We start from the raw sequence: 114,425 nt of genomic DNA, 5'->3' as shown, positions 1-114,425 counted from the left end.
CGATGACCGAGAAGGAGAAGATGCTGGCGGGCGATCTTTACACCGCCGACGATCCCGAGATCGCCGCCGACGCCGCGCGCGCCGCGCGATGGATGGCACGCTACAATGCCGCCGCCGCGGCGAGCCCGGCCGAGCGCCACGCTTTGCTCGTCGAAGGGCTCGGTGCGGTCGGCCGCGGCGTCACCGTGCGCTCGCCCTTCCATTGCGATTATGGCGACAATATCCGGCTCGGCGACGGCGTGTTCCTCAACTTCGGCTGCGTCATTCTCGACGTGGTCGCGGTGGAGATCGGTGCGGGGACGCAGATCGGACCGGGCGTCCAGATCCTCACCGCCGATCATCCGCGCGACCCCGCGGCGCGTGCGGCGATGCTCGAATTCGGCCGGCCGATCCGCATCGGCGCCAACGTCTGGATCGGCGGCGGCGCGCTGATCCTGCCCGGCGTGACGATCGGCGACGATGCGATCGTCGGCGCGGGCAGCGTCGTCACCCGCGACGTGCCCGCCGGCGCCACCGTCGCCGGCAACCCCGCCCGCGTGCTGCGCGCATGACCGCGAACCCGGCGCCCGACCGCACCAGCGTCGGCAAGACGCATTTCGAGGTGCTCGACGGCCTGCGCGGCACCGCCGCGCTGCTGGTGGTCGCCTTCCACATCCAGGGAATCGCGGTCCTGTTCGACGCATCGAAGCTGGCGCTGCCCCACGCCTATCTGGCAGTCGACTTCTTCTTCGCGCTGTCCGGCTTCGTCATCGGTTACGCCTATGACGATCGCTGGCCGCGGATGACGACGCGCGGCTTTCTGGCGCGACGCCTCGTCCGGCTGCATCCGCTCGTCATACTCGGCACGGTGCTGGGGCTGGTCAGCTACCTCTTCGATCCCTTCGCGGGGGACAAGCAGGATGCGTCCGCCGGACTGATCGCGCTCGCCTTCGCCGCCGGCCTGCTCGCGCTGCCGTCGCTGCCGCTCGCCAACCGGCTCGGCGACAGTCACCCGCTCAACGCGCCGGCCTGGACGCTCTTCCAGGAATATATCGCCAATCTCGCTTACGCGCTGCTGCTGCGCCGGCTCGGCCTGCGCGCGCTCGCCGGCGTCGCCCTGCTCGCCGCCATCGTCTCCGCCGCGACCGCGCTGACGCTCGGCTCCTACGACACCGGCTGGGGGCTCGCCAATTTCTGGGGTGCCCCGGTCCGCCTGACCTATCCCTTCGTCACCGGGCTGCTGCTCTACCGGCTCGGCGATCGGTTGCCGCGACTGCGGTTCGGCTTCGTCACGCTCAGCATCGTGCTCGCACTCGCCTTCGCCGCGCCGGTCTTCCCCGCCGTCGGCGCGCTCAAGCTCAACGGCCTCTACGAAGCCGCCTGCGTGCTGATCCTGTTCCCCGCGATCATCGTCGCCGGCCGCCATTCGCGCGGCGGCCCGCGCGTCGTCGCGCTCTGCAAGTTGGCGGGGCGCTTGTCTTACCCGATCTACATCACCCATTATCCGTTCGTGTATCTCTACATGAACTGGATCGCCGGGCGGCAGGGACCGGGCTGGCTGACTGCGACGGTCGCGGCCGCATTGTTCGTCTTCACCATGTTGTTCGCCGCCTTCGCGCATGCGCGCTGGGACGTGCCGATCCGCACCCGCCTCAACCGCCGCCTGCCCGCGGCCTGACGCCGCCGCGGGCCAATCGCATCACGGGTGAGGAACGATCGCGACCCGCATCGCTTGGGTATCGAGGCTGCAACCGCGGCCACCACCAAGGATGACATGATGAGCGACGACAAGGTCCCCAATCCGGTCAGCGGCAACCCGGCCAGCAAGGGCGCGCCGGACGGCGTCTCGGGCGTCCCCGGCGGCGGCGAGCGCGAGATCCACGGCCGCAGCGCCGGCGGCGAGAGCAGCGGCGGCGCCTATCCCAATCCGCACACCGGCAAGACACCCGAGGGCGGCGGCTTCATGGGTCACGGCGGCCAGACGGAGATCGCCTATCACGGCAGCGGTCAGGCCGGCGACGACGGCGCCAGCGTCGCCAACGCCGCGACCGGCTCGCGCGAGGGCGCCGACGCGACCGACAATGGCGGCGACGCAGTGCCGACCGCCGACCGCCGGGATCATGCGGTTACGGGCACCGACGGCCCGGTCACGGCGACCGCCACCGACGGCGTTGCCGAGGCGGAGACGAGCGGCAAGATCGGCACCGACGCCGATTACGAGGCCGAACAGCGCAAACCCGGTGCCGGCTGAACACGACCCGTACCGTCCCGGTTTGCGACGACCTGCGGCATGGGCGCACATTGATCGGGATCAGTTCGGCCGTTCGCCGGTTCTGGTCCGTGATGCGACCATGACAAGGCCCGAGAATTGACGGATTTTTCCAGTCGTGGCGGTGAGATGGCGGCGCTGGTCGCCGCCCACGACTGGGCGGCGACGCCGCTGGGGCCACGCGATCGCTGGCCGCCGCACCTCAAGACGGTCACCGAGATCGTCCTGCAATCGCCGCTGCCGATGGCGCTGCTATGGGGCGACGAGGGCCGGCTGATCTACAACGATCGATACGCCGTCATCGCCGGCCGCTACCATCCCGCCATCCTCGGCCGGCCGATCACGCAGGCCTGGCCCGAGGCGGCGGACTTCAACCGCCGCGTGCTGCGCGCCGGCCTCGCGGGCGAGCCGCTGAGCTTCTCGCGCCAGCGGATCACCGTCCACCGCGACGGTTTCCCGGCCGAGGTGTTCTTCGACCTGACCTACGCACCGGTGTTCGATCCGGCCGGCATCGCAGGCGGCGTCCTCGCCGTCGTCATCGAGGTGACGCAGGCGGTGGCATTGGAGCAGGAGCTGATCGCCGAGACCCACAGTCTCGAAACGCTGAACCGCATCGGCGCCGCGCTCGCCGCCGAACTCGACCTCGAACCGCTCGTGCAGATGGTCACCGATGCCGGCGTGACGCTGACCGGCGCCCAGTTCGGCGCCTATTTCCACAACCAGCGGGACGATGACGGCGAGCGGCTCCATCTGTTCACCTTGTCCGGCGCCAGCCGCGCCGCGTTCGAGGGGTTCGGCAAGCCGCGCGCAACCGCGGTGTTCACGCCGACCTTCCGCAACGAAGGGGTGCTGCGCTCCGACGACATCCAGTCGGACCCGCGCTACGGCCACAACGCCCCGCACCGCGGCCTGCCCGAAGGCCATCTGCCGGTGCGCAGCTATCTGGCCGCGCCGGTCGCGTCGCGCTCGGGCGAGGTGCTCGGCGGGCTGCTGTTCGGCCATCCCGAACCCGGCCGCTTCCACGCGCGGCACGAGCGGCTGCTCGTCGGCATCGCCGCGCAGGCGGCGATCGCGATCGACAATGCGCGGCTGTTCCGCGCGGTGCAGGAGGTCAACGACACGCTCGAACGCCGCGTCGCCGAACGCAGCGAGGCGCTGACCCGCGCGCACGATGCGCTGCGCCAGGCGCAGAAGATGGAGACGCTCGGCCAACTCACCGGCGGCATCGCGCATGATTTCAACAATTTGCTGACCGTGATCCGCGGCTCCACCGAGCTGCTGCGCCGGCCGGGACTGAGCGCGGAACGGCGCGACCGCTATATCGAGGCAATCGCCCAGACCGCCGACCGGGCGAGCACGCTGACCGGCCAGCTGCTCGCCTTCGCCCGGCGCTCGTCGCTGACCCCGCAGGTGTTCGACGTCGGCGATACGATCCGCGGGCTGACCGACATGATGGAGATGCTGGCCGGCGCGCTGATCACCGTCGACCTCGATCTGCCCGACGCAGCCTGTTCCGCGCATGCCGACGTCAGCCAGTTCGAGACCGCGATCGTCAACATGGCGGTCAATGCGCGCGACGCGATGGGCGAGGAGGGCCGGCTGACGATCGCGGTCGACACCTGCGACTGCATCCCGCCGGTACGCGGCCACAGCGCGCGCCGGGGCGACTTCCTCAAAGTGTCGATCACCGACACCGGCACCGGCATCCCGCCCGACCATATCGATCGGATCTTCGAACCGTTCTTCACCTCCAAGGGGGTCGGCCACGGCACCGGTCTCGGCCTGTCGCAGGTGTTCGGCTTCGCCAAGCAATCGGGCGGCGACGTCCTGGCGACCAGCCGCGTCGGCGAGGGCGCGACCTTCACCTTGTTCCTGCCGCGCGAGCGCGCCGCGCCCGCCGTCGCGCCGCCGCCCGCGGCGCCCGCCGCCGCGACCGCCGCGTCGCTGCGCATCCTGGTGGTCGAGGACAATCCCGAGGTCGGCACCTTCGCCACCGCCGCGCTCAGCGATCTCGGCCACGACATCGTGCTCGCGCGCAACGCCAAGGAGGCGCTCGGCCGGCTGGAGGGGGATGGCGACGGCTTCGACGTCGTCTTCTCCGACGTGATGATGCCGGGGATGAACGGCATCGAGCTGGCGCAGCTGATCCGCACCCGCCTGCCGGCACTGCCGATCATCCTGACCAGCGGCTATAGCGAGATCCTGTCCAAGCACGGCGCCGGCGAGTTCGAACTGCTGCACAAACCCTATTCGATCGACGCGCTCAGCGCCGCCTTCCAGCGCCTCGCCCCGCTCCGCAACGGCTGATGCGGCGTCGGCGGTGCCCGACCTCAGATCACCGCGTCGATGACGAAGCGCACGCCTTCGGGCGGATAGTCGATCGAGGCCTGCCCGCGCACGTGCTGCGCGAGCACGCGCGAGATCATCCGCGTACCGAAGCCGGTACGCGTCGGCGGCGCCACCGGCGGGCCGCCGCTCTCCACCCAGGAGAAACGGATGCGGTGCGGGTCGCCGGCATCGACATGCTGCCAGCGCACCGCGACATGCCCGCCCGCCACCGACAGCGCGCCATATTTGGCCGCATTGGTCGCCAGTTCGTGCAGCGCCATCGACATCGCCAGCGTGATCGCCGGCGACAGCCGTACCTCCGGTCCCTCGATCGAGAAGACGCGGCCGGCACGGTCCATGAAGGGCATCAGCACGCCTTCGGCAACCTCGCCGAGCGCCGCGCCCTCCACCTCGTCGCGGATCAGCAGGTCGTGCGCCGCGCCGAGGCTGGCGATCCGCCCGCCGATCGCCTCCTGCGCCTCGGCGATCGAGCCGGCGTTGCGCAGCGTCTGGCTGACCACCGCGCTCACCGTCGCCAGCGTGTTCTTCACCCGGTGCGTCAGCTCCTGCGCCAGCACCGCGCGATGCTCCTCGGCGAATTTGCGTGCACTGATGTCGGTCGAGAAGCCGATCATCGTCGTCGGCGCCGTGCCGTCGCGACGCGTCACCTCGCCGCGTGTCTGCACCCAGCGCAGCTCGCCGGCGGGCGTGACGATGCGGTAATCGTGCGCGCAGTCCGCCACGCCGGCGATCGTCTCGTCGATCGCCGCGGCGACCGTCGCCATGTCCTCGGGATGCACCGCGGCGGCGAAATCGGCATAAGTGAACGGTTCGTCCGGCATGCGGCCGAAGATCGCCTTGCAGCCGGGCGAGGCCTCCAGCACCCGCGAGGCGACGTCGAAGCTCCAATAGCCCAGCCCGCCCGCGCGTAGCGCGAGCTGCAATTGCAACTCGCGCTCGGCCAGCGCCGCCTCCTGCACCGCGACCTCGACCTGCAGCGCGTCGCGATCCGCGATCAGCTCGACCAGCCGGTGCCGTTCCAGCGTCACGTCGGTCTGCGAGGCGACGAAATAGGTCAGCGTGCCATCGTCGCCGAACACCGGCGCGACGGTCAGCCGGTTCCAGAAGGCGGTGCCGTCGCGCCGGTGGTTGAGCAGGTCGATCTCGATCCGCCGCCGCGCCGCGATCGCCTCGCGCAGCCGGGCGACGTCGTCGCGATCGGTCGCCGGGCCTTGCAGGAACCGACAGTTGCGCCCGACGATCTCGTCGGCGGCATAACCCGTCAGCCGCTCGAACGCGGCATTGACGTAGATGATCGGATCGTCGGGCAGCGTCGGGTCGCTGACCGCCATCGGCAGCGTCGCGTCGCGGAACCCGATGACGACCGGGTCCGCAGCGTCCAGCCGCGCGCCGAACGCATCGATCGACCGTCGCACCGCCGGGGCAGCGACCACCGGTACGACCGGATCGGGAGAGAAAGAGAAACGATCCAAGCCTGACCAGCGCTATCTCAAGGTAAGCATTTCAGCAATATCGCGAAAGCTCCGGGATGGGGCTTATCGCGGGTTCAGAGCGGCACCGCCGCGGCCGCATCGGCGAGGACGCCGCAGCCCGCGGCCGCCTTGCCGACCTCGATCGGCACCTTGGGGTCCTTCACCTGCCCCGCGACGCGCACGAAGTCGCCGATGGTCAGCCGCCCGGGGCTGGCGTCGCCCTGCCGCGCCGCGCGCGCCGCGCGCGCGAGCTGCTGCAACTGGCCGATCGACAGGTTCGCCTCCAGCCGATCGCCGACGCATTGCGACTGGGCGGGCTGGAACCCATACCCCTCCATCGCGGTGGCGATCCGCGCCGAGGGATCGACGCAGCCGCCCAGCAACGCGGCAAGTGCGGTCGCGACGCAGACCGGCGGGCGGAAGAAGAGACGGTCGGCCATCAAGATATCCCCTGTCACCGCACCCTTGTGTCGGTGGCCGCTTGTCCGGGATCGCCGCCGCCAAGTCGACCGAAATGTCTCCGAAATCCGGGCCAAGCCCCCGGTATTGCTGCACTGGGCCATGGTGCTTTTGACCTAGTCCGGCGCCGGTCGCGCGCTCACCAGCCGCCGCCGTTGCGGTTGGGGCCGAGCTGCGCGCCGAGGATGTGCCGCGACGGCCAGGCGCCGATCGTATGGACCGCATGGCCGGGCACCACCGGGCGGCCGCGCTTGGGGCGGTTCTCGCGGTCGCGCACCAGAATGTCGATCGTGTCGCTCGCCGCGCCGCTGCGCACCCGCAGCGGGTGGAGGCCGGATCGCCCGATCGTCGCCACCGCCGTCCAGGTCGCGGGCTGGCCGGGCACCGGCTGCATCGGCGTCGCGATGCCATCCGCCTCCACCACCGGCGGCGCGGCCTCCGGTCCCAGCACGCGCGCGGTCACCGCGATCCGGCCCGGCGCCGGCACATGACGCGGATCGTGCGGTCGGGTCAGCAGCCGGACGTCGGCCGGCGACAGGAGCTGGACGTGCGGCCAGCCGGGCGCGGCATCGCCGATCGGCCGGAAGGTCCAGCTCGGCACGCCGTCATGGACGCTGACGATCGCATAGCCCGCGGCGCCCCCGTCCTCCTCGATCTGCGCGGTCGAGCGGGTCGCGCCATAGACGACGCGGCCGTCGTTGAGCAGTTCGTTGTAGTGCGTATGGCCGGTATCGACGAAGGCGACGCCGGCGTCGGCGAAGGCCGTGGCCAGCGCCTCGCCCCCGTCGGCGAGGTCGCCGGGGTAGGCGTGCATGAAGACCAATGGCGTCAGCCCCTCGTCGTCGCTGGCGGCGAGCGCGGCATCGATCCGGCGGCGCTGGCCGGCGCCGATGCGAAAGTCCGGCCCGCCGCTGCCCGCGCTGACGATATCGAGGAACAGGCAGCGATGGCCGCCGATCACCCGTTCGAACGGCCGCATCGCCTCGGGCGTGCCGGCCCGGAAGGCAGCGAGCGTGCCGTCCTCGAAATCGTGATCGCCGGGAATGGTGAACACCGGCAGCGCCAGCGGCGCGAGCGCGGCCCGGATGCGGTCATATTGCTCGGCGGTGGCGTGATTGGCGTTGTCGCCGGGAACGAAGACGAAGTCGATCCCCTCGCGCACCGCGGCGAGATCGGCGACGATTTCCGCCAGCCGGTCGATCCCCAGCCAGCCGTCGGCGGGATCGGCGTGCAGGTCGCCGACATGGACCCAGGTGATCGTCTTCATGCCTTGTTCTCCGCCCGTTTGCCTTCGCATGCCGGCCGCAACAGGCCGGCGAAGCCGATCCACAGCGCCAGACTGACCAGCGCGAAGCTGCCGAGGATCAGGAACGCGGCGTGATAGCCGAACGCCTGCGCGATCCAGCCGCCGATCGCCGGGCTCAGCGACGCGCCGAGCCCCTGGATCGTCATCACCGCGCCCTGCCCGACGTTGACCCGGCCGGTGCCGTCGAGCAGGCAGGCGACGAGGCCGGGCACCGCGACGCTCTGCAAGCCGGCACCGATGCCGTCGAGCGCCTGCACCGGCCACACGCCCCAATGTTCGATGAACGTCCCCGCCAGGAATCCGCGCAGCGGCAGCGCCGCGAACGAGATCAGCAGCACCAGCCAATAGCCCTTGCCGGCCGACATCTTCATCGCGATCAGCGCCGCGGCGATCATCACCGCCTGCGCGACGACGACCGTGGTCGCCGTGAACAGCGCCGCATTGCCCTTGCCCGCGCCGACCACCGCGAGGCTGTAGAGCGGCAGCATCGCGCCGTTGCCGAGGTGGAAACAGGCGAGCGCCGCGGCGAGGATCAGCATCGGCTTGTTGCGCAGCAGCGTCTTGAACCCCTCCGCCTGCCCGCCGCCGGCCGCATCCTCCTCTTTGTCCCCTTCGAGACCGCGCGCGGCGCGATGGTCGATCGCCCGTTCGGGGATCATCAGCACGCTGACGATCGCCAGCACGCCGAATGCCGCGGCGAGGTAGAAGATCGCCGGCATGCCGAACTTCCAGCCGAGGAAGCCCGACAGGCCGGCGCCGATCATGTTGCCGGCATGGTTCCACGCCTGGTTGCGGCCGTTCTGCGCGTTGAAGCCGCGCTGGCGCACCACCCCCAGCGTCATCCCGGTCACCGCCGGCCCGATCGCCGCGCCGGCGATCGCGGTCGCCACCTGGCTCACCGTCACCACCCAGCCCGATTGCGACAACAGGATCAGGAACGACGCCATTACCGTGCAGATGCCGGTGACGATCACCACCAGCCGCTTCTTCTCGGTATGGTCGATGAACGCACCGGCCGGCACGGTCATCACCATGCCGGCGACCCCGCCCGCCGACATCACCGTGCCGATCGGTCCCGCAGTCCAGCCGCGCTGCTGCAGGAACACGCCGAGGAACGGCCCGATTCCCGCCTGCATGTCTGCCATGAAGAAGTTGAGCGCCTGCAACGCCGTCTTGGCGCGCCCCGTCTCGTCGGACGATGCGGATCGCGAAACGGGAATTGCGCTCGATGCCATGGCCCACGTCCTTCGGTTCGTGGCGCTAAACCCGAATCTGCCGAATTAGACCCATCGCCCCGCCACCCCGATCGCGGCCGATCCCGGGAACGGCAGGTATAGCAAAACAAGATCAACAACTTACCCATTAGATGAATTCGGCGTCATCTCGCTTCGGCCATGATGGAAGCCTGCGCGATTGACACCGCTCCCGGCTGCGGCTCAACTCGCCGCCATCCTATCTGCCCAGCCGGAGCCCCGATCCATGCGCCTCGTTCGTGCCGCCCTGTTGCTCGGGGCCGCGCTCCTGCCCCTCGCCGCCACCGCCCAGACCGCGACCCCGCGCGCCAACACCGCGTCGGTCAAGCCGATCGCCTTCACCGAGCGGACGCTGGCCAACGGCCTGCGCGTCTATGCACTGCGCGACACCGGCACGCCCAACGTCGCGGTGCAGGTCTGGTACGACGTCGGCTCGAAGGACGATCCGCGCGGCCGCTCGGGCTTCGCGCACATGTTCGAACATCTGATGTTCAAGGCGACGCGCAACCTCGTCTCCGAACAGATGGACCGGCTGACCGAGGACGTCGGCGGCTACAACAACGCCTCGACCAACGACGATTACACCAATTACTTCGAGGTCATTCCCGCCAACCACCTGCAACGGCTGCTGTTCGCCGAGGCCGACCGGATGGCGAGCCTCGTCGTCGAGCCGAAGAGCTTCGCCTCCGAACGCGACGTGGTGAAGGAGGAGCTGCGCCAGTCGACGCTCGCGCGCCCCTATGGCAAGCTGTTCTCCACCTATCTGTCCGCCGCGGCCTATACGACGCATCCCTATGCGCGCTCGACGATCGGCAGCATCGAGAATCTCGAAGCCGCGTCGATCGACGACGTCCGCGCCTTCCACGCGACCTATTACCGGCCCGACAATGCGATCCTCGTCGTCTCGGGCAATTTCGATCCGGCGCAGCTGAATGCGTGGATCGACCAATATTTCAGCAAGATCGCCAAGCCCGCCGCGACCATTCCGCGCGTCGCGGTGCAGGAGCCGCCGCGCACCAAGGCGGTCGACTACACCGTCTACGAACCCAATACGCCGCTGCCCGCGGTGCTGATGAGCTGGCACGTCCCCGCCGACCGCGAGGCCGACATTCCGGCGCTGACCGTGCTCCAGACGATCCTGTCGACCGGCGAGAGCAGCCGGCTCTACGAAAGCCTCGTCTACCGCGACCAGCTCGCGCAGGACGCCTCGTCCTTCCTCGACAGCAAGCAGGGCACCGGCAATCTGATCGCTTATGCGATCCTCGCCGGCGGCAAGACGGTCGAGCAGGGCGAAAGCGCGCTCAAGCGCGAGATTGCGCGCTTCCGCGATGCGCCGGTCACCGCCGCCGAACTCGCCGAGGCGAAGAACGAGATCCTGACCTCGGCGATCCGCAGCCGCGAGACCGCCGAGGGCAAGGCACGTATCCTCGCCTCGTCGGTGATCATCGACGGCGACCCCCGCGCCGCCGACCGTCAGCTCGCCGAGATCGCCCGGGTCAGCGCCGCCGACGTCCAGCGCGTCGCGCGCAAATATCTCGGCGACGCCCAGTCGGCGACGATCCGCTACCTGCCCGACACCGCCAAGCCCGCCGGCCAGAACGGCGACACGATCGCGACCGCCCCGACGGTGCAGACCGTGCCGCTCACCCCGCCGGCGCAGATCGCGATCGTCACCCCCGCGCCCGAAGCCGAGCGCATCCAGCCGCCCGCCCCCGCCGCGCCGGTCAAGGCGAACCTGCCGCAGCCGGTCGAGACGCGGCTCGCCAACGGCCTGCGCGTCATCACCGTCGCGCGTCACGAACTGCCGATCGCCACCGCCTATCTCGTCGCGACCGGCGGCGAGGTGCTCGATCCGGTCGACCGCTCGGGCGTCAGCAGTCTCGCCGCCAGCCTGATGACCAAGGGCACCACCACCCGCTCGGCGACCGAGATCGCGCGGCAGGTCGAAAGCCTCGGCGGATCGATCGGCGCCGGCTCGGATCAGGAGGGCGGCACCGTCTCGGTGACGGTCAAGTCGGACCAGCTCGCCCCGGCGATGACGATCCTCGCCGATGTCGCGACGCATCCGGTGTTCGCCCCCGACGAACTCGACCGTGCCCGCGCGCAGCAGGTCGATGCGGTCACCGTCGCGGTCAAGGACCCGGCGCAGCTCGCCGCGATGGTCGCCGACCGCGCCACCTTCGGCGCCTCGCCGTTCGGCGCGCCGGGCGGCGGCACGCCGGGATCGCTCAAGGCGATCACCCGCGGCGACGTCACCGCCGCTTATGCGCGCACCTGGCGCCCCGATCAGGCGACGCTGATCCTCGTCGGCGACGTCACCCCGGCACAGGCCAAGGCGCTCGCCGAGGCGCAGCTCGGCCAGTGGCGTGCCCCCGCCGGCGCGCCGGCTGCGCCGGTCGCCCTCGCCGCCTTCCCGGCGCCGCGCACGATCGTCGTCGACATGCCCGGTGCGGGCCAGGCGGGCGTCGTCGTCGAGCGGCCGGCGATCCCGCGCGCCGACCCGCGCTATTATCCGTTGGCGGTCGCCAACACCGTGCTCGGCGGCGGCTTCTCGTCGCGGCTCAACCAGGAGGTGCGGATCAAGCGCGGCCTCGCTTACGGCGCGTCGAGCGGGGTCGGCGGCGGCCGCCTCGCCGGCGAATTCTCCGCGCGCACCCAGACCAAGAACCCGACCGCGGCCGAGGTGGTGACGCTGATCACCGCCGAGATGGCGCGGATGGGTGCGGCGCCGGTGCCCGAGGCGGAACTGGCGACGCGCAAGGCGGTGCTGGTCGGCAATTTCGGCCGCACCGTCGAGACGACCGGCGGCATCGCCGGCATCCTCGGCAGCTACGTCCTCGACGGCGTGCCGCTCACCGAATTGCAGGCCTATACCGGCAAGGTCGAAGCGGTGACCCCCGCCGCGGTGCAATCGGCGGCGACGGCGCTGCTCGATCCCAAGGCGGCGAGCGTCGCGATCGTCGGCGACGCCAAGCAGTTCCTCACGCCGCTGAAAGCCGCCCGCCCCGACACGCAGACGCTGACCGAAGCGCAACTCAACCTCGACAGCCCGACGCTGAGATAAGGGGACTCGACGGAGGCGCCCCCGCAAGCGCCATTCCGCCGTCACCCCGGACGTGATCCGGGGTCCCGCTACGTCCTTTACGGGTACCGATGAGGAAAAAGCGGGACCCCGGGTCGAGCCCGGGGTGACGGGAGGATTTGTCGTCGTCACCGCCCGTGACCACCGATGCGCGTGATGCATCCGCAATCCCCGCGGACGCGAAACCCGATGTAAGCTATTGGCGCGTAATGCGGGTGCCAATGCGGACGATCCGGACGATGACGCGACTGTGGCTGGCGCTGGTCGCGCTATGCCTCACGCTCGCCGTGCTGCTGGCGGCGCAGGCGGCGTGGCGCGCGATCGCCGCCCATGGCGTCGTCGCGCCGCCGCTGCCCGCGCCCGCCGGGTATGAGGCGGAGGATCATTTCCCCGGCGCCGCGCTGCTCTACGCCGCCGCCACCACGCCCGCCGCGGGCGAGAGCGCCGCGCCGGCGGAAGGCGTCACCGGCACCACCGCTCTGCCCGCGCTGCCCGTCTCGGCCGCCGTCCTCGCGGCGGCGCTGCGCAGTGGCAGCGGCGCCGCGCCCTTTTCGACCAGCGTAGCGACCGGTCTCGACCGGTCGCGCGCGCTCGAATGCCTCACCGCGGCGATCTATTACGAGGCGGCGTCCGAATCCGACGCCGGCCAGTCCGCCGTCGCGCAGGTGATTCTCAACCGCGCCCGCCACCCCGCTTTCCCGCCGACGGTGTGCGGCGTCGTCTATCAGGGCTCCGAGCGTGCCGGCTGCCAGTTCAGCTTCGCCTGCGACGGCGCGATGGCGCGGGTGCCGGCGCGCGCCGCCTGGGCGCGCGCGGCGCGGCATGCGGCGATGGCGCTCGCCGGCTATGTCTATGCGCCGGTCGGCCTCGCCACGCATTACCATACCTATGCGGTGACCCCGGCGTGGAACCGGGCGATGGTGATGACCGACGTCGTCGGCGCGCATCTGTTCCACCGCTGGAAGGGGTTCTGGGGCACCCGCGCCGCCTTCGCCCGGAGCTATCGCGGCGGCGAGCCGGTGCCCGGCCCGCACCTGCGCCTCGCCGCGCCGCCGGTCGTGCCGCCGCCATCGCTGATCGCCGCCGCCGCGCCGCTCCCGGTCGCGCCGGGCGCGGCGCAACCTGCCGCCACGCCGCCGCCCGACATGCTGCCGCCCGCCGCGACCGTGCTCGACAAATGGAAGGATTCGGGCAAGCCGCTGTTCTAGGCGCGCCCGCCCGGAGGCGCCGCCCCTATTTCGCCGCCTTCACATATGTATCGAACCACGCGATCGCGCGCGCGCGCACGTCGCTCGCCTGCTCCGGCGCGGTCACGCAATGGCCCGCGTCGGGATAGATCACCAGGCTGACCGGCACGCCGCGATCCTTCAGCGCGTGCCACCATTCGATCGACTGGGTCGGCGGCACCTCGATGTCGCGCTCGCCGACGTAGATGAAGGTCGGCGTCTTCGCCTTCTTCGCCTGATAGACCGCCGACACGTCCTCATAGGCCTTGATGTCGTCGTACATCGTCTTGCCGAAGAACGGCAGCAGCCATTGGTCGATGCCGTTGGTGCCGTAATAGCTCACCCAGTTGGACAGGCCGGCACCGGCGACGATCGCCTTGAACCGGTTGGTCTGGGTGTTGGTCCACATCGCCATGAACCCGCCATAGCTGCACCCACCGAGACCCAGCCGCGCATCGTCGACCGGCGCGACGCGCTCGACCGCATCGATCCCGGCGAGGATGTCGCGCAGGTCGCCGCCGCCGAAGTCGCGCTTGTTGGCGGCGGTGAACGCCTCGCCCTGGCCGAAGCTGCCGCGCGGATTGGGCAGGAAGACGTAATAGCCCGCCTTCAGCAGCGCGCCGTTCATCGATCCCGCCGAGACATAGCCCGGCATCGACGCCGCCGACGGGCCGCCGTGCACCATCGTGATCATCGGCGCCTTGCCGGCGCGCGCGGTGCGCGGCGCGAGCAGCCAGCCCTGCACGTCATAGCCTTCGTTCTGCCAGGCGATGCTGCGCGCGCTCGCCAGCGCCGGGGCGGCGTCGTTGTCGTGGGTGATCTGCCGCACGCCGTTCGCCGGCGCCGCCACCGGCCCGGCATAGATCGCCGGCGCATGCTCGTAATCCTGCACCACCGCCGCGGCGATGCGGCCGTCGGCGGAGAAGACCGCGCGGCCGTCGCCCGCCGCGCTGCTCGCCGGCCTGGCGAAGCCCGGCGCGACCGGCTGGCCCGGCGTCAGCGTGTCGAACTGGATGCGGTCCCCGGCCAGCGTCACGGTGCGCAGCCCGCCCGCGGTCCAGTCGATCGTGGTGACCGTGGACTTGGCGCCGGCGGTGATGTTGCGCGGCGTGCCGCCGGCGAGCGGCACGGTGAAGACGTCGCCGCCGATCGAGCCGAAATCGCTCATCAAGCCGCCGACATAGGCGACCGTCCGCCCGTCCGGCGAGACGCGCGGCTGGTTGAGCTGCGTCACCGGCTTGGCGATCGGGCGCACCGCCCCGGTCCGCGCGTCGATCGCATCCAGCGTCGCCACCCACCAATTGTTGTCGCCATTGCCGAGCGCGGTGGTCGCGACGAAGCCGCGCCCGTCCGGGGTCCAGTCATATTCGTAAACGTAGCGCCCGGCGGGCGACAGCGGCGTCACCGTCGTCGCCGGCTTGCCGATGTCGAACACCGCGAGCCGTTGCTCGTCGTTCTTCTCGCCGATTTCTCCGATCATCCGCACGCCGGCCTGCGTCGCGCCCGATTCCTTGGCGGCGCCCAGCGTCACCAGCAGCGCGATCCGCGTGCCGTCGGGCGAGACGCGCGGCGTCTGCGCGATGCCGGGGATCGTCGCGATCGTCCGCGTCGTCGTCGCATCGGCATAGCTCAACCGCACCGCGGCGGTGTCGCGGACGAGGAAGACGAGATCGCCATTGGGCGCGAACGTCAGCCCCGAATAGCTGCACGTCTTGCACGGATCGATCGTCCGCAGCACGCGGCCGTCGGCGGTGCCGCGCACCGTCACCACGCCATGACCGCCGGCGCTTTCGACCGCCGCGACCCGGTCGCCGGTCGGCGAGATCGCCAGCGCGCCATATTGATGCAGCGCCTGCGCGGCGGCGGGCGAGGTGGAGGCGAGCAGGGCGGCGGCTAGGATCAGGCGCATCGGAACTCCGGCGGGTCAGGCACTATTCCAGACGCTTAGCGCCTCGCCGCGGCGCCGCAAGCGGAACGCGGATCGCCGCGCTCCGCCGCGTTGCGTTATCGGCAGCGTACGTTGTTGCGATCGACCGACCGTCCCACCGCCGCACCCGCCGCGCCGCCCAGCAACGTGCCGAGCAGCCCCGAATTGCCCGGCGCGATGATGTTGCCGAGCACGCCGCCGGCGAGGCCGCCGACGATCAGCCCGGTCGTCCCGTCGTTGCGGCGGCAATAATATTGGCCGTTCTCGCCGCGATAGATCCGGTCGCGCGACGACAGGCGGCGCTCGCGATAGCGCGGACCGTCGGCATAATAACGGTCGGCGTAATAGCCGCCGTACGCCGGGTCGACCCGGTTGTAGTCGTACCGGCTATAGCCCCGATAGCGACCGTCCGTGCCGGACGTCGAGCATCCCGCAAGTGCGGTCGCGGCGATCGTCGCCGCCAACAAGGGTATCCGCATGACATCCTCCCATTTGCTTCAGATGAAAGGAAGAATGTCCCCTGCACCGTTTTGGTTGCAACCTGGATCAACCCGTCGTCGGCGGAACGCAGCGCGCGACCCGGCGGTTGAGGTCGCGAGAGGAAGCGACGATGACCGACGACACCAAGCCGACCACCGAGACGTCCGAGCCCAATTTGTCCACCGAGCATCAACGCGGCGGCGACGCCCGCCGCCCGAGCGACACGCTCGACAAGGACCAGCCGCAGGGCGAGACGATCCCCCGCAAATCCTCGCTGCTCGGCAACGACTGACAGCGCTGCGGACGCCTGCGAGCATATATTCCGGCAAAGACCGGGGCTCAGTCAGGTGAAGGGCAGGTTCGGCCATCGTCTACGCAGCCAGTGCTCCTGCGGAGGCAGGAGCCCAGGGCCAAGCAGAACACCGTCTGATGACGTCCGGAACGCCGGTGCTCTTGCTTCCGCAGGAGCACCGGATGACTCAGGCGGCGCCGGTCGCCTCGCTGAACCCGCTGCCGCGATCGGCCACCAACGTTGGCGCCGGCCCGGTCGCCGGCCGCAATGCCTCCCGCTCTTCCTCGGTCGGCACCGCGGTGGGGTCGGGACGGAATGCCTCGACCGCACGGCTGTCGTTGCCGGGATGCGCGTCGCTCATCAGATCGGTCGGCACGTGTTCGGCCGCCGGATTGCCCGGCTGCTCCTCGAAATGCTTTTCGGTCTCGGCCATGCCGACCGGCGCGGCGACCATCGTCGCCGGCCGCGGCGCGATCGGGCTTGTCGTGCTGTCGCCCGGCACCGCGCCAACGCCCGCGTCGTCCGCCAGCCGGCGCGGGCGCGAGCCGGGCTTGGGGCCGAATGCCGCCGTCGCCGCGGTCCACGCCGCCGCACCTGCCGCGAAGGCGCCCAGGCCGAAGCCGATCTTCTTGTAATCCATCGCAAAGAATCCCGGTTGCTGCTGTTCGCTCATCCAACGGTGCGGGTCCGGGCGGGTTCCGCCTGATCCAGCAGCGCGACCAGCGCCGCGACCACCTGCCAATCGCCGAACGGCTTGCCGAGCAGCGGTGTCGTCCGGAACCGCTCGGGCAAGGTGTACGGCCGATTGGCGGACAGGAAGGTATAAGGGATCGCCAGCGCGCCGAGCCGGTCGGCGACGTCGAACGACATATGATCCAGCAGCACGACGTTGAGCGTCGCCGCATCCGGCCGCGGCGCGTCGCCGGCGAGCGCCGCCAGTGCCTGGTCGGCGGTGGCGAACGGACCCAGTACCGTGCCGCCGGCCTCGGTGACGATCCCGTCGAGATGATCGGCGAGCAGCCATTCGTCCTCGACGATCAGGATGTGCCGACCGGCGAGCGGCGCGGCGGAAGGGGTGTCGGTCATGCCGTCGCAACCGGCCCATGTCGCATCCGTTCCTTGCCGATCAAACGGATACGCCGGCATACGCGGCCGATGACGGCGATTTGCCGCATCGCCGCTTTGCTATAGGCGGGCGGACGATGCTGTCGCGCCTGGTCCTGACCGATTACCGCAACCATGCGGGCCTGGCGCTCGCCCCCGGCCCCGGCTTCGTCGTGCTCACCGGTGAGAATGGCGCGGGCAAGACCAACGTGCTCGAGGCGGTGTCGCTGCTATCGCCCGGCCGCGGGTTGCGCCGTGCGCCGCTCGCCGACATGCAGCGGCAGGGCGGCGCGGGCGGCTTCGGCATCGCCGCGACGCTCGCCGCGCCCGGCGGCGACGTCGAGATCGCAACCGGCGCGCTCGCCGCAGCGCCCGAACGCCGCCAGTTGCGCATTCAGGGCGCCACCGCCACCGCCAACACGCTCGCCGAATGGCTGACCGTGCTGTGGCTGACCCCGGCGATGGACCGGTTGTTCGTCGAGCCCGCGGGCGAGCGCCGCCGCTTCCTCGACCGGCTGACGCTGGCGCTGCTCCCCGCCCATGCGCATCATGCCGCGCGCTACGAAGCGGCGATGCGGGCGCGCAACCGCCTGCTCGCCGCCGACATGCCGGCCGATCCCGATTGGCTGACCGCGCTGGAGACGCAGATGGCCGACCACGGCGGCGCGATCGAGACCGCGCGGCGCACCACCGTCACGCTGCTCGGCGAGCGGCTCGCGGACCAGCCCGACGGCCCGTTCGCGCGTGCTGCGGTGGCGCTGGAGGGCTGGCGCGGCGATGGCGCGCAATTGCTCGACGCGCTGCGCCAGGGCCGTTCGCGCGACGCCGCTGCCGGCCGCGCGCTCGCCGGCCCGCACCGCGCTGATCTTGCCGTGACGCATCTCGGCAAGGCGCAGGCGGCGGCGCTCGCCTCGACCGGCGAGCAGAAGGCGCTGCTGCTCGGCATCGTCCTCGCCCATGCCGAACTCGTCGCGCAGCGCACCGGCCACGCCCCGATCCTCCTCCTCGACGAGATCGCCGCGCATCTCGATCCCGTCCGCCGCGCTGCGCTGTTCGAGCGGCTGTCGGGCCACGGCCAGGTGTGGATGACCGGCACCGAGCCGGCCCTGTTCGCCGCGATCTCGAGCGACGCGACGCGCGTGGAACTGAACTAGAATTCCTCCCCCGCCAGGGGGAGGTGGCGCGCCCGGAGGGCGTGACGGAGGGGGAGGATACGGTGAGCTCGCCTTATGCGGAAACGCCCCCTCCACCACCCCCGCTAAAGCGAGGGAGGAATTGGGCGCCCACCCCCACCCGCCCATTTCGCTTTCGTTCCGCCCCCGCAATCCCTATATCCTCGCCATGGCAGAACCCCAGAATGCGAACGAATACGGCGCCTCGTCGATCAAGGTGCTGAAGGGCCTCGACGCGGTGCGCAAGCGGCCGGGCATGTATATCGGCGATACCGACGACGGATCGGGCCTCCACCATATGGTGTTCGAGGTCAGCGACAATGCGATCGACGAAGCGCTCGCCGGCCATTGCGACCGGATCGACATCCAGCTCAACGCCGACGGCTCGGTCAGCGTCACCGACAACGGCCGCGGCATCCCGACCGGCATCCACCCCGAGGAAGGCGTCTCGGCGGCCGAGGTCATCATGACCCAGCTCCACGCCGGCGGCAAATTCGAGAATACCAGCGACGACAATGCCTATAAGGTGTCGGGCGGCCTGCACGGCGTCGGCGTCTCGGTCGTCAACGCGCTCAGCGAATTCCTCGACCTCACCATCTGGCGCGACGGCGAGGAGCATTACATGCGCTTCGCCTTCGGCGATGCGGTCGCGCCGCTCAAGGTCGTCGGCCCCGCCGCGCCCGGCCAGAAGGGGACGCGCGTCACCTTCCTGCCTTCGCCCGCCACGTTCAAGATCACCGAATTCGACTTCGAGAAGCTCGAGCATCGCTATCGTGAGCTGGCCTTCCTCAATTCGGGCGTCCGCCTGTTCCTCACCGACGCGCGCCACGACGAGCCGAAGACGGTCGAACTCTATTACGAGGGCGGCATCGCCGCGTTCGTGAAGTGGCTCGACCGCGCCAAGACGCCGCTCTTTCCCGAACCGATCGCGATCCACGGCCAGCGCGACGAGGTCGGCATCGACGTCGCGCTCGAATGGAATGATTCCTATTACGAGAACGTCCTCGCCTTCACTAACAACATCCCGCAGCGCGACGGCGGTACCCACCTCGCCGCCTTCCGCGCCGCGCTGACCCGCACGCTCAACAATTATGCGGAAAAGTCGGGGATGCTGAAGAAGGAGAAGGTGACGCTCACCGGCGACGACATGCGCGAGGGGCTGACCGCGATCGTCTCGGTCAAGCTGCCCGATCCCAAGTTCAGCAGCCAGACCAAGGACAAGCTCGTCTCGTCCGAGGTGCGCCAGCCGCTGGAATCGCTGATGGCCGACAAGCTCGCCGAATGGCTGGAGGAAAATCCTGCTCACGGCCGCTCGATCGTCGGCAAGATCATCGACGCCGCCGCCGCGCGCGAGGCCGCCAAGAAGGCGCGCGAACTGACCCGGCGCAAGGGCGTGATGGACATCGCCTCGCTGCCCGGCAAGCTCGCCGACTGCCAGGAGAAGGACCCGGCCAAGTCCGAGCTGTTCCTCGTCGAGGGCGATTCGGCCGGCGGCTCGGCCAAGCAGGGCCGCGATCGCCACTTCCAGGCGATCCTCCCGTTGCGCGGCAAGATCCTCAACACCGAACGCGCACGCTTCGACCGGATGATCGCCAGTCGCGAGATCGGCACGCTGATCCAGGCGATGGGCACCGGCATCGGCCGCGACGACTTCAACGCCGACAAATTGCGCTACCACAAGATCGTCATCATGACCGACGCCGACGTCGACGGCGCGCATATCCGGACGCTACTGCTGACCTTCTTCTACCGCCAGATGCCCGAGCTGATCACCCGCGGTCACCTCTTCATCGCGCAGCCGCCGCTCTACAAGGCGACCAAGGGCCGGTCGGAAGTTTATCTCAAGGACGATGCCGCGCTCGACGAATATCTGGTCGACGCCGGCGTTTCGTCGATGGTGTTCGACGCGCCGAGCGGCACGCGCTCGGGCGCCGACCTCAAGAGCCTGCTCGATCATGCCCGCCGCATGCGCACGCTGATGCGCTACGTGCCGCGGCGCTACGATCCGGTGATCATCGAGGTGCTGGCGCTCGCCGGCGCGCTCGACCCCAGCTTCAGCCGCGACCAGCGCGCGGCGACGGTCGCCGAAGTCGTCCGCCGGCTCGAATCGGGCGACGAGGAGGCACGCTGGACCGCGCGGCTGACCGAGGACGGCGGCATCCACTTCGAGCGGCTGTGGCGCGGCGTCACCGACCATCACATCGTCGAGGCGACCTTCCTCGCCAGCGCCGAGGCGCGCAAGCTGCACGGCCTCGCCGCCGAACAGGCGGAGAGCTTCGTCGCGGCGGGCAAGCTGATCCCGCTCAAGGGCCTCGCCGCCACCGCGGCGGATCCGGAGCCGGCCGCGGACGGCGGCGAGGAAGCCGAGGAGAATGCCGGCCAGATCGGCAGCGTCACCACCACCGTCTCGCGCGGCGAAAGCCTCGTCGCGCGGCCGTCGCAACTGCTCGACGCGATCCTCGCCGCGGGCCGCAAGGGTCTGGCGATCCAGCGCTACAAGGGGCTCGGCGAGATGAACGCCGACCAATTGTGGGAAACCACGCTCGATCCCTCCAACCGCACGATGCTGCGCGTCACCTCGGAAGACGTCTCGGCCGCCGACGTGATCTTCACCCAGCTGATGGGCGAAGTCGTCGAACCCCGCCGCGAATTCATCCAGGACAACGCGCTGAACGTCGCCAATCTGGACGTGTAGACGGAGCCGCTACTAGACTATGTCGGCAGGAGACTGACCACCTCCTGACCGTTCGCCCTGAGCCTGTCGAAGGGCGGTGAGACCCACGGTGCTTCGACAAGCTCAGCACCAACGGGTCGTTTCGCGTCAGCACGTTCCAGACCGTGTGACGACGAGACTTGCCCCGCTCATAGTCTTCTTCAAACGCGGCGCAGCTCCTGCGTCCATTCCAGCTCCCGCACGTTATCGTCCCGACAGCGACCGACTGGAGCAGCGATGACAACCTATCCGTTAAGCGAACCCGCGACGATCTACGCCATCGAAGGCGATACCGAGGCGATGTCGGACGTCGTGGGCCAGGGCACGCTGGCGGACTGCGTCGATGTCGTCGCGGCGATGTCACCGGACAGGCAGCAGGCGGTCTTCATCCAGATGGACGACCTCGGCCTCCGCTTCGGGCCGCCCGAGGTGGCTGAACTTCTGCGCTTCCTGCGCGACGAAAGCGCCGGCCTGTCCGACAACGAGATCGCCGACATCCCCGACGATCGGTGATCCCGCCGGGGCGACCGACGCCACGGGACGGCCTGCCCCGTCGTCAGCCCTTGCAGCTGCCGGCGACCCGGGCCGCCCGCTGATCGAGGACGACATTCATTCTGCCCTTGGCCGTCTGACCGGTCATCTCGGCGCGGCCGACGAAGCCACCCGCGGTATAGGTTCCGGCGCGGCTGACCTGCATCGGCGTACCGTTCTTCTGCGGACAGGTCAGCGCCTGGGTGTAGCGGCCATCGGCGATCTGCTGCCGGTCGACCCGGCATCGCGCCTTCGGATCGGGTGCCAGCAAGGCCGCGACGCTCTGCCCGGGCGCGACGCACTTATGCTCCGCACGCGATTTGCCCTTGGCCATCCGCAGCAGGAAACCGGGTGCACCGGGCACGGTCAGGTCGACCACCGTCGACGTGACGTCCCAGCGCTCCTGCGCGAGCGACTGGGCGCTGCCCATCGCGGGCAGCAGAAGCAGGACGGCGAACGGGGTCAGGCTGCGCATCCACAGGCCATGGCGTCTGCCCGCCACCGGCGCAAGCGGCCGACCCCCGCCCGCCGCATCGAATAAGAGGACAGCTTCCGCCGGATCGTCTACCGATCCTATTCTCGCCTTGCCGAAGGATCAGCGCCGTGCGGTTCACCTGTAAGTTACTGACATTGGCCCTGATCCTCACCACGCCCACGGTCGCTCCGGCGATCGCGGCGGGTCAGGCGACCGCGCAATCCGCGCCCGCCGCGACGGCGGGGACCGGTCCGGCGTGGCGCACCGCCGCGCGCCTGCACCGCGGCGTCAACATCCTCGGCTACGACCCGCTGTGGCGCGACGCGGCCAAGGCGCGGTTCAAAACGCGCCACTTCCGAATCATCCGGCAGGGCGGCTTCGATTTCGTCCGGATCGTCCTCCAGTCGTTCGGCCATATGGACGCGCAGAACCGGCTCGACCCGCAATGGCTCGCGACGCTCGACCGTGTGGTCCGCGAGGCGAGCGCCGCGGGGTTGAGCGTCATCATCGACGAACACGATTTCAACGCCTGTTCCAAGGCGCCGGACGCGTGCGAACCCAAATTGGTCGCCTTCTGGACGCAGATCGGCGAACGCTATCGCGCTGCGCCGCCGTCCGTGCTGTTCGAACTGCTCAACGAACCGCACGCGCCGCTCGACGCCGCGCGCTGGAATGCGATGCTGCGCACCCTCATCCCTCTGGTTCGCCGCTCGAACCCCGACCGCACGCTGGTGATCGGCCCGAGCCGCTGGAACAATCTCGAGGAACTGCCCAAGCTCGAGCTGCCTGCGGCCGACCGCAACATCCTCGTCACCTTCCACTCCTACGAGCCGTTCCGCTTTACCCATCAGGGCGCGCCCTGGGCGCCAGAGCTGACCGCCGTGAAGAACGTGCCTTTCACCGCCGCGGACGAACGGCGGATCAAGGCCGACTATGACACGGTCGGCGCATGGTCGAAGGCAAACGATCGCCCGGTATTGATGGGCGAATTCGGCGCCTATGAGAAAAGCGGCACGCCGATGGCGGCCCGCGCCCGCTACACCGCGACCGTCCGCCGCGAAGCAGAGGCGCACGGCTTCCCCTGGGCCTATTGGCAGTTCGACAGCGACTTCATCCTGTACGACATCGACCGCGACCGCTGGGTGGAGCCGATCCGGCAGGCGCTCGTGCCGGCAGCAACGAATGCCGCGGCGCCTCGTTGAGCGAGGCTGACCTTGCCGGAAGATTGCCCATGCGCCTGATCGCGATCGAAGAGCATATCCTGCCCCCATTCGTCCGCGACGCCTGGGACGCCGCGCCGCCGCCGCACGATCCGGTCTCGGCCTTCGCCGATGGCGGCGAAAACGGCCGCCGCCTCGCGGATCTCGGCGACGGCCGGATCGCGCTGATGGACGAGCAGGGCGTCGACGTACAGGTGCTCTCGCTCACCACGCCCGGGCTGCACAATCTCGCCCCCGCCGCCGCGGTTGAAACCGCGCAGAGGGTCAACGACCTGATCGCCCAAACCTGTATCCGCCATCCCGACCGCTTTCAGGGCCTGGCCGCCGTGCCGACGCCGGACACGGACGCCGCCCCGCGCGAACTCGAACGCGCGGTCCGCGACCTCGGATTGAAGGGCGCGCTGCTCTGCGGCCGCACGCGCGAGCGGCATCTCGATCATCCCGCGCTGCGCCCGCTGCTCGCCAAGGCGGCGGAGCTGCAGGTGCCGCTGTTCATCCATCCGCAGACCCCGCTGGCGGAGGTGCGTCAGGCCAATTATTCGGGGATCGGCGAAACCGCCGACCTCGCTTTGGCGGCGTTCGGCCTCGGCTGGCATTATGAAGCGGGCCTGCAATGGCTGCGTCTGGCCGCAGCCGGCGTGTTCGATGAGCTGCCAGACTTGCAGATCATCCTCGGCCATTGGGGCGAGGTGGTGCTCTTCTATCTGGAGCGGACATCGGCGGTCTTCGCGCGCGCGCTCGATCTGCGACGGCCCTTGTCGGACTATGCCCGCACCAATTTGTACGTCACCGGCAGCGGCATGTGGAGCGAGACCTATCTCCACCGCTGCCTCGAGATCGTCGGTCCCGAGCGCCTGCTGTTCTCCACCGATTTCCCGTATCAATATAAGGAAGGCGGTGCGCCCCGCCATTTCCTCGACACGGTCGGGCTCGACGACGCCGCACGGCAGGCATTCGCCCACGGCAATTGGGACCGTCTGACGCATGCCGCCGGGCAGCAGGCGGACCGGCACGCGCCGTGAACGGCAACCCCGTTCAGGCCGGCCCGCCGCCCGAACCGCCGTTCAACGTCGCCGGACGGCCTTCGGTCGCGGGGCTGCGCGGCGCCGCGCCGTCACCATTGCTTCCGGCCAGCATGCCGTTCAACGAATTGCCGGTCATGCCGAGTTCGGCCATCAAACCGTCGATCAGCGGCCCGCCGACGCGATAGCGCATCGCCGCGGCGACCGCGGCATCGGCGAGATTTCCCTGCCCCCCGCCCGCTGCGCCGTCGCCGGCACCGCTGCCGTCGCCATGCAGCCCACGAGCATCGACGATGCTGATCTTGTCGATGTTCTCGATCGGCTTGCTTGCCGCGGCGATGATCGCCGGCAGCGCGTCGAGCATCGCGCGGCGGATCAGTAGCGCGGTTTGCGCATCGCTCAGCAGATTGGTCGCCTCGTTCAGCGAAGCCTGACCGGCGGCATCGACCTTGAACGCCGCCTCGCGTCCTTCCGCACGCGCCTTTTCCGCATCGGCTTCGGCGGTCGCCTCCGTGCGGAGCGCACTGGCGCGCGCCTCGGCGGCCTCCTTCTCGGCGGTCGCGGCGACGGTGATGCCGACCGCTTCCTCCTGCGCGCGCTGGGTGGCGGCGATCACCGCGACGTTCTTGTTGCGGTTGGCGATCTCCGTCGCCTTGGCGGTGGCGACGCTTTCCTCGGCGCGTACGGCGAGCGCACGCGCCTCGTTCGCGGCAGCGGTCGCAGTCGATTCCTCCTCGGACTTCTGCGCGGTCTGCACTGCGGTGGTGATCCGGGCGATCTCGATCGTCCGGTCGCGCTCGATCGTCGCCGTCTGGATCGCACCGTCTCGGGCGATCGTCGCGGTCTGGATCACCTTGTCCGCTTCGGTCTGCGCGACGGTCTTCGCCTGGCTGGCGGTGATGCGTGCGATCTCGGCCAGCCGGGTCTGCTCGGCTTCGGCGGTGGCGATCGCCGTCGCCTGCTCGGCGCGTCGGGCGGAGAGCGTCTGTTCCTGCGTCAGCCGCGCCTGTTCCGCGGCCTGCGCGATCTCGAGCGACTGGTTGTTCGCATCGAGGTTGCGCTGTTCGATCTCGACGCGATTGGTGGCGACGATGTCGTTACGGATCTTCTTGCGCTCTTCGATGGTCCGCGTGAGCACGGTCAACCCCTCGGCATCGAAGGCGTTGTTCTCGTTGAAATGCTCGAACGCGGTCTGATCGAAATGCGTGATACTGACCGATTCGAGCTGGAAGCCGTTCATATCCAAATCGGTCATCAGCGCTTCCTGCACCTTCTGGATGAAGTCGGCGCGATTGGCGTGCAGGTGCTCCATCGTCATCGTCGCCGCGACCGACCGCAACGCCGACACCAGCTTGCCGTCGAGGAGCGATTTCACCGCATCGGGGTTGTTGACCGAGTCGCCGAGCGTCTGCGCCGCCGCGGCGATCGACTCCGCGTCGGGCTTCACCTTGATGTGGAACAGGCCGACGACATCGACACGCAGTTTGTCGAGCGTGATCAGCGCATCCTTGTTGAGGCGCGACACCTCCAGCTTCACCGTCGTCAGCCGGACCTGCATCAGTTCGTGCAGGACGGGGATCACCATGATGCCGCCGTTGAGCACGACCTTCTCGCCGCCGAAGCCGGTGCGGATCAACGCGACGTCCTTGGTCGCGCGACGGTAAAGCCGGGTCAGAATGACACCGATCACGACGAGCGCGAACAGCACGATGCCGGCGTAGATCAGGACGTTCAGTAGCTGTGCGGGCATGAGCCCCTCCCCGGTTAGGCGTTGGTCAGATCGACTGCAGAAGCACGTTGGTTTCTGGCAGCGCATAGAACATCGTGCCGTCGCGGCGGACGATCAGCGCGGTCTCGCCGGCGGCGATCGCGTCTTTGTCGTCATGCGGCTCGACCATGATGAAATGCGCCTGCCCGTGTTGATCGACGACCTTCGCGCGCGCCGGCGATCCGCGGCGCGCGACGCCTTCCAGGATCGTGCCGCGGCGGCGGAGCAAGTCGTCGGTCGAGATCACGCTGCTTTCGAAACCCGGCATCACGCGGGCGAGACCGTTGGCTGCCAGCGTGTTGAGCATGGCGCCGGCGAACAGAGCGGCGCCAGACGCCACGCCCCAGCCGAGCGGGCTGCCCGTCACCAACGTCGCACCCTGCTGGATGGCGATGCCGGCAAGTGTGAAGCAGCCGAGCAGCGACGTCAGCCAGATCAGGATCGGCAGTTCATGGCCAAGCCCCAGCCAGTCGAGCACGCCGCCGCCGTCCGCCTCGGCGTGCAGGTCGGCATGCACATCGAGATGGCCAAGACCCAGGCCGATCGCCTCGATGAGCCCGATACCGATCATCACCACGAATGCGATCGCGAACGGCGCATAGGCAGGGGTCAGGAAAATGACGAACATGGGCCGCGGCTCTGGTGCTGCATCGGCCAAGGATAGCAGCCGGATGACAAGGTTTCGTTACGAAACGTCGCCTGCTCCGGTTTCGGCGCGCCGTGCGATCGCCGTCCCCGACACGAGGCTGACACCGTGCAGGGACGTTCGCGACACGAACGCCTCCAATGGACCGGCGCCGCCCGTCGGGCGGGCGGTCTCGCACCCGGAGTCGGTTACGCCGCCTGCCGCTGCGTCATGCCCAGCCAGTTGCGCGCCTGGCGTTGCGCCAGCGCGATCTCGCGCGCGGTCATGTTGTCGGCGACCTCGGCGCGCGCATAAGCGGCTTCGCTGAAGCCCGCCACCGCGGCGAGGTTGAACCATTTATGTGCCTCGATCAGGTCGACGCCCGCGCCGGCGGTGCCGGTCTGGTAGCAGACGCCGAGGTCGAACAATGCCTCCGGCCGGCCGCGCATCGCGTCGGCGATGCGGCTGTCTATGAGGATTTGCGCGCTCTTGAAACTGTTGCCCATGGTTTGCCCCCATTGCTCATGAGGGCACCATCCGCGATTCGTCCTGACAATTGGTTAACGGCTCGGCAACTGCGCTTTTTAGCCAATCGGCTCGATCGCGACATTGTCGATCAGCCGCGTCGCGCCCATCCGCGCCGCGGCGAGCAGCCGGCGCGGCCGATCCGCCGCGGGCGACTCGGCCAGCGTCTCGGCATCGGCGAGCGCGACGTAATCGATCGCGAACCCCGCCGCGATCAGCGTCGCCCGCGCCTCGGCGAGCGCGGTCTCGACGTCGTCGCCGCGCCCCACCGCCCGCGCCGCGACGCCGAGCGCGCGCGGCAGCGCCACCGCCTTGGCGCGCTGCTCGTCGTCGAGGTAGATGTTGCGCGACGACAGCGCGAGGCCGTCGTCGTCGCGCTGCGTCGGCACCCCGACGATCTCGATCGCCATGTCGAGGTCGGCGACGACGCGGCGGATCACGGCGAGCTGCTGGAAGTCCTTCTCGCCGAAATAGGCGATGTCGGCACCGGTCTGGTTGAACAATTTGGTGACGACCGTGGCGACGCCGTCGAAATGGCCCGGCCGCGATGCGCCGTCGAAGCCGTCGCTGACCCCGGTCACGCCGACGTTGGTCGCGAAGCCCGCCGGATACATCACCTCGACCGGCGGCAGCCACAGCAGGTCGCAGCCACCCTCGGCGAGCAGTCGCGCGTCGGCCGCCTCGCGCCGCGGATAGCGGGCGAGGTCCTCGTTCGGGCCGAATTGCCTGGGGTTGACGAAGATCGACGCGATCACCTTGGTGCCCGGCCGGCGGGCCGCCTCGACCAGCGCCATATGGCCGGCGTGCAGCGCGCCCATCGTCGGCACCAGCGCGATCGTCGCGCCGTCGGCGCGGAATGCGGCGACCGCCGCGCGCAGCCCGTCCAGGTCTCGAACCGTCAGCACCGTTTAATCCCTCGAACAATGAGCGCGCGGCTTCTATGAAGAGCGTCGTGACCGAGCAACCCGCCAGCATCGATAAGGAACGAACCGTGCCCGCAGGGCCACACGTCATCGTCTTCGCCAATGAAAAAGGCGGCACCGGCAAGTCGACGACGGCGGTGCACGTCGCCATCGCGCTCGCCGCCAAGGGCGCCAAGGTCGCCTGTTTCGACCTCGACCATCGCCAGCGCACCGTCGGCCGCTATCTCGAGAACCGCGCCGCGACGATCAAGCGGACCGGCAGCGACCTTCCCATGCCGATCCACGCGACGCACGACGGCGAGAGCGAGTCGGTGTTCGAGGAGACGTGGCAGCGCCTGTCCGACGGTGCCGACTTCCTGATCATCGACACGCCCGGTCGCGACGATTATTTCGCGCGCACCGCCGCGGCGCTGTCCAACACCCTGGTCACGCCGATGAACGACAGTTTCGTCGACTTCGACCTGATCGGCCAGGTCGATCCGGAGACGTTCAACGTCACCCGCCCCAGTTTCTATTCGGAGCTGATCTGGGACGCGCGCAAGCAGCGCGCCCGCGCCGACGGCACCCAGATCGACTGGGTCGTGCTGCGCAACCGCCTCCAGCATATCGAGGCGCGCAACATGCGCCGCGTGTCGGATGCGCTCGGCCAGCTCGCCAAGCGCGTCGGCTTCCGCATCATCCCCGGCCTCGGCGAACGCGTCATCTATCGCGAATTGTTCCCCGCCGGGCTGACGATGATCGATTCGAAGGAATTCGGCGCGATGGGCCTCGGCCACGTCGCCTCGCGCCAGGAATTGCGCGAGATGATGAGCGCACTGCAATTGCCCGAGCCCGCCGCGCCGCAGTTCGCCGCATGAAGTGGCTGCTCGCGATCGCGTTGATCTGGTTCGCCTGGCATTATCTCCGCCCCGCCCCCAAACGCGCGACGCTCACCGACACGCAGCGCGCGCACCGGGTGCTCGGCCTGCGCGCCGGCGCCGACGAAAGCGAGATCCGCGCCGCGCATCGCCGCCTGCTCGCCGAATCGCATCCCGATCGCGGCGGCTCGGCGGCGGCAAGCACCGAGATCAACGCGGCGCGCGACCTGCTGCTCGGCGCGCTGCGCCGCGGCGGATGAGCCACGTCCTGTCGCCCGCGATCCTGCGGGAATATGACGTGCGCGGCACCGTCGGCCGCAACCTCGGCACCCCCGACGCCACGGCGATCGGCCGCAGCTTCGCCACCCGCGTTCGCGCCGCCGGCGGCCACCGCGTCGCGGTCGGCCGCGACGGCCGCCTCTCCTCGCCCGAGCTCGAGGCGGCGCTGGTCGCCGGCCTAACCGCGGGCGGCGTCGACGTGGTGAGGATCGGCATCGGCCCGACGCCGATGCTCTATTTCGCCGAGGCGACGCTCGGCGTCGACGCCGGCATCCACGTCACCGGCAGCCACAATCCGCGCGACGACAACGGCTTCAAGATGGTGCTCGGCCACCGCTCCTTCTACGGCGCCGACGTGCAGGACCTCGCCCGCCTCGCCGCCGCGGGCGCGTGGAGCGCGGGGGCCGGCACCGTCACCGACGCCGACGTGCTCGACGCCTATGTCGCGCGGCTCCTCGCCGGCCACGGCGGCGGCAGCTACCGCATCGGCTGGGACTGCGGCAACGGCGCCGCCGGCCCCGCGGTCGAGGCGCTGACCGCGCAGCTCCCCGGCGAGCATCATCTGCTCTACACCGAGGTCGACGGCCGCTTCCCCAACCACCACCCCGACCCGACCGAGGAGCATAATCTCGACGATCTCAAGGCGCTGGTCCGCCGCGAGGGACTCGACTTCGGCATCGCCTTCGACGGCGACGGCGACCGCATCGGCGCGGTCGACGGCGCGGGCCGCGTGCTGTGGGGCGACCAGTTGCTCAGCCTGCTGATCGCGCCGGTGCTCGCCGATCTGCCCGGCGCGACCGTCGTCGCCGACGTCAAATCCTCGCAATTCGTCTTCGACCGCATCGCCGAGCTCGGCGGCATGCCGGTGATGGGCGCGACGGGCCACAGCCTGATGAAGGAGGCGATGCTCGCGCACCACGCGCCGATCGCCGGCGAGCTCAGCGGCCATATCTTCTTCGCGCATGATTGGTACGGCTTCGACGATGCGCTCCACGCCGCGGTGCAGTTGATCCGCGCGGTGCATCTGTCCGGCCGCTCGCTCACCCAATTGCGCGACGCGATGCCGCCGCTCGTCAACACCCCCGACCTGCGCTTCCCGGTCGATCCCGCGCGCAAGTTCGCAGTGATCGACGAGGTCCGCACCCGCCTCGAAGCCGCCGGCACGCCGGTGATCGCGATCGACGGCGTCCGCGTGACGATGCCGCAGGGCTGGTGGCTGCTGCGCGCCTCGAACACGCAGGACGTGCTCACCGCCCGCGCCGAAGCCGCCGATCAGGCCGGGCTCGACACGCTGCTCGCCGCGATCGACGCGGCGCTGGCGGCGTCGGGCGTCACACGCGATTGACAGTCGCGGCGTGCCGGATAGGGTCGGCTTATGGTGGGGACCTACAGCACGGAACGGCCGGTCGACAATTTCCGCTCGAGCACCAATCGCTGGCTGTTCGGCAGCTTCACCGGCTGGCTGACCATCCTCGCCTGTGCAATCGGCGTCGGCCTGATCGTCATCGCGGTGCGCTGGTTGCAGAACCTGTCGGCGTCCTATGAGATCACCGACCAGCGGCTGATCGTGAAGCGCGGCCTCGTCATGAAGTCGATCGACGAGATCGAACTGTACCGGATCAAGGACGTGCGCGTCGACTATTCGCTGGTCAACCAGATCACCGATATCGGCACGATCACAATCACCTCGTCGGACCGCACCACCAGCAACGCGCAATTCGTGCTGCGCGACATTCCCGCCGCGCGCGAGCGCCGCGAAGGCCTGCGCAAGCTCGTCGACCGCGCCCGCCGCCTGCGCGGGGTGCGCGAGATGGACATCGACGACGACGAGTATCGGTGAGGTCCGCCCGATCGTCATCCCGACGACGAACGGCAGGGCTGCCCCCTTCGCACTGGCATAATCGCCCGCAAGCGCCCATTTAGGGCATAATGCGACCCACCCCCCAGATCATCCGCGTCATCGACCTCGAAACCACCGGCAGCGCGCCGCCCGCGCATGGCGTGTGCGAGATCGGCTGGCAGGACGTCGCGCTCCAGCAGGATGGCCGCTGGGAATTGGAAGGCGAAGGCGGCGCGATCCTGGTCAACCCCGGCCGCGCCATCCCGCCGATCACCCAAGCGATCCACCATATTCTCGACGAGCATGTCGCCGAGGCGCCGTGGTGGCACGACGTCGCCCGCCGCGTGCTCGATCCCTATCCGCGCCGCCTCGCGCTCGCCGCGCACCGCGCCGATTTCGAGCAGCAATTCTGCACCCCCAACCTGACCCATGGTCAGGAGTGGATCTGCACCTGGAAATGCGCGCTGCGCCTCTGGCCCGATTCGCCGAGCTTCTCCAATCAGGTGCTGCGCTACTGGCGCAAACCCGACGGGCTCGATCATGACCGCGGCCTGCCCGTCCACCGCGCCTTCCCCGACGCCTATGTCACCGCGCATCATCTGCGCGACCAGCTCAACGAGGCGAGCGTCGCGCAATTGCTCGACTGGTCGCGCACGCCCGGCCTGATCCCGCGCGTCCGCTACGGCCCGCATCGCGGCAAGGCGTGGAGCGAGCTCGACCACGAGAGCCTGATGGCGTTTATGGCCGATCGCGACCCCGACATCCGCTTCACCGCCAATGCCGAGATGGACCGCCGCAGCGGCGGCGGCGCCGTCGGCCGCGCCACCACGCAGGAATTGCTGCTGTAGGCTTCGCTACCCCGCATGCCGGCATGCGCCTCCCACCGTTCGCCCTGAGCCTGTCGAAGCCTGTCCTGAGCGACGCCGCAGGCGGCGTCGAAGGGGGCAGGTGAGACTCAGGCCCTTCGACAGGCTCAGGGCGAACGGGATGGGTAGCCGGTATCGCGACGCGCCCACCCCGACAGCATCGCTGGCGTAACGACATCGGCTCGCGTAAAGCCGCGCGCGTGATCAGAAAAGTCCGCAATCCGTTCGTCGTGTCCGAGGGCCGTTTCGGCCGCCTGCTCGTCACGTTCATGGCGCTCGGCTTCCTCGCGCTTGTCGCGGCGGGGATCGGCGCCGGCTGGGCGACGGGGCAGAACGAGAGCCACACCCGCTCCGTCAACCACACCTATGAGGTCGAACTGGCGGTCAGCAACGCGCGCCGCCTGATCGAACAGGGCGAGGCGTCGCGGCGCGGCTATCTGCTCACCGGCAACCCCGAATATCGCGACGCCTATCATCGCTGGTCGGCGGCGACCCCCGCCGCGCTCGGCTATCTGCAAGGCCTCACCCGCGACAATCCGACGCAGATCGCGACGCTCGGGCAGCTCCGCGGCGAGATCCAGGCGCTGCTCACCCAGCGCGCGCGCACGATCGCGCTGATCGACGCCGGCCGCGCCGACACCGCGGTCACGCTGTTCCGTACCGAGGCGAGCGTCCGCCGCCTCACCGCGATCCGCGACGCATTCGAACGGATGGCGGTGACCGAGCGCCGCCTGCTCGCCGAGCGCGACGCCGCGCAGCAGCGCAGCGTACGCATCTTCTACGGCATCCTCGCGCTCGCCGCGGTGCTGCTCGCCCTCGTCGCGCTCGCCTCGCTGCTCACCGTGCTCGGCTATACCCGCGATCTCGCCCGCTCGCGCGATTCGCTGCGCGAGTTCAACGAGCATCTCGAAGAGACCGTCCACGAGCGGACCGCCGATCTCAGCCGCGCCAACGAAGAGATCCAGCGTTTCGCCTATATCGTCAGCCACGACCTGCGCTCGCCGTTGGTCAACGTGATGGGCTTCACCGCCGAACTCGCCGCCGCCACCGCCCCGCTCACCGAACTGGTCGACCGCGCCGAGGCGGAGGCGCCGCATATCGTCAGCGAGGAGGCGCGGCTCGCGGTGCGCGAGGACCTGCCCGAATCGATCGGCTTCATCCGCACCTCGACGCAGAAGATGGACCGGCTGATCAACGCCATCCTCAAACTGTCGCGCGAGGGCCGCCGCGTCATCGCACCCGAGACGATCGACCCCGGCGCAATCGCCGACACCGTCGCCGGTTCGATCCGCCACCTGCTCGACGAGCGCGGCATCAGCTTCAGCGTGCGCCGCCCGATCCCGCCGGTGGTCACCGACCGCGTCGCGCTCGAACAGATCCTGTCGAACCTGATCGAGAACGCCACCAAATATCTCCAGCCCGGCCGTCCCGGCGTCATCACCGTCGCCGGCGAGGCACGGCGCGACCGCGTCATCCTGTCGGTCGCCGACAACGGCCGCGGCATCGACCCGCGCGATCACCAGCGCATCTTCGACCTGTTCCGCCGCTCGGGCCAGCAGGACCAGCCCGGCGAGGGGATCGGGCTGGCGCACGTCCGGGCGCTCGCCTATCGTCTCGGCGGCACGATCGACGTGGAGAGCGAACCGGGCCGCGGCTCCACCTTCCGCCTCAATCTTCCCAAGACCTACGTCAGTCAGGACAGCGCAGCATGAACGCCCATCAATCCGTCGGCATCGTGATGATCGAGGACGACGAAGGCCATGCCCGGCTGATCGAGAAGAACATCCGTCGCGCCGGAATCCTCAACGATATCAAGCACTTCACCGACGGCACCCAGGCGCTCCACCATTTGTTCGAGGCAGACGACGGTCCCGCCAAGGGCGCGCCGGCGCTGATCCTGCTCGATCTCAATTTGCCCGACATGAGCGGCACCGACATCCTCCAGCGGATCAAGGCGGAAGGCAGCCCGCTGAAGCGGACCCCCGTGGTGGTGCTGACCACCACCGACGACAAGATCGAGATCCAGCGCTGCTACGATCTCGGCTGCAACGTCTACATCACCAAGCCGGTCAATTACGAAAGCTTCGCGCAGGCGATCCGCCAGCTCGGCCTGTTCCTGTCGGTGATCCAGGTTCCCGCGGTTGAGGAACACTGATCTGGCCGAAGCCGCCAACCCCAGCGTACTCTATATCGACGACGACGACGGCATCCGCCGCCTCGCCGCGCGCGGGCTGGCGCGGCGCGGCTATCGCGTCACCACCGCGGAGGGCGGCGCCGAGGGGCTGGTGCTGGCGGCGTCGCAGCCGTTCGACCTGATCGCGGTCGATCATTACATGCCGGGGATGGACGGGCTGGAGACGCTCGAACGGCTCGCCGCGCTCCCCGTCATGCCGCCGGTCGTCTACGTCACCGGGTCGGACGAAGGGCGGATCGCGGTCGCCGCGCTCAAGGCGGGGGCCGCCGATTACGTCGTCAAGACGATCGGCGACGACTTTTTCGACCTGCTCGCCGCCAGTTTCGATCAGGTGCTCGACCGCAGCCGGCTGGCGCTCGAGAAGGCGCGCGCCGAGGAGGATCTGCGCGCCAGCAACGCGCGGCTCGAGGCGTTGCTCGGCGAGGTCAATCATCGCGTCGCCAATTCGCTCCAGCTCGTCTCGGCGATGGTGCGGTTGCAGGCGGGCGCGCTCGCCGATCCGACCGCGCGCGCCGCGCTCGACGATACGCAACGGCGGATCGGCGCGATCGCGCAGGTCCACCGCCGCCTCTATTCGGCCAATGACGTCGAGAGCGTCGACATGCGCGACTATCTCGGCTCGCTCGTCGCCGAACTCGCCGAGACGCTGACCAGCGGTGACGCCCCGCACGCGCTACGCGTCGCCGCCGAACCGATCCGCCTGCCCACCGACAAGGCGGTCTCGCTCGGCGTCATCGTCACCGAACTCGTCACCAACGCCTGCAAATATGCCTATCCCGCCGGCGACGGCGGCGAGATCCGCGTGATGCTGGCGGCGGACGGCGACCGGGCCTTCCGTCTCTCGGTCGAGGACGACGGCTGCGGCATGCCCGCCGAAGCGACGCCGAAGGGCACCGGCCTCGGCACCAAGCTGATCCGCGCGATGGCGCAGAGCCTGCAGACGATCGTCGAATACGAACCCCGCCCCCAAGGCGTCCGCGCCACCCTGCGCGCCGCGGTATAGGACGCGGCATAAGGTAGGGCGTTGAACCACAAGGCGAACGGGCTACCCCTGTCCTACACGCCATCCGAATCGTAGATCGTCACCTCACTCCTTCTCCCATGCGGGAGAGGGAAAGACGCCGAAGGCGGCGAACAGTGAGGACGACGCCGAATGACCGACGATTGCGCTCACATCGCGACCAATCACCACCAAATCGGAAACGATCGATCCGGATCGTTTCCGTTAAGGTGTCCATCTTGTCCACGTTGCCGCAATCCTGCCACAATTGGGCTCAGTCGAGCGCCTCGACGATCGCCCGCCGGGTGCCTTCCAGCACCAGCCCGAACACCACATGGCTGACCAGTCCATAGGCATGCGTCTCCGGCGGCGTCTCGGTCGGCCCCGGACCCCAGCCGAACGCCGGCACCGCGACGTCGTCGAGCATCGTCGCGACGCCGACCCCGAACGCCGATCCGAACCCGGCGTTCGACTCGGGCCATTGCCGCACCGCCAGCGCATAGCCCGCGCCGAGGGCGGCGCCGGTCGCGTAATGGACGAGACTGCCCGCCGCCGCGCGATGCTTCTGCGTCACCGCATCGCCGGTGACGGCCTGCTTGACGCTGTCCGCCGCCTTGACCGTCGAGGGATCGTCGTTGCTCCCCGTCTGCCCGAACGCCGGCGCGCTCACCGACTGGAACAGGTTCATCGCCAGGCTGGCGACGAGGCCGCCGGCGATTCCGGCGGCGAGGGTCTTGGTCAACGACGGCACAGGCATTCCCTTCCGAAAAGTCGGCGAGGTAACGCGCAACCCGAACAAAAGGCCCCCAATTCCTCCCCCGCAAGGGGGAGGGGGACCGTTCGGCGCCAGCCGAATGGTGGAGGGGGAGGAAAAGGTGGAAGCTTTGCGATCAGGCTCCCACCCTTTCCGCCCCCTCCACCAGCTTCGCTGGTTCCCCTCCCCCTTGCGGGGGAGGAATATTCGAGTTTACGGCTTCCGGAACTTCAGCACGAACTGGTCGGTCTTGCCGCGCACCGCCGGATCGAACACGTTCTTGCTATGGTCGTCCGCCGGATTGGCCAGCACCTTGCTCGCGCCGGCGAAGCGGAACCCCGCCGCCTCGACCTGCCGCCGCACCGCCGCGGGATCGATCCGATGCTTGGTCTCGGTGCCCGACATCGCGGTGCCCGGCGCATCGGCATGGTCGATCACCACATAGGTGCCGCCCGTCTTGAGCAGCTTGAACACCGCCGCGTCGAACGCACGCAACGCCGGCTCGCCCGCACCCTTGTTGGGGATGTCGTGATAGTTCTGCACCGTCCAGAACAGGTCGACCGGCTGCGGCGTGGTCGGCAGGTTGGTCGGCTGCACCTGTGCGACGACGTTGGCGAGGCCGCGCGCCTGCAACGCCGGCAGGCTCTTCTCGGCATATTTCGCGCCGGCGGCGGGCCACAGCGCATAGACCTTGCCCTTCGGCCCGACCACGCCGGTGAAGATCCGCGTCCAATAGCCTGCGCCCGGCAGGTAATCGACCACCGTGTCGCCCGGCTTCACGCCCGAAAAGGCGAGCACCGCCGCCGCCTGTCGGCGCGCATCGTCGCCCGCCTGATCGGCGCGGGCGGGATCGGCGAGCGCACGGGTGATCGCCGGGCCGGCGGGCGCCGCTTTGTCCTGCGCCACCACCGCGGTGGTCAGTGCCGCCGCTGCGAACATCGAAAGAGCCAGGCGCATCGTTACGTCTCCCGTCACTGGTTTGGCCGCCGGGCCGCACTAGATGAGACAGCATGGCCGATCTTCGCGACACGATCCAGACTCAGGTGCATCGGCTGGTCGGTTTTGGCGACGGCGCGGTCGATCTCACCCGTCCGTCCGGCGACGACGGCCTGTTCGGCCCCGGCTCGGCCGCCTGGGTCGTCCATGGCGACTTCACCGCGATGATGGCGGGCGGTGTCGCCGCGCTGCTGCTCCAGATGCTCCATCCGGGCGCGCTGGCGGGGGTGTGGGACCATTCCAACTTCCGCCGCGACATGCTCGGCCGACTGCGTCGCACCGCGCAATTCATCTCCGGCACCACCTACGGCTCGACGGCGACCGCGGAGGCGCTGATCGCCAAGGTGCGGCGCATCCACGACCGCGTCGCCGGCACGCTGCCCGACGGCACGCCCTACAGCGCCAACGATCCCGACCTGCTCACCTGGGTCCATGTCGCCGAGGTCGCGAGCTTCCTCGCCGCGCACCGCCGCTACCGCGACCCCGCCTTCCCGGCGGCGGAGCAGGACCGCTATCTTGCCGAATATGCCGTCGTCGCCGAGCGGCTCGGCGCGACCGGCGTACCCAGGACGCGCGCCGCGCTCGACGCCTATCTCCTCGCGATCCGCCCGCAGCTACGCGTCGACCACCGCACCCGCGAAGTCTCGCGCGCGCTGCTCCGCCAGCAACCCGCCAGCCGCGCGATGGCGCCTGCGCAGACCGTGCTGATGGAGGGCGGCATCGACCTCCTCCCCGACTGGGCGGCGCGGATGCACGGTCTCGACCGCCCGCCGCTCGGCAAGCCCGCGGTCCGCGCCGGCGTCGCGGGAATCGCCTCGGTGCTGCGCTGGGCGCTGCGCGACGGCTCGGCCAAACGCGCGACGACGCAGGGGTGACTTATTGTCCCCGCGCCTGCGCCTGCTCCACCGGCACCACGGGCAACAGCACCGCGCTCGGCGTCGCACCGCCGCGGCGCAATGTCACCGTCGCCTTCTTGTAGTCCGCCGGCTTGGCGAAGAAGATGTTGGGCACATAGGTCTGCGGGTTGCGGTCGTAGAGCGGGAACAGGCTCGACTGCACCTGCACCATCACGCGATGCCCCGGCTGGAAGACGTGGTTCACCGTCGGCAGACGGAAGCGGTAATGCTGCACCTTGTTGGCCGGAATCGCGCTCGGTTGCGCGAAGCTGTCGCGATAGCGGCCACGGAAGATGTCGAGGCTGATCGGCAGCTGGTATCCGCCCATCTTCGGATCGGTGGCATTCTCCGCCGGATAGACGTCGATCACCTTGACGACGAGATCGCCGTCGGTGCCGGTCGTCGCGGCATAGAGATCGGCGATCGGCGCGCCCGACACGCGCATCGCCGCGGTCAGCACCGGCGTCGTATAGGTCATCACGTCGGGCCGCCCGTCCGATCCGCGCTGGTCGCTGACCAGCCAGTCGCCCCAGCGCCCGTCCTTGAAATTGACCGGGCGCGGCAGGTGCGGCACCGGCTTGGCAGGATCGGAGACGTAGCTGTCGCCGCCCGCCGCCGCCTTGTTGAAGCCGAGCCAGCCGTCCGCCTGGAGATAGATCGGCTTGAGCGGCGCCGCGCAGCCGCTCTCGCAGGCGAGCGGCCAGTTGGCGAGGCGATCCCAGTGATTCTCGCCAGTGTTATAGATCGCCGCCTGCGGCAGGTTCGCGGCCGGACCGTCCTTGAGATATTGGTCGAACAGCGGCAGCACCATCTGCTCGCGGAATTGCGCGGCGGTGTCGCCGTCCCACTGGAACGGCCCGAGGCTGCGGCCATCGCGATTGACCTGGCTGTGCCGCCACGGCCCCATCACGAGGAAATTGTTGCCCGCCTTGCCCTTGGCCTTGAGCGCCTCCCATGCGGTGATCGCGCCGTACATGTCCTCCTGGTCCCACAATCCCTGTTCCCAGAGCGTGGGCACGTTCGACGGATTGGCGGCGAGCATCTTGTCGAGCGCCTGCCCCTGCCAGAAGTCGTCATAGGCGGCATGCTGCGACATCCGCTTCCAATAAGGGAGCTGGTCGTAGCCCGACTTCTTCGCCCAATCGCCCGCGGAGCCGACCTCGCGGAAATTGTCGTAATCGTCCCAGCCTCCCGTCGGCGGCACGGTGCCGTTGCCCTTGTAGCCGGTCTGCCCGCCGAGCCAGGCGATGTTGGCGAGACGGAAGGCGCCGTAATGGAACCAGTCGTCGCCCATCCAGCCGTCGATCATCGGGCTTTCCGGTGCCGCGACCTTGAGCGCGGGATGCGGCGCGAGCAGCGCCATCACCACGGTGAAGCCTTCGTAGGACGAGCCGATCATGCCGACGCGGCCGTTCGACTGCGGCAGGTTCGTCTTGTTCACCAGCCAGTCGATCGTGTCATAGGCGTCGGTGACGTGATCGACCTTGGTCGGGTTGAGCGGTCCGATCACCGGGCGGGTGACGACGTAATCGCCTTCCGACCCGTATTTGCCGCGGACGTCCTGATAGACGCGGATGTAGCCGCCCTTGACAAAAATCTCGTCGGCGAGCGGCAGAGTCGCCAACATCGACGCGCTGTCGCTGCGGTTGGCGCGTGCCTTGGCGTTATAGGGCGTGCGGGTCAGCACGATCGGCGCGTTGGTCGCGTTCCTGGGGATGACGATGACCGTGTAGAGCTTGGTCCCGTCGCGCATCGGGATCATCACTTCGCGCTTGATGTAATCGTTGGCCGTGTCGACCAGCTTGAACTGCGCCGGAATATCGCCCGCCGGCTGTTGCTGCGCCTGCACGCCGACCGAGAGCAGGGCAAGCGAGGACAGCAGGATGGCGCGCATGGAAATCTCCGGCAGAAGGGGTGACCTATGCTAGGCCCGACACGACGCGAACGGCAAGGGTCGATATGGCAGGCGGGCTCGCGTCAGTTCGCCCAGGCGGCGATGTCGTCCTGCAGGCCGATCAGCGCGAGGCCGTGCGCGATCGAGGTGAGTTCGCCGCCGGTCGCGATCCGCTCCGAACCGAACCGCGCGTCGAACAGCCGGCGGATGCGCGGGGTGAGCGAGGTGCCGCCGGTCAGGAAGACGCGGTCGATGTCCGCCGCCTCAACCCCGGCGCTGGCCAGCGCGCTGTCGACCGCGGCGTCGATACGCAGCATGTCGGGCGCGATCCACACCTCGAACTGGTCGCGCGTCACCTCCGCCTCGATCGCGAGGCCGGCGCCCTCGAACACGAAACGCGCCTGCTCCGCCTCCGACAGCGCGCGCTTCAGCCCGCCGACCGCGTCGTAGAGCCGGTAGCCGAGTTCCTGCTCGATCACCGCGATCATCCGCCCGATCGCCTCGGGATCGAGCGCCGAGCGGCGGAGTTTCTCCAGCTCGGCGAGCGTCCGCTTGTTGCGCATCAGCGCGAGCCGCGACCAGTCGGCGAAATCGGCGAAATAGCCGCCGGGGATCTCGAGCACCTTGTCGAACGAACGATAGGATCCGCCCTTGCCGAGCAAGGGCATCACCAGCCGGTCGACGATCCGCTGGTCGAACCGGTCGCCGGCGATGCCGACGCCGGCATGGCCGAGCGGCACGCAGCGTCGCGCCGCGCCCGGCACGTCGACGCGCACGACCGAAAAGTCGCTGGTGCCGCCGCCGAAATCGGCGACGAGGATCGTCGCGCGCTCGGTCAGCCGCGCCGCATAGCTGAACGCGGCGCCGAGCGGTTCGTAGACGTAATGGACCTCGGCGCCGAGCGCGCCAAACACCAGATCGTAGCGGCTGCGTGCCAGCGCCTCGTCGGGGCGGCTGCCGGCATAGGCGACCGGCCGGCCGACGACGACCCGCGCCATCGGCCCGTCGAGCCGGCCGCGCGCGCGGGCCCGCATCTTGTCGACGAACAGCGTCCCGAGGTCCTCGAAACGCAACCGACGTTCGAAGACGTTGGCATGTTCGAAGGTGGCGCTGGCGGCGACCGACTTGAACGACTGGATGAAGCGGCTGCCCTCGGGGAAGTCGAGATATTCGCGGATCGCCCACGGCCCCGCCTCGGAGGCGAGCCCGCCGCGAACGTCGCCGTCCTCCCAGAAACACAGCGCCGAACGGAACACCGCCTGCGCGCCGTCGGGCGCGTCGAGCATGACGAGTTCGGCCGCGTCACCGCGCGCGATCGCGGCGACCGAGTTGGTCGTGCCGAAGTCGAGGCCGAGGGCGGGAAGCGAAGCGGTCATCCGCGCGGCTTTGTCATGGCGTGCGGGCGGGCCGCAAGTACGGAAACGACCCCCGTTACCCCGGGACCTCTCCCCACCCACCCGTCACCCCGGACTTGTTCCGGGGTCCACCCAGCCGCAAGGGCACGCTATCCCCTCAAGCCGGCCTCCTCGCCGCAGAGTGGACCCCGGAACGAGTCCGGGGTGACGAGCAGGAAAGTCGAACGTCACCCCGGAAACCTCCGCAACCCCCGCTTGTGCGCCGCCCCGAAGCGCGGCACCTTCGCCCCCATGAAACGCCTGCTCCCGCTCGCCCTGTTGCTGGTCGCCGCGACAGATCCCCGGCCGCCGATCCTCTCGCCCGAGCGGATCAAGGCTGACGTCCGCACGCTCGGCGCGGACGGTTTCCACGGCCGCGGCCCGACGCAGGCGGGCGAGCCAGTCACGCTCGATTTTCTCGAACAACGCTTCGCCAAGCTCGGCCTCAAGCCGGCCGGGGACACCGGCTATCGCCAGCGCGTCCCCCTGCTCCGCTGGACGCGCGAGCGGGCCGAGATGACGCTCGACCTCGGCGGCACCGCCCTCTCCCTGCGGCCCGGCGTCGAAATCTCCGCCAGTTCGCGCATCGTCGGCGAGACGCGGCTCGACCGCATACCCGTGGTGTTCGTCGGCTATGGCGTGGTCGAGCCCAGGCTCGGCTACGATCCCTATCGCGGCGTCGATGTGCGCGGCAAATTGGTGGTGGCGCTGGCCGGCGATCCCGATGTCGAGGCGGGGCGCGATCTCGGCTTCGGCGGCCGCGCCTCCAGCCCCGCCGCGCGCACCAAGCTCGCCGAGGCGCAGAAGCGCGGCGCCGCCGCCTTCGTGCAGATCCACGACACCTTCCCGTCGAGCTATCCGTGGCTGCAACTGGCGAACGGCGATGCGGTGCCGGGCTATGCGCTCGATACCGGCAATGTGCCGCCCGCCTTCGGCCTGCGCGGCACGCTGCGAAACGACATCGGCGTCCGGCTGCTCGCGCAGGGCGGGCTCGACTATGCCGCGGCCAAGCGCGCCGCGCAGCGCGCCGACTTCACCGGCATCGTCCTGCCGGGTGCGACGTTCAGCGCGACGCTGACGACGCGGCTCGATCGCGCCGAAAGCCACAATATCATCGGCATCCTGCCCGGCAGCGATCCCGCCGCGGGCAGCATCCTCTACGGCGCCCATTGGGACGCCTATGGCGAGAACGATTTCGACCCGCCCGCCGACCGCATCCGCAACGGCGCGATCGACAATGGCACCGGCACCGCGACGCTGCTCGACATCGCCCGCGTCTTCGCCGCCGCACCGCGTCCGCGCCGCTCGGTGGTGTTCGCCTTGTGGACCGCCGAAGAAAAGGGCCTGCTCGGCGCCACCTGGTATGCCGATCACCCGGCGTTGCCGCTCGCGACCACCGCCGCGCAGTTCAACCTCGACCCGCATGTCGTGCTCGGCCGCACCCGCAATCTCGAGCTGATCGGCGTCGGCCGCACGCCGCTGGAGGCCGATCTTGCCCGCGTCGCCGCGGCACAGGGCCTGCGCGTCGACCCCGAGGAGAATACCGAAGCGGGCTGGTATTACCGCTCCGACCATTATGCCTTCGCCGCCAAGGGCGTGCCAGGCGTCTATTTCCGTGCCGGCCGCGACGTCGTCGCCGGCGGCATGGCGACGGGCGAGGCGAAGCGCAGCGCCTATAACGCGCGCTGCTATCACCAGACCTGCGACGAATATGACGCGCGCTGGGACATGACCGGTGCGGCGCAGGAAGGCAGCGTCGCCTATACGCTCGGCCGCGAGATCGCCGAGGGGCGGACGTGGCCGGGCTGGAACGCCACGGAACCCTTTGCCGCGGAGCGCGCTAAGACCGATACGGCACGACGGTGACGCGGCTAGGCGCTAGACGTCGAAACGCCTAACGAGAATCAGCACCGGGACCGTCGTCATCCGGAAACGTCTTACGGAGACCGGATTGGCACAGGCTATACGATCGACCCAGGCATCCACCGGCATTTCGGGGCTCGATTACGTCCTCAACGGCGGCCTGACGCCCGAGCGTCTCTATCTCGTCGAGGGCACGCCCGGAACGGGCAAGACGACGCTGGGGCTCGGCTTCCTGCTCACCGGTGCCGCGATCGGCCAGGCCGGCCTGTACGTCACGCTTGCCGAGACGAAGGTGGAGTTGCTCGCCGTCGCCGAGACGCACGGCTGGTCGCTCGATCCGATCACCGTCTTCGAGATGGTACCCGCCGATGGCTTGGGCGACGATCAGGAACAGACGCTGTTGCATCCCAGCGAAGTCGAGCTGGGCGAGACGGTGCGCGCGATCATGGCCAAGGTCGACGAACTGCGCCCGGCGCGCGTCGTCATCGACAGCCTGTCCGAACTGCGTCTGCTCGCACAGAGCCCGATCCGCTATCGCCGCCAGATCCTGGCGCTGAAGCATTTCTTCTCGACCCGCCAGTGCACGGTGATCGTCCTCGACGACAAGAGCGGGACGGGCAACGACCTGCAATTGCATAGCATCGCGCATGGTGTGATCGCGCTCGAACAGACGCTCTCGGGATTCGGTGCGCAGCGGCGACGGCTGCACGTCGTCAAGATGCGTGGCGTGCGCTTCCGCGGGGGATATCACGATTTCGAGATCGAGCGTGGCGGCCTGACGGTCTATACCCGGCTGACCGCGGCCGATTATCAGGCCGAGCACGACCTCGAAATCGTGTCGACGGGATCGGAGGCGTTCGACGCGCTGCTCGGCGGCGGTCTCGTCCGCGGCACGGCGACGCTGTTCACCGGCCCCGCCGGCGTCGGCAAGACGACGACGACCGTGCAATGCATGATCGCGGCGCTGCGCCGCGGCGAAAATGCCGCCTATTTCCTGTTCGACGAGCGCACACCGACGCTGCTCGCACGGTCGCAGGCATTGGGGATGGACCTGCATCCCTATCTCGCCAACGGCCAGTTGACGCTGCGCGCGATCGATCCCGCCGAACTGTCGCCGGGCGAATTCGCCGCGACGGTCCGCACCGCCGTCGAGGACGATGCGGCGCGCATCATCGTCATCGACAGCCTAAACGCCTATCTGCAATCGATGCCAAGCGAGCAGTTCCTCATGCTCCAGATGCATGAGCTGCTGACCTATCTCGGCCAGCGCGGCGTCGCCTCGCTGCTGATCCTCGGGATGCACGGCATCCTCGGCGACGTGCGGGCGGACATCGATCTCAGCTATCTCGCCGACACCGCGGTCCAGCTCCGCTATTTCGAGGCGTTCGGCGCAGTGCGGCAGGCGATTTCGGTCATCAAGACGCGCACCGCCCGCCACGAGCGTACGATGAGGGAATTCCGCATCGGCGACGGCGGCATCCATCTGGGCGAACCGCTGGCGTCGTTCCAGAACGTGCTGGGCATCGCGCCGAGCTTTTCGGGCGAGAGCAAGGCGCTGCTCGCGCGGGCCGACGGCGGTGGCGGATGACGATGGACGATCGCGTCCTCATCCTCGCGCCGCGGGGGCGCGATGCCTTCGTCGCCGCCGACCTGCTGCGGCGTGGCGCGATCCCGGCGGAGATCGTACCCGATCTGGCGACGCTCGTCGCCGAACTGGCGCGCGGCGTCGCCGCGGTGCTGATCACCGAGGAGGCGCTGGTCGCCGGCGACCGGTCGGCGCTGGCCGCCTGGGTCGCGGCGCAGCCGACCTGGTCCGACCTGCCGTTCGTGATGCTCGCCAACGGCGGCCGCGCGCCGCGCTCGCCGGCGGCGGCGCAGCGGCTCGACGAACTCGGCAACGTCGTGATGCTCGAACGGCCGCTGCATGCCGAGGCGATGCTGGGCGCGGTCCGCTCGGCGATCAAGGCGCGGCAGCGGCAATACGAGCTTCGTACCGCCGCCGCGACGCTGGAGGCGGCGGTGGCGCAGCGTACCGCCGAACTCGAGGCGGCGCGCGACAGCCTCGAATTCGCGCTCGAGGCGGCGGGCATGGGCAGTTGGGACCTCGACGTCGCCAGCGGCGATATCCGCCGCAGCCCGCGCCACGACGAGATCTTCGGCTATGGCGAACCGCAATCCTATTGGTCGGTCGAGCGGCTGATCGGCCATGTCGACCCGGCACAGCGCGACGAGATCGCTGCGGCGCTAACCGATGCGGCGCGGACCGGCTCGCTCGATGTCGAATGCGCGATCCAGGGTGCCGACGGCAGCCGTCGCTGGATCAGCAAGAAGGGGCGGATGCGCTACGATGCCGATGGGGCGCCCGAACGGCTGACCGGCGTCGTCGCCGACATCACCACGCGGAAAGAGGCCGACGCCCAGCTCGCCCAGGCGCAGAAGATGGACGCGATCGGCCAGCTCACCGGCGGCGTCGCGCACGATTTCAACAATCTGCTCACCCCGATCGTCGGCAGCCTCGATCTCGTCCGGCGGCGGCACAAGGATGACGAGCGTACGCAGCGGATGGTAAGCGGTGCGATGCAGGCGGCCGAGCGTGCTGCGACGCTGACCCAGCGGCTGCTCGCCTTCGCACGACGCCAGGCCTTGCAGCCAAAGGCGGTCGACGTCGGCGCGCTGATCGAGGGGCTGGTCGATCTGATCCGCCGCTCGCTCGGGCCGACGATCAAGGTGACGATCGAGGTCGCCGACGATCTGCCGTCGGCGCGGGTCGATCCCAACCAGCTCGAACTCGCCCTGCTCAACCTCGCGATCAATGCGCGCGACGCGATGCCGGGCGGTGGCCAGCTCACCATCTCCGTCGGCGGCGCCGCGGTCGACGAACGCAACGCCATCGGCCTGTCCGCCGGCCGCTACGTGCGCATCCTGGCGAGCGATACCGGCATCGGCATGGACAAGGCGACACTGGCCCGCGCGACCGAGCCATTTTTCTCGACCAAGGGCGTCGGCAAGGGCACCGGGCTCGGCCTGTCGATGATCCACGGCCTCGCCGCGCAATCGGGCGGGACGCTGACACTGTCGAGCGAGCCGGGCCGCGGCACCCGCGTCGAACTATGGCTGCCGGCGACGCAAGAGGAACCCGCGGTGGTCGCCGACCACCGTAACGAGCCGGTCACCGCGCGTCGCGCCGCCAAGATCCTGCTGGTCGATGACGAAGACATCGTCCGCTTCGCCACCGCCGACATGCTGCGCGACATCGGCTATCAGGTCGTCGAGGCAGCGTCGGGCAGCCAGGCGCTGGCGGCGATCCGCGGCGGCGTCGACGTCGACCTGCTCGTCACCGATTATCTGATGCCGGGGATCACCGGCGCAGCGCTGATCAGCGAATTGCGCGCCACCGGCCACCCTCTGCCCGCGCTGCTGATCACCGGCTATGCCGCGACCGGCGCCGACGTGCCCGGCGACGTGCCGCGGCTCGCCAAGCCGTTCCGCCAGGTCGATCTCGCCGCGCGCGTCGATGCGCTGCTCCACCAGCCGCCCAAGACCGCCAAGGGGTTACGCGTCGTCCGCTGACCCCAGGCGCGGCAGACGGACGATCGCGCCGCACGGCGGCACTGCCGCGATCATCCGTTCGAGCGGCAGGCCGGCGAGCCGCGTCCGGATCGCCGCGATCGGTCCGCCATGGCTGATGACCAGCACGTTCTCCGCGCGCGGCAGCGCGTCCCACGCGGCGCCGGCACGGCGGGCGAGGTCGAGCCCGGTCTCGCCGCCACCGGGGCGGAAGTCGCGCGGATGCGTCATCATCCGGTCCATCAGGTCGCCGGTCTCGCGCCAGATCGCATCCCAGCGTCGCCCCTCCCAGGTTCCGAAATCGCGCTCCAGCCACCGGGGATCGTCCTGCACCGGCCGCCCCGTCAGCCGCGCGACCATCCCGGCAAGTCGCCTTGTGCGGATCGCGCCGGAATGGACGATCGTCGCGAACGGTTCGGCGGCGAGTTCGGTCGCCAGCCGTCGCGCCAGCGCGGCGCCGTCGCGGCTCCACCCCATGTCGGACCGACCGTAGCACCGCCCCGCCCACGCCTTCGCCACCGGCGGATGGCGGACGAGCAGCACCTGCGCGATCATCCCGCCGCCACTGCGAGCAGCAGCGTCAGCTGACCGGCGTAGGCGGCGAACCCGAGGCAATCACCGGTGCTGCCGCCGATCCGCCGCCGCAGGAAGCGCGCCAGCCACCCCAGCACCGCCACGCCGATCGCGGCAGCGACCAGCAGCGACAGCGGGCTCAGCCACGCCAGCGGCAGCACGCCCGGCACCGTCAGCGCCAGCGCGGCGAGCGCCCGGCGCGGCGGCACCCCGCCGGCCCGCGCCGCCGTCCCCGTCGCCACCGGCGGCAGGATCGCGACGAGCAGCACCGCCCACAACCGCCCCACCGCCGCCGCCGCGACGATCGCCGCCGCCGCCAGCATCGGCGGCAGCGCGCCGATCGCCGCCAGCCGCAAGCCGACCATCAGCCCCAGGCCGAGCGCCCCATAACTGCCGATCCGGCTGTCGCGCATGATCGCGAGCGCGGCCTCGCCGCGCGCGCTGCCGCCGAAGGCGTCGCAGAAATCGGCGACGGCATCCTCGTGCAAGGCACCGGTCAGCAGCGCCTCGACCGCCAGCGCGAGCAGCGCCGCGATCATCGGCGGCCACAGCGCCTGCGCCGCGACGAAGACTGCGGCGGTCACTCCCCCGATCAAGGCGCCGACGAGAGGCAGCCACGCCATCGCCCGGGCGAACCCGTCCGCCGCCGCCGCCGCGTCCAGCCGCGCCAGTGCCGGCACCGGCAGCCGGGTGAGGAACTGCACCGCCAGCAACGGCGGTGCCCACAGCGGCGCGCGCGCCATCAATCCGCCCGCTCGGCACCGATCGCATCAAGCCGCGCGACGTCGCACAGCACCGCCGCCGCCGCGTCGAGCAGCGGCAGCGCGACGAGCGCACCACTTCCCTCGCCCAGCCGCATGCCCCAATCGAGCAACGGCTCCAGCCCGAGCTGAGCGAGCGCCGCGGCATGACCCGGTTCGGCGGAGCGATGCCCGGCGATCATTGCCCGCACGCTGCCGGGGGCGAGCCGCTCTGCGACAAGTGCCGCCGCCGTGGCGACATAGCCGTCGAGCAGCAGCGTCGCGCCGCGTGCCGCGCCGCGTGCGAAGAAGCCCGCCATCGCGGCGATCTCATAGCCGGCGACCGCGGCGATCGTCCCTAGCGTGTCCCCGGCGAGCCCCGGCGCGACCCGCGCGACCGCGTCGGCGACGATCCGCGTCTTGTTAGCGACGATCGCCGCATCGGCGCCGGCACCCCGCCCGACCGCCGCCGCGGCGGGAAGTCCGGTCAGCAGCACGGTGAGCGCCGCGGCAGGCGTCGTATTGCCGATCCCCATCTCGCCGGCGATCAGCAGCGCCACGCCGTCGTCAATCGCAGCATCCGCCTCCTCCGCGCCGACCTGCCACGCCGCCTCGAACTGCGCCGCCGTCATCGCCGCGCCCTGCGCAAGGCTCGCGGTGCCGTCCGCCACCCGCGCGTCGCAGAAGAAAGCGGGCGCGTGCTCGATCCGCGGCCCCGCGACGCCGACGTCGACCAGCCGCAGCGGGCAATCGTGCGCCGCGGCGAGCGCGTTGCTGGTGGCGCGGACGGTGAGGATCGTCGCGACCATCATCCCCGTCACCGCCGAGGGCCAGGCCGACACGCCATCGGCGACGCAGCCGTGATCGCCGGCGAACAGCACGATCCGCCGCGGCCGGGTGCGCGGATCGAGCCGATCCTGCGTCCGCGCCAGCCGCACCGCGATATCCTCCAGCCGCCCCAGGCTGCCGCGCGGCTTGGCGAGCGCATCGAGATGGGCGCGAACGTCGGCGTCGGTCATGCGGCGGTCCTTGCAAGCGCGATCAGCGCGTCGATGTCGAGCACCCGTTCCAGCGTCGCGGCGATCGCGTCGAGCGCCGCATCGATCGCCTCGCGCCGGTCGAACCCGTCCGAGACGACATTGAGCGGGGCGAGCAGATGCGCGCGTGCGGCGGGGTCGTCGAACAGGCCGTGGACGTAGCAGCCGGCGATGCGGCCGTCCTGAGCCCGCGCGCCGTCGGCGACGCCATCGGCGAAGCGGAGCAGCGGCGGCGTGCCCGCATCGGGCGTCGTGACGCCGGCGTGAATCTCATAACCGGTGAAGCCGATGCCCGCGTCGATCTCGCCGGTGATCGGCCGGGTCCGCTTGTCCGCGGCGATCACCGTGTCGACCGGCAGCAGCCCGAGGCCCGCGACCGTCTCCGCCGGCCCCTCGATCCCCAGCGGATCGGCGACCGTCCGCCCGAGCATCTGATAACCACCGCAGATGCCCAGCACCCGCCCGCCACGCCTAACATGCGCGGCGAGGTCGACGTCCCACCCTTGCGCACGGAAAAACGCGAGGTCGGCGATCGTCGCCTTGCTCCCGGGCAGCACGACCAGCGCCGCATCGCCCGGCAGCGGCCGGCCCGGCGGGATCATCGCCAGCCGCACGCCCGGTTCGTGCGCCAGCGCGTCGAAATCGTCGAAATTGGCGATCCGCGACAGCATCGGCACCGCGATCGTCACCCCCGCGCCGCCGCTCTCCCGCCCGAGCGCCACCGCATCCTCGGCGGGCAGCCGCGCCGCCTCCGCCAGCCACGGCACGACACCGATGCTGCGCCAGCCGGTGCGATCGACGATCGCGGTCGCGCCGTCCTCGAACAATGCGGGGTCGCCGCGGAATTTGTTGACGATGAAACCGCGGATCATCGCCGCATCGTCCGCGTCGATCACCGCCCGCGTCCCGACCAGCGACGCGATCACGCCGCCGCGATCGACATCGCCGACCAGCACCACCGGCACCCCGGCTGCCCGCGCGAAGCCCATGTTGGCAATGTCGTTGCGACGCAGGTTGATCTCGGCCGGCGACCCCGCCCCCTCGACCACGACGATATCCGCCGCCGCCGCCAGCCGCCGATAGGCATCGAGCACCTCGCCGAGCAGATCGGGCTTGCGCCGCCAATAGTCGCCCGCCGCGAGCGTTCCGCGTGACCGGCCGGCGACGACGAGCTGCGAGGTGCGGTCGCTCTGCGGCTTGAGCAGCACCGGGTTCATGTCGACGTGCGGCGCGACGCGCGCGGCGATCGCCTGCAACGCCTGCGCGCGGCCGATCTCGCCGCCGTCGGCCGTCACCGCGGCGTTGTTCGACATATTTTGCGGCTTGAACGGGCGGACGATGAGGCCACGGTTGGCGAACGCGCGGCACAGGCCGGCGACGAGCACCGACTTGCCGACGTCCGACCCGGTCCCCTGCAGCATCACCGCGCCCATGCCATGGCTCCGACGAGGATCCACAGCAACAGGCAGGCGATGCGATAGATGCGCAGCGCCCGCGCCAGATCGGCGGCATCGGGCAGCGGCCCCGCGCCCAGCACCGCGCGCTGCGCCGGCTCGCCGTCATAGCATATTGCGCCGCCCAGCCGCCGCCCCAGCGCCCCCGCCATCGCCGCCTCGGGCCAGCCGCCGTTGGGCGAGGCATGGCGGCGCGCATCGCGCAGCATCGTGGCCCAGCCGCCGCCACCCGCCAGACAGACCAACATGCCCGACAGCCGCGCCGGCAGCCAGTTGACCAGATCGTCCGCACGCGCCGACGCCCAGCCGAACCGGACCAGCCGCGGCGTCCGATGGCCGACCATCGAATCGGCGGTGTTGATCGCCTTGGCGGCGAACAGCCCCGGCAGGCCGGCGACGAGGAACCAGCAGGCGGGCGCGACGACGCCGTCGCAGAAACTCTCGGCAAGGCTCTCGATCGCTGCGACGGCGACGCCGCGCTCGTCGAGCGTCTCGGTATCGCGGCCGACGATCATCGCCACCGCGCGCCGCGCCGCGGGCAGGTCGCCGCGAGCGAGCGGCCCCAGCACCGCCGCGACATGATCGTGGAGGCTGCGCTGCGCCAGTCCGGTGGTGCCGATCGCCACCACCGCGACCAGTCCCCAGCGCTGCCCCGCCAGCCGCTCGATCGCGCCGCCGGCCAGCGCCGCCAGCCCGACCAGCAGCGCCAGCAGCGCCACCCCGCCGAGCCGCTGCCGCACCGCGTCGCCGCGGTTCCAGCGCCGCTCGACCCCATCGATCAGCGCCCCCACCGCCACCACCGGATGCCGCCAGCGCCGCGGATAGCCGAACGCCGCCTCCGCGATCAGCACGAGGAGCAGCGGCAGCGCATGGCTCACCGCGTGATCGGCAGGATGAAGCGCTGCCCGGCGGGGGTGACGCCGATCTCGACCTCCACCCCATAGGCTTGCGCGATCAGCGGCGCGGTCAGCACCGTCTCCGCCGGCCCAGCCGCGACGACGCGCCCGCCACGCAGCAGCACCGCGTCGTCGGCGATCCGCGCCGCGAGATGCAGGTCGTGCAGCACCAGCACCACGCCGCTGCCGCCCGCGGCGACACCGCGCAGCCGCGCGAGCACGTCGAGCTGGTGCGCCGGATCGAGGCTGGCGAGCGGCTCGTCGGCGAGCAGCCAGTCGGGCTCGCCCGCCAGCACCCGCGCGAGCAAGGCCCGGCCGCGCTCGCCGCCGGACAGCCGCTCGACGCCGCGCGTCGCGAAGCCGGTCATGTCGGTCGCCGCCAGCGCGCGCGCCACCGCGGCGCGGTCGTCGTCGGTCTCGCCCCAGCGGCCGCGATGCGGCAGCCGCCCGAGCCCGACGAGCGTCGCGACGTCGATATCCCAATGCACGTCCGCCGCCTGCGGCAGCAGACCGATCGCGCGCGCCCGCGCCCGCCGGTCGAGCGCCTGCACGTCGACCCCGTCGAGCGTCGCCGCGCCCTGGTCCGGCCGGCGCAGCGCGGCGAGACAGCCAAGCAACGTGCTCTTGCCCGCACCGTTCGCGCCGAGCAGCGCGGTCACCCGCCCGCGCCGGAAGGCGAAGCTGACGTCGTCGAGCACCCGGTTGCCACCGAGCGTCAGGCCGATCCCCTCGGCCGCGAGTCCGGTCATGCGAGCCTCCGGCGCATCGCGATCAGCAGATAGAGGAAGAACGGCCCGCCCAGCATCGACATCGCGATGCCGAGCCGCAACTCGCTGACCGTCGGCACGATCCGCACCAGCGCGTCGGCCAGCGTCAGCAGCAACGCGCCGCCCAGCGCCGAGGGCAGCAGGATCGCCGACGGCCGGTGTCCGGCGAACGGCCGCACCATATGCGGCACGATCAGCCCGACGAAGCCGATCTGTCCCGCCGTCGCCACCGAGGCGCCGACGGTCAGCGCCACTCCGGCGATCACCAGCCGTTGCAGCCGCGCCGGATCGACCCCCATCGACCGTGCCGCCTGTTCGCCCAATGTGAGCGCATCGAGCGAGCGGCCGGTGGCGAACAGCAATGCCGCGCCGACCGCGACCAGCGGCGCAGCGACCTTGACGTCGTCCCAGCTCCGGTCGGTCAGCGCGCCGAGCAGCCACGTCACGATCTGCGACGAGACGAACGGCGTCGGCGCGAGGCTGATCGCCAGACTGGTCAGCGAGCCGAAGATGCTGGTGAGGATCATCCCCGCCAGCGTGAACAGGATCAGGCTCCCGGAGCGGCCGGCGATCAGCGCGAGCAACGCCATCGTCACCCCCGCGCCGACCAGCGCGAAGCCCGGCAACAGCCACATCTGCGCGGCATAGCCGAAATAGAGCGCCAGCACCGCGCCGAACGCCGCGCCGGTCGACACGCCGAACAGCCCCGGATCGGCGAGCGGATTGCGCAGATAGCCCTGCATCACCGCCCCCGACAGGCCGAGCGCCGCGCCGACGACCAGCGCCAGCACGGTGCGCGGCAGGCGCAGCTCGACGATGATGATCGAGCGCGGATCGGCGGCGGTCCACGCGTCCCACGGCACCCACACCTTGCCCGCCGCGACCGACAGCGCCGCGACGGCAAACAGCGCGACCAGCAGTCCGATATTGAGCCGCGTCATGCCCCGAATCCCCCGCGCACCTGCCGCAGCCGCGCCATCGCCGCGATGATCGTCGGCCCGCCGCAATTCATCAGCCGCGTCGGATAGGGCGCGACGGTGATCCGCCCCGCCAGCCGCCGCACCGCCGGATGCGACGTCATCCGGTCCTCGCCGACGTCGGCCGCGGCGGTCGACAGCAGCACGCGCGGCGGCCGCGCAACGAGATATTCGAGCGGCAGCACGTCCCATTTCTTGAGGCCGTAGGTCGCGCTCATGTCGCGAAACCCGGCGCGGCGCAGCAAGTCGGCGGACAATGTGCCGCTGCCCGGCACCAGCCCGCCCGACTGCCAGATCAGCGCCGGCACCGGCGTCACCGCCGCCGGCCGCGCCGCCGCCGCGATCCGCGCCGCCAACGCCGTGCCGCGCTGCGGATGGCCGACGACCCGCGCGATATCGCGCACCTGCTCCTCGCTTTCCGTGACCGTGTCCGGCACTGGATATTGGACGATGCGGATCTTCATCCGGGTCAGCGCCGCGATCGTCGCGGGCGCGACGTGCGGGCCGGTTAGCACCATGTCGGGCGCCAGCGCCACCACCTCCTCCGCCGTCCCCGAGGTTGCGGCGAAGCGCCTCGCCTGCGCCAGCGGGATCGAGGTCGCTCGCGGGTCCTGCGAATAATGGCTGATCCCGGCGATCTGCGCGGGGTCGGCGACGTGCATCAGCACCGCGTCAATACACGGATTGATCGATACGATCCGCGGCGGCCGCGGCGGCGGGGCCGCCGACACCAGCGGCAGTGCGGCGAGCGCGACGGCGAGCGGCCGGATCAATATTCGACGCCCTTCTGCGCCTTGAACCCGGCGTTGTACGGATGCTTCACCTCACCGAATTCGGTGACCAGATCGGCGATCGCCAGCAATTCGGGCTTGGCGTGGCGGCCGGTGATGCAGATATGCTTGGTCAGTGGCCGCTCCTTGAGGAACGCCACGATATCGTCGATCGGCAGCGTCCCGTCGCGCAGCACGATGTTGAGCTCGTCGAGGATGACGAAATCGATCTCGGGATCGAGGATCATCGCCTTCGACCGCTCCCACGCCGCCTGTGCCGCGGCGATGTCGCGCGCGCGATCCTGCGTGTCCCAGGTGAAGCCCTCGCCCATCACCTCGAAGGTGGCGAGATCGGGATGCGCCTCGAAGAAATTGCGCTCGCCCGTCTCCCATTTGCCTTTGACGTACTGGAGGATCGCGACCTTGAGGCCCCAGCCGATGCTGCGGATCGCCATCCCGAACGCGGAGGAGGATTTGCCCTTGCCGTTGCCGGTGTGGACGATCAGCAGCCCGCGTTCGAGCGTGCGGCGCGCCTGCATCTTCTCGCGCGCCGCGGCGACCTTCGCCATGCGGGCGTTGTGGCGGGCATAGTCGTCGGTCATGAGCGATACTCCTCGAGGGCCGCGGCGAGGCGGGTGAGCGCGGCCGCACCGCGCGGCAGGCCGATGCGCAGCCGGTCGGCCCGGTCGGCGAAGGGACGGGTCAGGATAGCATGATGCGCGAGCGTCCCGAACAGCCGCGCGGCATCGTCGCAGGCGACCAGCCGGAACAAGGGCGCGCTGCCGGCCAGCGCCAGTCCGGCCTCGTCCAGCACCGTGTCGAGCAGCGCGCCCGTCTCGACGATGCGGCTCGCCTGCGCACGCCGCCATGCGATATCGCGATAGGCGGCGGTGCCGATCGCGACCGCCGGCGACGACACCGGCCAGTCGCCGAGCATCGCACGCAGCCCGCCGGCGATCCCCGCCCCCGCCACCACGAAGCCGAGCCGCAAGCCGGGCAGGCCGTAGAATTTGCCGAACGAGCGCAGCACGATCAGCCGGTCCGACGCGTGCGGGCACAGACCGGCGGCGGGATCGGTATAGGCCTCGTCGAGCACCAGCGTCATCGGCGCGGCCAGCAGATCCACCGGGTCGGCGACGCGCCCGTCTGGATTGGCCGGGCTCGCCAGCACGAACAGGTCGTGGTCGCCCGGCCCCTCCGCCACCAGTTCCGCCTCCGGCCATGCCGCGCGATGCCCGGCATAGCCGGGATGGCGCACCGCCGGCGCGCGCGCGCCGATCAGGGGCGCGAGCAGCCGCATCGCCAGATCGGTCCCCGGCACCGCGACGACCTGCGCGGGGTCGGCGACGCCGAACGCCCGCGCCGCCGCCGCCTCCAGCGCCGCAATCTCCGCCGGCTCGGGCAGGCGATCGAGTCCCGCCAGCGTTTCGAACGGCCAAGACCACGGCGCAATGCCGGTCGACAGGTCGATCCAGTCCGCGCCGCCGAACGCCGCGCGCGCCGCCGCCACCCGCCCGCCATGGGCGCAGAAGGTGGCCCAAGGATGGGGGACAGGGGCGCGCGGGTCGATCATCAATAGGTCAGGCGGACGCCGCCGAAGGCGCCGCGCCCCGGCTGGCCATATTGCAGGATCGTCTGATAGCGCTGGTCGAACGCATTCTCGATCCGGCCATAGACCTCGACATGATCGACGATCGGGAAGGATGCGCGCAGGTCGGTGACGACATAGCCGTCGAGCCGCTGCGAGTTGGATGCGTTGTTGAAACTGTCCCCCACTGCGGTGACGGTCGCGCCGGTGGTCAGCCCGAACGGCCAGCGATAGTCGGCGTTGACCGACACGCTGTTATCCGGCCGTCGTGCTAGGTCGCGGCCGGCATTGGCGGTGCCGGTCGAGCGGTTCTTGGCGTCGAGATAGGTATAGGCGGCACTGACCGTCAGCGCCTCGACCGGGCGCAGCGTCAGCGCGAATTCCACACCCTGCGCCCGCGCCCGCGCGACATTGTCATAGGTGCCGAACGGCCGGTCGGCACAAATCCCCACGGACGTGTCGCAGGACACGAAATTGATGAGGTCGAACGAGGTGCGGCGGAAATAGGTCGCGCTCGCCTCGACCGCGCCGTCGAGCGCCTTCTGTGCCACGCCCGCATCCCAGCCGCGCGAGCGTTCGGGTCTGAGCCGCGCATTCCCATATTCGCTCTGCAACTGATACAGGGTCGGCGCCTTGAACCCCTCGGAATAGCTCGCGCGGAACGCGGTCGCGCCATCGTTGGGTGAATAGACGCCGCTGGCCGAGACGGTCGTCGCTCCGCCGAAGATATTGTGGTCGTCGTGGCGCACGCCGCCGGTCGCGGTCAGCCCGGCGACCGGCGTCACCGCGAGCTGGCCGTAGACGCTGAAGATCCGCGCCCGCCCCCGGGTCGCCGGTCCGCCGTAGCTTGCCGTGGTGAAGCGCGACACCTCGCGCTCCGCGCCGAAGGTGGCGAACACCGCGGAACCAAGATCGGCGACGCCCTGATATTCGATCCGGTCGTTGCGCCCCTTGCCGGCGAACGTCTCCGTCGGCGTGCCGTCGGGATCGTAATTGTGCCGGTCGGTATCGGTATGCGCATAGCCGAAGCGGTTGCGGAACCGGCCGTCGAACAGCGCCGCATTGAGTCCGGCATAGCCCGTCCATTGCTCGCTCGTGCCATATTCGCGCGTATCGCCAAAGGCGAAGGTGGGCGGCGGGAAGCCGTCGATATCAGTGCGGCCGTTGGAATAGAAACCGCGCACATCGAGCGAGACGGTCGGCGCCAGCGCGATGCCGAGGCTGCCGTTGGCGGCATAATTGCGATAGCCGTCGCGCTCCGTGCCGGGCGCATAGGCCGAGATGCCCTCGGTGGTGTAATAACCGCCGCCCAGGCTCGCCGACACCGGCCCCATCTTGCCCGAGACGTTGGCGAAGCCCTGCCCGGTTTCGTGCCAGCCGCCCTCGACGCGCGCGTTGACCGCGACCTGCTCGGTCGACTGGCGGGTGATGAGGTTGACGACGCCGCCGATCGCCTGACTGCCCCACAGCACCGATTGCGCGCCGCGCAGCACCTCGATCCGCGCGATATTGCCGATCAGCAGCCCGCCGAAGTCGAAGCCGCCGCCCGGCGACGAGGGATCGTTGAGCTTGATCCCGTCGATCAGCGCGACGGTCTGGTCGCTCTCCGCGCCGCGGATGTTGACCGAGGTCGCGGTGCCGACGCCGCCGTTGCGCGTCACGCTGACGCCCGGCGTCTGGCGCAGCAGATCGGCGACGACCACCGCCTGCCGCTGGGTGATCGTCGCGGTGTCGAGGACGGTCACCGCCTGGCCGACGGTAGATGCGGGTCGCGCCTCGCGATTGGCGGTGACGAGGATGTCGCTGCCGGCGTCGGCGACCTGCTCAAGGCCGCTGGTCGATTGCGCGGTCTGGGCGAAGGCAGGTGTCGCGGCCGCGATGCACGGCAGCAGGATGAGACAGGCGTAGTTCTTCACGATGGTTTCCCCCTTCGTTGCAACAACGGGAGCACGCACCGCGGATGTGCCGGAACCGGTCTGTCCGCCGCGCAACGCCCCCAACATCGTCGTCTCGCGAGGAAATCCTCGATCGTGCCGGCACACCCCGTCCGGACGAAGGACAACCGCGACGGGCAGGTCTCCTGGCTCGCGGGTCGTCGCCCTGCCCGGCCTTCCCGGATCGGGATGATCCAGTGGCGCGCGGGGAGCAGGGCTCGCCGGTCACAGTTGCGGGGGCAGCCCCGGCTGACGAGCTGCAAGGCTCGCTTCCGGGTTCCCTTTTCATCCCATCTCTGGGAACCTGTCGCATCGGCGCCCCTAGAACCCCGCGGAGACGAAGGCAAGATGATCGCAGCCAAGACGCTGTTCCTGGGTGGTGCCCGCTCGGGCAAGAGCCGGCTGGCGCAGGCCGCCGCCGAGCGCTGCGCCGGCCCGCTCCACTATCTCGCCACGGCCGAGGCGTGGGACGGCGAGATGACCGACCGGATCGCCCGCCACCGCGCCGACCGCGACACGCGCTGGACGACCGTCGAATGCCCGCTCGCGCTGCCCGAGGCGGTCGCCGCAATCGAGGATGGCGCGATCCTGATCGACTGCCTGACGCTCTGGCTGACCAACGTGATGCTCGGCGAGCACGACGTCGCGGCGCGGTCGGACGCCCTGCTCGCCGCGCTCGCCGCGACCCCGCTGCCGCTGTTCGTCGTCAGCAACGAGGTCGGCCTCGGCATCGTCCCCGACCATCCGCTCGGCCGCGCCTTCCGCGACGCCGCAGGCCGGCTCAACCAGCAGGTCGCCGCCGCGATGCGCGAGGTCTATTTCGTCGCCGCCAGCATGGTGCTGCCGTTGCAGCCGTTTCCGGGGAGGGACTGAGCCGCCCCTGACCCGTTCGTGCTGAGCCTGTCGAAGCACGGTGAGACTCACCTGCCCTTCGAGGAGCGCAGGGCGAACGGTCGCCCCCCTCTTTCACCCCATCAGCAACCGATATCCCACGCCCAGTTCGTTGGCGATCACGCTCCCGGTCGCGTTCGGCTCCTCCAGCTTCAGGCGCAGGTTGCGCACGACGATGCGCAGATATTCCACCCGCGGATCGTCGTCGCCGCCCCACGCCGCCGCGAGGATTCGCTGGTGCGTCACCACCCGGCCGGGGTGGCGGGCAAGCACCGCGAGCACGTCATGCTCCTTGCGCGTCAGGTGGAACGCCTCGCCGCCGCGGCGGACGAGGCGCTGGTCGAGGTCGATCTCCAGCCCGTCGCGGCGGATCACGCTCGCCGCCGCCGCATCGATGCCGCGGTGGCGCAGCGCCGCGCGCAGCCGGGCGAGCAATTCCTCGCCGTCGAACGGCTTGGTGACGTAATCCTCGGCGCCGAGATCGAGCGCCGCGACCTTCTGATCGGTCGCGTCGCGCGCCGAGACGACGAGGATCACCGCGTCGCCCGCCCGGCGGATCAGCGGCACCAGTTCGAGCCCGTCGCGATCGGGCAGGCCGAGGTCGAGCAGCACCGCGTCGGGCGTCTCGGCGGCGACCGCGGCCAGCGCCTCGCGGCCGTTGATCGCCTCGACCACCGCATAGCCGGCGCGTTCGAGCGTGTTGCGCAGCAGCCGGCGGATCGGCTGTTCGTCGTCCACCACCAGGATCTTGGCCGCCATCAGTCGCTTTCCTCCACCATGTCGCGCACGATCAATGCCGCCGGAAAGGACAGGCCGAAGCGCGCGCCCGGCCGGTCCTGCCGGTTCGCGGCCTCGACGCCGATACCCATCGCCGCTGCGAACGCCTTGACGATCGCCAGCCCCAGCCCGGTGCCGCCGATCGCGCGATCCGAACCGGCGAAGCGGCGGAAGGTGTCGAACACCTCCGCCTCGCGCCCCGGCGGCAGGCCCGGCCCCTCGTCCTCGACCGACAGCAGGATGACGCCGTAGCGATGGCGCGCCTCGACGCGGATCGGCGTGCCGGGATCGGCATAGCGGCCGGCATTGTCGAGCAGGTTGAGCAGGCAATGGTGGAGCAATTGCTGGTCGGCGCGGACCAGCGGCAGGTCGGGCGGCACGTCGAGCTGCACCGCATGTCCGTCCAGCGCACGGCGGGCGTCATGCGCCGCGCCGGCGACCGCATCGGCGAGATCGACCGCCTCCATGCGCAGCGTCAGCGCCCCCGCCTCGACCCGCGCCATGTCGAGCAGGTTGGCGACGAAACGATGCAGCCGCGCCGCCTCGCCCTCGATCGTCGCGATCAGATCCGGGGTGGCGCCATGGTGCAGCTGCGCCGCCGCGGCGATCACCGCGGTCAGCGGCGTGCGCAGATCGTGGCTGACCGACGACAGCAGCGCGGTGCGCAACCGCTCGCGCTCGCGCATCGCGCCGAGGTCGCGCGTCTCGATCTCCAGCCGCAGCCGTTCGAGCGCCAGCGTCGCCTGTTCGATCAGGTTCAGGAACAGCGGGATCTGGTCGGGGCGCAGCGGATCGCCGCCCGCCTCGTTGGCGAGGCCGAGCACGCCGAGCGTCCGCTCGCCGGTCACCAGCGGCTGGAAGAACCATTGCGAGGCGGCGAGCGTCGCCGAACCGCGCCCGGCGGGCGTGCCGCCGTCATAGGCCCATTGCGCCGCCGCCATCTCCATCGTCTCGAGCCGATAGTCGCTGCCGTTCGCCGCCTGCACCGCCAGCCCAGCCCCCTCGGCGACGAGCATCACCGTGCGCAACCCGAACAATTGGCCGACCTCGTCGCAGATCGCCTGCGCCACCGCGACGGGATCGTTCAGCCGGGTGAGCTGGCGCAGGAAGCCGGCGAGCGCCGCATTGGTCCGCGCGCTCGCCGCGGCGATATCCGCCTGCGCGCGCACCCGCGCCGTCAGATGGCTGGTCGCGATCGCGATGCCGAGCAGCACCAGCACCGACACGACGTTTTCGGGATTGCTGATCGTCAGCGTGCCGGTCGGCGGCAGGAAGAAGAAATTATAGGCGATGCTCGACGCGAGCCCGGCGAACAGCCCGGTCCACAGGCCGAACAGGCTCGCCGCCATCATCACCGGCAGCAGATAGAGCAAGGCAACGTTGCCGAGGTCGAGGATGTGGAACAGCGCGCTGGCGACGCCGGTCACCGCCGCGACCATCGCGCCGGTCCAGGCGTAGCCGCTCCGGCTGCCCCAGCGATCGACCGGCGCCGCCCGGCGGCCGCGCGCCGCGGCGGGCATCGGCAGCACGTGGATCGCGATGTCGGGCGTCTCGCGCACCAGCCGGTCGACGATCGAGCCGTGGCGCAGCTCGAACCAGCGCGAGCGCGTCGACTTGCCGACGATGAGCTGCGTCGCGCGCGCCTCGCCGACATAGGCCTTGAGCCCGGCGAGCACGGTCTGCGCCGGCACCGCCGCCGCCGCGCCGCCGAGCTGCGTCGCGAGCGTCATCCCCTTGGCGACCTGGCGGTGCTCCGCCGCGGCGAACGCTTGCGTGCGCGGCGTCTCGACGAACACCGCGGTCCATGGCGCGTGCAGCGCGTCGGCGAGCCGCTTGGCGGCGCGGACCAGCGATTCGACTCCCGCCGCCTCGCTGACCGCGACGACGACGCGCTCGCCGCCCGCCCAGGTGCCGCCGACACCGAGCGCGCGGACATGGTCGAGCATCTGCGCATCGACCGCCTGCGCGGCGCGGCGCAGCGCCAGCTCGCGCAACGCCGACAGATTGGTCTTGGAGAAGAAATGCGCGAGCGCCCGCGTCGCCTCCTGCGGCAGATAGACCTTGCCCGCCTTCAGCCGCTCGATCAGCTCGTCGGGCGGAATATCGACGACCTCGATCTCGGCCAGTTCGAGGATGCGGTCGGGCACCGTCTCGCGCACCCGCACGCGGGTGAAGCCGGCAACGACGTCGTTGAGGCTCTCGACGTGCTGGATGTTGACCGTCGAATAGACGTCGATCCCCGCCGCGAGCAGCTCCTCGACGTCCTGATAGCGTTTGGCGTGGCGGCTGCCCGGCGCATTGCTGTGCGCGAGTTCGTCGACCAGCACCAACCGCGGCATCCGCGCCAGGATAGCGTCGATATCCATCTCGGCGAGGCCATGGCCCTCGTGCGTCACGATCCGCCGTGGCACGATCGTATAGCCGCGGGTCAGCGCCTCGGTCTCGCTGCGGCCGTGCGTCTCGACCACGCCGATGACGACGTCGACGCCCTCGCGCGCCCGCGCCGCCCCCTCAGACAGCATCTCGTAGGTCTTGCCGACGCCGGGTGCGGCGCCGAGGAAGATCTTCAGCCGCCCGCGCCCCTCCTGCGCGGCGTGGCGCAGCAGGGCGTCGGGATCGGGGCGGGCGGCGGCGTCGCTCAACGGCCTGCGTCGAGCGCCCGGTTGAGCGCGAGAACGTTGACGTGCGGATCGCCGAACGGCGAATCCTCCACCTGTCGCTCGACCAGTGCACGCACCGTCGCGACCGGCAGGCCACGGACCCGGGCGACGCGAGGGGCCTGCGCCAGCGCCGCGGCGGGCGACAGATCGGGGTCGAGACCCGAGCCGCTGGCAGTAACCAGATCGGCGGGCAGCGGCCCGGTCACGCCTTCGCCGCGGCGCTTCGCCACGTCGGGGGTGACGCGATCGACCAGCGCCTTGCTGGCGGGGCCGAGGTTCGAGCCCGACGAGGCGAGCCCGTCATAGCCCTTGCCGGCGGCCGACGGCCGCGTCTGGAAATAGCGGTCGCTGACGAACGCCTGCCCGACCACGGTCGAGCCGATCACCCTGCCGCCGGCGGTGACGAGGCTGCCATTGGCCTGAGCGGGAAAAAGCGTCTGTCCGATACCGGTCATCGCAAGGGGATAGCCGATCCCGAGCAAGGCTGCGAACAGGATCGTCAGCACGAGCGCGGGACGGAGCGCGGAAGTGAAATCGGAAGTCATCGTCGGTCCTTTCGCCCCTCCCGCCCGCGGGAGGGGCAGATGTTGCGTGTTAAGCCAGTCCCAGGCCGCCCACGGCGAGGTCGATCAGCTTGATCCCCGCGAAGGGGGCGAGCAGCCCGCCGAGCCCGTAGACCGCGAGGTTGCGCGCGAGCAGCGGCCCCGCCGCCATCGGCTTGTACGCCACGCCCTTCAACGCCAGCGGGACGAGCAGCGGGATGATCAGCGCGTTGAAGATGATCGCGCTGAGGATCGCCGATTGCGGCGTCGCCAGCCCCATCACGTTGAGCACGCCGAGCCCGGGGTAGAGCGCGACGAACATCGCCGGGATGATCGCGAAATATTTGGCGACGTCGTTGGCGACCGAGAAGGTGGTCAGCGCGCCGCGCGTCATCAGCAACTGCTTGCCGAGCCCCACCACCTCGATCAGCTTGGTCGGGTCGCTGTCGAGATCGACCATATTGCCCGCCTCGCGCGCCGCCTGCGTGCCGGTGTTCATCGCGACGCCGACATCGGCCTGCGCCAATGCGGGCGCGTCGTTGGTGCCGTCGCCGCACATCGCGACCAGCTTGCCGCCCTGCTGCTCCTTGCGGATCAACGCCAGCTTGTCCTCCGGCGTCGCCTGCGCGAGGAAGTCGTCCACCCCCGCCTCGGCGGCGATCGCCGCGGCGGTGAGCGGATTGTCGCCGGTGATCATCACCGTGCGGATGCCCATCGTGCGCAGCTCGCCGAAGCGTTCGCGGATGCCCGCCTTGACCACGTCCTTGAGGAAGATCGCGCCGAGCAGCCGCCCGTCCATCGCCACCGCGAGCGGGGTGCCGCCGGCGCGGGCGATCTCGTCGGTGGCGCGGCGCAGCTCGGTCGCCGCCGCGGTCTCGCCCGCGCCCGCATTGGCGCGCAGGATCGAATCGACCGCGCCCTTCTGGATCAGCGTCGCGCCGATCTGCACGCCCGAGATGCGCGTCTGCGCGGTGAACGGGATCACCTCGGCATCGTCGGGCAGCCGCGCGGTGGCGACCCCGAAGCGCTCGCGCGCCAGCGTGACGATCGAGCGGCCCTCCGGCGTCTCGTCGGCGAGGCTGGCGAGCAGCGCCGCCTCGGCGAGCTCGCTCGGGCTCACCCCGGCGACCGCGCGGAACTCGCTCGCCTGACGGTCGCCGATCGTGATCGTGCCGGTCTTGTCGAGCAGCAGCACGTCGACGTCGCCCGCCGCCTCCACCGCGCGGCCCGACTTGGCGAGCACGTTGAAGCGCACCAGCCGGTCCATGCCGGCGATGCCGATCGCCGACAGCAGCGCCGCGATCGTCGTCGGGATCAACGTGATCAGCAACGCGGCGAGGATCGACACCGGGATCGACCCGCCGGCATAGGCGGCGAAGCCCGGCACCGTGCCGACGGCGATCAGGAAGATGATCGTCAGCCCGACGAGCAGGATGGTCAGCGCGATCTCGTTCGGCGTCTTCTGCCGCTCGGCGCCCTCGACGAGCGCGATCATCCGGTCGAGGAAACCCTGTCCCGGATTGACCGTCACCCGGACCCGGATGCTGTCGGAGATGACGCGCGTGCCCGCGGTCACCGCCGAACGGTCGCCACCCGCCTCGCGGATCACGGGCGCGCTCTCGCCGGTGATCGCCGCCTCGTTGACCGAGGCGACGCCGGCGATCACCTCGCCGTCGCTAGGGATCAGGTCGCCGGTCTCGACCAGCACCACGTCGCCGATCGACAGCCGGCTGGCGGGCACCAGCTCCCAGGCGTCGGCGACGCCGATCAGCAGCTTGGCGCGCAATTCGGCCTTGGCGTCGCGCAGGCTGGCCGCCTGCGCCTTGCCGCGGCCTTCCGCCAGCGCCTCGGCGAAGGTGCCGAACAGCACCGTCAGCCACAGCCAGACGACAAGTTGCAGCTTGAAGCCGATGGTCAGCCCGTCGCTGCCGACCGCGAGCAATGCGGTGAGCAGCAGCGCGACGACGGCGGTGACGAACATCACCGGGTTGCGGACGAGCTGACGCGGGTCGAGCTTGCGGAACGCATCGCCGATCGCCGGCAGGATCAGGTCGGCGGTGAACAGGGATTTGCTGTGTGCGCGTGCCATGTGCGGCGCCTTCTAGGAGAGTTGACCGTGGATCATGGCGAGATGATCCGCGATGGGACCGAGCGCGAGGCCCGGCAGGAAGGTGAGCCCGCCGAGGATCAGCACGATGCCGACGAGCAGGCCGACCCACAGGCCGCCGGTAGTCGGGAACGAGCCGGCGCTTTCCGGCGTGTGCTTCTTGGCGGCGAGGCTGCCGGCGATGGCGAGCATCGGCACGATGATGAAGAACCGCCCTACCCACATCGCCAGCCCGAGCAGCCCGTTGTAATAGGGCGTGTTCGCGGTCAGCCCGGCGAAGGCGGAGCCATTGTTGCCGACCGCGCTGGTGAAGGCGTAGAGGATCTCGCTGAAGCCGTGCGGCCCCTTGTTGAGCGGCCCGGCCAGCCCCTGCGCCAGCACCGACGACAAGGCGGTGAGGCCGAGGATCATCAGCGGCAGCACCGCGATCGCCAGCACCGCGAGCTTGACCTCGCGGCTCTCGATCTTCTTGCCGACATATTCGGGGGTGCGCCCGACCATCAGCCCGGCGACGAACACCGCGAGGATCGCGAACAGCAGGAAGCCGTAGATGCCGGCGCCGACGCCGCCGATCACGACCTCGCCCAATTGCATGTTGAACAGCGGCACCAGCCCGCCGAGTGCGGTGAAGCTGTCGTGCATCGCGTCGACCGCGCCGCAGGAGGCGGCGGTGGTGACCACCGCGAACAGCGACGAGGCGGCGATGCCGAAGCGCACCTCCTTGCCCTCCATATTGCCGCCGCCGACGCCGAGGTGATGGAGCACGGGGTTGCCCGCGGCTTCCTGCCAATAGGTGACGGTGACGCCGGCGAGGAACAGGATCACCATCGCCGACAGGATCGCCCAGCCTTGCCGCGTGTTGCCGACCGCCTTGCCGAACGTCCAGGTAAGGCCGAAGCCGATCAGGAAGATCGACAGCATCTGCACCATGTTGGTCAGCGCGGTCGGATTCTCGAAGGGATGCGCGCTGTTGGCGTTGTAGAAGCCGCCGCCGTTGGTGCCGAGCATCTTGATCGCCTCCTGGCTGGCGACCGGGCCGAGCAGCAGCGACTGTTTCGCGCCCTCCAGCGTGGTGACGTCGACGACGCCGGCGAGCGCCTGCGGCACGCCGCTGGCGATCAGGAACACGGTGTAGACGACGCAGAGCGGCAGCAGCAGATAGAGCGTGACGCGCGTGCAATCGGCCCAGAAATTGCCGATCGCCTTCGCCTCGCGCCGCGCGAAGCCGCGGAACAGCGCGAAGGCGAGCGCGATGCCGGTCGCTGCCGACAGGAAATTGTGGATCGTCAGACCGAGCATCTGGCTGAGGTTCGACATCGTCGACTCCCCGCCATAGCTCTGCCAGTTGGTGTTGGTGGTGAAGCTGACCGCGGTGTTGAACGCGAGGTCGGGCGACAGGCCGGCGAGCCCCTGCGGATTGCCGGGCAGCACGCCCTGCAGCCGCAGCACCGCATAGGTGAAGACCATCAGCGCGACGTTGAAGATCAGCATATGGACGGCGTAGCGGCGCCAGCCCTGTTCGGCGGTCGGGTCGATGCCGGCGAGCCTGTAGAAACCGGTCTCGACCGGGCCGAGCAGCGCGTGGAGCGGCGTGCGCCGCCCCTCGTATAGCGCGAACAGCCACATACCGACGGGCTTGGTCAGCGCCAGCAGGATGCCGACGAATGCGAGGATCAGGATCCATCCCTGCAAGGTCATGGGAATGCGCTCCTTTCTAGAAGCGTTCGGGACGGATGAGCACCGCCACGAGATAGAGGAGCAGGCCGAGCGCGGTCAGCGCCGCCAGCCACAGGTCGAGCGTCATGGCGTGCGTCTCCGGTCAGGCGTTGTCACAGAGCCGGGCGTAGGCGAGCGTCGCCGCCACCAGCCCGATCAGGATCGCGATCCACAGCAAATCGTGCATGGCAGTGCCCTCAGAAGGCGGCGGTCAGGCCGGCGACGACCGCGCCGTCGGCGATACTGCCGCGGCCGTCCTGGCCGCGGCTGAAGCTCGGCTGCAGATAGGCGGCGTCGCGGTTGCCGATATCGGTGTCGACGTAGCTCACGCCGAGCGTCAGGCTGCGCCAATGCGCGTCGGCGCCGAGCGACCAGTCCCAATAATCGCCGGTCGGGGTGACGCTGGTCGCGTTGGGGCCGAGCCCGTCATTGCCCCAGCTATGGCCGACATGCGCGCGCGCGGTCAGCGGCGTGCCGGCGATCGCCAGCGCGCCGTCGCCGGCGAGGTAGAGATTGTCCTTCTTGTCGCCGCGATCGGTATAGACGCCCGCCGCCGCCTCGGCGCCGGTGCGATACCAGCGGCCCAGCGCCTGCTGCCTGGGCGCGTAGGCGACGCTGGCGGTGAGCGTCGCCGGGCCGGCGGTGCCGGTCAGCTTCGCATAGGGTTCGGCGAAGTCGGTCTTGTCGGCGCCGCCGGGGTACATGTACCAGGTCAGCCCGACGTCGAGCGTCGCATTGGGCGCGAGCGCGCGCTTGTAGCCGCCGATCAGGTCCAGCTCCATATTGGCGCCGCCGAACGTGCCCCAGCCCGCGAGATTGGACGCCCAGGTGCCGACATACAGCCCGCTCTCATGCGCGACGGTCAGCCCGCCCTGCACCGCCATGTCCTTGTCGGACTGCGACACGCCGCGGAATCGATAGTCGGACACAAGCCCGACCGAACCCGAGACGGTGACCGCCGGCGGCGGTGCGGTCTCGCTTCCGGCGGATTGGGCGAGGGCGGAAGCCGGCAGGCCGCACAGCAGTGCGGCGCCCCATAAACGATAGACGATCATCACGTTACCCTTTTGGTCGCGGCCGGGCCGTCATGATCGACGGCGGGGCGCGTCCCAGGCAGTGCGATTAGGCAGGCCGCGCGTAGCAAAGCGAGATCGCTTTCGGACAATCACATAGCATTCGCATATATTTGCCGTTTTCATCCGCCCCCGGCGGCGGGTCGCGGCACACCGAACGCAGCGACGCCGCCATCAAGATGAACTCAGGATGACATCGCCGCACCGATCGGCGTCACCGAACAGTCACGGAGAATACTTCCGTCGGCGCTAGTGGCGCGGCTCATCACATAATCACTTTCAGGGGGACGTTCTTTGTCCGGTTCTTCTCATGCCCGCGCGTATCTGCTGACTGGCGCGGCGCTGCTGGCGCTGGCCGGTGCCACCCCGGCCTTCGCACAGGCCCAGGCCGACACCGCCGCCGCACCGGCGGTCGTCGCCGATCCCGATCCCGACACCGGCGGCAGCCAGTTGCAGGACATCGTCGTGACCGCGACGCGGCGCGAGACCAACCTGCAGAAGACGCCGATCTCGATCAGCGTGCTCACCACGCAAGGCTTGCAGGACCGTCACGTCCTTAGCCTGTTCAACCTCGCCGACGGCACGATCCCGTCGCTGCGCGTCGCGACGTTCGAAGCACGCCAGTCGGCGTTGACCATCGGCATCCGCGGCATCGTCCCTTACGACCAGAACCAGACTGCGCGTGACGGCGGCGTTGGCGTCTACATCGATGGCGTCGCGCTGGGTAAGACGCAGGGTCTCAATGCGGCGCTGTTCGACATCGAGCGGATCGAGGTGCTAAAGGGGCCGCAGGGCACGCTGTTCGGCCGCAACACCGAAGGCGGCGCGCTGTCGCTCGTGTCCAAGGCGCCGACGGGCGTGTTCGGTGGCCGCGTCACCGGCAGCGTCGGCAATTACGGCAGTTACAATACCGACGCGCACCTCGACCTGCCGTCCTTCTACAATGTCTCGCTCAAGCTGGACGGCGCCATCCAGCATCAGGACCCGACCGTGAAGGACCCGCTGACGGGCTCGACCGGCTGGAACTATTACGATCGCAAGGGTGGTCGCATCGCGGCGCGCTGGAAGCCGGTCGATGGCTTCACCGCCGACTTCGCCTATGATTATGCGAAGGACGAGAATACGCCGCAGTACAGCCAGCTGATCAACTACAACCCCAATGGCTATACCGTCGGCGCGTTCAGCGGCACGACGCTGGTCCTGCCGGGTACGACTACCGCGTGCGGCGGCACCATCACCGCGGCGCAGGCCGCGGCCGGCCGGCGAGCCTGCATCGCGCCCAAGGCGCCGCTGGTCGGCGTCCATCCCGATCGCCAGAAGGTCGCCGATGTCGGCGTGCCGCAGCAGCCCAGCGTCGACGTCACGCACGGCGTCTCGTCCAACCTGCGGTATCAGATCGATCCGGCCGTCGAGCTGCGCTCGATCACCGCGTGGCGCGGCGTCAGCACCGACCAGTGGGACAATTCGGGCGGTCCGGAGCGCAGCAGCTTCGCGCCGAGTTCGAACTTCAGCCGCTACAGCCTGTCGTACCTGCACCAGCACCAGTTCAGCCAGGAATTCCAGGCGGTCGGCAGCGTGCCGCAGTTGGACTATGTCGTCGGCGCCTATTATTATACCGAGCACGCGACCGAATATGCCGCGACGCCGCTCAGCAACCTGTGGAACGCGAACGGCACCGCTTACACGATCCGCAGCCCGATTCCCGGCAACGCCAATGCGATCAGCGGCGCCAACTCGGGCTATCAGCAGTACGACCCGTCGTGCAACAACACGCTCGCGACGACCGTGCCGCAGTTCGCCAACAGCTGCCAATTCATCACCCGCGCCAGCCAGGCGAGCGACCACAATTACTCGCTGTTCGGCAATTTGACCTTCACGCCGGCGGCGCTGGGCGACGTGCTGCACATCACCGCGGGTGGTCGCTGGACGAGGGACAAGCGTCACGGCACGCTGTACGTCGTCAACAACCGTGCGGACTTGCAGGTCGCCGGCACCGTGTCGCCGTTCGCCTTCGAGAACAGCATCAGCCGCTTCGATCCGATGGTCAACGTCGCGTTCGACGCGACGCGGGACGTCCACCTCTACGCCAAATATGCGACCGGCTTCCGCGCCGGCGGCGCAAACGACCGCTCGCTCGCCTTCAACGCCTTCGGTCCGGAAGCGGTCAAGTCGTATGAAATCGGCTCGAAGATGGACTTCTGGAACCACAAGGCGCGCCTGAACCTCGCCGGCTACATCATGAACCGGTCGAACACGCAGTTCGATTTCGACTATTACGACACCAACGGGTTGAGCCCGACCAACGGCAGCCACATCGAGCAGACGATCAACGCCGGCAAGAGCAAGATCCGCGGCATCGAGGCCGATCTGACCGTGGCGCCGGTACAGGGCCTGACGCTGACCGGTTCCTACGCCTACACCTATTGGAAGGCGCCGTCGGCGGTGAACCCGCTGACCCCGGGTGCGCCGGCGCAGCAGCTCTACATCGTCTACACGCCGCGCAACGCCGCGTCGGGGGCGATCGACTATGCGGTGCCCGTCGGCAACGGCGATGCCAGCGTCCGCTTCCACCTCGACGGCAACTACGCGAGCAGCCAGTACAGTTTCCAGCTCGAGCCGACCAAGACCGACGCCAGCTTCATCATGAACGGCCGTCTCGCGCTCGCCGACATCGCGGTGTCGGATCACAACAAGGTCACGTTCGCCTTCTGGGTGCGCAACCTGCTCGACACGACCTACATCTACCGTCGCTCGGCGGCCAATTCGTCGCCCGTGTACAATTACGGTGCCAACGGCCAGCTCGTCTCGACCAGCTACGGCGGCATCCTGGGCGATTACGCCAACTTCAACCCGCCGCGCACTTGGGGCTTCGAAGCGACCGCACGCTTCTGATCGTCCGCATCGTGGGGAAAGGCGAGCCCGAGCACCAGCCCGGGCTCGCCATCCTCCAGCAGCAGGTCGCCGCTGTGCAGTCGCATGATCGCGGCGATCAGCGGCAATCCCAAACCATGGCCGGGCCGATTGCGGCTCGCCTCCAGCCGCCCGAAGCGGCGCAACGCCAGCGCACGCTGGTCCGCCGCTATGCCTGGCCCATCATCGCCGATCGTGACCGTGGCATGGTCGCCGGAAACCGCCGTACCGAGCGTGATCCGCGTTCCCGCCGGCGTATGCCGCAGCGCATTCTCGACACCGTTGAGCAGCGCCTGTTCGATCAGCCGCGGGTCTCCGGTGATCGGCACCGGCCCGCCCGCGATGACCACCAGATCACGGCCACCGTCCTCCGCGACCGGTGCCATCGCCTCGCCGATGTCCGCGACCAATGCGGCCAGATCGACGCGGGTGAAGCCCGCCGTGCGTCGCCCGCTCTCGATTTCGGCGATCCGCAGCATCGCCCCGACCATCGCAAGGATCGCATCGCATTCGCCGATCGCCTGTTCGACCTCGTCGCGCGTCCGGCCGTCCGCCCGCGCCGCGGTCGTCGCCAGCCGGCTACGCAACCGGGCGAGCGGCGTGCGCAGGTCGTGCGCGACGTCGTTGGAGACGTTGCGCAGCCCCTCCATCAGCTCGGCGATCCGGTCGAGCATGCGGTTGAAGGCATGCGCCTGGCGGTCGAACTCGTCGGCGGATCCGGTCACCGCGATGCGCTGCTGCATGTCGCCGGCGATGATCGCCTCCACCGTCCGCCGCGTCTCCGCAAAGCGCCGCGCGATCGTCCGTCCGAACGCGACGAGCCCACCGAGCACGATGACCACGATCAGCGCATAGCCGAGCAGGTAGATGTAACGCCGAGCGCCGCGATAGCCGTCGAACGGCTCGGTCTCGGCGATCGTGGTCAGCGTCAGCCCGTCGCCGACCGGACGGGTGAACGCCCGCCCCGCCGATAGCCCCTGGATACGGTCGCGCCGCCGCACGTCGGCATAGCCCGGCGCGAACCGCCGCGTCAGCGTGACGTTGCCACCAAGCCGCCGGCCGGCGGCGTCGGTGAGCTGGAAACCGATGTCGCCGGTGTCGCGCCGCCGGGCGAGGGCGGCGATCCGCGCCAGCAGCCGCGGTGCGGTGGCGCGGCGGCCGTCGGCGGCGACCAGAGCGCTGACGTTCTCGATCCGCCGGTCGACCAGCCGGTCGATCGTCCCCAGGGTCAGGCGATAGGTCGCCAGTCCGGTGCCCGCCGTCGCGAGGAGGAACGCCGCCAGGAAGCCGATGGTCAGCGCACGCAGGCTGGGCTTCATCCGCGCAACATATAGCCGATGCCGCGCAGCGTCTGGATCGGATCGTCGCCGCCGCCCTCGGTCAGCTTGCGGCGCAGCCGGCGGATGTGGACGTCGACGATATTGGTGTCGGGGATGAAGTCATAGCCCCACACCCGCTCGATCAGCATCGCCCGGGTCAGCACCGCATCGGCGTTGCGGACCAGTTCGACGAGCAGCTTGAGCTCCAGTTTGGCAAGGTCGATCGGCCTGCCGCCCCGCCAGGCGCGGAAGCTGGTCGGGCTGACGACGATATCGCCGGCCTGCAACGTGTCGGCGCTCGACGTCGTCCAGCCACGCCCGCGCAGGATCGCGGTCAATCGCGCGTGCAATTCCATCGCCGCGACCGGCTTGACGACATAATCGTCGGCACCCGCCTCCAGCCCCTCGACCTTGTCCTGCGAGCCGGACAGCGCGGTCAGCATGATGACCGGCAACGTCATCCCCCCCGCCCGCAAGGTCTGGAGCACCGACATGCCGTCGAGCCGCGGCATCATCCGGTCGAGGATCACCGCATCGAACGCTGCCTCGTTCATCACCGTCAGCGCCTGCCGGCCGTCGCTGGCGATCGCGGTGGCGTGGCCGATCGCGCGCAATTCCTCGGCCAGTGCCTCGGCGTAGGCGGCATCGTCCTCGACCAGGAGAAGATTGAGAGTCATCGCGGCGGATAAACGCGGTTTCGACGGCGCGTCGTCAAGCCTTTTCCTCACCGGATCGGTCTCGACCGCACCGCCGCGCAGCCCCCGAACGATCTGGATTCGGGCGTCGCGCGGCGATAAGGCGATGATCGGGGCCGGAACAGGGAGGCGGACGATCGACGACCTGCCGTTTCCCGCCAGCGAGCTTCCCGGCGAATGGGCGATGCTCGACGCCGCGCGCCATGCGGTCGTGATCACCGGCCCGGCGATCGACCCGCCCGGCCCGATCATCCGCTACGTCAATCCGGCGATGCAGGCGATGACCGGCTATACGCGCGACGAGCTGGTCGGCGCGACGCCGCGCATGCTGCAGGGCCCCGGCACCGATCGGGACCTGCTCACGCGGATGCGCACGGCGCTGGCCGCGGGCGAGGGGTTTCACGGCGAGGGCATCAACTACCGCAAGGACGGCAGCGCCTATCTGGTCGACTGGACGATCGACCCGGTGCGCGACGACGCCGGCGCGATCACCGCCTGGCTGTCTTTGCAGCGCGATATCACCGCCCGGCGCGAGGATGCGATGCGCGCCGCGGAACGCGAGGCGCGGCTGGGGGCGATCTTCGCCGATGCCGCGGTGGGCCTGTCGGTCATCGATGCCGAGGGGCGATTCCTGCGCGTCAACCAGGAGCTGTGCCGGATCCTCGCGCGCAGCGAGGATGTCCTGCTGCGCAGCACCGTCGCCGACGTCACGTTCGCCGACGACTTTCCGGCGTCGGTCCGTGCGCTCGCCAAGGCGGTGACCGATCGCCAGCCGGCGGTGCTCGACAAGCGGTACCGCCGGCCCGACGGCACGCTGATCTGGGCGAACAGCACGGTCACGCCGATGGCGGACGTGCGCGGCCAGCCGGGCCATCTGCTCGTGGTCACCGTCGACCTGACCGCGCGGATGGAGATCGAGCGGGCGTTGCAGGAGAGCGAGACGCGCTTCCGCCAGTTCGGGGATGCGTCGTCGAATGCCTTGTGGGTACGGGAAGCTGGGGGTCTGCGGCTGGAATATGCCAATCCGGCGTTCGAGGGCCTCTATGGGCTGGACGCGGACGCGGTGGATGTGGCGCAATGGGCGGAGCTGGTCGTCGCCGAGGATCGCGCGCCCGCGGTCGCGGCGATCCGCAGCGCCTGCGCGGGGGAGCATCGGACCAGCACGTTCCGCATCCGCCGCCCGGGGGACGGCGAGACGCGCTGGGTGCACGACACCGTCTTCGCGCTGCGCAACGGCGGCGCGGTCGAACGGATCGGCGGGATCAGCGTCGATGTGACCGAGGTCGTCGCCAATTCCGAGCGGCTGGAGGTGCTGGTCGCCGAGTTGCAGCACCGCACCCGCAACCTCATCAACCTGGTCCGCTCGATCGCCGACCGGACGGTGCGGTCGAGCAGCGACCTGGCCGGCTTCCGCGACCGCTTCGTCGATCGGCTCGCGGCGCTCGCCCGCGTGCAGGGGCTGCTGTCGCGCCTGCAGGACGTCGATCGGGTCAGTTTCGACGAGCTCGTGCACAGCGAGATGTCGGCGATGGCCGGGGTGTCGGAGCGGATCGTGCTCGACGGGCCGGCGGGTATCCGGCTGCGCTCGTCGGCGGTGCAGATGCTGGCGATGGCGCTGCACGAACTGGCGACCAACGCGCTTAAATATGGCGCGCTCGGCCAGCCGCAGGCGCGGCTGACGGTGCGCTGGTCGCTGATCCCCGCCGCCGACGGGGCGTCGCCGCGGTTGCGCATCGCGTGGCGCGAATCGCAGGTGGTGATGCCGCAGGGCGACGCACCGCGCGGCACCGGCCAGGGGCGCGAGCTGATCGAGCGCGCGCTGCCCTATCAGCTCGATGCCGAGACGCACTTCTCGCTCGGACCCGATGGCCTGCATTGCACGATCGAGCTGCCGGTGTCGGAGACCAACGGCTGCGCGTAATCATCACAAACTTCTCGCTAACGCTGCCATCAGGAGCCAAGCGGAACAACGACTTGCGGTATTTCGCTGGCAATCCTCATCGCCCCGGCATAGGATGAGAATGCTTCGCAATAGCTGCATCAAGGTAGGCAAAATGCGCTCGGGGACGTCATCCATGTCGAACGGACCGGCTTCCAGTCCGCCACGCCACCCCTATTACCGTTCCGGAGACTTCGCCATGACGCTCGCCCCCACCGCCGCCTCCCCCGCCCAGCCGGCGCCGCCGCCGAGCCGGGCGAAGCGGCTGAAGGCGCTGACCCACGATACGCACGAGCGGCTCGACACCACGGTGGCGGGCGCGTCCTCCTTCGCCTCGCGCGACGGCTATGTGCGGTTCGCCCGCATGCAGTTCCTGTTCCACCGCGACATCGACGCGCTCTACGCCGACGCCGATCTGCAGACGCTGTTTCCCGGCCTCGGCGAGCGGCGGCAATTGCCGCTGTTGCAGCAGGACCTCGCCGATCTCACCGCCGCGGTGCCGCAGCCCGACACCGCCCCGGCGTTCGTGCCCGGCGCGGCGATCGACCTGCCGACCGCGCTCGGCTGGCTCTACGTCGCTGAAGGGTCGCGGATGGGGGCGACATTGCTGCGCAAGGATGCCGCCAAGCTAGGCCTGTCCGACGATTTCGGTGCGCGCCACCTCGCGCCGGCGCCCGAGGGGCCGGCGGCCTATTGGCGCATCTTCACCGCCGCACTCGACGGCATCGCGCTCGACGCCGCGGCGGAGGACCGGGTGATCGCCGGCGCCGAGGCCGCCTTTGCCCGGGTGCAGGCCTATGCCGACGATACCCTCCGCTGACGGCACGCCGCTGGCGCCCGGCGCGATCGCGCGCGGCCGCGTCAGCCGGGCCTTGTGGATGACGCTCGGCTGGATGCTGGTCGGCATCGGCTTCGTCGGGCTGTTCGTGCCGTTGCTGCCCACCACCGACTTCCTGATCCTCGCCCTGCCCTGTTTCGCGCGCTCGTCGGTGCGGCTGGAACAATGGCTGCTCGATCATCCCCGCGTCGGCCCGCCGCTGCGCGCGTGGCGGACGCAACGCGCGATCCCGCGCCACGCCAAGATCGCCGCCTGCGTCGGGATCACGATCGGCTTCGTCTCCTTCTACGCGCTCGTCCGCCCCGGCGCGCTGCCCGCGATAGCGGTCGCCGCGGTGCTGCTCGCCTGCGCGGCGTGGATCGCCAGCCGGCCGGCGCCCGGGGCAGATGGCCCGCATCACACGATAGATTAAGCCAAATTCTCGATTAACCATCTTCGATTCGTGGTAGGTCTTCCGCTAGGGAGACAGATATGACGCACCGGGTGGGGACCATCGGCACTGCCATCGTCGCGATCGTCACGGCCGTGCCGGCCGCGGCGCAGGATCAGCGCGCGCGCGGCGACGACGCCACGCGGCAGGCGATCCGCTACGACATCAGCGGCCCGGTGTCGCCGTCCAGCGGCACCGCGACGGTCTCGGCGAGCAGCGTGCCGCAGGCGATGGAGCGGCTGACCGACGAGGACGCGCGTGCCGATGTCTCGCTCGGCTCGATCTATGCCGAGGGCAAGTTCGGCACCGCGTCCAAGACGACGATCTGGAGTTCGGCGCTCGGCGCGCGGGTACGCATGGGCGACTGGACGCTCTCCGCCTCGCTGCCGTGGATGCGGATCCGCAGCCGCTCGACGATCTTCACCGGCATCGATTCGACGCCGATCCTGGTCGCGACCGACACCGCCGCGACCAAGCGGACCTTCGACGGCTTCGGCGACCTGACGCTGGGCGCCGCCTATACGATCGTCTCCGCCAATACGCCGCTGGAGGTGCAATTGTCCGGCCGCGCCAAGATCAACACCGCGACGGACAGCAGCGGCCTGTCGAGCGGCAAGAACGATTATGCCGGCGGCGTCGACGTCTCCTATCCGATCGGCAAGCTCACCCCGTTCGGCTCGGTCAGCTATCGTTTCCTCGGCGACACCGCGCGCTACGACCTGCGCGACGGGCCGGCGGCCTCGGCCGGGGCGTCCTATGCGCTCGGCACCGACAGCTTCCTGCTCGCCTCCTACCATTATTCGCGCGCGGCGACGCGGCTGGTCGCGGATGCGCACGAATTGTTCGCCGGCGCCTCGACCCGGCTCGGCGGCACCCCGCTGCGGCTCACCGGCTTCGCCACCGCCGGCCTGTCGCGCGGCGCCGCCGCGGCCTCGGCCGGGCTGTCGCTGTCGCTCGGCCTCCAGAAGCGCAATGCCCGCTGAGCTGAACGATGCCGAGCTGGGCGATGCGGTGACGCGGGTCTATGCGATCGGCGACGTGCACGGCCGCTACGACCTGTTCCGGCGGCTGATGAACATCATCGAGCGCGACCAGGCGAGCCGGCTGGCGGCGCCGACGCGGCTGATCCTGCTCGGCGACATCGTCGATCGCGGCCCCGATTCCGTCAAGATGGTGAAGGGCTGCATGAACCTCACCGCCTCGACCGACCGCTTCATGGTGCTGAAGGGCAATCACGAGGAGATGATGGTCGATGCGCTGCGCGGCAGCCTCTACGCCTATCGCCAGTGGCTGAAGTTCGGCGGCCGCGAGACGTTGCTGAGCTGGGGCGTCGACGAGGCGCTGCTCGACGGGCCGGCGACGATGGACAAGCTGCGCCACGCCGCCGCGATCGTCGGCGAGGAGGCGATCCAATGGCTGGCGCGCTTGCCCCTCTATCATCGCCACGGCGACTATCTGTTCGTCCATGCCGGCATCCGCCCCGGCGTCGCGCTGCGCCGCCAGCGCGCCGAGGACCTGTTGTGGATCACCGACGATTTCCTCGAATCCGAGGCGTCGCACGGCATGATCGTCGTCCACGGCCACACCATTTCCGAACATCGCCCGGTGGTGCGCAACAACCGGATCGGGATCGATACCGGCGCCTATCGCACCAACCAGCTCACCGCGATCGGCATCGAGGGCGGCGAGCGCTGGATGCTGCACACCACCTTGCTGCCCGAACTGATGCTGACCGAGGACGACGCGACGTCCGACGACGATTCCATGGTCCAGAACGGCTGATGTCCCCGCCCGGCTTCAACGACAAACGGCTCGACGCCAATCTCGCCTCGATCCTCGGCCTGCCCGACGCGCCGGCCGCCGCGCCGCCGCCGCCGCCCGAGGAGCCGGCCGGCGCGGTACCGACGCTGCACCGGGTCAAGACGTCGCGGCGCGCCTCGGCAACGGTCGCCGCGTCGCTCGGCATCGCGCTGGTCGCCGGGGTCGGGCTGTTCGTCGGACGGTCGGTGACGATTGCGCCCGCGACGCCGCCGCACCGGGTGATCGAGGTGCCCGGCGCGCCGGCGCCGGCCGCGTCGGCGACCGTCACCGCTGCGGCTGCCGCGACCCAGCCCCGGTCCCAGCCGGTCCGCCGCCGTCGCCAAGCGTTCGCGGCGGTTCCGTCGCCGGAGCTGCCGACCTCCCCGCCGGGCACGACGCCGAGCACGCCGCTGCTCGCCGAGGCGCTGGCGGCGACCGTGCGCGACAGCGTGGCACCGACGCCGGCGGCCGAGCCGCCGCCGCCAGCGGCGGTCGCGCCGCCACGCATCGCCGCCGCCGAGCCGCCCGCGCCGCGCCCCGGCGCCGCCGCGACGGCGGCGTCCCCGCCGGCAGCGACGCCCGATCCCGCCCGCGCCCGCCGCGACAGCATCGACGCGATCCGTGCGCTGCGCCGGCAATGGTGACCGAGGCGATCGCATAGGGCCGCTGACGTCAGCCGCTGGCTTTACCCTCCGAACCCGTGCGAAGCCCATGCGAAACGTCGCCACTGCTCCTGCGAACGGAGGGGTCCAAACCGGATCGACACGCAGAGCTTCGGCCGGATTCCTCCCCCGCCAGGGGGAGGTGGCGCGGCGAAGCCGTGACGGAGGGGGAGGTAAGCGACCACGTCTGTTCCGTGTCCTCCCCCTCCGTCATGCCTTCGGCATGCCACCTCCCCCTAGCGGGGGAGGACTTTGATCGAATGTCGGTCCGGCTCAGCAGCCGCGAACGCCATGAATCGGTGTTCTGCTTGGTCCTGAGTTCCTGCTATCGCAGATCATTGTGGGATTTCTTGGCCGGGCGGGCTTTGGCGGGCGTCTCGACTTGATCCTGGGTCCACTCCGTGGCGGGGGGCGGGCTTGAGGCGACACCCGGCTCTGGCGACACGATGGCGCCCAAGACAGATCGAACCCCTGTGAAAGTCGCCCAGTGCTCCTGCGAAAGCAGGAGCCTAGGGCCAAGCAAAGCAACGCCTTATGGCGCTTGATACCCTGGGCTCCTGCTTTCGCAGGAGCACTGCGCTGATCTGCTGGTGATGGGAGCTTCGCAGGGCGGCGAACACGTCCGGGGTGACGGACCTTGTGGGGCCGCACCGACCCGCCTTGCCCGCCGCGACGGGCAAAGCCTCCTTTAGCGGCCCCAAGTCTTCTGCCGATGGCATTGCGCCGTCCGATCCGGCACAGGCTCGGCCTTTGCGTAGCGAAGGCGGCGAACCAGCGATCATGATCAAGCTTACCGACGTCCGAAAGCAATTCCCCGGCGGCGCCGCGCCGGCGCTCGACGGCGTGTCGCTCGAGATCGCGAAGGGCGAGGTGTTCGGGATCATCGGCCGTTCGGGCGCGGGCAAGTCGACGCTGATCCGGCTGCTCAACGGGCTCGAACGGCCCTCCTCGGGTCATGTCGCCATCGACGGGCAGGTGATCGACACGCTGCCCGCCGCCGACCTGCGCCGGCTGCGCCAGCGCACGGGCATGATCTTCCAGAATTTCGGCCTGCTGTCGTCGCGCACGGTGGCGGGCAACGTCGGCTTTCCGCTCGAACTCGCCGGCGCGCCGCGGCGCGACCGCGAGGCGAAGGTCGCCGCCCTGCTCGACCGCGTCGGCCTCGCCGCGTTCGCGAACCGCTATCCCGCGCAGCTCTCGGGCGGCCAGCGCCAGCGCGTCGGCATCGCCCGCGCGCTGGCGACCGACCCCGCCGTGCTCCTGTGCGACGAGGCGACCAGCGCGCTCGATCCCGAGACGACGCGCGACGTGCTCGCGCTGCTGCGCGACCTCAATCGCGAACTCGGCCTCACCATCGTGCTGATCACGCACGAGATGGCGGTGGTGCGCAGCATCTGCGACCGCGTCGCGGTGATCGAGGCGGGGCGGATCGTCGAGACCGGCGCGGTCGACGCCGTCTTCGCCGCGGCGCGCCACCCGGCGACGCAGCGCATGCTTTCGGCGGTGGCGGCATGACCGGCCTGTTCGCCAATATCGACTGGTCCGAGATCGGCCGCGCCTGCGTCGATACGCTGGCGATGCTGTCGGGATCGCTGCTGCTGTCGATCCTGTTCGGGCTGCCGCTCGGCGTGCTGCTCTATCTCACCGGCGAACGCGGGCTGCTCGCCAACCGGTTCGGCAATGCAATGCTCGGCGGCCTCGTCAACGTGCTGCGCTCGGTGCCGTTCATCATCCTGCTGATCGTGATGATCCCGCTGACGATGGCGCTGGTCGGCACCTCGCTCGGCGTCGCCGGCGCGATCCCGCCGCTCGTCGTCGGCGCGGCGCCTTTCTATGCGCGGCTGGTCGAAAGCGCGCTGCGCGAGGTCGACCGCACCACGATCGAGGCGACGCAGGCGATGGGCGCGACGACGCGGCAGATCGTCACCGGCGCGCTGATCCCCGAGGCTCTGCCCGGGCTGATCGCCGGCGCGACGGTGACCGCGGTCGCGCTCGTCTCGTTCACCGCAATGGCCGGCGTGGTCGGCGCGGGCGGGCTCGGCGATCTCGCCATCCGCTTCGGCTACCAGCGTTTCCAGACGGACGTGATGGTCGTCACCGTCGTGCTGCTCGTCGCGCTCGTCCAGTCTATCCAATATGGCGGCGATCGTCTCGCCCGCCGCGTCACCCGCCGATGAAGGTCCTGCCGATGAACCGTCGTACCCTGCTCGCTGCCCTGCCCGCCGTCGTGTCGCTCGGCCTGCTCGCCGCCTGTTCGGGCGGCGCCAAGCCCGATGGCGCGACGCTCACCGTCGCCGCCACCGCGGTACCGCATGCCGAGATCCTCGAACAGGTGAAGCCGCTGCTCGCCAGACAGGGGCTGACGCTCGATATCCGCGTGTTCAACGATTACGTGCAGCCCAATCTGCAGGTCGACCAGCGCCAGATCGACGTCAATTACTTCCAGACCAAGCCGTATCTCGACCAGTTCAACGCCGCGCGCGGCACCCATCTGGTGCCGTTCGCGGGCATCCACGTCGAGCCGCTCGGCGGCTATTCGCGCCGCTACAAGACGCTGGCGCAGCTGCCCGACGGCGCGGTGGTGGCCTTGCCCAACGAGCCGAGCAACGGCGGCCGCGCGCTGCTGCTGCTCCAGCGCGCCGGGCTGATCCGGCTGAAGGCGCCGACCAACGCTTTGTCGACGCTGCGCGACATCGCCGCCAATCCCAAACGTCTGCAGTTCAAGGAGCTGGAGGCGGCGACGCTGCCGCGCGTGCTCGGCGAGGTCGATCTGGCGATGATCAACACCAATTACGCGCTCGACGCCAAGCTCAACCCGACCCGCGACGCGCTGGTGATCGAGGACGCCAAATCGCCCTACGTCAATTTCGTCGTCGGCCGCGCCGGCGAACAGAACGACCCGCGCGTCGTCAAACTGATCGCCGCGCTGCGCAGCCCGCAGACCAAGGCGTTCATCGACAGCCACTATAAGGGCGCGGTGCTGCCGGCGTTTTGAGGCGACGGGGGCGGCTTTTCCACCCCGCCAGCCTCAATCTGAACACAAGCGCGGGGCAGAAGCGCGGCGTCGTTGAACCGGGATTGCTGCCTGCCTCATGCCGCGTGTGTTCCGCCATCTCAGCGTCTTCGCCCTGCTCGCCGCCGCCGCGTGGCGGGTCGAGGCGGCGCCGTCGCAATTCGATCTGGTCGGGCCGCGGCTCGACGTCGCGGTCACCCATGATGGCGCGACCTTGCCGCTCGCCTGGGTGCCCAATCTCGCCGAGGGCGACCGGGTGTCGATCAAGCTCGACCTGCCGCCCGCCGGCAGCGAGCGTTTCCGGCTGGTCGCGGTGTTCCTGCGCGGCGCGGTCGAGCGGCCGCCGCGCGACTGGTTCCACGATACGCTGGGCGGCAAGGGCAAAGGCGGCGACCTGTCGCTGATCGTGCCCAAGGGCGCGCAGCAGCTCGCGCTGTTCATCCTGCCCGAAAAGGGCGGCAGCGCCGATGCGGTGGCCAGCGCGGTGCGCAAACAGCCCGGCGCCTTCGTGCGCGCTGTGCAGGACCTCAACCAAGCGACGCTCGACCGCGCGCGGCTCGACACCTTCCTCGACGTATTGCTCCAGGCCGAGCGTGAGGATCCGGCGAGCGTCGGCGCGACCTCGCAGGTGCTCACCCGCAGCCTGTCGATCAAGCTGAAGGCGGAATGCCTGCAACAGCCCGCCGAGCTGCAGGCCGCCTGCCTCACCGGCGACCGCGAGACCTTGCTGTTCGCCGACACGCACAGCTCGGCGCTCGCCGACACGCTGACCGGCGCGCCGACCGACCTCGCCTTCCAGCTCAGCGCGACGCCGCAGGCGGGCTATGGCTTCTACAGTTCGTATATCGGCGTGGTGCGCGACATCTTCCGGCTGTTCGGCGCCTTCCAGTCGACGCAGCTCCAGTTCGTGCCGGCGCTGGCGCGGATGGGCGACAGCCGGATCACCCTGCTGCTCAACACGCCGCTGTCCTTTGCCAAGCCGGCATCGGTGATGGTCGTCGGCCTGCCCGCGATCGAGGCCGCCAAGCCGCCGCCGCTGCGCCGCGGCGAGGGCGCCGGCCTGCTGTGCGCGGCGAGCGGCGCGGTGCTGCCGGTCGAGGGCGCGCCGCTCGTCTATGCGACGCGCTATGCCCGCGACGTCATGGTCCGCGTCGCCGGCGCCGGCGGCGCGTCAGTCGACCTGCCCGCGCATGCCGATGCCCGCCGCGGCGGATATGTCCTCGACAAGGGGCTGCCCGACGCCGGCTTCACCGGGCCGGTCGGCGCGCAGTTGCACGGCAATTGGGGGTTCACGGCCTTCGACGGGCCGCGCTTCACGCTGTCGCGGCCGCAGGCGAACCTGTGGGCGGCACCCGCCAACACGACGTTGGTGGTCGGCCGCACCAACACGCTCGTGCTCGCCGGCGAAGGCGCGGGCTGCGTCACCAGGGTCGAGATGCGCCGCGGCGACGGCGCCAGCGAGACGCTGGACTGGAAGCAGGACGGCCAGCGCGGGATCGTCGTCGACGTGCCGCTCGACAAGGCGACGCCCGGCCCGGTGACGCTCACCGTCACCGGCGCGGCCGGCGCGGCGCCGGCGACGATCACCTTGCCCGCCCTGCAGGAGATCGGCCGGCTCGACGCGCTGACGATTGCGGCCGGCGACGATGCGGCGATGCTGACCGGATCGCGGCTGGATCAGGTCCGCGAGGTCAGGCTTGGCGGCGTCACGCTGACGCCGGGGGCGCTGACCCGGTCGGACCGGGCGGATCAGCTGACGCTCGCCGCCGTCGATCCCGCGGCGTTGCGCGCGCTCGCCGCAGGCAGCCGGATCGTCGCCGACGTCACCTTCGCCGGCAACCGCCACAAGACGATCGCGGTGACCGTCGGCGCCGCACGGCGCACGCCGCTGGTGCTCCAGCGCAGCGCGCAGCCGGTGCCGCACGCGGGTGTGCTGCCGATGACAGTGCAGCCCGACGGCGTGTTCGCGCAGGACGCGCGGCTCACCTTCGCCTTCCGCCTCGATCCCGCGACGCCGCTCACCGGCAAGGAGGTGGTCGAGATCGCCACCGCCGATGGCCAGACGACGAGCCGGCTGACCGCCGGCAAGGGCTATGACCTGCAGGATGCGACGACCGGCATCGGCACGATCGTACCTGCCGAGGCGCTCGGCCCGCTGGTGCACGGCGCGCTGCGCCTCCGCGTCGTGCAGGATGGCGTGGCGACGCGCTGGGTTCCGCTCGGCAGCGTCGTCCGCCTGCCCGAGCTGCGGTCGATCGCCTGCACGGCGGCGGGCCGCTGCACGGTGACCGGCGACCGGCTGTTCCTGGCGCAGGCGATCGCCACCGACGCGCGCGTCGATGCGGCGCAGGCGATCCCCGACGGCTTCACCGGCAATGCGGTCGAGGTCGCACCGTCGGTCGCCGGGCAGAAGCCCGCCAGCCTCTCCCTGCGGCTGCGCGACGCGGGCGAGGCGATCGCGACGGTGGCGGTGCCGTAAGGAGGGCGGGACCGATCGACGTTCCTCGCTGCCGCAAGCGTGTTACCCTCTCGCCTTCACCCCGAGGGCTATCGCATATGAGGATTTGGGTGAGCCTGCCGTCTTCAAAACCCGCTCCGTCACCCCGGACTTGTTCCGGGGTCCACTCCGCGGCGAGGAGAAAGGCTTGAGTCGCCACCATTCTCTCGCGGCCGGGTGGACCCCGGAACAAGTCCGGGGTGACGAATTCTGTGAGGACCGATCGAACCTCATCGCCTCAGCCAAATGCGATAGCCCTCCCCCGTCACCCCGGACTTGATCCGGGGTCCCGCCACATTCTTCACCGTGCCGATCGGGAAGAAGCGGGACCCCGGGTCGAGCCCGGGGTGACGGGCGGGGGCCGCTGGGATCGGGACTGTCGATCCGGCCTAGCTGGGCCGGGCGTGGCGGAGGCGGACGAGGCCGCAATGCGAACAGCGGTGGACCGTCGTTCCCGGCCGGTGGGTCGCCGGCTTGATCGTCCATTTATGCAGGCCGATGCGGCAGCGTAGAGCAGGCATGATACGCTCCTCAAAAGCCCATGGTATTGCGCCCACTGCTATGGAATGATGCTGAACCAAGTGTTTATCCAGGGTTCAGCGCGGTCGGACGCGGCGGCCGGTCAGTCCCGCGACCGCCCGGCACCGGCGCGGGCACCGGCCATCGTCCGCGACAGGCGACGGCGGGCATCGCTGCGCAGCGCACACCGCTGGCGATGCCGGCCATAGCCATAGGTCGCGACGGCAGCGACCGTGGCCGCCGCCGCGACGATGAAATAGGTCATGCGTGCCCCCGCAATCCAGCCTGTGGCTCAGGCCCTAGAGCGGCGGGTGCGACGCCGATACCAGCGCGGCCATTGCCCGTGTGCCACTGACTGTTGCCATCGTGTCAGCGCGCCGGTCCAGCCGCCGTCAAGACGGGATATTAACCTATTTTCCGTAGCAGGAGCCATGGCTTCCGTAGATCCCACCCCCTATCCGTCCTGGCTCGCGCAAGAAGAGCGCCAGGCGGAGCGCCTCGCCGTCGTCTGGCCGGCGACGATCTCGTCGATGAAGTTCGATGCGGAGGCATGTTCGATTAGCGACATCACCCATCTGGGATGCCGGATCATGCTGGCGCATCGCGTCACGGTCGGCACCTATGTGACGATCGACATGCCGCAGCTGACCAAGCTGGAAGGCTGGATCGCATGGAACCGCGAGCATGAGGTCGGCGTGGAGTTCAGCCATCCGCTGCCGGTCGACGTGCTCAGCGACATCGAGGTGCGGATGCAGGCCGGGCCGCCGCATTGATCTTACCGTAGCTTATTGATTTTCCATATCAATGGAAGTTAAACAGATGACCTTGGGGGGAGAAGGTCATGCCGCGCACCTTGACACCGTCGGATGGTTCGGTGCGGATCGTGAGCACGACGACGACGACCAAGCTCGCCGAGCGGATGCTCGCCGCGGCGCAGGTGGTGGCGGAGGCGCTGCCGCAAGGCTTCAACGCGCCGTTGCCGACCAATATCCTGCTCGCGCTGTTCGTCGCCGAGGAAGCGGCGCATTATCCGTCGGAAGCCGAACTCGGCGGGCCGCCCGCGACGACGGAACGGTGGGTGATCGCGCTCGCCCAGGCCGGGCTGATCGAGCGGCGCGACGGACTGCTGGCGCTGTCGAAACTGGGGTACGAGATGGTCCAGACGATGCTGGAACGCTTGTTCGAGGCGCAACGCCGGCTCGATTGACCGCGGCAAGTCTCTGCTGCCATTGCCCCGCCATCTTTGCTAGGACCCCGTCATGCTAAGAACACGGATGAAGCGGCTTGCCGATCGCGGCGAGCTGGCGGTGCAGCGTCTCGCCGACATCGAAACCTCGATCCTCCAGCTCGGCGACGAGGATCTGCTCGACCTCGCCGATATCTTCAACGCCTCGGCCGACACGCCGCTCGGCGCGATCGCGGTCGCGGAGATGACGCGGCGCGGCATCCGCCTGTAGCGCCGCCGCCGCGCCGGCCGCGGCTCACTCGACCAGCGCCACCTCATAGGCCGGCAGCGTCAGCGTTCCCGCCACCGCGCGGCCGCCGATCATGTCCCGACCCGGTTTGGCAAGCGGCACCGCGACCGGCGCGGTGGTGGTGTTGACGTACATCGTCCGCCCCTCGACCGTCCGCGCGACGACTCCGGCGGGCGTCTTCGGCCCCGGCACGATGCCGGTCCCGGCATAGAGCGAGCGGAGCAGCGGGCCGAGCAGCGCCGCCTGCGGCGCGGTCGCCAGATAGATGGCGCGCCCCTTGCCGAAGCGGTTGACGGTGATCGCCGGCGTCGGCTGCGCGAGCCCGTCGAACATCGCGAGCGGCCTGGCGGTCGAGGGTTCGAGGATCTCGTAATAGCCGTCCGTCGCGGTCGTCGTCGCGCCGTTCAGCGTCACCTTGAGCGGCGTGGCGGCGCGGTAGAAGGCGTTGGTGCGCAGCCCGAACACATCGGTAAGTCGCCCGGGCAGCGGCGTCGCGAACCATTTGCCGGTCTCGTCCGCCTTGGCGGAATAGCCGGTCATCACCACGGTGCCGCCGCCCGCAACATAGCGCCGCACCGCCGCGGCGGTCGGCGCGTCCATGATATAGGCGCTCGGCAGCACGACGAGTTTGTAGGCGTCGATCGGGTCGTGCGCGATGTCGATCACCGCGGTGTCGACATTGTCCTCGAACAAAGGCTGGAACGCCGCCTTGGCCTGATCGACGTAGCTGCCGGCGAAATATTGCTTGATCGTATTGGGGCCGGGCGGTGGGCTGACCAGCCAGTTGGTCTCGAACGAATAAGCGATCGCCACCTGCGGCTGTACGTCGCGCGGGAAGCCGAGCGTCTTCATCCTGCCGAACTCTTTGGCGATCCGCGCGAATTCGGCGACCTTCCACGACGGCCGGTCGTCATGGTCGAGCAGCCCGAACAACGATTGCTCCTCGCCGCCGAGATGCGAGTTGAACGTCCAGGCGAGGAAGGTCTGCGCATAATTGAGCAGGCCGAAATAGGCCCACATCCGCGACCGGTCCGGCGTGCCGTAATCGCCGCCGCCGCCGGCGGTGAATTCGTTGAACCACACCGGCGTCCGGTGTCCCGCCTTCATCATCATCACCTGAAACGCGGCGCCGAGCGCATCGCCCGGATAGAAGCCGAGCGCGCCATAGGTCGCATAGCGGTTCCACGACCGCAGATAGTCGAAGCCCTTGTTGCCCGCCTCCGGCCACAGGTTCGATGCGGTCGGCAGGTGCGGGGCATATTGCCGGCGGACGCCGTCGAGATCGTCGAGCGCGGCGATCGTCTGGTCGGACCAGAAACGATGGAGGTCGAGGTTGCGCTCGTTCGGCCCCGGCCCGTTGCCATAGGGAATGTCGACGCCGTCCCAATCGGCGATGCGCCGCGACCAGCGCTGCGTCGCCCAGGCGGTGTTGAGCGCCTCGATCGTGCCGTATCTTTGCTTGAGCCAGCCGACGAACCGCTGCCGTACCCCGTCCGAATAGGACATCGGCGAGCTGCCGACCTCATTGTCATAGCCGATCGCGATCACCGCGGGGTGGTGCGCGTAGCGCTTGAGCATCTGCTCGGCGAGCGCATGGACGTGCCGGCGGTAGTCGGGATCGCTGATGTCGTCCCAATAGCGGCTGGCGGCGTGCAGCCGCGCGCCGTCCTGGTTGATCAGGTCGACGCCGGGATATCTTTTGTGCAGCCAGCCGGGCGCGGGGAGCCCGGGGATATCGAGCACCACCCGGATGCCGGCGCGGTGCATCTGGTCCATGACGCTGTCGAACCAGGCGAAGGTGTAGCGCCCCTCCTCCGGCTCGAACGAATCCCACGACAGGTCGCCCATGCGGACCATCGTGAAGCCCGCGCCCTTCATCACCGCAATGTCCTGCGCGATCTGCGCCGGCGACCGGTCGACCGGCTGGTAGCAGGTGCCGACGAACAGATCGCCCTTGCCGGGCCAGTCGGGGCGCGCTGCGGTATCCTGCGCGTGGACCGCGGGGGCCGGCGACGCCGCCAGCAGGAACGCACCCGCCGCGAGCGCGAAGGATTTGATCGGGATCATGATTGTACTTCCGATTGTCTTTAGGATCGCCGTTCAGGCGAAGCTGATCTCGAACACGCTGGCGTGGCGGGTCGGCAGCCGGTCCGGTCGTTCGATCACCAGCGCCTGGCCGGTCTGTTCGAAGCGGATCGTGCCGCCATGGCCGAGCAGGCGCACCCGCCGAATCCGGCGCGGATCGTGCGGATTGCCCTGCGCCAGCGCCTTGATCGCGGTCGCTCCGGCGGGCTCGCCGAGCGTGATCGCGTACAGCCGGCCGCGTTTGGTGGTGAAACGGATGTCCTGTGCGACGTAGCTGCCGTCTTCCTTGAAGCTGCCCGCCACCGCCTCGGTCGGCCCCTCGCCATGGATCGTCCACGGCCGCGTGCCGTGGATCGCCTCGGCATTGACCGCCATCCATGCGGCGAGTTCGGCGAGCAGCGTCTCCGACTGCGGCGGCAGGCTGCCGTCGGCGTGCAGCGCGACGTTGAGCAGCATGTTGCCGTTCTTGCTGACAATATCGGCGAGCATCGCGATCACCTGCGGCGGCGTCTTGAACTTGTCGTCGACATTGTCGAACCAGTCGCCGTTCGACGTGTCGGTCTGCCAGGCCAGCGGGTTGATGCCGGCGAGCACGCCGCGCTCGACGTCCTGGACGCAGGCGCCCTTGTAGAAATCGCCCGAGCCCTGATCCTTACAGGTATAGACCGCGTCGAGCTTGCCGTGGCGGGCGATGCTGCTGTTGTAGAGATGCGCGACCAAAGATCGCCCGGTGGCGCCGAACGGCAGGCCGCCGTCGGAATAGAGCAGGTCGGGCTGGTAGCTGTCGACGAGGTCGCGGATGCGCGCGAACCACAGCGCATGATAGGCCGGATCGTTGGTGTACCAGCTGCCCGGCTTGTTGGTGTAGGGCTCGTCGTGCGGCTTGTGGTAGAGATCGGCGAAGCGCGGATCGGCGCCGTCGTAATCGACGCCGAGCTTCGGCCAGAACTGGTCGTAGAGATGGCTCGGATACCACCAATTGTGGCTGGCGCCGAGATGTTCGGAGACGCCGAAGCGCAGCTTGCGACGCGTCGCGGCCTTTTGCCAGTCGCCGACGATATCGCGCTTGGGTCCCATCGCGACCGCGTTCCAGCGATGATGCCGCGACTTCCACAGGTCGAAATTGTCGTGATGGACGCCCATCGACACGAAATATTTGGCGCCCGCCGCGGCGTAGCGGTCCATCAGCGCTTCGGGATCGAATTTGTCCGCGGTCCACAGCGGAATGATGTCCTTATAGCCGAATTCGGACGGATGGCCGTAGGTGGCGAGGTGATGCGCGTAATGCGGATGACCCGGCACGTACATGAAGCGCGCGTACCAATCGCCCTGCCGCGGCACCGCCTGCGGCCCCCAATGCGCCCAGATGCCGAACTTGGCGTCGCGGAACCAGTCGGGCGTCTGGTAGGTGCTGAGCGAGTCCACCGTCGGCTGGAAGCGGCCGGGGGCGATCGCCGGCAGCGGTGCGGCGGCGACGGCGCGCGCGAACGGCCCGGCGGCGAGACCCGCGCCGAGCGACGCCCCCAACAATTCGCGCTTGCTGATGCCCGCCATGTCTCTCTCCCGCGCCGCTCGCCGCCAAGTCGGGCGCTCGGTCAAGTTATCATACTTGCAAATGTATTTTCATTAGGCAAGCGATCTTGCGGGTAACCTATGCCAGGGCCAGTCCGTAGAACCGCCGGGCGCTGTCGGCGAACAGGCTGCGCTCGCCGGCGGGGTCGAGTTCGGCGAGCGTGCGGGCGGCCTGGAACCAGCTGCCGTAATCGTCGCCGCCGAGGTGCAGCACCGGCCAATCGCTGCCCCACATCAGCCGCTCACCGAAACAGGCGACGAGATGCGCGACATAGGGCGCCAGCGCCGCGGCGGGCTCGCCCGGCGGCTGTTCGGTGCGCAGGCCGGACAATTTGCACCAGACATTGTCGCACGCCGCCAGCGCGGCGATCTCGTCGCGCCACGGATCGAGCCCGCCCGCCGCCGCGCTCGGCTTGGCGGCGTGATCGATCACGATCGGCAGGTCGGGCCAGCGGTGCGCTAAGCGATGCAGCGCGCTGAGATGGCGTGGCTGGACCAGCGCGTCGAAGCGCAGGCCGTGCGCGACCATCGCCGCGATCGCATCGTCCAGCGCCGGTTGCAGGATCCAGTCGGTGTCGGCGATCGACTGGAGCATCGGCCGCAGCCCGCGCAGCTTGGGGGCCGCGGCCAGTTGCGCGATCCGGCGCGGCGCATCGGCGGCGGCGAGATCGACCCAGCCGACCAGCGCGCCGACCAGCGGCTCGGCGGCGGCGATCGCGCAGAGCCGGTCGGTATCGGCATCGGTCGGCTGCGACTGGACGAGCACCGTCGCGGCGAGATCCACGCCGCGACTGTCGGCGCGCAGATCGGCGAGCGCGAAGTCACGGTGGATCGCCGGCAGGGTCGCATCGGGCCATTGATGCCCGGGCCAGTCGAGCCGCCAGACATGGTGATGCGCGTCGATTACCCCGGCGATCGCGGTGCTGCCTGCCGTTCCGATTGCCACGTTCCACCTCGCCTTGTCGTGAAAGATCGTCGCCTTTCATAGTCTTACCGCGGCGACAAGGCCGCCGGGCGGCACGTCAGGGCTGTTCGTCGAGCGAATAGACGCGCTCTGCCGCGACCCATTTCTCGCCGTCGGGGGCGAACGGCAGCCGCCGCTGGAAGCGTTCCATCAGCGCTTCCCAGGCCTGGACGTCGGGGTCCGCCGCATCCGCCGCCGCCTTCGCCGCGGCGGAGAAATCCGGGCCGGTCTCCATGATCATCGCAAGCCGGTCGCCGACGTGCCAGATCTCGAGCGATTCGATGCCGCTGGCGCGAATCGAGCGGTTGATCGCAGCGGGAGGCCCGCCGGCGCGGTGCCAGTCGCGATAGGCCGCGACCGAGGCCGACGACGGATCGATGTCGAGGAACAGAAGGTGGCGCGTCATCGTCGGCATTCTCGCTGCAAGTGCTTGGGGATACGGCAACATCGCCCGTGCGCCGGGATGCGGCAAGGCGCGCGTGCCGCCGCCTCGCGCAGCTCGGCGCGCATCCGGCAGCGGCGAGCGATTTGACAGCCGCCTGCGGTCCCCGCATGGCGACCACGAACGGAGGAGGGCCAGATGGCATCGGGTTCGAAGACGACCTACGCGGCGCCGGCCGTGGAAAAGGCGTTCGAGATCTTCGAACTGCTCGAAACGCAACCGAGCGGTATCCTGATCAGCGAAATGGCGGTGCGGCTCAACCGCTCGGTCGGCGAGCTGTTCCGCATCGTCGTGGTGATGGAGAAGCTCGGCTATCTCCAGAAATCGAGCAAGGACGATCGCTATTCGGTGGCCTACAAGCTGCTCGACCTCGCCTATCGCGCGACGCCCGCGCAGGATCTCGTCACCGCCGCGCGCGCCGCGATGCGGCGCCTCGCGATCGATACCGGCCAGTCCTGCCACCTCGTCGTCGTCAACGACGGCAGCGGCCTCGTCATCACCCGCGAACAGAATCCGGGCACGCGCGGCTTTTCGCTGCGGCTCGGCGCCGGGATCGACATGCTGGCGAGCTGTTCGGGCAACGTGCTGCTCGCTTTCTCCTCCGACGAGGCACGCGACCAGGTGCTCGCGCAGGCGATCCCCGCGGCCCGCACGCCGGTCGATCGCGCGGCGCTCGACCGGCAATTGGCGCAGGTCCGCGCCCGCGGTTACGATCAGCGCAAGAGCCCGATCACCCGCGGCGTCACCGACCTCAGCTTCCCGATCTTCGGCTTCGACGGGCAGGTCGCGGCGGCGCTGACCATCCCCTTCCTCGAACTGATCGACGGATCGCAGACCGTCGACATGCAGGCGGCACGCGAGCATCTGCGCAACGCCGCCGCCGACATCTCGATCGCGATGGGCTACCACCCCTCCTGACCGGTTCGCCGCGGGTCGGCGATCGATGCTTGCCAGATCCCATGTTCTTTCATATTTGCAAGCCGACTTGCAAATAGAGGCTGGCTTTGTGTTGACGATCGTGTGCCAGCAACCCTTCGACCTGCAGGCGGTCGAGCGCGACCCGCCGCAGGCGGGGCCGGGCGAACTGCTGGTCCGCATTCGCCGCGTCGGCCTGTGCGGCACCGATTACCATATTTACGCGGGCAACCAGCCGTTCCTCGCCTATCCGCGGGTGATGGGCCACGAACTCGCCGGCGAGGTGATCGAGGCGCCCGCGGGCAGCGCCTTCCGCGCTGGCCAGCGGATCACGATCAACCCCTATCTCGCCTGCGGCGTCTGTGTCGCCTGTCGCGGCGGCAAGCCCAATTGCTGCGTCACCGTCGCGGTGCTCGGCGTCCATGTCGACGGCGGCATGGCGGAGGTGATCGTGATCCCCGAACGCGCCGCGATCGATGCGACCGGGCTCAGCCTCGACCAGGCGGCGATGGTCGAATTCCTCGCGATCGGCGCGCATGCGGTCGCACGCGCGCGACTGGCCGCGGGCGAACGCGTGCTGGTCCGCGGCGCGGGACCGATCGGCATCGCCACCGCCTTGTTCGCGCGACTGGATGGCGCGCACGTCGTGCTCTGCGACACGCGCGCGGCCCGGCTTGACCATGCCCGCGACCGGCTCGGCTTCGGCGATTGCATCCTTGCCGACGAGGGTGCCGCGGCGCGCCTCGCGGTGCTGACCGAGGGCAGCGGCTTTGCGACGGTGTTCGACGCCACCGGCAGCATCGCGGCGATGAACGCCGGCCTCGCCGAGGTCGCGCATGGCGGCAGCTACGTGCTGGTCGGCGTCGCCAAGGGCGACCTCGTCTTCGCCGACCCAGACTTCCACAAGCGCGAGACGACGCTGCTCGCCAGCCGCAACGCGCTCGCCGCCGACTTCGCCCGCGTGATCGACGCGATCCGGCGGGGTGCGATCGACACCGATGCTTTGCACACGCACAGCGTCGCCGCGATCGACCTGCCGGCGGAACTGCCGCGGCTGGTGGCGCAGGCCGATCGGGTGCTCAAGGCGATCGCGGCGTTCTGAACGCGCCGCGCTGTGGGCGTTTCCGATGGGGCGTGGCGGCTTGTCGATGCGCGGGTTTCCACGTTCGACGTATCGCGTGCGGCTCCGCCCTTCGACAGGCTCAGGGCTAACGGAGAGGGGTCGGGTATGCGTTCCACCACCGCTCCGCCGCCTCTCCACCACTTCTCCACAAACCCTCTATCCCCGTTCATGCTGAGCTTGTCGAAACATGGGGCTCGACAAGAGGCGCGTGCGTTTGCGGACCCGCCCTTCGACAGGCTCAGGGCTAACGGAAGTGAGGGGTTCGGGATCCGTTGAGCCACCGCTCCACCACCTCTCCACAAACCCTCCACCACCCGTTCGTGCTGAGCTTGTCGAAGCACGGGGTTCCACAAGCGGCGTGTGTGCTTGCGGCGCCGCCCTTCGACAGGCTCAGGGCTAACGGGAATTAGGTGCGGACCACCCTAAACTCACCATTCGATGCCGATCTTGCCGAAATGGCTGCCGTCCATCTCATACTGGAACGCCTCGGCGAGCCGGTCGAGCGGGAAGCGGCGGTCGATCACCGGGCGGATGCCGGTCGCCTCCAGCGCGCGGACGAACTCTTGCTGCTCGCGACGGCTGCCGACGATCAGGCCCTGGAGCCGCGCCTGCTTGCCCATCAGCGCCGCGGTCGGCACCTCGCCCGATACGCCGGTGAGCACGCCGATCAGCGAGATATGCCCGCCGACGCGCACCGCCTCGATCGACTGGGCGAGCGTGCCCGGGCCGCCGACCTCGACGACGTGATCGACGCCGCGCCCGCCGGTCCAGTCGCGCACCGTCCGGCCCCACTTCTCGTCGCTGCGATAGTTGAGCGTGAAGTCGGCGCCGAGCGCCTCGGCGCGCGCCAGTTTCTCGTCGGACGACGAGCTGATCGCGACACGCGCGCCCATCGCCTTGGCGATCTGCAACGCCCAGATCGACACGCCGCCGGTGCCGAGCAGCAGCAGGGTGTCGCCCGCCTTGATCTGCGCATCGACGACCAGCGCGCGCCACGCGGTCAATCCCGCGGTGGTGATCGTCGCCGCCTCGACCGCGTCATAGCCCTTGGGCGCATGGGTGAAGGCGGTGGCGGGCAGGACGACATGCTCCTGCGCGAAGCCGTCGATGCCGTCGCCCGGCGTGCGGCTGAAGTCGCCGACCGTCGGCGTGCCGTCCTGCCAGTCGGGGAAGAAGCAGGAGACGACCATGTCGCCCACGGCGAACTCGCTCACGCCCTCGCCGACCGCCTCGACGATCCCGGCGCCGTCGGCGAGCGGGATGCGGCCATCGGCGCTCGGCATCCGGCCGGTAGCGATGCCGAGATCGTGATAGTTGAGCGAGCTGCCGTGCAGCGCGACGCGGATCTGCTGCGGGCCGGGCGCGCCGGGGTCGGCGCGCTCCGCGAAGGCCAGCCGGTCGAGGCCGCCGGGGGCGGGCAATGTCATCGCTTTCATCGGGAATTCCTTATGCTCGATGACCCGAACGCGTCAGATCGCATCGCTTTCCCAAAAAGCCGACGGCTGCGTTGCCGGCCCGCAGCGCCTCGGCTAAGTTGGCCAAAATATTGGGAGAAATCGCGATGCCCATCACCGTCAACGGATCTTCGGTGCCGCTGCCCGACGACCCCCGCGTCTCCCTGCTCGACCTGCTGCGCGAGCGCCTCCACCTCTCCGGCACCAAGCTCGGCTGCAACCAGGGCGCATGCGGCGCCTGCACCGTGCTGGTCGACGGCGAGCGGATCGTCTCGTGCCTCGCGCTCGCGGTGCAATATGACGGCCGGTCGGTGACGACGATCGAGGGGCTTGCCGATGGCGAGACGCTGCATCCGCTGCAAGCCGCCTTCATCGCGCACGACGGCTTCCAATGCGGTTATTGCACGCCCGGACAGATCTGTTCGGCGATCGGCATGGCCGCCGAGCTGGAACGCGGCATGCCGAGCCACGTCACCGCCGATCTCGGCGCCGCGATCACGCTCGACCGCGACGAATTGCGCGAGCGGATGAGCGGCAATCTGTGCCGCTGCGGCGCGCATAACGGCATCGTCGATGCGATCCTCGACGTCTACGCCCCCGCGGCGGACGACCGGGCGGTGGCGGCATGACCCCCTTCACCTTCGCCCGCGCGACCGGCACCGACGAGGCGCTCCGCCTCGCCGCGGCGCCCGACGCCCGCTATCTCGGCGGCGGCACCAATCTGGTCGACCTGATGCGCGAGACGATCGAGCGTCCCGCCGCGCTGGTCGACGTCACCGCGCTGTCGACCACGATCGAGGAGACCGAGCAGGGCGGGCTGCGCATCGGCGCGGGCGTGCGCAACGGCACGCTCGCCGCGCATCCCGTCGTCCGCAGCCGCTATCCGATGCTCAGCCGGGCGATCCTGGCGGGCGCCAGCGCGCAGATCCGCAACATGGCGACGATCGGCGGCAATCTGCTCCAGCGCACCCGCTGCACCTATTTTTACGACGTCGAGGGCTCGCGCTGCAACAAGCGCCAGCCCGGCCAGGGCTGCGACGCGATCCACGGCTTCAACCGCATCCACGCGATCCTCGGCGCGTCGTCCGCCTGCGTCGCGACGCATCCGTCCGACATGGCGGTGGCGCTCGCCGCGCTCGACGCGACCGTCCATCTCGCCGCGCCGGGCGGCACCCGCACGCTGCCGCTGACCGAGCTGCATCGCCTGCCCGGCGATCATCCCGAGATCGAGACTTTGCTCGAACCCGGCGAGCTGATCACCGCGATCGAGCTGCCCGCGCTGCCGCTCGCCGCACACTCGACCTATCGCAAGGTCCGCGACCGCGCGAGCTATGCCTTCGCGCTGATCTCGGTCGCCGCGGCGATCGAGGTGCGGGACGGGCGGGTCGCGGACGTCCGCCTCGCGCTCGGCGGCGTCGCGCACAAGCCGTGGCGCGCGACGCAGGCGGAGGCCGCGCTGCGGGACGGCCCGGCGACGCGAGCCGCCTTCGAAGCGGCGGCGGCGGCGGAACTCGCGGCGGCGCAGCCGCTGCGCGACAATGGCTTCAAGATCGAACTGGCGCGGCGGACGATCGTCGCCGTGCTCGCCGACCTCGCGGGAGTGGATTCATGAGCATCGTCGAAGACGCCAAACAGGCGGTAAAGGGCGCCGCGCAGGCCGCGATGCAGACCGCGGTACAGATGGCGCCGGACAGCTGGATGCCCGGCGGCCGCCCCGATCCGCTGATCCGCCAGCAGCACGGCTTCGTCGGCAAGCCGATCTCGCGGCTCGACGGTGCCATCAAGGTGCGCGGCATCGCGCCTTATGCCGCCGAATTCCCCCTCGACCGCATGGCCTATGCCGCGTTGGTGTTCAGCACCGTCGCCAAGGGTCGCATCGCCACGCTCGACACCGCGGCGGCGGAGGCCGCGCCCGGCGTCGCGCTGGTGATGACCTATCGCAACGCGCCGCGGATGGCGCCGATGCCGCTGTTCATGACCTCGGAGAAGGCGTGCGGCGGCAACGACCTGCCGATCATGCAGGACGACCGCGTCTATTGGAACGGCGAGCCGGTTGCGCTGGTGCTCGCCGAGACGCAGGATCAGGCCGATCATGCCGCCTCGCTGATCCACGTCGATTACGTCGCCGAAGCCTCGGTCACCGCGCTCGACGAGGCCAAGGCCAACGGCACCGAACCCGGCCAGTTCATGGGCCAGCCGCTCAAATACGAGAGCGGCGACGCCGACGCGGCGCTCGCCGCCGCACCGCATCGCGTCGATGCGACCTATACGACGCCGCGCCACAGCCACAATGCGATCGAGCTGCATGCGGTCACCGTCGTCTGGGAGGGCGAGACGCTGCGCGTCCACGACGCGTCGCAGATGGTCGCGCATATGGCCTGGTCGCTCGGCCATGTCTTCGGGCTCGACGAGGATCAGGTCCATGTCACCTCGCCGTTCGTCGGCGGCGGCTTCGGCGGCAAGGGGCTGTGGCAGCATCAGGTGCTCGCCGCCGCCGCCGCCAAACTGTCCGGCCGGCCGGTGCGGCTGATGCTGTCGCGCGAGGGCGTATATCGCATCGTCGGCGGCCGCACGATCACCGAGCAGCGCGTCGCGATCGGCGCGCAGGCGGATGGCGGCTTCGACGCGCTGGTCCACACCGGCACCGTGGCGATGAGCCACCACAACGTGCTGCCCGAACCGTTCATCCTGCCGACGCGCAGCGCCTATGCGAGCAAGACGATGAAGCTCGACGTCGAGGTCGCCTATCTCGACATGGTCGCCAACACCTTCATGCGCGCGCCCGGCGAGGCGGTCGGCACCTTCGCGCTGGAGAGCGCGATCGACGAACTCGCCGTGGCGATGGATATCGACCCGATCGAGCTGCGGATGCGCAACGAGCCCGAGAAGGACCCGACCACCGGCGCGCCCTTCTCGTCGCGCGAGGTCGAGAAGGCCTATCGCGACGGCGCCGCCCGCTTCGGCTGGGCGCAGCGCGGCAAGCCCGGAGCGCGGCGCGAGGGCGAATGGCTGATCGGCATGGGTGTCGCCACCGCTACGTATCCTTATTACCGGATGCCCGGCGGCGCGGCGCGGATCACGCTGACCCGCCACGGCCATGCCACGGTCGACATCGCCGCGCACGACATGGGAATGGGCACCGCCACCGCGCAGACGCAGGTCGCCGCCGACCGGCTCGGGCTGGAGATGGATCAGGTGACCTTCCGCTACGGCGACAGCAGCTTGCCCGGCGTCGTCATGGCCGGCGGGTCGCAGCAGACCGCGGCGATCGGCGCCTCAGTCATTGCGGCGCATCGCGCGCTGGTCGGCGAGTTGCTCAAGCTCGCCGGCAACGATTCGCCGCTCGCCGGGCTCGATGCCGACGAGGTCGGCGGCATCGACGGCGGCCTCGCCAAGCTCGACGAGCCGACGCGGCACGAAAGCTACGCCTCGATCCTCGCGCGCGCGCAGCGCGACACCGTCGTGGTCGAGGCGACGCCGCCGATGCCGCTCGAGACGATGCATTGGTCGATGCACTCGCACGGCGCGATGTTCTGCGAGGTGCGGGTCAATACGGTAACCGGCGAGGTGCGGGTCAGCCGCTTCCTCGGCTCGTTCGACTGCGGCCGCATCCTCAATCCCAAGACCGCGGCGAGCCAGTTCCGCGGCGGCATCATCATGGGGCTCGGCCTCGCGCTGATGGAGGAGACGCAATATGACGAGCGCAACGGCCGGATCATGAACCCCAGCCTCGCCGAATATCACGTGCCGGTGCACATGGACGTGCCCGAGATCGAGGTGATGTGGACCGACATCCCCGATCCCCACACGCCGATGGGCGCGCGCGGGGTGGGCGAGATCGGCATCACCGGCGTCGGCGCGGCGGTGGCGAATGCGGTCTTCAACGCCACCGGCAAGCGCATCCGCGACCTGCCGATCACCCTCGACAAATTGCTGTAGGATTAGGGCATCCGGCCCGACGCGAGACTCCCTGATGTACCCCGGCGGAGGCCGGGGCCCAGCTAGGAAGGCCCTTGTAAGCTATTACAAACCTTCCCCAACTGGGCCCCGGCCTCCGCCGGGGTACAGCGTATCGAGGATCGCAAGGTCTGGCCGACGCCGGGATCACCTGAACGTACGATCGCAGATACCGCTAGCTCGCCATCCGCGGCCGGAACAGCTCGCCCTTCTCCACCACCCAGATCAGCGCGAGCACCGCAACGCCGATCAGCAGATAGCCGATCGCCAGCGGCAGCGTCGTGCCGGCATAGGACTGGCCGATCGCCGAGCCGACCAGCACCGCGCCGATGCTGGTGATGAAGCCCTGCACCGACGAGGCGGTACCGGCGATATGGCCGACCGGCTCCATCGCCATCGCGCCGAAGTTCGATCCGCACAGGCCGATGCAGGTCATGCTGAGCGCCTGCAGGATCATATAGCTGGTCAGCGTCTCCTGCCCCGCCTGGATGACGATCAGGTGGACGACCGACAGCGCGATCAGCGCCAGCACCGCCGCCTGCGAGATTAGCCGCGTCCCCAGCCGCTCGACCAGCCGGCTGTTGGCGAAGGAGGCGACGCCCATCGAAAAGGCGCAGATCGCGAACAACAAGGTGAACCGCCGGCCTGCGCCGAATTCGTCGACGAAGATTTGCTGCGCCGAGGAAACGAAGGCGATGATGCCGCCGAAGGTCAGCGCCGCAGCGATCGCATAGCCGATCGAATAGCGGTTGGTCAGCGTCAGGCGATAGCTCTGCCGCAGATTGGCGAGCGACAGCGGCCGCCGCCGCGCCACCGGCAGCGTCTCGGGCAGGCGGACCAGCGACCAGGCGAGCACCAACGCCGCGAAGCCGCCCAGCGCGTAGAAGATGAACCGCCACGGCCCGAAGGCGAGCAGTCCCTGGCCGAGCGTCGGCGCGAGGATCGGCACGATGAAGAAGATCATCTGCGCGATCGACATGGTGCGCGCCATCTGCCGCCCCGAGGCGCCGTCGCGGACGATCGCCACCGCGAGCACGCGCGTCGAGGCCGACATCAGCCCCTGCAACAGCCGCGCGCCGAGTAGCGCGGCGAAGGTCACCGAACTCGCCGCGAAGACGCTCGCCGCGATGAAGCCGAGCAGCGTCGCGATCAGCACCGGCCGCCGCCCCAGCCGGTCGGCGAGCGGCCCGTAGACGAGCTGGCCGGCGCCGAAGCCGACCATATAGACGGTCACCACCCATTGCCGGTGGTTGGCCGCGCTCACCAGCAGATCGCGGCCGATGTCGGCGAGCGCCGGCAGCATCAGGTCGACGCCCAATGCGTTGACCGCCATCACGGCGGCGATGAACGCGACGAACTCGCGCGGGTGCATGCCGGGTGGCGCGGGATGATCGGTCATGGCCGCGCCTATCGGCGGCATCGTGCCGCATCACAAGGCAGGGACCGGGCAAACTGCTGTAAATCTATGCATTATGCGCTCCGGCCTGTTACCGCGCAGCAACATCGTTACCGAAATATTGCCATTATGGTTCTTGCCCGGCGCTGCGATATGGCCGCGCGGCAACAATCCTGCATATTCCTCCTGCGACGCCGCAAAGGGCGCAAGACAAGGGGAATGAGCAATGCGTGCAACGACGTGGATGATGCGATCGTCGAGCCTGGCGATGATGGCCGGGCTGGCACTGTCGGCGCAGGTCGCCGCCGCGCAGCTGGCGACCGATCCGCAGACGCCGACCGCCCCCGCCGCGACCGAGGCCCCCGCCGAGGACATCGTCGTGACCGGATCACGCATCCGCCGCGACCCGCTCGACCAGCCCTCCCCCGTCGTCACCATCGACGATAGCGCGATCGCGCGCACCGGCCTGTCCTCGATCGCCGACGTGCTGCAGCGGCTGCCGGCCTCGTCGGGCGGGCTCAACTCCAAGTTCAACAGCTCGGGCAATTTCGGCAACCCGCCCGACGGCGGCGGCGTCGGTGCCGGCTCGGCGGTGCTCGACCTGCGCTATCTCGGTGCCAAGCGCACCCTGGTGCTGGTCGACGGGCTGCGCTTCGTCAACGGCGCCTCGGCGAGCGGCATCCCCGCCACCGTCGATCTCAACTCGATCCCCTCGTCGATGATCGAACGCGTCGAAGTGCTGCAATCGGGTGCCTCGCCGCAATATGGTTCGGACGCGATCGCCGGCGTCGTCAACATCATCACCAAACAGAGCCAGAAGGGCTTCAAGGGCTCGGCGCAATACGGCCAGTTCCTCGGCGACAATGACGGCAAGACGCAGGATTACCAGCTCAGCTACGGCGTCGGCGGCGACGACGTCCATGTCGTCGCGGGCGGCTATTACACCAAGCAGGAATCGGTCAGCGCCGCGAACCGCAGCATCTCGCAATTCCCCAACCCCGGCCAGACGAGCTGTGCGGACCCGATCGGCGGCTGTTCCAGCTTCACCCCGCTCGGCCGCTTCCTGGTCAACGGCCAGAACATCACGTTGCGCGGCCCCGTCGCCAGCGGCCGCCCGGTCTACGACCCGACGCTGGCGACCGGCGACTTCAAGGCGTTCACCGCCGCCGACCGCTACAATTTCGCGCCGTTCAACTACTTCCTGACCCCGGTCGAGCGCTTCGGCGGCTTCGTCAACGCCCGCGCGCGCTTCTCCGACGCGATCAACCTCAGCGTCAAGGCGGTCTACAACCGGCGCAATTCGCAGAATCAGGCGGCCTTCCTGCCGCTCGGCATCGGCCCCGACGTCGGCAACGGCAACATGCTCGACGGATTGTCCGTGGATGCCACCAATCCGTACAATCCGTTCGGCGTCACGCTGACCCCCGGCCAGAATTATACCGCGATCTTCCGCCGCCTCGTCGAGGCGGGGCAGCGCACCTACAGCCAGCAGGTCGACACCATGTCGCTGACCGGCACGCTCGACGGCAAGTTCCGGATGTTCGACCGCAACTGGTATTGGGACGTCAATGCGGTGCTCGGCTATAACGACGCCAAGCAGCTGTTCACCGGCAATATCAACGCCGCCCGCCTCGCCCGCGCGATCGGCCCGGTCAGCCAGTGCACCGACGAATGCGTGCCGTTCAACTTCTTCGGCGGTGTCGGCTCGATCACCCCGGCGATGCTCGGCTATATCGGCTTCGACGAGCGCGATCGCAGCCGCCAGACGCTCAACGACTATACCGCCAACCTGTCGGGCGAATTGTTCGATCTGCCCGGTGGCCCGGTCGGCATCGCGGTGGGCTACGAACATCGCTACCAGTTCGGCAGCTTCACCCCCGATCCGATCATCCAGGCGGGCCTGGGCGCCGACATCCCCGCGCAGGCGGCGAGCGGCCGCTTCAACGTCGACGAGGTCTATGGCGAAATCCGCCTGCCGCTGCTGCGTGACCTGCCCGCCATCGCCTCGTTCGAGCTGAACGGCGCGGTCCGCCATTCGAATTATTCGACCTTCGGCAGCAACACGACCTTCAGCGGCGGCGCGTTGTGGAAGCCGTTCAACGACTTGCTGCTGCGCGGCCAATATGCCGAATCGCTGCGCGCACCGTCGATCGGCGAACTCTATGGCGCGCAGTCGCGCTTCGACGCGACGATCGACGATCCCTGCACCAGCGCGGCGGGCGGCCTGTTCCCGTCGAACGCCACGGTGCGCGCCAATTGCGTCGCCAATGGCGTTCCCGCCAGCGGCAGCTATGCCGAACCGTCGGGCCAGTTGCCGGTGCTGACCGGCGGCAACCCCGACCTGCGCCCCGAAACCGCACGTACGTTGCTGTTCGGCGGCGTCTACAGCCCGCGCTGGGCGCGCAACGGCACGCTCTCGGCGCTCAGCCTCGAGGTCAATTATTACGACATCAAGGTCGATGGCGCGATCGCGTCGATCCCGGCGCAGGTGCTGCTCAGCCGCTGCGCCGAGACCGGTGACGCGTTGAGCTGCACCGCGATCCGCCGCGCGCCGAGCGGCATCGTCACCGCGATCAACGGCCTGCTGCTCAACACCGGCGGCGTCCGCACCAAGGGCATCGACGCGACGCTGACCGTCCGGTCGGGCGAGACCGGCGCCGGCCGCTTCGGCCTCTACGTCTCGGGCAATTACCTACTCAAATATGCCGAGCGCACGCCGGCGACGGACGGCTTCACCACCACCGACTATGTCGGCACCGAGCGTGGTTCGCCCGATCAGGCCTATCCGCACTTCAAGGGGCTGGGCACGATCGACTGGACGCTCGGCCCGGTCACCGCGAGCATCACCGCACGCTATATCGACAACGTCCAGGAGATCGCGGCGGAGAACGAGCTGAAGAGCCGGCTGTACGGCGACGCGCAGCTGCAATTCCGCCCGAGCTGGCTCGATGCGAAATTCGCCTTCACCTTCGGCGTCAACAACGTCTTCGACAAGGATCCGCCGGCCTGCTTCAGCTGCAGCCTCAACAATTTCGACCCGACCACCTACGATATCCCCGGTCGCTTCGGCTATCTACGCCTGTCTTACGGTCTGTAACCGTACCGGGCTGCCGATCGGGGGGTCGGCAGCCCGAAAGGTTCGGAACGGAACCGTTCGGTCGACGCTTCTGGTCGTGATCTTTCCGGGAGTAACGATCATGACCGATACCACACGCCGCACCTTCGTGGCGGGGGCAGCGCTGGCTGCCGGCACCGCCGCCACCGCCACTGCTGCCGCCGCCGCCCAGGCCGGCGGCAGCACCGGCGCCACGACGCCCGCCGCCGCCTACCCCAAGCCGCCCTATCCGGTGCAGCGCCAGCCCTGGCCCGGCCTGGCCAGCAAGATGACGCCGCGCCCCGATCATGGCGAGACGAGCTACAAGGGATCGGGCAAGCTCGCCGGCAAGAAGGCGCTGATCACCGGCGGCGACAGCGGCATCGGCCGCGCCGCGGCGATCGCCTACGCCCGCGAAGGCGCCGACGTCGCGATCAACTATCTGCCCGCGGAGGAGCCCGATGCGCGCGAGGTCGTCGCGCTGATCCGGGCGGAGGGCCGCAAGGCGGTCGCCATCCCCGGCGATCTGCGCGACGAACGCTTCTGCCGCAAGCTAGTGCAGCAGGCGGCCGAGCAGCTCGGCGGGCTCGACATCCTCGTCAACAATGCCGCGCGGCAGCAGACCCGCCCCGGCATCGCCGATATCTCCAGCCAGGATTTCGACGATACGATGAAGACCAACGTCTATGCGCCCTTCTGGCTGACCAAGGCGGCGGTCGAGCGGATGGGCGCGGGTGCGGTGATCGTCAACACCTCGTCCGAGCAAGCGGGCAACCCCTCGCCCGACATCGTCGATTATGCGCTGACCCGCGCTGCGGTGCTCAACTTCACCAAAAGCATGGCCAAGCAACTCGCCAGCCGCGGCATCCGCGTCAACGCAGTGGCGCCGGGGCCGTTCTGGACGCCGTTGCAGGTGAGCGGCGGCGCGACGCCCGACAAGCTCAAGAGCTTCGGCGGCGATTCGCCGCTGGCGCGTGCGGGGCAGCCGGCCGAGATCGCCGGCCTCTACGTCGCCGCCGCCGATCCTGCGCTGAGCTATTCGACCGGCCAGATCTTCGGCTCGACCGGCGGCAACGGCCAGCCGGCGTAACCGCCGGGTGGGACGGCAGGCCGGGTCAGGGCATGCCGTCTCCCCCCTTCCGGCACCGTCAGCGATCTGTAACCTGCTTGCGGCAGGATCGTGGCAATCGCAGGTGAAAGGCGGCCCCGGCATGAGCGACGGAAGCAAGCGTCCGGAAAAGGTGCGGCCCGGGCCGGTCGCTTATACCGCGATCGCGATGCTGGTCGTCGCCTGCCTGATTGCGATCGGCGGCATGTATCGGGGCTGGTTCCGCTTCCTGTTCGACCGGTAGCAGGAGCGGGTCGAGGCTCTCCTGTTGCCGCGACGACCGACGCCGGTCAGGGACGGGTCTGGCGGCGGATCGCGCGCAGGTCGATGCCGAGCCGGTTGACGCGATAATAGAAGGTCTTGCGCGGCAGTTTAAGCGCCTGGATTGCGGCGGCGATCTCGCCGTCCGCGGCGGCGATGGCGTCGATAATCGTCGCCCGCTCGAATGCGTCGAGCCGTTCGGGCAGCGACGCGGGTTCGCCGCTGCTCGGCGCGCCGTCGTCGAGGCCGAGGCAGATCCGCTCCGCCGCTTTCTCCAATTCGAGCACGTTGCCCGGCCATGGCCGCGCCGCCAGCCGCATCGCATGATCGGCCAGCGCCGGCACCGCGCAGCGATGGCGCTCGGCGGCGCGCGCGGCGAAATGCGCGAACAGCATCGGAATATCCTCCTTGCGCTCGGACAGCGGCGGCAGGCGCAGCGGCACGCCGGCAAGCAGGTGGAACAAGCCGGGCAGGATGCGGTCGCGCCGCCCCTCCTCCAGCGCGGCGACGATCCGCACGTCGACCGCATGCGGATCGCGCCCGTCGAGCGGCAGCGCGCGCTTCTCGGCGAAATGCGCCAGCCGGTTCTGCAATTCGGGTCCGGCGGCTTCGAGATGGTCGAGGAACAACGTGCCGCGATGCGCACGGTCGATCGGGCCGTTGCGCGCGAACACTTCGCGCTCGACCAGAGCCACCGGCACCGTCGCGCAATCGATGACGAGGAAGCGGTGGCGCGCACGCCGCCCGGCGCGATGCACCAGCCGCGCGAAATGTTCGCGCCCCGTCCCAACCTCGCCCTCGATCACCAGATCGAGCGGCGCATCGGCGAGCAGCGGGATCATGCCGCGCAGCCGCCGGATCGCGAGGCTGTCGCCGATCAGCGCCTCGCCCTGCTGTTCGTCGGCGAGCGCGCGCAGCCGCCGGTTCTCCAGCGTCAGTCCGCGTGCGGTCGCGGCGCGCACCGCCGCCGCGACCAGCGCCTCGGGATCGAACGGCTTGGACAGGAAGTCCCAGGCGCCGTTCCTGATCGCCTCCACCGCCATGCCGATGTCGCCATGGCCGGTGAGCAGCAGCACCGGCAGGTCGGCGTCGCGGCCACGCACCGCGTCCATCAATTCCAGCCCCGACATGCCCGGCATGCGGACGTCGGTGATGAGGATACCGGGAAAGTCGGCGGTGAGTTCGGGCAGCGCGCTGCGCGCGTCGGCGAACGGTCGCACCTCGAAACCGTGCAGCTTGAGCAATTGCGACGCCGCCGCGCGGAGATCCGGCTCGTCGTCGACCAGCGCGACGACCGGTGTCCTGTCGATCGTCGTCATGCCCGCCGCATCCCGATCTCGAACACCGCCCCGCCCGGCGCGGGGAGATGATGCAGCCAGCCGCCGAGGTCGGTCATGATATCCTGCGCGATGACGAGGCCGAGACCGAGACCCGCCGCGCGGCTGGTGTTGAACGGCGTGAACAGCCCGGCGGCGATCGCCGGATCGATGCCCGGCCCGGTATCCGCGACGCGCAGCCGGACGCGGAACTCCTCCTCGACCAGGGTCAGCGTGATGCGCCGCTCGGCGCGGCCGGCGAGTGCGTCGAGCGCGTTCTGGACGAGATTGACCAGCACCTGTTCGAGGCGAACCTTGCCGCCGACCACCATCAGCGCCGGATCGATCGCGGGCCGGTCGAGCACCGCATCCTCGAGCTGTTCGCGCACGATCAGCAGCGCGCCGTCGATCACCTCGGCGAGCGAAACCGGGCGGAGTTCGTCGGTCTGGCGGCGCGAAAAGGCGCGAAGCTGCGCGGTCACCACGCCGACCCGGTCGGCGAGCTGCGCGATCGTGCGGAGATTGGCGCGCACCTCGTCGGGCTCGTCGCGGTCGAGCAGCATGCGGCTGGTTTCGGCATAGGTGCGGATCGCCGCGACCGGCTGCGCAGTCTCGTGCGCGACGCTGGCGGTGATCTGGCCGAGCGACGCGAGCCGGTTGGCCTGGCGCAGCGCCTCGCGCAATTCGGCGCCACGGGCATCGGACAGCGCGCGCTCGGCGGCCTCGCGACGCAGGTCGGCGGTGCGGTCGGCAACCGCCGCTTCCAGCTCGGCGGTGCGGCGACGCGTCGCCAGCACGCGCTGGCGCATGGCCCAGGCGATGACGCCGAGCGCGAGGACGCTCGCCCCCGCCGCCGCCGCGGCGAACAGCCGCGCCGCCGCGACCGCGCGATCGACGGGTCGCATCTGCACCAATTGCCAGCCCGGCTGGCTGACCGGCACCATCTGCGCGACGTAGGACACTCGCGCACCTCCGATCCGCACGCGGCCGTCGCCGAGCGGCACCAGCGCCACCGTGCCGCGCGCCGGCGCCGTTCCCCGCGTCACGGTGGCGAAGCGCCAGCCGGGGCGGCTGGTGACGAGGATGCGCTGCCGGGCGTCCTGCACGAAGCTGATCCCGCCGCTGCGCGCCCAGGCCCGTTCGATCCGGTCGAACTCCAGCTTGATGACGGTGACGCCGCCGGTCGCGGTCCGCGCGGCGAGATACAGGCCGGGGCGCTGGCTGACGCTGCCGATCGCGAAATGGCTGCCCTCGCCGCGGGCTTCCGCCTGCCGGACATAGGGACGGCTATGATAATCGATGCCGACGAAGGCCCGCGGGCTGCGCCAGTTGCTCGCGGCGATCGACCAGCCGTCCGGGCCGACCACGTAGATCGCCGGCGCGCCGGTGACGCGGGCCAGCGCCTCCAGCTTGCGGTTGAGCGCCGGTCGCGCCGCGCCGGTGCCGGCGATCGCCGCCGAAATGTCGCGATCGTTGGCAAGCGTGAGCGGCAGCAGCCGGAAACGGGCGATCTCGCTGTCGAGCAGCGCCGCGCGCAGCCGCGCATCCTGTGTCACCTCGATCTGCTGCTGCGCGATCGTGCGCCGTTGTGCGAGCGCGCCGGCGAGGATCGCGGCGGCGATCGCGAGCAACAGCACGCCCGCCAGCCAGGGCCAGCCGCGGATCAGGGGGCGGAGACTCACGGCCGAATGCCTACCCGCCCGCCTGCCGTGTGGCAAGAAGTTGCACTTTCACCGCAAGGGATGTGTCACTTCTTGCCCTCTACGAACCATTCCCGCACGACAGATCGTCGCTAAATCATTGTTTATGCTCGATTATACCGAAGTGTCATTTTCTGCGCGGGCCGCATCCGCGGGTCGGGCACAAGCGGGTCGATACGGTCGCATGGCTCCGCCGGAGCGATGCGGCATCGGCCGCCCGGATTCGCCGGTCGCGGCCGTGGACACGCCCCGCTGCGATCCGCGTCCTGCCGCGACGTCGTACCGCAAGCGGCTGCAGAAGGATCATGCGATGCACTCCGACCCCCGCGAGCTGGCCCCGGCCGCCGACACGTCGACTTTCCCGGCTGCCGCCGTCACCCGCCGCGGGCTGATCGGCGCGGTCGCCGCCGCGGGGGGCGCCTCGCTGCTGCCGGCGGCGGCGCGTGCGCAGGCGCGCAGCGAGCAGAGCGTCGACGTGCTGCTGATCGGCGGCGGCATCATGAGCGCGACGCTCGGCGTGCTGCTGCGCCAGCTCGAACCGACGTGGACGATCGAGATGGTCGAGCGGCTCGACCGCGCCGCCGGCGAGAGTTCCGACGGCTGGAACAACGCCGGCACCGGCCATTCGGCGCTGTGCGAGCTCAACTATACGCCGGTCAACGCCGCCGATGGCCGCGTCGAGATCGCCAAGGCGATCGAGATCAACGAGCAATGGCAGATCACCCGCCAGTTCCTCAGCCACCAGCTCCGCGCCGGCGTGCTCAGCGACCCCCGCGCCTTCATCAACTCGACGCCGCACATGAATCTGGTGTGGGGCCGCGAGAACGTCGAATTCCTGCGCAAGCGGCATGCGGCGCTCGGCGCCAGCCCGTTGTTCTCGGGGATGGAGTTCACCACCGATCCGCATCAGATCGGCCAATGGGTGCCGCTGATGATGGAGGGGCGCAGCGGTGGCCTGCCGCTGGCGGCGACGCGCTCGCCGCTCGGCACCGATTGCGACTGGGGCGAGGTGACGCGGCAATATATCACGTCGCTCAGCCGCCAGCCGGGCGTGACGCTGACCAGCGGCCACGAGGTGCGCAAGCTCGAACGCAATGCGGACAAGAGCTGGCGCGTCACCGCCGAGGCGACCAACGGCGGCGGCAAAAGGATCATCAACGCGCGCTTCGTCTTCGCCGGCGCCGGTGGCGGTGCGCTGCCGATCCTGCAGGCCTCGGGGATTCCCGAAGCCGACAATTACGCCGGTTTCCCGGTCGGCGGCTCGTTCCTCGTCTCCGAAAAGCCCGAGATCGCCGACCGCCATCTCGCCAAGGTCTATGGCAAGGCCGCGGTCGGCTCGCCGCCGATGTCGGTGCCGCATCTCGACACGCGCTATTTCGACAAGCGCCGCGCCTTGCTGTTCGGGCCGTTCGCCACCTTCTCGACCAAGTTCCTCAAGCACGGCTCGTATTTCGACCTGCCGGCGTCGGTGACGCTCGACAATTTCCGCCCGATGATGGCGGTCGGCTGGGACAATTTCGACCTCGTCGAATATCTCGCCGGCCAGTTGATGATGTCCGACGAGGACCGGCTGAAGGCGCTGCGCGAATATCTGCCCGGTGCGCGCGCGGAAGACTGGAAGCTGTGGCAGGCCGGCCAGCGCGTGCAGATCATCAAGCGCGATCCCGAGAAGGGCGGCGTGCTCAAGCTGGGGACGGAGATCGTCGCTTCGAAGGACGGCTCGATCGCGGCGCTGCTCGGCGCGTCGCCGGGGGCGTCGACCGCGCCGGCGATCATGCTGAACCTGCTCAAGACGGTCTTCCCCAAGCGGCTCGCGACCCCGGCGTGGCAGGACGGCCTGCGCAAGATCGTGCCGTCCTACGGGATCGCGCTCAACGATCATCCCGACCTGCTCGCGCAGGAATGGGCGCAGACCAGCGACGCGCTGCAACTGACGACGCCGCCGCCCGCGGTCCATGTCGCCACCCGGCCGCGCCCCGCCGCTACCCGCGTCAAGGCCGACCGCCACCCCGATCTGGCGCTGTAACCGCCCGCCGCTCGAGCCCCCTATCGCTACCCCGCGGGATCGCCTAAGCCGGGCCATCCCCGGGGGGCCGCTGACGCGCGGCTGAGAAATGGGCAGCAGCCCATGACCCGCTGAACCTGATCCGGGTGATACCGGCGTAGGGAGGGTCTGCGGTGCGCCGTCGTTCCTCCGATGAAGTGGATGCGAACGATTCCGGCTCTTGTTTCCCGTTTCGACATGCGACCCGCGCGATCCTGGCTCGCGCTGGGGGTGCCGGTGCTGCTGCTCGCGGCACCCGCCGCGGCGCAGACCGCCGAACCCGCCGAGATCCGCGTCGTCGGCCATCCCGATCCCGCCGGGCTGCTGCCCGACCAACAGGCGCCGAAGAGCCAGAGCGCGATCTCGGCCGACTTCATCGTCAAACAGGCGCCGACGCTCAACGCCTTCCAGCTCGTCACCTTGCTGCCCGGCGCCAATGTCGCGTCGAGCGATCCCTATGGCCTGTCGACGAGTTCCAGCCTGACGCTGCGCGGGCTGGGGCAGGACGAGATCGGCGTGCTGATGGAAGGCGCGCCGCAAAACGACATCGGCTATTACTACGCCTATCCGTCACAGTTCGCCGACCCCGGCAACCTCCGGCGGATATCGATCGCACAGGGGTCGGTCGACATCGACTCGCCGACGCTGGGCGGTGCCGGCGGATTGCTGTCGCTGGCGCTCGACGATCCCAGGGCGCGGGCGGGCGGCCTCGTCGATCTGTCGCTCGGCAGCTATGCGGCGCGGCGCGGCTTCGTGCGGATCGACAGCGGGACGATCGGCGGCACCGGGCTCAAGGCCTTCCTGTCCTATTCCAACACGCGTGCGGACAATTGGCGCGGCGCCGGCTTCGACACGCGCCAGCATATCGACGCGAAGCTGCTCAACGAATGGGGCGCGGGCAATCGCGCCAGCCTCGCGCTGTCGTTCAACGACGCCAATTCGTCGAGCTACCCCAGCCCGACGCTCGCCGAATGGCAGGCGCAGGGCCGCGGCTTCAACTACGCCAGTCGCTACACGCCGGGCGCCACCGATTACTGGCGGCTCTATCGCGCGCCGTTCCGCAATCTCTACGCCTCGGCGCCGGTGCATCTCGAGCTCGGCGAGCGCCTGACGTTCGACAGCACCAGTTATGCGCAATTCGGCTACGGCAATTCGCCTTATGGCACGCAGCTCACCACCACCGGCAATTTCCTCGGCACCGAGGAGCTGGCGCAGCCGATCGCGCTGCCCGGCGCAGTCGACGGCGTCGCGACGGTGCTCGGCAATTATACCGGCGACCAGTTCCGCGGCGGCAGCGTCGCCAAGCTGACGCTGCAGGCCGGCAGCCACCGGATCACCGCCGGGCTGTGGTTCGATTACGGCACCGATCGCGTCACCCAATCCTATACCAGCATCGATGCCGATGGTCGGCCGACCGACCGCTGGGGCTATCGCGCCAAAGCGATCCGCACCGCCGACGGCCGCCTGCTCGCTTACGAGAACCAGCGCACCGTCACCGTCACCAAGAGCTTTTTCCTCGCTGACAGCATCGCCGTCGCGCCGCGGCTGACGGTCGACGTCGGGTTCAAGGGCGTCGACGTGCTGCGCAACGGCCGCAACTATCTGCCCGGACCGCAGGACAAGGTGCGGATCGACAGTTTCGCCGCGCTGCCGCGCGCCGCGATCCATTACCGGCTCGACGACCGGCAACAGCTCTTCGCCAACGTCACCACCAACTTCCGCACGCCCAACGAATTCACGCTGTACAACAGCTATGCCGGCGGGGCGCTGGTCGTGCAGGGCAGCAACGCGCTCAAGAACGAATATTCGGTGTCGGAAGAGCTCGGCTATCGCTTCATCGGCGAAGCGGTCTCGGCCTCGGTGACGGGCTTCCACTATAAATTCCGCAACCGCCAGCTCGCGACGGTGGTCGATCAGGGCGGCGCGCAGGTCAATGCGACGCTCAACGCCGGCGGACAGACCTCTTATGGCGTCGATGCCGAGATCGACTATCGCCCGGTCGCCGCGGTCAGCCTCTATGTGTCGGGCGAATATCTGCACGCGCGGCTCGACGACGATCTGCCGGTCGGCGGCGACCTGCTGCCGACGCGCGGCCGGCATGCGGTGTCGAGCCCGACGGTGCAATTCGGCGCGGGCGGCACCTATGACGACGGTCGCGTCTTCGGCAGCATCGCGTCGAAATATCTCGGCCGGCAATATGCCACCTTCACGAACGACGAGCGCATCAAGGGCTATGCGACGCTCGACCTGTCGATCGGCGTGCATCTGGCCGAGTGGCTCGACGGCAAGCGCACCGACCTGCGCGTCAACGCGATCAACGTCACCGATCCGCACGTGCTCGCCGGCGTCCAGGCGGTGACGAGCAACGCGCAGGACACCATCGGCCGCAACGGCACCGTCATCGCCGGTCAGGCACCCGCTTATTATATCGGCAGCGGCGCCGCGGTGATGGCGACCCTCTCGCGCGCGTTCTGAGGCGATGACGCCCGCCGGTCATCTGGTGCACGGCATGGGGCAGGCGCTGGAGGCGCCGACCTGGCCGGCGATCACCATCGGCGAGGCCACCGCGGTACTGGCGCGCTTTCCGGCGGCTGGACCGCCGACCAGGCTGCACTGGCATTCGCCACGCCCCTTCTCGGCGGCGGCCTTGGTCCGGACCGGGACGGGCACCGTCCTGCTCAAGCGGCATCACCACCGGCTGCGGTCGATCGCGGGGCTGGCCGAGGAACATGCGTTCATCGCGCATCTTGCCGCGGCCGGCCTATCGGTGCCGGAGATCCTCGCGACGGCCGACGGTGCGACCGCAATCGCGATCGACGCGTGGCGCTACGAAGCGCACCGGCAGGCGCCGGGCGCCGATCTCTACCGCGACCGCCTGTCGTGGACGCCGTTCTTCTCGCACGCGCAGGCGCATGCCGCCGGCGTCGCGCTGGCGCGGCTGCACCTCGCCGCGGCCGGCTTCGCTGCCCCTGCCCGCCGGGCGCAGCCGCTGGTCGCCAGCCTGACCATCCTGCCGGCCCGCGATCCGCTCGCGGCGGCCGAGGCCTATGTCGCCGCCCGGCCGGCGCTGGCCGCCTTCCTGACGACGCGGCCGTGGCGGGCGCAGCTCGGCGCGCTGTTCGCGACGCTCGGCGACGGCCTGCCCGCGGTGCTGGCGGATCAGCAGCCGCTGTGGACGCACAACGACTGGCATCCGTCGAACCTGCTCTGGACGGACGACGGCGGCGTGCGGACGGTGATCGACTTCGGCCTCGCCGATCGCACCTGCGCGGTGCACGATATCGCCACCGCGATCGAACGCAGCGCGATCCGCTGGCTCGACCTGCCGCAGGGCGACGACATCGCCGATCCCGCGGCGGCGCTGGCGCTGCTCGCCGGCTATGCATCGCGCGTCCCGCTCGCCGCCGCCGATATTGCCGCGATCGTCCGGCTGTTGCCGCTCGTCCACCTCGAATTCGCCTTGTCGGAGATCGACTATTTCACCGCGGTGGTCGCCGATCCCGCCGCCGCGGCGCTGACCTGGGACGGCTATGCCATCGGCCATGCCGTGTGGTTCCGCTCCGCCGCGGGGCAGGCTTTGCTGCGCCGGATCGGCGAGGCCAAGCCATGACGACGCTGGAGATCGTCGCGGTGGTCGTCAGCTTCGCCGGGATCTGTCTGACCGCGCGGCGCCGCATGCTGTGCTGGCCGGTCAATCTGCTCGCCTGCGCGCTATACGCGAAGTTGTTCCTCGACGTGCGGCTGTACGCCGACATGGTGCTGCAACTGCTGTTCGCGATCGCGATCGTCTACGGTTGGGTCGCCTGGGCGCGGGGGACCGATAGCGAGGGCGAGGTGGTGGTGGCGCCGCTGCGGCCGGCGCAGGCGCTGGCGGGGCTGGCGGCGGGCGCGGTGGGGGCGGTGAGCATCGGCTGGCTGACCAGCCACCATAGCGACGCGGCGCTGCCCTGGATGGACGCGACGCTGAGCAGCTTCAGCCTCGTCGCGCAATATTGGACCGGGCGCCGCCATGCGGCGAGCTGGCTGCTGTGGATCGTGGTCGACGTCTGTTACGTCGGCATGTTCGTCTGGAAGGATTTGCTGCCGACCGCCGGCCTCTATGCGGCGATGGTCGGGCTCGCCGTCCTCGGCTATCGGCAATGGCGCCGGGCGGGCGGCCACCGGCAGGGCTGACCCCGCCGGCGAACGCGCATCCGCCTACTTCTTCCTAGCGTCGGCCTGCTGCTTCGTGCCGCGCGCTTCCTGTTCGGCGCCCTCTTCGTGCAGCGACGGATCGTCGGCGTTCTGCTTGGCCTTGCCGACGGCGGTGTTGATCGCGCCTACGATGCCGGAGATCGATTTTACCATGGGACGTCCTTCGGTTCGGGAGCGCGGAAGCGCCCCGTTGTCCACGGCTCAACCCCTCAGCCGCCAACAATGGCCCCGGCAGCGTCGTCGAGCAGGCCCGGCGTCCGCGCCGACACGATCCGGATCGCCCGGCCGGCCCGCCGCGCCGCCGCGGCCTTGTCCATCTCGGCGCTCGCGCGCGGCGCGCGCGCATCGGGCAGATGATCGGCGACGACCACCATCGTCGTCGTCAGCCCGACCGCCGACATGATCGTGCCGCCCTGCGCGGCGAGCGCCTGCGCGATTGCCCCGTCGCGCGCCTCGCCGACGACGACGATCCGCTCGCCCTTCAGCGGCCCCGCCGGCGCGGCGCGGGGCGGCGGCTGCGGCTTGCGCGGCGGGGCCAGCCAGTCGGCGAGCGACAGGCCGGTATGGTCGATCGCCTTGACGATCACCCAGCCGGCGGCGCGCGCGTCGCTCAGCGCGTCATGGTGGCGGTGGGCGATGCCGAGATAGCGCGCGAGGCCGCCGAGCTTGTGGTTGGGCAGATCGGGCCAGGCGCGTTTGGCGACCCGCACGCTGTCCAGCCAGACCGTCTCGATCATCGCCCGGTCATGGACGCGGCACGCCGCGGCGAGCGCGCCCTTGTCGAAATAGGAATGGGCGACGGTGACGCGGCCGGTCAGATGGCGGTCGATGTCGGCGTGGACGTGCGCGAAGGTCGGCTGGCCGATCACGTGATGCGCGGCGATGCCGTGGATGCGCGTGTTCATCGCGTGGAAATCGTCGCACGGATCGAGCAAGGTCTCATAGGCGAAGACCTCGCGGCCGTCGCGGAAGCCGACGATGCCGATCTGGCAGATGCTGCTCACCCGCGAACAGGCGGTCTCGACGTCGATCACGACGAAATCGGGGGTCGTCACGCGCCATCCCCGGCGGCGAGCATCCGGCGTCCGCGCTCGGACAGGCTGCGCAGCGTGATCGACCAGCGCGTCTCGGTCATCGCGGCGATGCTATGCTCCCAGGCGTGGCGCGCCTCGCCGTGGAGGTGGTAGATGCCGCGCGGCGGCAGCGGTGCGGCGACCCGCGCGAACCGCTCGCCCGTCCGGCGGCGGAAGCGCATCGCCGCCGCCGCGCCCAGCGAGATGCCGACGACGTGATCGAAATGCGGACGGTCGCGATGCCAGCCGATCCCCGCGCCGGGATCGTAGCGGATCAGCAGCGCCTGCACGAAGCTCCCCGAGGCGACCCCGGCGAACGCCTCGGCCCGCGCACGGATCGCCGCCAGCCATGCCGGCATCGGCGCCGCCGGTGCGAGCGACCCGCGCTCGAAATCGTAATGCAGCCCGAAACTGTGGGTCAGCCGCTTGCCGGTCCAGCCCTGGAACTGGAACGGCGTCAGCGCGAGCGCATCGATCGCCGCGATCAGCGCGCGTTCGTCGTCGGCGGTAACGAACCCCTCCTCGCTGCGCAGCCCGGGCAGCAGCGGCCGGTCGA

General features: G+C 69.7%; 100 protein-coding genes and 2 riboswitches (1 of these 102 cut by a window edge). Of the genes, 51 read left to right on the top strand and 49 right to left on the bottom strand.

Annotated elements, in window-relative coordinates; genetic code table 11:
- The first annotated feature begins 2 nt into the window (after nt 1–2).
- The 4 genes from AC07UH_RS13995 (at nt 3) to AC07UH_RS13980 (ending at nt 4,555) form a co-directional block, all read left to right on the top strand.
- Nucleotides 3–551 carry a sugar O-acetyltransferase gene (locus AC07UH_RS13995; RefSeq protein ID WP_038665855.1) on the top strand — a complete coding sequence of 183 codons (549 nt, stop codon included), beginning with the start codon at nt 3–5 and terminating at the stop codon, nt 549–551.
- Nucleotides 548–1,657 (top strand): acyltransferase family protein, encoded by a 1,110-nt coding sequence (locus AC07UH_RS13990; RefSeq protein ID WP_495181611.1) that lies wholly within the window; start codon nt 548–550, stop codon nt 1,655–1,657. Before AC07UH_RS13995 ends, AC07UH_RS13990 begins: the two co-directional genes overlap by 4 nt.
- 99 nt (nt 1,658–1,756) lie before the next feature.
- On the top strand, nt 1,757–2,230 hold the full coding sequence (locus tag AC07UH_RS13985) for a hypothetical protein (protein ID WP_495181612.1): 474 nt from the start codon (nt 1,757–1,759) through the stop codon (nt 2,228–2,230).
- 117 nt (nt 2,231–2,347) lie between these two features.
- The gene (locus tag AC07UH_RS13980; RefSeq protein ID WP_495181613.1) at nt 2,348–4,555 is read left to right on the top strand and encodes a hybrid sensor histidine kinase/response regulator; all 2,208 of its coding nucleotides are present in this window, start codon (nt 2,348–2,350) and stop codon (nt 4,553–4,555) included.
- Between the two features lie 23 nt (nt 4,556–4,578).
- Here the strand turns inward: AC07UH_RS13980 and AC07UH_RS13975 are convergent, their stop codons facing one another.
- From AC07UH_RS13975 to AC07UH_RS13960, 4 genes are all read right to left on the bottom strand, one after another.
- Nucleotides 4,579–6,069, bottom strand: coding sequence for a PAS domain-containing protein (locus AC07UH_RS13975; protein ID WP_495181614.1), 1,491 nt, complete (start codon nt 6,067–6,069; stop codon nt 4,579–4,581).
- Nucleotides 6,070–6,143: 74 nt separating this feature from the next.
- On the bottom strand, nt 6,144–6,509 hold the full coding sequence (locus tag AC07UH_RS13970) for a hypothetical protein (RefSeq protein WP_495181615.1): 366 nt from the start codon (nt 6,507–6,509) through the stop codon (nt 6,144–6,146).
- A gap of 158 nt (nt 6,510–6,667) precedes the next feature.
- Nucleotides 6,668–7,795 carry a metallophosphoesterase family protein gene (locus AC07UH_RS13965; protein ID WP_495181616.1) on the bottom strand — a complete coding sequence of 376 codons (1,128 nt, stop codon included), beginning with the start codon at nt 7,793–7,795 and terminating at the stop codon, nt 6,668–6,670.
- Nucleotides 7,792–9,069, bottom strand: a complete 1,278-nt coding sequence (locus AC07UH_RS13960; RefSeq protein ID WP_495181617.1) for an MFS transporter — start codon at nt 9,067–9,069, stop codon at nt 7,792–7,794. The genes AC07UH_RS13965 and AC07UH_RS13960 overlap by 4 nt, the downstream gene beginning before the upstream one ends.
- 244 nt (nt 9,070–9,313) lie before the next feature.
- Here AC07UH_RS13960 and AC07UH_RS13955 point away from each other — a divergent pair, with 244 nt between their 5' ends.
- Nucleotides 9,314–12,151: a M16 family metallopeptidase gene (locus AC07UH_RS13955; protein WP_495181618.1), complete on the top strand. Its 2,838-nt coding sequence runs from the start codon at nt 9,314–9,316 to the stop codon at nt 12,149–12,151.
- Between the two features lie 239 nt (nt 12,152–12,390).
- Nucleotides 12,391–13,377 carry a cell wall hydrolase gene (locus AC07UH_RS13950; protein WP_495181619.1) on the top strand — a complete coding sequence of 329 codons (987 nt, stop codon included), beginning with the start codon at nt 12,391–12,393 and terminating at the stop codon, nt 13,375–13,377.
- A 25-nt stretch (nt 13,378–13,402) separates the two neighbouring features.
- Here AC07UH_RS13950 and AC07UH_RS13945 read toward each other — a convergent pair whose 3' ends face one another.
- On the bottom strand, nt 13,403–15,304 hold the full coding sequence (locus AC07UH_RS13945) for an LpqB family beta-propeller domain-containing protein (protein ID WP_495181620.1): 1,902 nt from the start codon (nt 15,302–15,304) through the stop codon (nt 13,403–13,405).
- Nucleotides 15,305–15,399: 95 nt separating this feature from the next.
- Nucleotides 15,400–15,801, bottom strand: coding sequence for a glycine zipper 2TM domain-containing protein (locus tag AC07UH_RS13940; protein WP_038665833.1), 402 nt, complete (start codon nt 15,799–15,801; stop codon nt 15,400–15,402).
- Nucleotides 15,802–15,932: 131 nt separating this feature from the next.
- Between AC07UH_RS13940 and AC07UH_RS13935 the strand changes: the two genes are divergently transcribed.
- A complete protein-coding gene (locus tag AC07UH_RS13935; RefSeq protein WP_171009532.1) occupies nt 15,933–16,094 on the top strand; it encodes a hypothetical protein in 162 nt (53 codons plus the stop codon).
- A 187-nt stretch (nt 16,095–16,281) separates the two neighbouring features.
- On the opposite strand, the gene AC07UH_RS13930 is transcribed toward AC07UH_RS13935, so the two are convergent.
- Both AC07UH_RS13930 and AC07UH_RS13925 read right to left on the bottom strand, forming a co-directional pair.
- On the bottom strand, nt 16,282–16,734 hold the full coding sequence (locus tag AC07UH_RS13930) for a hypothetical protein (RefSeq protein WP_495181621.1): 453 nt from the start codon (nt 16,732–16,734) through the stop codon (nt 16,282–16,284).
- Between the two features lie 29 nt (nt 16,735–16,763).
- Nucleotides 16,764–17,180 (bottom strand): response regulator, encoded by a 417-nt coding sequence (locus AC07UH_RS13925; RefSeq protein ID WP_495181622.1) that lies wholly within the window; start codon nt 17,178–17,180, stop codon nt 16,764–16,766.
- A gap of 116 nt (nt 17,181–17,296) precedes the next feature.
- Here AC07UH_RS13925 and recF point away from each other — a divergent pair, with 116 nt between their 5' ends.
- From recF to AC07UH_RS13910, 3 genes are all read left to right on the top strand, one after another.
- Nucleotides 17,297–18,352: a DNA replication/repair protein RecF gene (gene recF / locus AC07UH_RS13920; protein WP_495181623.1), complete on the top strand. Its 1,056-nt coding sequence runs from the start codon at nt 17,297–17,299 to the stop codon at nt 18,350–18,352.
- Between the two features lie 187 nt (nt 18,353–18,539).
- The gene (gene gyrB, locus AC07UH_RS13915) at nt 18,540–21,065 is read left to right on the top strand and encodes a DNA topoisomerase (ATP-hydrolyzing) subunit B (RefSeq protein WP_495181624.1); all 2,526 of its coding nucleotides are present in this window, start codon (nt 18,540–18,542) and stop codon (nt 21,063–21,065) included.
- A 255-nt stretch (nt 21,066–21,320) separates the two neighbouring features.
- Nucleotides 21,321–21,596 (top strand): hypothetical protein, encoded by a 276-nt coding sequence (locus tag AC07UH_RS13910; RefSeq protein WP_495181625.1) that lies wholly within the window; start codon nt 21,321–21,323, stop codon nt 21,594–21,596.
- A gap of 43 nt (nt 21,597–21,639) precedes the next feature.
- Here the strand turns inward: AC07UH_RS13910 and AC07UH_RS13905 are convergent, their stop codons facing one another.
- Nucleotides 21,640–22,089 carry a DUF3617 domain-containing protein gene (locus AC07UH_RS13905; protein ID WP_495181626.1) on the bottom strand — a complete coding sequence of 150 codons (450 nt, stop codon included), beginning with the start codon at nt 22,087–22,089 and terminating at the stop codon, nt 21,640–21,642.
- Between the two features lie 155 nt (nt 22,090–22,244).
- Here AC07UH_RS13905 and AC07UH_RS13900 point away from each other — a divergent pair, with 155 nt between their 5' ends.
- Both AC07UH_RS13900 and AC07UH_RS13895 read left to right on the top strand, forming a co-directional pair.
- A complete protein-coding gene (locus AC07UH_RS13900) occupies nt 22,245–23,291 on the top strand; it encodes a glycoside hydrolase family 5 protein (protein ID WP_495181627.1) in 1,047 nt (348 codons plus the stop codon).
- A 29-nt stretch (nt 23,292–23,320) separates the two neighbouring features.
- Nucleotides 23,321–24,331 (top strand): amidohydrolase family protein, encoded by a 1,011-nt coding sequence (locus AC07UH_RS13895; RefSeq protein ID WP_495181628.1) that lies wholly within the window; start codon nt 23,321–23,323, stop codon nt 24,329–24,331.
- A 13-nt stretch (nt 24,332–24,344) separates the two neighbouring features.
- Here AC07UH_RS13895 and AC07UH_RS13890 read toward each other — a convergent pair whose 3' ends face one another.
- The 4 genes from AC07UH_RS13890 to panC all read right to left on the bottom strand — a co-directional run bounded on the left by AC07UH_RS13890 (nt 24,345) and on the right by panC (nt 28,154).
- On the bottom strand, nt 24,345–26,081 hold the full coding sequence (locus tag AC07UH_RS13890; protein WP_495181629.1) for a flotillin family protein: 1,737 nt from the start codon (nt 26,079–26,081) through the stop codon (nt 24,345–24,347).
- 25 nt (nt 26,082–26,106) lie between these two features.
- Nucleotides 26,107–26,727 carry an OB-fold-containig protein gene (locus tag AC07UH_RS13885; protein ID WP_495181630.1) on the bottom strand — a complete coding sequence of 207 codons (621 nt, stop codon included), beginning with the start codon at nt 26,725–26,727 and terminating at the stop codon, nt 26,107–26,109.
- A 206-nt stretch (nt 26,728–26,933) separates the two neighbouring features.
- Nucleotides 26,934–27,230, bottom strand: coding sequence for an SEL1-like repeat protein (locus AC07UH_RS13880; protein WP_038665808.1), 297 nt, complete (start codon nt 27,228–27,230; stop codon nt 26,934–26,936).
- Nucleotides 27,231–27,308: 78 nt separating this feature from the next.
- Nucleotides 27,309–28,154 carry a pantoate--beta-alanine ligase gene (gene panC / locus AC07UH_RS13875; RefSeq protein WP_495181631.1) on the bottom strand — a complete coding sequence of 282 codons (846 nt, stop codon included), beginning with the start codon at nt 28,152–28,154 and terminating at the stop codon, nt 27,309–27,311.
- 86 nt (nt 28,155–28,240) lie between these two features.
- Between panC and AC07UH_RS13870 the strand changes: the two genes are divergently transcribed.
- The 8 genes from AC07UH_RS13870 (at nt 28,241) to AC07UH_RS13835 (ending at nt 35,211) form a co-directional block, all read left to right on the top strand.
- Complete coding sequence (locus tag AC07UH_RS13870) at nt 28,241–29,029, top strand: division plane positioning ATPase MipZ (protein ID WP_137899416.1); 789 nt, start codon at nt 28,241–28,243, stop codon at nt 29,027–29,029.
- Nucleotides 29,026–29,289, top strand: coding sequence for a J domain-containing protein (locus AC07UH_RS13865; RefSeq protein WP_137899417.1), 264 nt, complete (start codon nt 29,026–29,028; stop codon nt 29,287–29,289). Before AC07UH_RS13870 ends, AC07UH_RS13865 begins: the two co-directional genes overlap by 4 nt.
- Nucleotides 29,286–30,653, top strand: coding sequence for a phosphoglucomutase/phosphomannomutase PgmG (gene pgmG, locus AC07UH_RS13860; RefSeq protein WP_495181632.1), 1,368 nt, complete (start codon nt 29,286–29,288; stop codon nt 30,651–30,653). Before AC07UH_RS13865 ends, pgmG begins: the two co-directional genes overlap by 4 nt.
- Nucleotides 30,654–30,683: 30 nt before the next feature.
- A complete protein-coding gene (locus AC07UH_RS13855) occupies nt 30,684–31,148 on the top strand; it encodes a PH domain-containing protein (RefSeq protein ID WP_495181633.1) in 465 nt (154 codons plus the stop codon).
- A gap of 89 nt (nt 31,149–31,237) precedes the next feature.
- A complete protein-coding gene (locus tag AC07UH_RS13850; RefSeq protein ID WP_038665792.1) occupies nt 31,238–31,996 on the top strand; it encodes an exonuclease domain-containing protein in 759 nt (252 codons plus the stop codon).
- Between the two features lie 218 nt (nt 31,997–32,214).
- Nucleotides 32,215–33,726 (top strand): sensor histidine kinase, encoded by a 1,512-nt coding sequence (locus tag AC07UH_RS13845; protein WP_495181634.1) that lies wholly within the window; start codon nt 32,215–32,217, stop codon nt 33,724–33,726.
- Complete coding sequence (locus tag AC07UH_RS13840) at nt 33,723–34,169, top strand: response regulator (RefSeq protein ID WP_137899422.1); 447 nt, start codon at nt 33,723–33,725, stop codon at nt 34,167–34,169. The genes AC07UH_RS13845 and AC07UH_RS13840 overlap by 4 nt, the downstream gene beginning before the upstream one ends.
- Nucleotides 34,156–35,211: a sensor histidine kinase gene (locus AC07UH_RS13835; RefSeq protein ID WP_495181635.1), complete on the top strand. Its 1,056-nt coding sequence runs from the start codon at nt 34,156–34,158 to the stop codon at nt 35,209–35,211. Before AC07UH_RS13840 ends, AC07UH_RS13835 begins: the two co-directional genes overlap by 14 nt.
- A 271-nt stretch (nt 35,212–35,482) precedes the next feature.
- On the opposite strand, the gene AC07UH_RS13830 is transcribed toward AC07UH_RS13835, so the two are convergent.
- Nucleotides 35,483–35,959, bottom strand: a complete 477-nt coding sequence (locus AC07UH_RS13830; RefSeq protein WP_495181636.1) for a DUF1440 domain-containing protein — start codon at nt 35,957–35,959, stop codon at nt 35,483–35,485.
- Nucleotides 35,960–36,175: 216 nt separating this feature from the next.
- Nucleotides 36,176–36,919, bottom strand: a complete 744-nt coding sequence (locus tag AC07UH_RS13825; protein ID WP_495181637.1) for a class I SAM-dependent methyltransferase — start codon at nt 36,917–36,919, stop codon at nt 36,176–36,178.
- A gap of 53 nt (nt 36,920–36,972) precedes the next feature.
- Here AC07UH_RS13825 and AC07UH_RS13820 point away from each other — a divergent pair, with 53 nt between their 5' ends.
- Nucleotides 36,973–37,833: an oxygenase MpaB family protein gene (locus tag AC07UH_RS13820; protein WP_495181638.1), complete on the top strand. Its 861-nt coding sequence runs from the start codon at nt 36,973–36,975 to the stop codon at nt 37,831–37,833.
- Nucleotide 37,834: 1 nt separating this feature from the next.
- On the opposite strand, the gene AC07UH_RS13815 is transcribed toward AC07UH_RS13820, so the two are convergent.
- Both AC07UH_RS13815 and AC07UH_RS13810 read right to left on the bottom strand, forming a co-directional pair.
- Complete coding sequence (locus AC07UH_RS13815) at nt 37,835–39,748, bottom strand: CocE/NonD family hydrolase (RefSeq protein WP_495181639.1); 1,914 nt, start codon at nt 39,746–39,748, stop codon at nt 37,835–37,837.
- A gap of 83 nt (nt 39,749–39,831) precedes the next feature.
- Nucleotides 39,832–41,124: an Hsp70 family protein gene (locus AC07UH_RS13810; protein WP_495181640.1), complete on the bottom strand. Its 1,293-nt coding sequence runs from the start codon at nt 41,122–41,124 to the stop codon at nt 39,832–39,834.
- Between the two features lie 270 nt (nt 41,125–41,394).
- Between AC07UH_RS13810 and AC07UH_RS13805 the strand changes: the two genes are divergently transcribed.
- From AC07UH_RS13805 to AC07UH_RS13795, 3 genes are all read left to right on the top strand, one after another.
- Nucleotides 41,395–43,008 carry a M28 family peptidase gene (locus AC07UH_RS13805; RefSeq protein ID WP_495181641.1) on the top strand — a complete coding sequence of 538 codons (1,614 nt, stop codon included), beginning with the start codon at nt 41,395–41,397 and terminating at the stop codon, nt 43,006–43,008.
- 85 nt (nt 43,009–43,093) lie between these two features.
- Complete coding sequence (locus AC07UH_RS13800) at nt 43,094–44,593, top strand: ATPase domain-containing protein (protein ID WP_038665762.1); 1,500 nt, start codon at nt 43,094–43,096, stop codon at nt 44,591–44,593.
- Nucleotides 44,594–44,595: 2 nt separating this feature from the next.
- Nucleotides 44,596–46,575: an ATP-binding protein gene (locus AC07UH_RS13795; RefSeq protein WP_495189901.1), complete on the top strand. Its 1,980-nt coding sequence runs from the start codon at nt 44,596–44,598 to the stop codon at nt 46,573–46,575.
- Here AC07UH_RS13795 and AC07UH_RS13790 read toward each other — a convergent pair.
- Genes AC07UH_RS13790 through AC07UH_RS13740 form a run of 11 tightly spaced genes read right to left on the bottom strand, consistent with a single transcriptional unit; the run spans nt 46,558 to nt 57,290 of the window.
- On the bottom strand, nt 46,558–47,127 hold the full coding sequence (locus tag AC07UH_RS13790) for a histidine phosphatase family protein (RefSeq protein ID WP_495181643.1): 570 nt from the start codon (nt 47,125–47,127) through the stop codon (nt 46,558–46,560). The genes AC07UH_RS13795 and AC07UH_RS13790 overlap by 18 nt on opposite strands.
- A complete protein-coding gene (locus AC07UH_RS13785) occupies nt 47,124–47,888 on the bottom strand; it encodes an adenosylcobinamide-GDP ribazoletransferase (RefSeq protein WP_495181644.1) in 765 nt (254 codons plus the stop codon). Before AC07UH_RS13785 ends, AC07UH_RS13790 begins: the two co-directional genes overlap by 4 nt.
- Nucleotides 47,888–48,904 (bottom strand): nicotinate-nucleotide--dimethylbenzimidazole phosphoribosyltransferase, encoded by a 1,017-nt coding sequence (cobT, locus tag AC07UH_RS13780; RefSeq protein WP_495181645.1) that lies wholly within the window; start codon nt 48,902–48,904, stop codon nt 47,888–47,890. The genes AC07UH_RS13785 and cobT overlap by 1 nt, the downstream gene beginning before the upstream one ends.
- Complete coding sequence (locus AC07UH_RS13775) at nt 48,901–50,355, bottom strand: cobyric acid synthase (RefSeq protein WP_495181646.1); 1,455 nt, start codon at nt 50,353–50,355, stop codon at nt 48,901–48,903. The genes cobT and AC07UH_RS13775 overlap by 4 nt, the downstream gene beginning before the upstream one ends.
- Nucleotides 50,343–51,254 (bottom strand): adenosylcobinamide-phosphate synthase CbiB, encoded by a 912-nt coding sequence (gene cbiB, locus AC07UH_RS13770; RefSeq protein ID WP_495181647.1) that lies wholly within the window; start codon nt 51,252–51,254, stop codon nt 50,343–50,345. Before cbiB ends, AC07UH_RS13775 begins: the two co-directional genes overlap by 13 nt.
- Nucleotides 51,251–52,021, bottom strand: a complete 771-nt coding sequence (locus AC07UH_RS13765; protein ID WP_495181648.1) for an ABC transporter ATP-binding protein — start codon at nt 52,019–52,021, stop codon at nt 51,251–51,253. Before AC07UH_RS13765 ends, cbiB begins: the two co-directional genes overlap by 4 nt.
- Nucleotides 52,018–52,980: a FecCD family ABC transporter permease gene (locus AC07UH_RS13760; RefSeq protein WP_495181649.1), complete on the bottom strand. Its 963-nt coding sequence runs from the start codon at nt 52,978–52,980 to the stop codon at nt 52,018–52,020. The genes AC07UH_RS13765 and AC07UH_RS13760 overlap by 4 nt, the downstream gene beginning before the upstream one ends.
- Nucleotides 52,977–53,789, bottom strand: a complete 813-nt coding sequence (locus AC07UH_RS13755) for an ABC transporter substrate-binding protein (RefSeq protein ID WP_495181650.1) — start codon at nt 53,787–53,789, stop codon at nt 52,977–52,979. The genes AC07UH_RS13760 and AC07UH_RS13755 overlap by 4 nt, the downstream gene beginning before the upstream one ends.
- Complete coding sequence (gene cobO, locus AC07UH_RS13750; protein ID WP_495181651.1) at nt 53,786–54,388, bottom strand: cob(I)yrinic acid a,c-diamide adenosyltransferase; 603 nt, start codon at nt 54,386–54,388, stop codon at nt 53,786–53,788. Before cobO ends, AC07UH_RS13755 begins: the two co-directional genes overlap by 4 nt.
- Nucleotides 54,385–55,359, bottom strand: coding sequence for an aminotransferase class I/II-fold pyridoxal phosphate-dependent enzyme (locus AC07UH_RS13745; protein WP_495181652.1), 975 nt, complete (start codon nt 55,357–55,359; stop codon nt 54,385–54,387). The genes cobO and AC07UH_RS13745 overlap by 4 nt, the downstream gene beginning before the upstream one ends.
- Entirely contained in the window at nt 55,359–57,290 is a 1,932-nt protein-coding gene (locus tag AC07UH_RS13740) for a TonB-dependent receptor plug domain-containing protein (RefSeq protein WP_495181653.1), read from the bottom strand. The genes AC07UH_RS13745 and AC07UH_RS13740 overlap by 1 nt, the downstream gene beginning before the upstream one ends.
- Nucleotides 57,291–57,427: 137 nt before the next feature.
- Nucleotides 57,428–57,631: riboswitch (cobalamin riboswitch) on the bottom strand.
- Between the two features lie 28 nt (nt 57,632–57,659).
- Here AC07UH_RS13740 and cobU point away from each other — a divergent pair.
- Nucleotides 57,660–58,181 carry a bifunctional adenosylcobinamide kinase/adenosylcobinamide-phosphate guanylyltransferase gene (gene cobU / locus AC07UH_RS13735; RefSeq protein WP_495181667.1) on the top strand — a complete coding sequence of 174 codons (522 nt, stop codon included), beginning with the start codon at nt 57,660–57,662 and terminating at the stop codon, nt 58,179–58,181.
- Nucleotides 58,182–58,274: 93 nt separating this feature from the next.
- Here the strand turns inward: cobU and AC07UH_RS13730 are convergent, their stop codons facing one another.
- The 7 genes from AC07UH_RS13730 to AC07UH_RS13700 form a co-directional block, all read right to left on the bottom strand.
- Nucleotides 58,275–58,958: a response regulator transcription factor gene (locus AC07UH_RS13730; protein WP_495181654.1), complete on the bottom strand. Its 684-nt coding sequence runs from the start codon at nt 58,956–58,958 to the stop codon at nt 58,275–58,277.
- Nucleotides 58,958–61,618 (bottom strand): DUF4118 domain-containing protein, encoded by a 2,661-nt coding sequence (locus AC07UH_RS13725; RefSeq protein WP_495181655.1) that lies wholly within the window; start codon nt 61,616–61,618, stop codon nt 58,958–58,960. The genes AC07UH_RS13730 and AC07UH_RS13725 overlap by 1 nt, the downstream gene beginning before the upstream one ends.
- The gene (kdpC, locus tag AC07UH_RS13720) at nt 61,615–62,181 is read right to left on the bottom strand and encodes a potassium-transporting ATPase subunit KdpC (RefSeq protein WP_495181656.1); all 567 of its coding nucleotides are present in this window, start codon (nt 62,179–62,181) and stop codon (nt 61,615–61,617) included. Before kdpC ends, AC07UH_RS13725 begins: the two co-directional genes overlap by 4 nt.
- A gap of 49 nt (nt 62,182–62,230) precedes the next feature.
- Complete coding sequence (gene kdpB / locus AC07UH_RS13715) at nt 62,231–64,267, bottom strand: potassium-transporting ATPase subunit KdpB (protein ID WP_495181657.1); 2,037 nt, start codon at nt 64,265–64,267, stop codon at nt 62,231–62,233.
- A gap of 12 nt (nt 64,268–64,279) precedes the next feature.
- Entirely contained in the window at nt 64,280–65,983 is a 1,704-nt protein-coding gene (gene kdpA / locus AC07UH_RS13710; RefSeq protein ID WP_495181658.1) for a potassium-transporting ATPase subunit KdpA, read from the bottom strand.
- Between the two features lie 16 nt (nt 65,984–65,999).
- Nucleotides 66,000–66,089, bottom strand: coding sequence for a K(+)-transporting ATPase subunit F (gene kdpF / locus AC07UH_RS13705; protein ID WP_038665721.1), 90 nt, complete (start codon nt 66,087–66,089; stop codon nt 66,000–66,002).
- A gap of 109 nt (nt 66,090–66,198) precedes the next feature.
- Nucleotides 66,199–67,056, bottom strand: a complete 858-nt coding sequence (locus AC07UH_RS13700; RefSeq protein ID WP_495181659.1) for a TorF family putative porin — start codon at nt 67,054–67,056, stop codon at nt 66,199–66,201.
- Nucleotides 67,057–67,368: 312 nt separating this feature from the next.
- On the opposite strand from AC07UH_RS13700, the gene AC07UH_RS13695 reads away from it, so the two are divergent.
- Nucleotides 67,369–69,966, top strand: a complete 2,598-nt coding sequence (locus tag AC07UH_RS13695) for a TonB-dependent receptor (protein ID WP_495181660.1) — start codon at nt 67,369–67,371, stop codon at nt 69,964–69,966.
- Here the strand turns inward: AC07UH_RS13695 and AC07UH_RS13690 are convergent.
- The gene (locus AC07UH_RS13690; RefSeq protein WP_495181661.1) at nt 69,909–71,303 is read right to left on the bottom strand and encodes a sensor histidine kinase; all 1,395 of its coding nucleotides are present in this window, start codon (nt 71,301–71,303) and stop codon (nt 69,909–69,911) included. The genes AC07UH_RS13695 and AC07UH_RS13690 overlap by 58 nt on opposite strands.
- Complete coding sequence (locus tag AC07UH_RS13685) at nt 71,300–71,980, bottom strand: response regulator transcription factor (protein ID WP_495181662.1); 681 nt, start codon at nt 71,978–71,980, stop codon at nt 71,300–71,302. Before AC07UH_RS13685 ends, AC07UH_RS13690 begins: the two co-directional genes overlap by 4 nt.
- A gap of 124 nt (nt 71,981–72,104) precedes the next feature.
- Here AC07UH_RS13685 and AC07UH_RS13680 point away from each other — a divergent pair, with 124 nt between their 5' ends.
- From AC07UH_RS13680 to AC07UH_RS13635, 10 genes are all read left to right on the top strand, one after another.
- Nucleotides 72,105–73,919 (top strand): PAS domain-containing sensor histidine kinase, encoded by a 1,815-nt coding sequence (locus AC07UH_RS13680; RefSeq protein ID WP_495181663.1) that lies wholly within the window; start codon nt 72,105–72,107, stop codon nt 73,917–73,919.
- A 217-nt stretch (nt 73,920–74,136) separates the two neighbouring features.
- A complete protein-coding gene (locus AC07UH_RS13675) occupies nt 74,137–74,757 on the top strand; it encodes a biliverdin-producing heme oxygenase (RefSeq protein ID WP_495181664.1) in 621 nt (206 codons plus the stop codon).
- Complete coding sequence (locus tag AC07UH_RS13670) at nt 74,735–75,187, top strand: YbaN family protein (RefSeq protein ID WP_081974496.1); 453 nt, start codon at nt 74,735–74,737, stop codon at nt 75,185–75,187. Before AC07UH_RS13675 ends, AC07UH_RS13670 begins: the two co-directional genes overlap by 23 nt.
- Before the next feature lie 59 nt (nt 75,188–75,246).
- Nucleotides 75,247–76,188, top strand: coding sequence for a hypothetical protein (locus AC07UH_RS13665; protein ID WP_137899459.1), 942 nt, complete (start codon nt 75,247–75,249; stop codon nt 76,186–76,188).
- Nucleotides 76,178–76,987 (top strand): metallophosphoesterase family protein, encoded by an 810-nt coding sequence (locus tag AC07UH_RS13660; RefSeq protein WP_495181665.1) that lies wholly within the window; start codon nt 76,178–76,180, stop codon nt 76,985–76,987. Before AC07UH_RS13665 ends, AC07UH_RS13660 begins: the two co-directional genes overlap by 11 nt.
- Nucleotides 76,987–77,649 carry a hypothetical protein gene (locus AC07UH_RS13655; protein WP_495193951.1) on the top strand — a complete coding sequence of 221 codons (663 nt, stop codon included), beginning with the start codon at nt 76,987–76,989 and terminating at the stop codon, nt 77,647–77,649. Before AC07UH_RS13660 ends, AC07UH_RS13655 begins: the two co-directional genes overlap by 1 nt.
- Before the next feature lie 798 nt (nt 77,650–78,447).
- Nucleotides 78,448–79,182, top strand: a complete 735-nt coding sequence (locus tag AC07UH_RS13650; RefSeq protein ID WP_137899393.1) for a methionine ABC transporter ATP-binding protein — start codon at nt 78,448–78,450, stop codon at nt 79,180–79,182.
- Entirely contained in the window at nt 79,179–79,844 is a 666-nt protein-coding gene (locus AC07UH_RS13645; protein ID WP_137899394.1) for a methionine ABC transporter permease, read from the top strand. Before AC07UH_RS13650 ends, AC07UH_RS13645 begins: the two co-directional genes overlap by 4 nt.
- An 11-nt stretch (nt 79,845–79,855) precedes the next feature.
- Nucleotides 79,856–80,662 (top strand): MetQ/NlpA family ABC transporter substrate-binding protein, encoded by an 807-nt coding sequence (locus tag AC07UH_RS13640; protein ID WP_156143870.1) that lies wholly within the window; start codon nt 79,856–79,858, stop codon nt 80,660–80,662.
- A 97-nt stretch (nt 80,663–80,759) separates the two neighbouring features.
- Nucleotides 80,760–83,159 carry a hypothetical protein gene (locus AC07UH_RS13635; RefSeq protein ID WP_495181564.1) on the top strand — a complete coding sequence of 800 codons (2,400 nt, stop codon included), beginning with the start codon at nt 80,760–80,762 and terminating at the stop codon, nt 83,157–83,159.
- Between the two features lie 640 nt (nt 83,160–83,799).
- Here the strand turns inward: AC07UH_RS13635 and AC07UH_RS13630 are convergent.
- Nucleotides 83,800–83,961 (bottom strand): hypothetical protein, encoded by a 162-nt coding sequence (locus tag AC07UH_RS13630; RefSeq protein ID WP_495181563.1) that lies wholly within the window; start codon nt 83,959–83,961, stop codon nt 83,800–83,802.
- Between the two features lie 166 nt (nt 83,962–84,127).
- Between AC07UH_RS13630 and AC07UH_RS13625 the strand changes: the two genes are divergently transcribed.
- The 3 genes from AC07UH_RS13625 (at nt 84,128) to AC07UH_RS13615 (ending at nt 85,153) form a co-directional block, all read left to right on the top strand.
- Nucleotides 84,128–84,469, top strand: a complete 342-nt coding sequence (locus AC07UH_RS13625) for a PilZ domain-containing protein (RefSeq protein WP_038665697.1) — start codon at nt 84,128–84,130, stop codon at nt 84,467–84,469.
- A 68-nt stretch (nt 84,470–84,537) separates the two neighbouring features.
- Nucleotides 84,538–84,903 (top strand): hypothetical protein, encoded by a 366-nt coding sequence (locus AC07UH_RS13620; RefSeq protein WP_052075736.1) that lies wholly within the window; start codon nt 84,538–84,540, stop codon nt 84,901–84,903.
- 67 nt (nt 84,904–84,970) lie between these two features.
- On the top strand, nt 84,971–85,153 hold the full coding sequence (locus AC07UH_RS13615; RefSeq protein WP_245640765.1) for a hypothetical protein: 183 nt from the start codon (nt 84,971–84,973) through the stop codon (nt 85,151–85,153).
- 24 nt (nt 85,154–85,177) lie between these two features.
- On the opposite strand, the gene AC07UH_RS13610 is transcribed toward AC07UH_RS13615, so the two are convergent.
- The 4 genes from AC07UH_RS13610 to AC07UH_RS13595 form a co-directional block, all read right to left on the bottom strand.
- Entirely contained in the window at nt 85,178–87,238 is a 2,061-nt protein-coding gene (locus tag AC07UH_RS13610; RefSeq protein ID WP_495181562.1) for a beta-galactosidase, read from the bottom strand.
- A 33-nt stretch (nt 87,239–87,271) separates the two neighbouring features.
- Entirely contained in the window at nt 87,272–88,810 is a 1,539-nt protein-coding gene (locus AC07UH_RS13605) for an alpha-L-fucosidase (RefSeq protein WP_495181561.1), read from the bottom strand.
- Between the two features lie 97 nt (nt 88,811–88,907).
- Nucleotides 88,908–89,774 (bottom strand): amidohydrolase family protein, encoded by an 867-nt coding sequence (locus AC07UH_RS13600; RefSeq protein WP_495181560.1) that lies wholly within the window; start codon nt 89,772–89,774, stop codon nt 88,908–88,910.
- Between the two features lie 76 nt (nt 89,775–89,850).
- Nucleotides 89,851–90,207, bottom strand: a complete 357-nt coding sequence (locus AC07UH_RS13595) for an L-rhamnose mutarotase (RefSeq protein WP_038665681.1) — start codon at nt 90,205–90,207, stop codon at nt 89,851–89,853.
- 165 nt (nt 90,208–90,372) lie between these two features.
- Between AC07UH_RS13595 and AC07UH_RS13590 the strand changes: the two genes are divergently transcribed.
- Nucleotides 90,373–91,152 (top strand): IclR family transcriptional regulator, encoded by a 780-nt coding sequence (locus AC07UH_RS13590; protein ID WP_038665678.1) that lies wholly within the window; start codon nt 90,373–90,375, stop codon nt 91,150–91,152.
- A gap of 88 nt (nt 91,153–91,240) precedes the next feature.
- The gene (locus AC07UH_RS13585) at nt 91,241–92,251 is read left to right on the top strand and encodes a zinc-binding alcohol dehydrogenase family protein (RefSeq protein ID WP_495181559.1); all 1,011 of its coding nucleotides are present in this window, start codon (nt 91,241–91,243) and stop codon (nt 92,249–92,251) included.
- A 449-nt stretch (nt 92,252–92,700) separates the two neighbouring features.
- On the opposite strand, the gene AC07UH_RS13580 is transcribed toward AC07UH_RS13585, so the two are convergent.
- Complete coding sequence (locus tag AC07UH_RS13580; protein ID WP_495181558.1) at nt 92,701–93,708, bottom strand: zinc-dependent alcohol dehydrogenase family protein; 1,008 nt, start codon at nt 93,706–93,708, stop codon at nt 92,701–92,703.
- Between the two features lie 125 nt (nt 93,709–93,833).
- Between AC07UH_RS13580 and AC07UH_RS13575 the strand changes: the two genes are divergently transcribed.
- From AC07UH_RS13575 to AC07UH_RS13565, 3 genes are read left to right on the top strand one after another with little or no spacing between them, the layout of a single operon-like run.
- Nucleotides 93,834–94,355, top strand: a complete 522-nt coding sequence (locus AC07UH_RS13575) for a 2Fe-2S iron-sulfur cluster-binding protein (RefSeq protein ID WP_052075735.1) — start codon at nt 93,834–93,836, stop codon at nt 94,353–94,355.
- Nucleotides 94,352–95,338, top strand: a complete 987-nt coding sequence (locus AC07UH_RS13570; RefSeq protein ID WP_495181557.1) for an FAD binding domain-containing protein — start codon at nt 94,352–94,354, stop codon at nt 95,336–95,338. The genes AC07UH_RS13575 and AC07UH_RS13570 overlap by 4 nt, the downstream gene beginning before the upstream one ends.
- The gene (locus AC07UH_RS13565) at nt 95,335–97,665 is read left to right on the top strand and encodes a xanthine dehydrogenase family protein molybdopterin-binding subunit (RefSeq protein WP_495181556.1); all 2,331 of its coding nucleotides are present in this window, start codon (nt 95,335–95,337) and stop codon (nt 97,663–97,665) included. Before AC07UH_RS13570 ends, AC07UH_RS13565 begins: the two co-directional genes overlap by 4 nt.
- A 193-nt stretch (nt 97,666–97,858) precedes the next feature.
- Here the strand turns inward: AC07UH_RS13565 and AC07UH_RS13560 are convergent, their stop codons facing one another.
- On the bottom strand, nt 97,859–99,055 hold the full coding sequence (locus tag AC07UH_RS13560) for a multidrug effflux MFS transporter (protein ID WP_495181573.1): 1,197 nt from the start codon (nt 99,053–99,055) through the stop codon (nt 97,859–97,861).
- Nucleotides 99,056–99,305: 250 nt separating this feature from the next.
- Between AC07UH_RS13560 and AC07UH_RS13555 the strand changes: the two genes are divergently transcribed.
- The 3 genes from AC07UH_RS13555 (at nt 99,306) to AC07UH_RS13545 (ending at nt 103,525) form a co-directional block, all read left to right on the top strand.
- Nucleotides 99,306–102,176, top strand: a complete 2,871-nt coding sequence (locus AC07UH_RS13555) for a TonB-dependent receptor domain-containing protein (RefSeq protein WP_495181554.1) — start codon at nt 99,306–99,308, stop codon at nt 102,174–102,176.
- 100 nt (nt 102,177–102,276) lie between these two features.
- A complete protein-coding gene (locus AC07UH_RS13550) occupies nt 102,277–103,263 on the top strand; it encodes an SDR family oxidoreductase (RefSeq protein WP_495181553.1) in 987 nt (328 codons plus the stop codon).
- Nucleotides 103,264–103,384: 121 nt separating this feature from the next.
- On the top strand, nt 103,385–103,525 hold the full coding sequence (locus tag AC07UH_RS13545; protein ID WP_495181552.1) for a hypothetical protein: 141 nt from the start codon (nt 103,385–103,387) through the stop codon (nt 103,523–103,525).
- Nucleotides 103,526–103,571: 46 nt separating this feature from the next.
- Here the strand turns inward: AC07UH_RS13545 and AC07UH_RS13540 are convergent, their stop codons facing one another.
- Entirely contained in the window at nt 103,572–104,861 is a 1,290-nt protein-coding gene (locus AC07UH_RS13540; RefSeq protein ID WP_495181551.1) for a sigma-54-dependent transcriptional regulator, read from the bottom strand.
- Nucleotides 104,858–106,540, bottom strand: a complete 1,683-nt coding sequence (locus AC07UH_RS13535) for a sensor histidine kinase (RefSeq protein ID WP_495181550.1) — start codon at nt 106,538–106,540, stop codon at nt 104,858–104,860. The genes AC07UH_RS13540 and AC07UH_RS13535 overlap by 4 nt, the downstream gene beginning before the upstream one ends.
- A 328-nt stretch (nt 106,541–106,868) precedes the next feature.
- Between AC07UH_RS13535 and mqo the strand changes: the two genes are divergently transcribed.
- The 4 genes from mqo (at nt 106,869) to pnuC (ending at nt 112,775) form a co-directional block, all read left to right on the top strand.
- On the top strand, nt 106,869–108,584 hold the full coding sequence (mqo, locus tag AC07UH_RS13530; RefSeq protein ID WP_495181549.1) for a malate dehydrogenase (quinone): 1,716 nt from the start codon (nt 106,869–106,871) through the stop codon (nt 108,582–108,584).
- A 50-nt stretch (nt 108,585–108,634) separates the two neighbouring features.
- Nucleotides 108,635–108,744, top strand: a riboswitch (TPP riboswitch).
- Between the two features lie 56 nt (nt 108,745–108,800).
- Complete coding sequence (locus AC07UH_RS13525) at nt 108,801–111,077, top strand: TonB-dependent receptor (RefSeq protein WP_495181548.1); 2,277 nt, start codon at nt 108,801–108,803, stop codon at nt 111,075–111,077.
- A 4-nt stretch (nt 111,078–111,081) separates the two neighbouring features.
- Nucleotides 111,082–112,212, top strand: coding sequence for a phosphotransferase enzyme family protein (locus tag AC07UH_RS13520; RefSeq protein ID WP_495181547.1), 1,131 nt, complete (start codon nt 111,082–111,084; stop codon nt 112,210–112,212).
- On the top strand, nt 112,209–112,775 hold the full coding sequence (pnuC, locus tag AC07UH_RS13515) for a nicotinamide riboside transporter PnuC (protein ID WP_495181546.1): 567 nt from the start codon (nt 112,209–112,211) through the stop codon (nt 112,773–112,775). The genes AC07UH_RS13520 and pnuC overlap by 4 nt, the downstream gene beginning before the upstream one ends.
- A gap of 24 nt (nt 112,776–112,799) precedes the next feature.
- Here the strand turns inward: pnuC and AC07UH_RS13510 are convergent, their stop codons facing one another.
- The 3 genes in view from AC07UH_RS13510 to AC07UH_RS13500 are tightly spaced (at most 56 nt apart) and all read right to left on the bottom strand, a layout consistent with a single transcriptional unit that may run on beyond the window.
- Nucleotides 112,800–112,949, bottom strand: coding sequence for a CsbD family protein (locus tag AC07UH_RS13510; protein WP_137899926.1), 150 nt, complete (start codon nt 112,947–112,949; stop codon nt 112,800–112,802).
- Nucleotides 112,950–113,005: 56 nt separating this feature from the next.
- Nucleotides 113,006–113,851 (bottom strand): exonuclease domain-containing protein, encoded by an 846-nt coding sequence (locus tag AC07UH_RS13505; RefSeq protein ID WP_495181545.1) that lies wholly within the window; start codon nt 113,849–113,851, stop codon nt 113,006–113,008.
- Nucleotides 113,848–114,425: the 3' portion of an alpha-ketoglutarate-dependent dioxygenase AlkB gene (locus AC07UH_RS13500; protein WP_495181544.1), read on the bottom strand. It continues 13 nt past the right edge of the window; the window shows 578 of its 591 coding nt (coding positions 14–591); its start codon lies off the right edge, out of view; it ends in the stop codon at nt 113,848–113,850. Before AC07UH_RS13500 ends, AC07UH_RS13505 begins: the two co-directional genes overlap by 4 nt.

The sequence above is a fragment of the Sphingomonas sp. GW821-FHT04B01 genome, assembly GCF_059420425.1.
The sequence above is the reverse complement of the archived record's forward strand: the minus strand, read 5'-3'. Positions and strand labels throughout refer to the sequence as shown.

Excerpts from the sequence above, each read along its gene's own strand:
- AC07UH_RS13995 (WP_038665855.1), top strand. The coding sequence starts at position 3 with ATGACCGAGAAGGAGAAGATGCTGGCGGGCGATCTTTACACCGCCGAC.
- AC07UH_RS13990 (WP_495181611.1), top strand. The coding sequence starts at position 548 with ATGACCGCGAACCCGGCGCCCGACCGCACCAGCGTCGGCAAGACGCAT.
- AC07UH_RS13985 (WP_495181612.1), top strand. The coding sequence starts at position 1,757 with ATGAGCGACGACAAGGTCCCCAATCCGGTCAGCGGCAACCCGGCCAGC.
- AC07UH_RS13970 (WP_495181615.1), bottom strand. The coding sequence starts at position 6,509 with ATGGCCGACCGTCTCTTCTTCCGCCCGCCGGTCTGCGTCGCGACCGCA.
- AC07UH_RS13965 (WP_495181616.1), bottom strand. The coding sequence starts at position 7,795 with ATGAAGACGATCACCTGGGTCCATGTCGGCGACCTGCACGCCGATCCC.
- AC07UH_RS13960 (WP_495181617.1), bottom strand. The coding sequence starts at position 9,069 with ATGGCATCGAGCGCAATTCCCGTTTCGCGATCCGCATCGTCCGACGAG.
- AC07UH_RS13955 (WP_495181618.1), top strand. The coding sequence starts at position 9,314 with ATGCGCCTCGTTCGTGCCGCCCTGTTGCTCGGGGCCGCGCTCCTGCCC.
- AC07UH_RS13950 (WP_495181619.1), top strand. The coding sequence starts at position 12,391 with ATGCGGACGATCCGGACGATGACGCGACTGTGGCTGGCGCTGGTCGCG.
- AC07UH_RS13945 (WP_495181620.1), bottom strand. The coding sequence starts at position 15,304 with ATGCGCCTGATCCTAGCCGCCGCCCTGCTCGCCTCCACCTCGCCCGCC.
- AC07UH_RS13940 (WP_038665833.1), bottom strand. The coding sequence starts at position 15,801 with ATGCGGATACCCTTGTTGGCGGCGACGATCGCCGCGACCGCACTTGCG.
- AC07UH_RS13935 (WP_171009532.1), top strand. The coding sequence starts at position 15,933 with ATGACCGACGACACCAAGCCGACCACCGAGACGTCCGAGCCCAATTTG.
- AC07UH_RS13930 (WP_495181621.1), bottom strand. The coding sequence starts at position 16,734 with ATGGATTACAAGAAGATCGGCTTCGGCCTGGGCGCCTTCGCGGCAGGT.
- AC07UH_RS13925 (WP_495181622.1), bottom strand. The coding sequence starts at position 17,180 with ATGACCGACACCCCTTCCGCCGCGCCGCTCGCCGGTCGGCACATCCTG.
- recF (WP_495181623.1), top strand. The coding sequence starts at position 17,297 with ATGCTGTCGCGCCTGGTCCTGACCGATTACCGCAACCATGCGGGCCTG.
- gyrB (WP_495181624.1), top strand. The coding sequence starts at position 18,540 with ATGGCAGAACCCCAGAATGCGAACGAATACGGCGCCTCGTCGATCAAG.
- AC07UH_RS13910 (WP_495181625.1), top strand. The coding sequence starts at position 21,321 with ATGACAACCTATCCGTTAAGCGAACCCGCGACGATCTACGCCATCGAA.
- AC07UH_RS13905 (WP_495181626.1), bottom strand. The coding sequence starts at position 22,089 with ATGCGCAGCCTGACCCCGTTCGCCGTCCTGCTTCTGCTGCCCGCGATG.
- AC07UH_RS13895 (WP_495181628.1), top strand. The coding sequence starts at position 23,321 with ATGCGCCTGATCGCGATCGAAGAGCATATCCTGCCCCCATTCGTCCGC.
- AC07UH_RS13890 (WP_495181629.1), bottom strand. The coding sequence starts at position 26,081 with ATGCCCGCACAGCTACTGAACGTCCTGATCTACGCCGGCATCGTGCTG.
- AC07UH_RS13885 (WP_495181630.1), bottom strand. The coding sequence starts at position 26,727 with ATGTTCGTCATTTTCCTGACCCCTGCCTATGCGCCGTTCGCGATCGCA.
- AC07UH_RS13880 (WP_038665808.1), bottom strand. The coding sequence starts at position 27,230 with ATGGGCAACAGTTTCAAGAGCGCGCAAATCCTCATAGACAGCCGCATC.
- AC07UH_RS13865 (WP_137899417.1), top strand. The coding sequence starts at position 29,026 with ATGAAGTGGCTGCTCGCGATCGCGTTGATCTGGTTCGCCTGGCATTAT.
- pgmG (WP_495181632.1), top strand. The coding sequence starts at position 29,286 with ATGAGCCACGTCCTGTCGCCCGCGATCCTGCGGGAATATGACGTGCGC.
- AC07UH_RS13855 (WP_495181633.1), top strand. The coding sequence starts at position 30,684 with ATGGTGGGGACCTACAGCACGGAACGGCCGGTCGACAATTTCCGCTCG.
- AC07UH_RS13850 (WP_038665792.1), top strand. The coding sequence starts at position 31,238 with ATGCGACCCACCCCCCAGATCATCCGCGTCATCGACCTCGAAACCACC.
- AC07UH_RS13840 (WP_137899422.1), top strand. The coding sequence starts at position 33,723 with ATGAACGCCCATCAATCCGTCGGCATCGTGATGATCGAGGACGACGAA.
- AC07UH_RS13825 (WP_495181637.1), bottom strand. The coding sequence starts at position 36,919 with ATGCGCCTGGCTCTTTCGATGTTCGCAGCGGCGGCACTGACCACCGCG.
- AC07UH_RS13820 (WP_495181638.1), top strand. The coding sequence starts at position 36,973 with ATGGCCGATCTTCGCGACACGATCCAGACTCAGGTGCATCGGCTGGTC.
- AC07UH_RS13815 (WP_495181639.1), bottom strand. The coding sequence starts at position 39,748 with ATGCGCGCCATCCTGCTGTCCTCGCTTGCCCTGCTCTCGGTCGGCGTG.
- AC07UH_RS13810 (WP_495181640.1), bottom strand. The coding sequence starts at position 41,124 with ATGACCGCTTCGCTTCCCGCCCTCGGCCTCGACTTCGGCACGACCAAC.
- AC07UH_RS13805 (WP_495181641.1), top strand. The coding sequence starts at position 41,395 with ATGAAACGCCTGCTCCCGCTCGCCCTGTTGCTGGTCGCCGCGACAGAT.
- AC07UH_RS13795 (WP_495189901.1), top strand. The coding sequence starts at position 44,596 with ATGGACGATCGCGTCCTCATCCTCGCGCCGCGGGGGCGCGATGCCTTC.
- AC07UH_RS13790 (WP_495181643.1), bottom strand. The coding sequence starts at position 47,127 with ATGATCGCGCAGGTGCTGCTCGTCCGCCATCCGCCGGTGGCGAAGGCG.
- AC07UH_RS13785 (WP_495181644.1), bottom strand. The coding sequence starts at position 47,888 with ATGGCGCGCGCGCCGCTGTGGGCACCGCCGTTGCTGGCGGTGCAGTTC.
- cobT (WP_495181645.1), bottom strand. The coding sequence starts at position 48,904 with ATGACCGACGCCGACGTTCGCGCCCATCTCGATGCGCTCGCCAAGCCG.
- AC07UH_RS13775 (WP_495181646.1), bottom strand. The coding sequence starts at position 50,355 with ATGGGCGCGGTGATGCTGCAGGGGACCGGGTCGGACGTCGGCAAGTCG.
- AC07UH_RS13765 (WP_495181648.1), bottom strand. The coding sequence starts at position 52,021 with ATGACCGGACTCGCGGCCGAGGGGATCGGCCTGACGCTCGGTGGCAAC.
- AC07UH_RS13760 (WP_495181649.1), bottom strand. The coding sequence starts at position 52,980 with ATGACGCGGCTCAATATCGGACTGCTGGTCGCGCTGTTTGCCGTCGCG.
- cobO (WP_495181651.1), bottom strand. The coding sequence starts at position 54,388 with ATGACCGACGACTATGCCCGCCACAACGCCCGCATGGCGAAGGTCGCC.
- AC07UH_RS13745 (WP_495181652.1), bottom strand. The coding sequence starts at position 55,359 with ATGATCGACCCGCGCGCCCCTGTCCCCCATCCTTGGGCCACCTTCTGC.
- AC07UH_RS13730 (WP_495181654.1), bottom strand. The coding sequence starts at position 58,958 with ATGGCGGCCAAGATCCTGGTGGTGGACGACGAACAGCCGATCCGCCGG.
- kdpC (WP_495181656.1), bottom strand. The coding sequence starts at position 62,181 with ATGACTTCCGATTTCACTTCCGCGCTCCGTCCCGCGCTCGTGCTGACG.
- kdpB (WP_495181657.1), bottom strand. The coding sequence starts at position 64,267 with ATGGCACGCGCACACAGCAAATCCCTGTTCACCGCCGACCTGATCCTG.
- kdpA (WP_495181658.1), bottom strand. The coding sequence starts at position 65,983 with ATGACCTTGCAGGGATGGATCCTGATCCTCGCATTCGTCGGCATCCTG.
- kdpF (WP_038665721.1), bottom strand. The coding sequence starts at position 66,089 with ATGACGCTCGACCTGTGGCTGGCGGCGCTGACCGCGCTCGGCCTGCTC.
- AC07UH_RS13700 (WP_495181659.1), bottom strand. The coding sequence starts at position 67,056 with ATGATCGTCTATCGTTTATGGGGCGCCGCACTGCTGTGCGGCCTGCCG.
- AC07UH_RS13690 (WP_495181661.1), bottom strand. The coding sequence starts at position 71,303 with ATGAAGCCCAGCCTGCGTGCGCTGACCATCGGCTTCCTGGCGGCGTTC.
- AC07UH_RS13685 (WP_495181662.1), bottom strand. The coding sequence starts at position 71,980 with ATGACTCTCAATCTTCTCCTGGTCGAGGACGATGCCGCCTACGCCGAG.
- AC07UH_RS13680 (WP_495181663.1), top strand. The coding sequence starts at position 72,105 with ATGATCGGGGCCGGAACAGGGAGGCGGACGATCGACGACCTGCCGTTT.
- AC07UH_RS13675 (WP_495181664.1), top strand. The coding sequence starts at position 74,137 with ATGACGCTCGCCCCCACCGCCGCCTCCCCCGCCCAGCCGGCGCCGCCG.
- AC07UH_RS13670 (WP_081974496.1), top strand. The coding sequence starts at position 74,735 with ATGCCGACGATACCCTCCGCTGACGGCACGCCGCTGGCGCCCGGCGCG.
- AC07UH_RS13665 (WP_137899459.1), top strand. The coding sequence starts at position 75,247 with ATGACGCACCGGGTGGGGACCATCGGCACTGCCATCGTCGCGATCGTC.
- AC07UH_RS13660 (WP_495181665.1), top strand. The coding sequence starts at position 76,178 with ATGCCCGCTGAGCTGAACGATGCCGAGCTGGGCGATGCGGTGACGCGG.
- AC07UH_RS13655 (WP_495193951.1), top strand. The coding sequence starts at position 76,987 with ATGTCCCCGCCCGGCTTCAACGACAAACGGCTCGACGCCAATCTCGCC.
- AC07UH_RS13650 (WP_137899393.1), top strand. The coding sequence starts at position 78,448 with ATGATCAAGCTTACCGACGTCCGAAAGCAATTCCCCGGCGGCGCCGCG.
- AC07UH_RS13645 (WP_137899394.1), top strand. The coding sequence starts at position 79,179 with ATGACCGGCCTGTTCGCCAATATCGACTGGTCCGAGATCGGCCGCGCC.
- AC07UH_RS13640 (WP_156143870.1), top strand. The coding sequence starts at position 79,856 with ATGAACCGTCGTACCCTGCTCGCTGCCCTGCCCGCCGTCGTGTCGCTC.
- AC07UH_RS13635 (WP_495181564.1), top strand. The coding sequence starts at position 80,760 with ATGCCGCGTGTGTTCCGCCATCTCAGCGTCTTCGCCCTGCTCGCCGCC.
- AC07UH_RS13630 (WP_495181563.1), bottom strand. The coding sequence starts at position 83,961 with ATGACCTATTTCATCGTCGCGGCGGCGGCCACGGTCGCTGCCGTCGCG.
- AC07UH_RS13625 (WP_038665697.1), top strand. The coding sequence starts at position 84,128 with ATGGCTTCCGTAGATCCCACCCCCTATCCGTCCTGGCTCGCGCAAGAA.
- AC07UH_RS13620 (WP_052075736.1), top strand. The coding sequence starts at position 84,538 with ATGCCGCGCACCTTGACACCGTCGGATGGTTCGGTGCGGATCGTGAGC.
- AC07UH_RS13615 (WP_245640765.1), top strand. The coding sequence starts at position 84,971 with ATGAAGCGGCTTGCCGATCGCGGCGAGCTGGCGGTGCAGCGTCTCGCC.
- AC07UH_RS13610 (WP_495181562.1), bottom strand. The coding sequence starts at position 87,238 with ATGATCCCGATCAAATCCTTCGCGCTCGCGGCGGGTGCGTTCCTGCTG.
- AC07UH_RS13605 (WP_495181561.1), bottom strand. The coding sequence starts at position 88,810 with ATGGCGGGCATCAGCAAGCGCGAATTGTTGGGGGCGTCGCTCGGCGCG.
- AC07UH_RS13595 (WP_038665681.1), bottom strand. The coding sequence starts at position 90,207 with ATGCCGACGATGACGCGCCACCTTCTGTTCCTCGACATCGATCCGTCG.
- AC07UH_RS13590 (WP_038665678.1), top strand. The coding sequence starts at position 90,373 with ATGGCATCGGGTTCGAAGACGACCTACGCGGCGCCGGCCGTGGAAAAG.
- AC07UH_RS13580 (WP_495181558.1), bottom strand. The coding sequence starts at position 93,708 with ATGAAAGCGATGACATTGCCCGCCCCCGGCGGCCTCGACCGGCTGGCC.
- AC07UH_RS13575 (WP_052075735.1), top strand. The coding sequence starts at position 93,834 with ATGCCCATCACCGTCAACGGATCTTCGGTGCCGCTGCCCGACGACCCC.
- AC07UH_RS13570 (WP_495181557.1), top strand. The coding sequence starts at position 94,352 with ATGACCCCCTTCACCTTCGCCCGCGCGACCGGCACCGACGAGGCGCTC.
- AC07UH_RS13565 (WP_495181556.1), top strand. The coding sequence starts at position 95,335 with ATGAGCATCGTCGAAGACGCCAAACAGGCGGTAAAGGGCGCCGCGCAG.
- AC07UH_RS13560 (WP_495181573.1), bottom strand. The coding sequence starts at position 99,055 with ATGCACCCGCGCGAGTTCGTCGCGTTCATCGCCGCCGTGATGGCGGTC.
- AC07UH_RS13555 (WP_495181554.1), top strand. The coding sequence starts at position 99,306 with ATGCGTGCAACGACGTGGATGATGCGATCGTCGAGCCTGGCGATGATG.
- AC07UH_RS13550 (WP_495181553.1), top strand. The coding sequence starts at position 102,277 with ATGACCGATACCACACGCCGCACCTTCGTGGCGGGGGCAGCGCTGGCT.
- AC07UH_RS13545 (WP_495181552.1), top strand. The coding sequence starts at position 103,385 with ATGAGCGACGGAAGCAAGCGTCCGGAAAAGGTGCGGCCCGGGCCGGTC.
- AC07UH_RS13540 (WP_495181551.1), bottom strand. The coding sequence starts at position 104,861 with ATGACGACGATCGACAGGACACCGGTCGTCGCGCTGGTCGACGACGAG.
- mqo (WP_495181549.1), top strand. The coding sequence starts at position 106,869 with ATGCACTCCGACCCCCGCGAGCTGGCCCCGGCCGCCGACACGTCGACT.
- AC07UH_RS13525 (WP_495181548.1), top strand. The coding sequence starts at position 108,801 with ATGCGACCCGCGCGATCCTGGCTCGCGCTGGGGGTGCCGGTGCTGCTG.
- AC07UH_RS13520 (WP_495181547.1), top strand. The coding sequence starts at position 111,082 with ATGACGCCCGCCGGTCATCTGGTGCACGGCATGGGGCAGGCGCTGGAG.
- pnuC (WP_495181546.1), top strand. The coding sequence starts at position 112,209 with ATGACGACGCTGGAGATCGTCGCGGTGGTCGTCAGCTTCGCCGGGATC.
- AC07UH_RS13510 (WP_137899926.1), bottom strand. The coding sequence starts at position 112,949 with ATGGTAAAATCGATCTCCGGCATCGTAGGCGCGATCAACACCGCCGTC.